This is a genomic window from Streptomyces hazeniae, assembly GCF_031845485.1.
Taxonomy (GTDB): domain Bacteria; phylum Actinomycetota; class Actinomycetes; order Streptomycetales; family Streptomycetaceae; genus Streptomyces; species Streptomyces hazeniae.
In genome coordinates, this window is record NZ_JAVREQ010000001.1 from 1 (window position 1) to 110,276 (window position 110,276).

122 protein-coding genes, 2 tRNA genes and 3 pseudogenes (1 of these 127 running past the window's edge) are annotated in these 110,276 nt (G+C 72.3%); 30 read left to right on the forward strand and 97 right to left on the reverse strand.

Annotated features, from left to right (window positions below; translation table 11 throughout):
• Window positions 1-9 precede the first annotated feature (9 nt).
• The 4 genes from RM572_RS00005 to RM572_RS00020 all read right to left on the reverse strand — a co-directional run bounded on the left by RM572_RS00005 (window position 10) and on the right by RM572_RS00020 (window position 3,847).
• Window positions 10-780, reverse strand: a complete 771-nt coding sequence (locus tag RM572_RS00005) for an SDR family NAD(P)-dependent oxidoreductase (protein ID WP_311671172.1) — start codon at window positions 778-780, stop codon at window positions 10-12.
• Between the two features lie 27 nt (window positions 781-807).
• On the reverse strand, window positions 808-2,370 hold the full coding sequence (locus RM572_RS00010; protein WP_311671173.1) for an MFS transporter: 1,563 nt from the start codon (window positions 2,368-2,370) through the stop codon (window positions 808-810).
• 98 nt (window positions 2,371-2,468) lie between these two features.
• The gene (locus RM572_RS00015) at window positions 2,469-3,305 is read right to left on the reverse strand and encodes a DUF1206 domain-containing protein (protein ID WP_311671174.1); all 837 of its coding nucleotides are present in this window, start codon (window positions 3,303-3,305) and stop codon (window positions 2,469-2,471) included.
• Between the two features lie 92 nt (window positions 3,306-3,397).
• Complete coding sequence (locus RM572_RS00020; RefSeq protein ID WP_311671797.1) at window positions 3,398-3,847, reverse strand: NUDIX domain-containing protein; 450 nt, start codon at window positions 3,845-3,847, stop codon at window positions 3,398-3,400.
• Window positions 3,848-4,004: 157 nt separating this feature from the next.
• Between RM572_RS00020 and RM572_RS00025 the strand changes: the two genes are divergently transcribed.
• The 4 genes from RM572_RS00025 (at window position 4,005) to RM572_RS00040 (ending at window position 7,099) form a co-directional block, all read left to right on the forward strand.
• Entirely contained in the window at window positions 4,005-4,673 is a 669-nt protein-coding gene (locus RM572_RS00025) for a class I SAM-dependent methyltransferase (RefSeq protein WP_311671175.1), read from the forward strand.
• Window positions 4,670-5,554, forward strand: a complete 885-nt coding sequence (locus RM572_RS00030) for an N-acetylmuramoyl-L-alanine amidase (protein ID WP_311671176.1) — start codon at window positions 4,670-4,672, stop codon at window positions 5,552-5,554. The genes RM572_RS00025 and RM572_RS00030 overlap by 4 nt, the downstream gene beginning before the upstream one ends.
• 160 nt (window positions 5,555-5,714) lie before the next feature.
• A complete protein-coding gene (locus RM572_RS00035) occupies window positions 5,715-6,650 on the forward strand; it encodes a hypothetical protein (protein WP_311671177.1) in 936 nt (311 codons plus the stop codon).
• Window positions 6,651-6,802: 152 nt separating this feature from the next.
• Entirely contained in the window at window positions 6,803-7,099 is a 297-nt protein-coding gene (locus tag RM572_RS00040; RefSeq protein ID WP_311671178.1) for a hypothetical protein, read from the forward strand.
• Between the two features lie 192 nt (window positions 7,100-7,291).
• On the opposite strand, the gene RM572_RS00045 is transcribed toward RM572_RS00040, so the two are convergent.
• The 5 genes from RM572_RS00045 to RM572_RS00065 all read right to left on the reverse strand — a co-directional run bounded on the left by RM572_RS00045 (window position 7,292) and on the right by RM572_RS00065 (window position 13,053).
• On the reverse strand, window positions 7,292-7,945 hold the full coding sequence (locus RM572_RS00045; RefSeq protein WP_311671179.1) for a hemerythrin domain-containing protein: 654 nt from the start codon (window positions 7,943-7,945) through the stop codon (window positions 7,292-7,294).
• Between the two features lie 108 nt (window positions 7,946-8,053).
• The gene (locus RM572_RS00050) at window positions 8,054-9,478 is read right to left on the reverse strand and encodes a NupC/NupG family nucleoside CNT transporter (protein ID WP_311671180.1); all 1,425 of its coding nucleotides are present in this window, start codon (window positions 9,476-9,478) and stop codon (window positions 8,054-8,056) included.
• Window positions 9,479-9,651: 173 nt separating this feature from the next.
• Entirely contained in the window at window positions 9,652-10,719 is a 1,068-nt protein-coding gene (locus RM572_RS00055; RefSeq protein WP_311671181.1) for a prenyltransferase/squalene oxidase repeat-containing protein, read from the reverse strand.
• Window positions 10,716-11,477, reverse strand: coding sequence for a class I SAM-dependent methyltransferase (locus tag RM572_RS00060; protein WP_311671182.1), 762 nt, complete (start codon window positions 11,475-11,477; stop codon window positions 10,716-10,718). Before RM572_RS00060 ends, RM572_RS00055 begins: the two co-directional genes overlap by 4 nt.
• Window positions 11,478-11,628: 151 nt before the next feature.
• The gene (locus RM572_RS00065; RefSeq protein WP_311671183.1) at window positions 11,629-13,053 is read right to left on the reverse strand and encodes a glycosyltransferase family 4 protein; all 1,425 of its coding nucleotides are present in this window, start codon (window positions 13,051-13,053) and stop codon (window positions 11,629-11,631) included.
• Between the two features lie 222 nt (window positions 13,054-13,275).
• On the opposite strand from RM572_RS00065, the gene RM572_RS00070 reads away from it, so the two are divergent.
• From RM572_RS00070 to RM572_RS29710, 8 genes and pseudogenes are all read left to right on the forward strand, one after another.
• Window positions 13,276-13,911: a TetR family transcriptional regulator gene (locus RM572_RS00070; RefSeq protein WP_311671184.1), complete on the forward strand. Its 636-nt coding sequence runs from the start codon at window positions 13,276-13,278 to the stop codon at window positions 13,909-13,911.
• A gap of 348 nt (window positions 13,912-14,259) precedes the next feature.
• Window positions 14,260-15,537 carry a prenyltransferase/squalene oxidase repeat-containing protein gene (locus RM572_RS00075; RefSeq protein ID WP_311671185.1) on the forward strand — a complete coding sequence of 426 codons (1,278 nt, stop codon included), beginning with the start codon at window positions 14,260-14,262 and terminating at the stop codon, window positions 15,535-15,537.
• A 92-nt stretch (window positions 15,538-15,629) separates the two neighbouring features.
• A complete protein-coding gene (locus RM572_RS00080) occupies window positions 15,630-16,253 on the forward strand; it encodes an SCO2322 family protein (RefSeq protein WP_311671798.1) in 624 nt (207 codons plus the stop codon).
• 85 nt (window positions 16,254-16,338) lie between these two features.
• Window positions 16,339-17,607 (forward strand): CbiQ family ECF transporter T component, encoded by a 1,269-nt coding sequence (locus tag RM572_RS00085; RefSeq protein ID WP_311671799.1) that lies wholly within the window; start codon window positions 16,339-16,341, stop codon window positions 17,605-17,607.
• Window positions 17,604-19,403 (forward strand): ABC transporter ATP-binding protein, encoded by a 1,800-nt coding sequence (locus RM572_RS00090; RefSeq protein ID WP_311671186.1) that lies wholly within the window; start codon window positions 17,604-17,606, stop codon window positions 19,401-19,403. Before RM572_RS00085 ends, RM572_RS00090 begins: the two co-directional genes overlap by 4 nt.
• Window positions 19,400-20,311, forward strand: coding sequence for an ECF transporter S component (locus RM572_RS00095; RefSeq protein WP_311671187.1), 912 nt, complete (start codon window positions 19,400-19,402; stop codon window positions 20,309-20,311). The genes RM572_RS00090 and RM572_RS00095 overlap by 4 nt, the downstream gene beginning before the upstream one ends.
• Before the next feature lie 43 nt (window positions 20,312-20,354).
• Window positions 20,355-21,131 (forward strand): class I SAM-dependent methyltransferase, encoded by a 777-nt coding sequence (locus tag RM572_RS00100; protein WP_311671188.1) that lies wholly within the window; start codon window positions 20,355-20,357, stop codon window positions 21,129-21,131.
• Window positions 21,132-21,244: 113 nt separating this feature from the next.
• A pseudogene (locus RM572_RS29710) lies at window positions 21,245-21,523 on the forward strand (TMEM175 family protein); the annotation flags it as partial.
• 6 nt (window positions 21,524-21,529) lie between these two features.
• Here the strand turns inward: RM572_RS29710 and RM572_RS00105 are convergent.
• The gene (locus tag RM572_RS00105; RefSeq protein ID WP_311671189.1) at window positions 21,530-23,911 is read right to left on the reverse strand and encodes a bifunctional glycosyltransferase 87/phosphatase PAP2 family protein; all 2,382 of its coding nucleotides are present in this window, start codon (window positions 23,909-23,911) and stop codon (window positions 21,530-21,532) included.
• A gap of 208 nt (window positions 23,912-24,119) precedes the next feature.
• Between RM572_RS00105 and RM572_RS00110 the strand changes: the two genes are divergently transcribed.
• Both RM572_RS00110 and RM572_RS00115 read left to right on the forward strand, forming a co-directional pair.
• A complete protein-coding gene (locus RM572_RS00110; RefSeq protein ID WP_027762919.1) occupies window positions 24,120-24,443 on the forward strand; it encodes an antibiotic biosynthesis monooxygenase family protein in 324 nt (107 codons plus the stop codon).
• Between the two features lie 230 nt (window positions 24,444-24,673).
• Complete coding sequence (locus tag RM572_RS00115) at window positions 24,674-26,611, forward strand: MDR family MFS transporter (protein WP_394813505.1); 1,938 nt, start codon at window positions 24,674-24,676, stop codon at window positions 26,609-26,611.
• A gap of 48 nt (window positions 26,612-26,659) precedes the next feature.
• On the opposite strand, the gene RM572_RS00120 is transcribed toward RM572_RS00115, so the two are convergent.
• From RM572_RS00120 to RM572_RS00130, 3 genes are all read right to left on the reverse strand, one after another.
• Window positions 26,660-27,325, reverse strand: coding sequence for an HAD-IA family hydrolase (locus tag RM572_RS00120; protein WP_311671190.1), 666 nt, complete (start codon window positions 27,323-27,325; stop codon window positions 26,660-26,662).
• Between the two features lie 247 nt (window positions 27,326-27,572).
• Window positions 27,573-28,160 carry a TMEM165/GDT1 family protein gene (locus tag RM572_RS00125; protein WP_311671191.1) on the reverse strand — a complete coding sequence of 196 codons (588 nt, stop codon included), beginning with the start codon at window positions 28,158-28,160 and terminating at the stop codon, window positions 27,573-27,575.
• Window positions 28,161-28,403: 243 nt separating this feature from the next.
• Window positions 28,404-29,195, reverse strand: a complete 792-nt coding sequence (locus tag RM572_RS00130; protein ID WP_311671192.1) for an ABC transporter permease — start codon at window positions 29,193-29,195, stop codon at window positions 28,404-28,406.
• Between the two features lie 98 nt (window positions 29,196-29,293).
• Between RM572_RS00130 and RM572_RS00135 the strand changes: the two genes are divergently transcribed.
• Window positions 29,294-31,021: an alkaline phosphatase D family protein gene (locus RM572_RS00135; protein WP_311671193.1), complete on the forward strand. Its 1,728-nt coding sequence runs from the start codon at window positions 29,294-29,296 to the stop codon at window positions 31,019-31,021.
• A 125-nt stretch (window positions 31,022-31,146) separates the two neighbouring features.
• A complete protein-coding gene (locus RM572_RS00140; protein WP_394813484.1) occupies window positions 31,147-31,923 on the forward strand; it encodes a DedA family protein in 777 nt (258 codons plus the stop codon).
• A 7-nt stretch (window positions 31,924-31,930) separates the two neighbouring features.
• Here the strand turns inward: RM572_RS00140 and RM572_RS00145 are convergent, their stop codons facing one another.
• The 3 genes from RM572_RS00145 to RM572_RS00155 all read right to left on the reverse strand — a co-directional run bounded on the left by RM572_RS00145 (window position 31,931) and on the right by RM572_RS00155 (window position 34,670).
• A complete protein-coding gene (locus tag RM572_RS00145; RefSeq protein WP_311671195.1) occupies window positions 31,931-32,980 on the reverse strand; it encodes a chitinase in 1,050 nt (349 codons plus the stop codon).
• Window positions 32,981-33,068: 88 nt separating this feature from the next.
• Window positions 33,069-33,554, reverse strand: a complete 486-nt coding sequence (locus tag RM572_RS00150; protein ID WP_311671196.1) for an STAS domain-containing protein — start codon at window positions 33,552-33,554, stop codon at window positions 33,069-33,071.
• Window positions 33,555-33,803: 249 nt separating this feature from the next.
• On the reverse strand, window positions 33,804-34,670 hold the full coding sequence (locus RM572_RS00155) for a universal stress protein (RefSeq protein WP_311671197.1): 867 nt from the start codon (window positions 34,668-34,670) through the stop codon (window positions 33,804-33,806).
• A gap of 321 nt (window positions 34,671-34,991) precedes the next feature.
• On the opposite strand from RM572_RS00155, the gene RM572_RS00160 reads away from it, so the two are divergent.
• The 7 genes and pseudogenes from RM572_RS00160 to RM572_RS00190 form a co-directional block, all read left to right on the forward strand.
• A complete protein-coding gene (locus tag RM572_RS00160) occupies window positions 34,992-35,990 on the forward strand; it encodes an inorganic phosphate transporter (protein WP_311671198.1) in 999 nt (332 codons plus the stop codon).
• A gap of 15 nt (window positions 35,991-36,005) precedes the next feature.
• Entirely contained in the window at window positions 36,006-36,725 is a 720-nt protein-coding gene (locus RM572_RS00165) for a hypothetical protein (protein ID WP_311671199.1), read from the forward strand.
• A gap of 55 nt (window positions 36,726-36,780) precedes the next feature.
• On the forward strand, window positions 36,781-37,428 hold the full coding sequence (locus tag RM572_RS00170) for a class I SAM-dependent methyltransferase (protein ID WP_311671200.1): 648 nt from the start codon (window positions 36,781-36,783) through the stop codon (window positions 37,426-37,428).
• Between the two features lie 13 nt (window positions 37,429-37,441).
• On the forward strand, window positions 37,442-37,819 hold the full coding sequence (locus RM572_RS00175; protein WP_311671201.1) for a nuclear transport factor 2 family protein: 378 nt from the start codon (window positions 37,442-37,444) through the stop codon (window positions 37,817-37,819).
• 54 nt (window positions 37,820-37,873) lie between these two features.
• Window positions 37,874-38,689, forward strand: a complete 816-nt coding sequence (locus RM572_RS00180) for a DUF1028 domain-containing protein (protein ID WP_311671202.1) — start codon at window positions 37,874-37,876, stop codon at window positions 38,687-38,689.
• A gap of 317 nt (window positions 38,690-39,006) precedes the next feature.
• Window positions 39,007-39,162 (forward strand): hypothetical protein, encoded by a 156-nt coding sequence (locus RM572_RS00185; RefSeq protein WP_136184340.1) that lies wholly within the window; start codon window positions 39,007-39,009, stop codon window positions 39,160-39,162.
• Between the two features lie 201 nt (window positions 39,163-39,363).
• Window positions 39,364-39,621 (forward strand): annotated as a pseudogene (locus RM572_RS00190) (histidine phosphatase family protein); the annotation flags it as partial.
• A gap of 33 nt (window positions 39,622-39,654) precedes the next feature.
• Here RM572_RS00190 and RM572_RS00195 read toward each other — a convergent pair.
• From RM572_RS00195 to RM572_RS00245, 10 genes are all read right to left on the reverse strand, one after another.
• The gene (locus tag RM572_RS00195; RefSeq protein ID WP_311671203.1) at window positions 39,655-40,209 is read right to left on the reverse strand and encodes a hypothetical protein; all 555 of its coding nucleotides are present in this window, start codon (window positions 40,207-40,209) and stop codon (window positions 39,655-39,657) included.
• 97 nt (window positions 40,210-40,306) lie between these two features.
• The gene (locus RM572_RS00200; RefSeq protein WP_311671204.1) at window positions 40,307-41,485 is read right to left on the reverse strand and encodes a M48 family metallopeptidase; all 1,179 of its coding nucleotides are present in this window, start codon (window positions 41,483-41,485) and stop codon (window positions 40,307-40,309) included.
• Window positions 41,486-42,515: 1,030 nt separating this feature from the next.
• A complete protein-coding gene (locus RM572_RS00210) occupies window positions 42,516-43,187 on the reverse strand; it encodes an aminoglycoside phosphotransferase (protein ID WP_311671205.1) in 672 nt (223 codons plus the stop codon).
• A 111-nt stretch (window positions 43,188-43,298) separates the two neighbouring features.
• Window positions 43,299-45,401: a methyltransferase, FxLD system gene (gene fxlM / locus RM572_RS00215; protein WP_311671206.1), complete on the reverse strand. Its 2,103-nt coding sequence runs from the start codon at window positions 45,399-45,401 to the stop codon at window positions 43,299-43,301.
• Between the two features lie 25 nt (window positions 45,402-45,426).
• The gene (locus tag RM572_RS00220; RefSeq protein ID WP_311671207.1) at window positions 45,427-46,689 is read right to left on the reverse strand and encodes a lanthionine synthetase C family protein; all 1,263 of its coding nucleotides are present in this window, start codon (window positions 46,687-46,689) and stop codon (window positions 45,427-45,429) included.
• On the reverse strand, window positions 46,676-49,648 hold the full coding sequence (locus RM572_RS00225) for a lantibiotic dehydratase (RefSeq protein ID WP_311671208.1): 2,973 nt from the start codon (window positions 49,646-49,648) through the stop codon (window positions 46,676-46,678). The genes RM572_RS00220 and RM572_RS00225 overlap by 14 nt, the downstream gene beginning before the upstream one ends.
• A gap of 95 nt (window positions 49,649-49,743) precedes the next feature.
• Window positions 49,744-49,914, reverse strand: coding sequence for an FxLD family lanthipeptide (locus tag RM572_RS00230; RefSeq protein ID WP_311671209.1), 171 nt, complete (start codon window positions 49,912-49,914; stop codon window positions 49,744-49,746).
• A 518-nt stretch (window positions 49,915-50,432) separates the two neighbouring features.
• The gene (locus tag RM572_RS00235) at window positions 50,433-50,867 is read right to left on the reverse strand and encodes an ATP-binding protein (protein ID WP_311671210.1); all 435 of its coding nucleotides are present in this window, start codon (window positions 50,865-50,867) and stop codon (window positions 50,433-50,435) included.
• Window positions 50,868-51,172: 305 nt separating this feature from the next.
• Window positions 51,173-52,420, reverse strand: coding sequence for a helix-turn-helix domain-containing protein (locus RM572_RS00240; protein WP_311671211.1), 1,248 nt, complete (start codon window positions 52,418-52,420; stop codon window positions 51,173-51,175).
• Window positions 52,421-52,552: 132 nt separating this feature from the next.
• Window positions 52,553-53,182 (reverse strand): ATP-dependent DNA ligase, encoded by a 630-nt coding sequence (locus RM572_RS00245; RefSeq protein ID WP_311671212.1) that lies wholly within the window; start codon window positions 53,180-53,182, stop codon window positions 52,553-52,555.
• Between the two features lie 52 nt (window positions 53,183-53,234).
• Here RM572_RS00245 and RM572_RS00250 point away from each other — a divergent pair, with 52 nt between their 5' ends.
• The gene (locus tag RM572_RS00250; RefSeq protein ID WP_311671213.1) at window positions 53,235-53,564 is read left to right on the forward strand and encodes a hypothetical protein; all 330 of its coding nucleotides are present in this window, start codon (window positions 53,235-53,237) and stop codon (window positions 53,562-53,564) included.
• Here RM572_RS00250 and RM572_RS00255 read toward each other — a convergent pair.
• The 3 genes from RM572_RS00255 to RM572_RS00265 all read right to left on the reverse strand — a co-directional run bounded on the left by RM572_RS00255 (window position 53,561) and on the right by RM572_RS00265 (window position 56,360).
• Entirely contained in the window at window positions 53,561-53,965 is a 405-nt protein-coding gene (locus tag RM572_RS00255; protein ID WP_311671214.1) for a hypothetical protein, read from the reverse strand. The genes RM572_RS00250 and RM572_RS00255 overlap by 4 nt on opposite strands.
• 248 nt (window positions 53,966-54,213) lie before the next feature.
• The gene (locus RM572_RS00260) at window positions 54,214-55,026 is read right to left on the reverse strand and encodes a very short patch repair endonuclease (RefSeq protein WP_311671801.1); all 813 of its coding nucleotides are present in this window, start codon (window positions 55,024-55,026) and stop codon (window positions 54,214-54,216) included.
• Between the two features lie 2 nt (window positions 55,027-55,028).
• Window positions 55,029-56,360, reverse strand: coding sequence for a DNA cytosine methyltransferase (locus RM572_RS00265; RefSeq protein ID WP_311671215.1), 1,332 nt, complete (start codon window positions 56,358-56,360; stop codon window positions 55,029-55,031).
• 128 nt (window positions 56,361-56,488) lie between these two features.
• On the opposite strand from RM572_RS00265, the gene RM572_RS00270 reads away from it, so the two are divergent.
• Together RM572_RS00270 and RM572_RS00275 are read left to right on the forward strand one after the other, a co-directional pair.
• Window positions 56,489-57,139, forward strand: coding sequence for an Eco29kI family restriction endonuclease (locus RM572_RS00270; RefSeq protein ID WP_311671216.1), 651 nt, complete (start codon window positions 56,489-56,491; stop codon window positions 57,137-57,139).
• Window positions 57,140-57,235: 96 nt separating this feature from the next.
• Window positions 57,236-57,847 (forward strand): hypothetical protein, encoded by a 612-nt coding sequence (locus RM572_RS00275; RefSeq protein ID WP_311671217.1) that lies wholly within the window; start codon window positions 57,236-57,238, stop codon window positions 57,845-57,847.
• Window positions 57,848-57,959: 112 nt separating this feature from the next.
• On the opposite strand, the gene RM572_RS00280 is transcribed toward RM572_RS00275, so the two are convergent.
• From RM572_RS00280 to RM572_RS00540, 54 genes and pseudogenes are all read right to left on the reverse strand, one after another.
• Complete coding sequence (locus RM572_RS00280) at window positions 57,960-59,597, reverse strand: TROVE domain-containing protein (protein ID WP_311671218.1); 1,638 nt, start codon at window positions 59,595-59,597, stop codon at window positions 57,960-57,962.
• Window positions 59,598-59,923: 326 nt separating this feature from the next.
• Window positions 59,924-59,991 (reverse strand) — tRNA-Pro (locus RM572_RS00285).
• Between the two features lie 189 nt (window positions 59,992-60,180).
• Window positions 60,181-60,942 carry a 7-carboxy-7-deazaguanine synthase QueE gene (locus RM572_RS00290; RefSeq protein WP_311671219.1) on the reverse strand — a complete coding sequence of 254 codons (762 nt, stop codon included), beginning with the start codon at window positions 60,940-60,942 and terminating at the stop codon, window positions 60,181-60,183.
• A 145-nt stretch (window positions 60,943-61,087) separates the two neighbouring features.
• Window positions 61,088-61,534: a hypothetical protein gene (locus RM572_RS00295; protein WP_311671220.1), complete on the reverse strand. Its 447-nt coding sequence runs from the start codon at window positions 61,532-61,534 to the stop codon at window positions 61,088-61,090.
• A gap of 136 nt (window positions 61,535-61,670) precedes the next feature.
• Window positions 61,671-61,985: a hypothetical protein gene (locus RM572_RS00300; RefSeq protein ID WP_311671221.1), complete on the reverse strand. Its 315-nt coding sequence runs from the start codon at window positions 61,983-61,985 to the stop codon at window positions 61,671-61,673.
• Window positions 61,986-62,087: 102 nt separating this feature from the next.
• The gene (locus tag RM572_RS00305; protein ID WP_311671222.1) at window positions 62,088-62,603 is read right to left on the reverse strand and encodes a hypothetical protein; all 516 of its coding nucleotides are present in this window, start codon (window positions 62,601-62,603) and stop codon (window positions 62,088-62,090) included.
• Window positions 62,604-62,760: 157 nt separating this feature from the next.
• Complete coding sequence (locus RM572_RS00310; protein WP_311671223.1) at window positions 62,761-62,982, reverse strand: hypothetical protein; 222 nt, start codon at window positions 62,980-62,982, stop codon at window positions 62,761-62,763.
• Window positions 62,979-63,254: a hypothetical protein gene (locus tag RM572_RS00315; RefSeq protein WP_311671224.1), complete on the reverse strand. Its 276-nt coding sequence runs from the start codon at window positions 63,252-63,254 to the stop codon at window positions 62,979-62,981. Before RM572_RS00315 ends, RM572_RS00310 begins: the two co-directional genes overlap by 4 nt.
• The gene (locus RM572_RS00320; RefSeq protein ID WP_311671225.1) at window positions 63,251-64,225 is read right to left on the reverse strand and encodes a peptidoglycan recognition protein family protein; all 975 of its coding nucleotides are present in this window, start codon (window positions 64,223-64,225) and stop codon (window positions 63,251-63,253) included. Before RM572_RS00320 ends, RM572_RS00315 begins: the two co-directional genes overlap by 4 nt.
• A gap of 22 nt (window positions 64,226-64,247) precedes the next feature.
• Window positions 64,248-64,727, reverse strand: a complete 480-nt coding sequence (locus tag RM572_RS00325) for a hypothetical protein (RefSeq protein ID WP_311671226.1) — start codon at window positions 64,725-64,727, stop codon at window positions 64,248-64,250.
• A gap of 12 nt (window positions 64,728-64,739) precedes the next feature.
• A complete protein-coding gene (locus RM572_RS00330) occupies window positions 64,740-65,243 on the reverse strand; it encodes a hypothetical protein (protein ID WP_311671227.1) in 504 nt (167 codons plus the stop codon).
• Between the two features lie 15 nt (window positions 65,244-65,258).
• A complete protein-coding gene (locus tag RM572_RS00335; protein ID WP_311671228.1) occupies window positions 65,259-68,726 on the reverse strand; it encodes a hypothetical protein in 3,468 nt (1,155 codons plus the stop codon).
• Window positions 68,727-68,763: 37 nt separating this feature from the next.
• A complete protein-coding gene (locus RM572_RS00340; RefSeq protein ID WP_311671229.1) occupies window positions 68,764-70,920 on the reverse strand; it encodes a hypothetical protein in 2,157 nt (718 codons plus the stop codon).
• A gap of 182 nt (window positions 70,921-71,102) precedes the next feature.
• Window positions 71,103-71,525 (reverse strand): hypothetical protein, encoded by a 423-nt coding sequence (locus RM572_RS00345; RefSeq protein ID WP_311671230.1) that lies wholly within the window; start codon window positions 71,523-71,525, stop codon window positions 71,103-71,105.
• A gap of 98 nt (window positions 71,526-71,623) precedes the next feature.
• On the reverse strand, window positions 71,624-72,031 hold the full coding sequence (locus RM572_RS00350) for a hypothetical protein (RefSeq protein WP_311671231.1): 408 nt from the start codon (window positions 72,029-72,031) through the stop codon (window positions 71,624-71,626).
• 77 nt (window positions 72,032-72,108) lie between these two features.
• On the reverse strand, window positions 72,109-72,549 hold the full coding sequence (locus RM572_RS00355; RefSeq protein WP_311671232.1) for a hypothetical protein: 441 nt from the start codon (window positions 72,547-72,549) through the stop codon (window positions 72,109-72,111).
• Between the two features lie 585 nt (window positions 72,550-73,134).
• The gene (locus tag RM572_RS00360; protein WP_311671233.1) at window positions 73,135-73,890 is read right to left on the reverse strand and encodes a hypothetical protein; all 756 of its coding nucleotides are present in this window, start codon (window positions 73,888-73,890) and stop codon (window positions 73,135-73,137) included.
• A gap of 3 nt (window positions 73,891-73,893) precedes the next feature.
• Window positions 73,894-74,349 carry a hypothetical protein gene (locus RM572_RS00365; protein WP_311671234.1) on the reverse strand — a complete coding sequence of 152 codons (456 nt, stop codon included), beginning with the start codon at window positions 74,347-74,349 and terminating at the stop codon, window positions 73,894-73,896.
• A 1-nt stretch (window position 74,350) separates the two neighbouring features.
• On the reverse strand, window positions 74,351-74,737 hold the full coding sequence (locus tag RM572_RS00370; protein WP_311671235.1) for a hypothetical protein: 387 nt from the start codon (window positions 74,735-74,737) through the stop codon (window positions 74,351-74,353).
• Window positions 74,738-74,740: 3 nt separating this feature from the next.
• Window positions 74,741-75,805 (reverse strand): hypothetical protein, encoded by a 1,065-nt coding sequence (locus RM572_RS00375; RefSeq protein ID WP_311671236.1) that lies wholly within the window; start codon window positions 75,803-75,805, stop codon window positions 74,741-74,743.
• Window positions 75,806-76,063: 258 nt separating this feature from the next.
• Entirely contained in the window at window positions 76,064-76,414 is a 351-nt protein-coding gene (locus tag RM572_RS00380; protein ID WP_311671237.1) for a hypothetical protein, read from the reverse strand.
• 100 nt (window positions 76,415-76,514) lie between these two features.
• Window positions 76,515-76,967, reverse strand: coding sequence for a hypothetical protein (locus RM572_RS00385; protein WP_311671238.1), 453 nt, complete (start codon window positions 76,965-76,967; stop codon window positions 76,515-76,517).
• 20 nt (window positions 76,968-76,987) lie between these two features.
• The gene (locus RM572_RS00390; protein WP_311671239.1) at window positions 76,988-77,404 is read right to left on the reverse strand and encodes a hypothetical protein; all 417 of its coding nucleotides are present in this window, start codon (window positions 77,402-77,404) and stop codon (window positions 76,988-76,990) included.
• Window positions 77,405-77,516: 112 nt separating this feature from the next.
• Complete coding sequence (locus tag RM572_RS00395) at window positions 77,517-78,899, reverse strand: phage major capsid protein (protein WP_311671240.1); 1,383 nt, start codon at window positions 78,897-78,899, stop codon at window positions 77,517-77,519.
• Complete coding sequence (locus RM572_RS00400; RefSeq protein ID WP_311671241.1) at window positions 78,899-80,209, reverse strand: head maturation protease, ClpP-related; 1,311 nt, start codon at window positions 80,207-80,209, stop codon at window positions 78,899-78,901. Before RM572_RS00400 ends, RM572_RS00395 begins: the two co-directional genes overlap by 1 nt.
• Complete coding sequence (locus RM572_RS00405; RefSeq protein ID WP_311671242.1) at window positions 80,209-80,493, reverse strand: hypothetical protein; 285 nt, start codon at window positions 80,491-80,493, stop codon at window positions 80,209-80,211. The genes RM572_RS00400 and RM572_RS00405 overlap by 1 nt, the downstream gene beginning before the upstream one ends.
• The gene (locus tag RM572_RS00410) at window positions 80,490-82,757 is read right to left on the reverse strand and encodes a phage portal protein (protein WP_311671243.1); all 2,268 of its coding nucleotides are present in this window, start codon (window positions 82,755-82,757) and stop codon (window positions 80,490-80,492) included. The genes RM572_RS00405 and RM572_RS00410 overlap by 4 nt, the downstream gene beginning before the upstream one ends.
• Window positions 82,754-83,047 carry a hypothetical protein gene (locus RM572_RS00415; protein WP_311671244.1) on the reverse strand — a complete coding sequence of 98 codons (294 nt, stop codon included), beginning with the start codon at window positions 83,045-83,047 and terminating at the stop codon, window positions 82,754-82,756. The genes RM572_RS00410 and RM572_RS00415 overlap by 4 nt, the downstream gene beginning before the upstream one ends.
• A gap of 62 nt (window positions 83,048-83,109) precedes the next feature.
• Entirely contained in the window at window positions 83,110-84,612 is a 1,503-nt protein-coding gene (locus RM572_RS00420; protein WP_311671245.1) for a hypothetical protein, read from the reverse strand.
• Complete coding sequence (locus RM572_RS00425) at window positions 84,590-85,066, reverse strand: hypothetical protein (RefSeq protein WP_311671246.1); 477 nt, start codon at window positions 85,064-85,066, stop codon at window positions 84,590-84,592. The genes RM572_RS00420 and RM572_RS00425 overlap by 23 nt, the downstream gene beginning before the upstream one ends.
• Window positions 85,067-85,428: 362 nt before the next feature.
• Window positions 85,429-85,977 carry a hypothetical protein gene (locus tag RM572_RS00430; protein WP_311671247.1) on the reverse strand — a complete coding sequence of 183 codons (549 nt, stop codon included), beginning with the start codon at window positions 85,975-85,977 and terminating at the stop codon, window positions 85,429-85,431.
• A 114-nt stretch (window positions 85,978-86,091) separates the two neighbouring features.
• On the reverse strand, window positions 86,092-86,709 hold the full coding sequence (gene folE / locus RM572_RS00435; RefSeq protein WP_311671248.1) for a GTP cyclohydrolase I: 618 nt from the start codon (window positions 86,707-86,709) through the stop codon (window positions 86,092-86,094).
• A complete protein-coding gene (locus RM572_RS00440) occupies window positions 86,706-87,134 on the reverse strand; it encodes a 6-pyruvoyl trahydropterin synthase family protein (protein WP_311671249.1) in 429 nt (142 codons plus the stop codon). The genes folE and RM572_RS00440 overlap by 4 nt, the downstream gene beginning before the upstream one ends.
• Window positions 87,131-87,565 carry a hypothetical protein gene (locus tag RM572_RS00445; protein WP_311671250.1) on the reverse strand — a complete coding sequence of 145 codons (435 nt, stop codon included), beginning with the start codon at window positions 87,563-87,565 and terminating at the stop codon, window positions 87,131-87,133. Before RM572_RS00445 ends, RM572_RS00440 begins: the two co-directional genes overlap by 4 nt.
• Window positions 87,562-88,482, reverse strand: a complete 921-nt coding sequence (locus RM572_RS00450) for a hypothetical protein (protein ID WP_311671251.1) — start codon at window positions 88,480-88,482, stop codon at window positions 87,562-87,564. Before RM572_RS00450 ends, RM572_RS00445 begins: the two co-directional genes overlap by 4 nt.
• A complete protein-coding gene (locus RM572_RS00455) occupies window positions 88,479-89,102 on the reverse strand; it encodes a ParB/RepB/Spo0J family partition protein (RefSeq protein WP_311671252.1) in 624 nt (207 codons plus the stop codon). The genes RM572_RS00450 and RM572_RS00455 overlap by 4 nt, the downstream gene beginning before the upstream one ends.
• A gap of 33 nt (window positions 89,103-89,135) precedes the next feature.
• The gene (locus RM572_RS00460) at window positions 89,136-90,035 is read right to left on the reverse strand and encodes a hypothetical protein (RefSeq protein ID WP_311671253.1); all 900 of its coding nucleotides are present in this window, start codon (window positions 90,033-90,035) and stop codon (window positions 89,136-89,138) included.
• An 8-nt stretch (window positions 90,036-90,043) separates the two neighbouring features.
• On the reverse strand, window positions 90,044-90,940 hold the full coding sequence (locus RM572_RS00465) for a hypothetical protein (RefSeq protein ID WP_311671254.1): 897 nt from the start codon (window positions 90,938-90,940) through the stop codon (window positions 90,044-90,046).
• Window positions 90,937-91,521, reverse strand: a complete 585-nt coding sequence (locus tag RM572_RS00470; protein ID WP_311671255.1) for a P-loop-containing protein — start codon at window positions 91,519-91,521, stop codon at window positions 90,937-90,939. The genes RM572_RS00465 and RM572_RS00470 overlap by 4 nt, the downstream gene beginning before the upstream one ends.
• Entirely contained in the window at window positions 91,496-92,407 is a 912-nt protein-coding gene (locus RM572_RS00475; protein WP_311671256.1) for an ADDT family thymidine hypermodification transferase, read from the reverse strand. The genes RM572_RS00470 and RM572_RS00475 overlap by 26 nt, the downstream gene beginning before the upstream one ends.
• Complete coding sequence (locus RM572_RS00480) at window positions 92,404-93,252, reverse strand: hypothetical protein (protein WP_311671257.1); 849 nt, start codon at window positions 93,250-93,252, stop codon at window positions 92,404-92,406. The genes RM572_RS00475 and RM572_RS00480 overlap by 4 nt, the downstream gene beginning before the upstream one ends.
• Window positions 93,249-93,443 (reverse strand): annotated as a pseudogene (locus tag RM572_RS29715) (GP88 family protein); the annotation flags it as partial. The pseudogene RM572_RS29715 and the gene RM572_RS00480, both read right to left, overlap by 4 nt.
• A gap of 157 nt (window positions 93,444-93,600) precedes the next feature.
• A complete protein-coding gene (locus RM572_RS00485; RefSeq protein WP_311671258.1) occupies window positions 93,601-94,359 on the reverse strand; it encodes a HEPN domain-containing protein in 759 nt (252 codons plus the stop codon).
• Between the two features lie 241 nt (window positions 94,360-94,600).
• Window positions 94,601-94,676 (reverse strand) — tRNA-Met (locus tag RM572_RS00490).
• Window positions 94,677-94,953: 277 nt separating this feature from the next.
• Complete coding sequence (locus tag RM572_RS00495; protein ID WP_311671259.1) at window positions 94,954-95,511, reverse strand: hypothetical protein; 558 nt, start codon at window positions 95,509-95,511, stop codon at window positions 94,954-94,956.
• Between the two features lie 331 nt (window positions 95,512-95,842).
• Window positions 95,843-96,847 (reverse strand): DUF3560 domain-containing protein, encoded by a 1,005-nt coding sequence (locus RM572_RS00500; RefSeq protein WP_311671260.1) that lies wholly within the window; start codon window positions 96,845-96,847, stop codon window positions 95,843-95,845.
• A gap of 77 nt (window positions 96,848-96,924) precedes the next feature.
• Window positions 96,925-97,191 carry a hypothetical protein gene (locus RM572_RS00505; RefSeq protein WP_311671261.1) on the reverse strand — a complete coding sequence of 89 codons (267 nt, stop codon included), beginning with the start codon at window positions 97,189-97,191 and terminating at the stop codon, window positions 96,925-96,927.
• Window positions 97,192-97,248: 57 nt separating this feature from the next.
• Window positions 97,249-97,509: a hypothetical protein gene (locus RM572_RS00510; RefSeq protein ID WP_311671262.1), complete on the reverse strand. Its 261-nt coding sequence runs from the start codon at window positions 97,507-97,509 to the stop codon at window positions 97,249-97,251.
• A 116-nt stretch (window positions 97,510-97,625) separates the two neighbouring features.
• The gene (locus RM572_RS00515) at window positions 97,626-98,183 is read right to left on the reverse strand and encodes a hypothetical protein (protein ID WP_311671263.1); all 558 of its coding nucleotides are present in this window, start codon (window positions 98,181-98,183) and stop codon (window positions 97,626-97,628) included.
• Window positions 98,184-98,248: 65 nt separating this feature from the next.
• Window positions 98,249-98,959: a PP2C family protein-serine/threonine phosphatase gene (locus tag RM572_RS00520; RefSeq protein ID WP_311671264.1), complete on the reverse strand. Its 711-nt coding sequence runs from the start codon at window positions 98,957-98,959 to the stop codon at window positions 98,249-98,251.
• Between the two features lie 69 nt (window positions 98,960-99,028).
• Complete coding sequence (locus tag RM572_RS00525) at window positions 99,029-99,544, reverse strand: hypothetical protein (RefSeq protein WP_311671265.1); 516 nt, start codon at window positions 99,542-99,544, stop codon at window positions 99,029-99,031.
• Window positions 99,545-99,667: 123 nt separating this feature from the next.
• Complete coding sequence (locus RM572_RS00530) at window positions 99,668-100,057, reverse strand: hypothetical protein (RefSeq protein WP_311671266.1); 390 nt, start codon at window positions 100,055-100,057, stop codon at window positions 99,668-99,670.
• Window positions 100,054-100,338 carry a hypothetical protein gene (locus RM572_RS00535; RefSeq protein WP_311671267.1) on the reverse strand — a complete coding sequence of 95 codons (285 nt, stop codon included), beginning with the start codon at window positions 100,336-100,338 and terminating at the stop codon, window positions 100,054-100,056. The genes RM572_RS00530 and RM572_RS00535 overlap by 4 nt, the downstream gene beginning before the upstream one ends.
• A 60-nt stretch (window positions 100,339-100,398) precedes the next feature.
• Window positions 100,399-101,085: a hypothetical protein gene (locus RM572_RS00540; protein ID WP_311671268.1), complete on the reverse strand. Its 687-nt coding sequence runs from the start codon at window positions 101,083-101,085 to the stop codon at window positions 100,399-100,401.
• 151 nt (window positions 101,086-101,236) lie between these two features.
• On the opposite strand from RM572_RS00540, the gene RM572_RS00545 reads away from it, so the two are divergent.
• Window positions 101,237-101,446, forward strand: coding sequence for a helix-turn-helix transcriptional regulator (locus tag RM572_RS00545; protein ID WP_311671269.1), 210 nt, complete (start codon window positions 101,237-101,239; stop codon window positions 101,444-101,446).
• A 62-nt stretch (window positions 101,447-101,508) separates the two neighbouring features.
• Here RM572_RS00545 and RM572_RS00550 read toward each other — a convergent pair whose 3' ends face one another.
• From RM572_RS00550 to RM572_RS00590, 9 genes are all read right to left on the reverse strand, one after another.
• Window positions 101,509-102,201: a hypothetical protein gene (locus RM572_RS00550; protein ID WP_311671270.1), complete on the reverse strand. Its 693-nt coding sequence runs from the start codon at window positions 102,199-102,201 to the stop codon at window positions 101,509-101,511.
• Between the two features lie 257 nt (window positions 102,202-102,458).
• Window positions 102,459-102,884 carry a hypothetical protein gene (locus tag RM572_RS00555; RefSeq protein WP_311671271.1) on the reverse strand — a complete coding sequence of 142 codons (426 nt, stop codon included), beginning with the start codon at window positions 102,882-102,884 and terminating at the stop codon, window positions 102,459-102,461.
• 41 nt (window positions 102,885-102,925) lie between these two features.
• Window positions 102,926-103,306 (reverse strand): hypothetical protein, encoded by a 381-nt coding sequence (locus RM572_RS00560; RefSeq protein ID WP_311671272.1) that lies wholly within the window; start codon window positions 103,304-103,306, stop codon window positions 102,926-102,928.
• Between the two features lie 27 nt (window positions 103,307-103,333).
• Window positions 103,334-104,041, reverse strand: a complete 708-nt coding sequence (locus RM572_RS00565) for a hypothetical protein (RefSeq protein WP_311671273.1) — start codon at window positions 104,039-104,041, stop codon at window positions 103,334-103,336.
• A 141-nt stretch (window positions 104,042-104,182) separates the two neighbouring features.
• Window positions 104,183-104,425 (reverse strand): hypothetical protein, encoded by a 243-nt coding sequence (locus RM572_RS00570; protein WP_311671274.1) that lies wholly within the window; start codon window positions 104,423-104,425, stop codon window positions 104,183-104,185.
• 73 nt (window positions 104,426-104,498) lie between these two features.
• Window positions 104,499-104,966: an LPD29 domain-containing protein gene (locus tag RM572_RS00575; protein ID WP_311671275.1), complete on the reverse strand. Its 468-nt coding sequence runs from the start codon at window positions 104,964-104,966 to the stop codon at window positions 104,499-104,501.
• 32 nt (window positions 104,967-104,998) lie between these two features.
• Complete coding sequence (locus RM572_RS00580) at window positions 104,999-105,469, reverse strand: hypothetical protein (protein ID WP_311671276.1); 471 nt, start codon at window positions 105,467-105,469, stop codon at window positions 104,999-105,001.
• A gap of 74 nt (window positions 105,470-105,543) precedes the next feature.
• Window positions 105,544-105,711, reverse strand: coding sequence for a hypothetical protein (locus RM572_RS00585; RefSeq protein WP_311671277.1), 168 nt, complete (start codon window positions 105,709-105,711; stop codon window positions 105,544-105,546).
• Between the two features lie 81 nt (window positions 105,712-105,792).
• Window positions 105,793-106,221, reverse strand: a complete 429-nt coding sequence (locus tag RM572_RS00590; RefSeq protein WP_311671278.1) for a WYL domain-containing protein — start codon at window positions 106,219-106,221, stop codon at window positions 105,793-105,795.
• 134 nt (window positions 106,222-106,355) lie between these two features.
• Here RM572_RS00590 and RM572_RS00595 point away from each other — a divergent pair, with 134 nt between their 5' ends.
• The 3 genes from RM572_RS00595 (at window position 106,356) to RM572_RS00605 (ending at window position 107,205) form a co-directional block, all read left to right on the forward strand.
• On the forward strand, window positions 106,356-106,550 hold the full coding sequence (locus RM572_RS00595) for a hypothetical protein (protein ID WP_311671279.1): 195 nt from the start codon (window positions 106,356-106,358) through the stop codon (window positions 106,548-106,550).
• Window positions 106,547-106,744 carry a hypothetical protein gene (locus RM572_RS00600; RefSeq protein ID WP_311671280.1) on the forward strand — a complete coding sequence of 66 codons (198 nt, stop codon included), beginning with the start codon at window positions 106,547-106,549 and terminating at the stop codon, window positions 106,742-106,744. Before RM572_RS00595 ends, RM572_RS00600 begins: the two co-directional genes overlap by 4 nt.
• Window positions 106,745-107,040: 296 nt before the next feature.
• Window positions 107,041-107,205 carry a hypothetical protein gene (locus RM572_RS00605; RefSeq protein WP_311671281.1) on the forward strand — a complete coding sequence of 55 codons (165 nt, stop codon included), beginning with the start codon at window positions 107,041-107,043 and terminating at the stop codon, window positions 107,203-107,205.
• Window positions 107,206-107,586: 381 nt separating this feature from the next.
• Here RM572_RS00605 and RM572_RS00610 read toward each other — a convergent pair whose 3' ends face one another.
• The 5 genes from RM572_RS00610 to RM572_RS00630 all read right to left on the reverse strand — a co-directional run.
• Complete coding sequence (locus tag RM572_RS00610; protein ID WP_311671282.1) at window positions 107,587-108,159, reverse strand: excalibur calcium-binding domain-containing protein; 573 nt, start codon at window positions 108,157-108,159, stop codon at window positions 107,587-107,589.
• A gap of 313 nt (window positions 108,160-108,472) precedes the next feature.
• Window positions 108,473-108,727 carry a hypothetical protein gene (locus RM572_RS00615; protein WP_311671283.1) on the reverse strand — a complete coding sequence of 85 codons (255 nt, stop codon included), beginning with the start codon at window positions 108,725-108,727 and terminating at the stop codon, window positions 108,473-108,475.
• 200 nt (window positions 108,728-108,927) lie between these two features.
• Window positions 108,928-109,734 (reverse strand): hypothetical protein, encoded by an 807-nt coding sequence (locus RM572_RS00620; RefSeq protein ID WP_311671284.1) that lies wholly within the window; start codon window positions 109,732-109,734, stop codon window positions 108,928-108,930.
• Window positions 109,735-109,739: 5 nt separating this feature from the next.
• Window positions 109,740-110,171, reverse strand: a complete 432-nt coding sequence (locus tag RM572_RS00625) for a hypothetical protein (protein ID WP_311671285.1) — start codon at window positions 110,169-110,171, stop codon at window positions 109,740-109,742.
• A 24-nt stretch (window positions 110,172-110,195) separates the two neighbouring features.
• A protein-coding gene (locus RM572_RS00630; RefSeq protein WP_311671286.1) for a hypothetical protein crosses the window boundary here: on the reverse strand, window positions 110,196-110,276 show its final stretch. Its footprint extends 711 nt past the window's final position; 81 of the gene's 792 nt are visible here — the last part of the coding sequence; the start codon falls outside the window, past its right edge; the stop codon is at window positions 110,196-110,198.

Here is a 110,276-nt window from a genome sequence, read left to right on the forward strand (position 1 = left end):
GGTGCGCAGTTAGGAGGCGCCGATGAGGTCGAGGACGTGACCGGAACTCCATTCGGCCTCCGGGGAGGCCAGCCACCGCACGGCCGCCGCGATCTCCTCCGGCGCGGCCACCCGGCCGTACGGGCTCTGCGCACGGATGGCGTCGCCCTCTTCGCCGGTGAGCCGGTGGGCGACGCGTTCGGTGGCGAAGAACCCGGGGGCCACGGAGGCCACTGAGATGCCGTGCGGAGCGAGCGCGACGGCCAGCGACTGGCCGAGTGCGTGGACGGCCGCCTTGGTGGCCGCGTAGGCGGGGTGGTCGGGTTCGCCGCGGAAGGCGCCGCGCGAACCGATGTTGACGATGCGGCCTCCCCGCCCGGCCGCGATCATGTGCTGCGCCGCCTGGTGGGAGACGTGGGCGGTGCCGAGCAGGTTCACGTCGGTGTGGCGGCGCCAGGCGTCCGTCCACTCCTCGAACGGCGTCCCGGCGGGCGGGTGCGGGGTGTTGACCGCCGCGTTGTTCACCAGGACGTCCACGCCGCCCAGCGCAGCGGCGGCCTCGGTGACGAGTCGCCGCGCGCCCTCGGGGCCGGACAGGTCGGCGGCGAGCAGCACGTGCCCGTCGCCGGGCAGCGCGCGCAACGTCTCCTCGGCGTCGGCACGCCGCGTCCCGTAGTGCACGGCGACCCGGTCGCCGTTCTCCGCGAAGGTGCGGGCGAGGGCGCGGCCCAGGCCGCGGGCGGCGCCGGTGACCAGCACGCGCCGGCCGGTGGCGGGAAACGGCTCGGGCGGGACGGGCACGTGCGGCTCCTCGGGTTCGGGACGTCGTCAGGACTTCCGGACGGTACGGCCGCCTGCGCCGGTCCCGGTCTCCGTCGCGGCCGCTTCGTCCGCTGCGGCTTCGGTGGCGGCGTCGGCCGGTGCACCGGGGGTGGCGGCTGCGGCTGCCGGGCCGGGGCCGCGGTCGGCACGGGGCAGGGTGGTGATCATCAGTACCGCGCTTCCCAGCAGTATCCAGGCGCCGGTCCCGAACGCGAGCGCGTACCCGGCCGCCTCGCTCGCCGCGTCGGAGCCGTCGATGCGGGTGGCCGCGACCGTGGACAGCGCCGCCAGGCCCAGCGCGCCACCCATCGTCCGCGAGGTGTTGACGAGTCCGGACACCAGACCCGCGTCGCGCGGCTCCGCACCCGCCGTGGCGACGGCGGCCAGCGGGGTGGCGGACAGACCGGCGCCGAGGGCCATGAGCACCCCGGGGCCGAGCACGGTCGTGAGGTAGTCGCCGTCGGCGTGCATGCCGGTCTGCCAGAGGTAGCCGGACGCGGCGGTGAGCGTCCCGGCCACGGCGAGCGTGCGGGCCTCGATCCGCTGCATCAGCACGGGGGCGAGCTTGGAACCGAGGACGATGCTGAGCGACTGCGGGATGAATCCCAGGCCGGCCTGGAGCGGCGTGTAGTCGAGCGCGTTCTGCATGTACAGCGACATGAAGTACCACATGCAGAACATCGCCGCGCCGTTGACGAACATCGCCAGGTTGGCGGCCGAGACCGAACGCAGCCGGAAGAGCTTCAGCGGCACCAGCGGCGCGCGGGCGCGGGCCTCGACGGCGACGAAGACGCCGAGCACCGCCACGCCGCCGAACAGCGGCCCCAGCGCCCGGCCGGACGACCAACCGGTCGTCTCCGTCTGCACGATGCCGTACGCGACGGCTCCCAGGCCGGCGGTGACCAGCAGGGCGCCCGGGAGGTCGAGACGTCGCCGGCCGCCCAGCCGGCTCTCGGTCACCCAGAGGGCGGCCGCGACGAGCACCAGCGCACCGACCGGCACGTTGATCAGCAGCACCCAGCGCCAGGACAGTGCGTCCGTGAGCACCCCGCCCACCAGGCCGCCCGCCGCGCCGCCGCCCGCGCCGACGGCCGTCCAGGTCCCGATCGCCCGGGTGCGGGCGGGGCCCTCCGGGAAGGAGGTGGTGAGGATGGTGAGCGTCGACGGGGCGAGCACGGCCGCGCCGACGCCCTGGGCCGCGCGGGCGGCGACGAGCTGCCAGCCGTCCTGGGCGAGGCCCCCGGCGAGGCTGGCGGCGACGAAGACCCCGAGGCCGAGGAGGAACATCCTCTTCCGCCCGAAGAGGTCGCCGGCCCGGCCGCCGAGGAGCATGAACCCGGCGAAGGTGAGCGTGTAGGCGTTGAGCACCCACTGCAGGCCGGTCGCGCTCATGCCCAGGTCGCTGCGCATCGATGGCAGCGCGACGTTTACCACGGACACGTCCAGCACGACCAGGAACTGGCCTGCACACGCCGCGAGTACGACGGCCCACACGTGCGGTGGACGCTGCTCGCGGCGGTTCCGGCCTGCGGCGGAGGTGGTGGAACGGGTCGGGACCATGCGTGCCATCGTCGCACTGCGGTCCGGGATCCGGCATCGGGACATCCGCCCGGCCGCCCCCGGACCGCGGTCCTGGGACCTCCCCGGGGGCGGGCGGGCGACCCGGTTCAGACCTTGCGCCAGCGGGCCATCGCGAAGGAGAAGAGGCCGAAGAGCACCAGGCCGGCGGCGACGGCGGCGAGCAGCCACGGTCCGGCCGGGGTCTCGGCGAAGGTGCGCAGCGTGTCGTCGACGCCCTTCGCCTTGTCCGGGTCGAAGCTGAACGCCGCCTTGACGAGGAAGCCGCCCGCGACGGCGAAGACGGCGCCCCGGCAGACGCCTCCGACGACACCGAGCACGTCGACCACCTTGCGGGTGCGGCGCGACATGCCGGACACCCTCAGGTGCTCGCGGTACTTGCGCTGCACCGCGCGCAGGCCGATCCAGAGTCCGGCGCCGACCAGCCCCGCGCCGACGAGGCCCACGAGCCAGGGGCCGGCGGGCATCTCCATCACGCGGGCGGTGACGTCCTGGGACTGCTTGTCGCTGGACTGGCTGCCGCTGCGGTCCCCCGCCGCGTAGGCGAGGACGGAGGCGGATATCACCGCGTACAGGACGAAACGGGCGGCGGACTGGAGTCGCTTGGACGTCTTCATGCCATCCTTGCCGGTGGCCCCGACGACGGCCTCGGAGAGCCGCCACAGCGCCATGCCGGCCAGCCCGATGCCCAGTGCCCAGATCACCGCGGAGCCGAACGGCCGCTGCGCGATGGCCTGCAGGGCACCGCCCCGGTCGGCCTGCTCCCCGGAGTCGCCGAAGGCGATCTGCAGGGCGAGCACGCCGACGAGGAGGTAGATCAGGCCCCGTGCGGCGAAGCCCCAGCGGGCGGCACCCTTCATCGCGGTGCTGTTCTTGGCCTGCCGCGCGGAACGTCTGCTGCGTCGCGCGGTCGAAGATGCGTTCATCTCATCCCTCCCGAGCGCCGTCTGCCCCGACCGCAGGCGGAGAAACGACCGTTCGGCACCGGCCCGCTCGCGCGCGGCGATCGCCGGGAGGCTCAGTCCCAGCCGCGCGTGGAGACCTCCACACCGCCGGAGAGGTAACGGGTGACCGCCGTCCGCATGCTCGGGACGGCCTCCGCCGGCTGCGGCAGCGCGCCGGCCGGCCACCAGCGCAGCGCGGCGTGCTTGTGCGGCTCGCGGTTCTCCGGTGCGCCCGTCCAGCGTTCGGCGGCGAAGACGACGGTGAGGAAGCCGTTCGGGGACTCGACGCCGCTCCTGCCGTGCACGATGTGGGCGACCCGCAGGTCCTCCGGCGCGACGACGAGCCCGGTCTCCTCGCGGAGTTCGCGGACGGCGGTGGCGGTGACGGCCTCGCCCGGGTCGGCCTTGCCGACCGGCAGGTCCCACAGGCCGCGCGCGAACTTGGCCCGCGGACCGCGCTGCAGCAGGAGCACACGGTCGCGCGCCCTGTCGTGCACGATCACCGCCCCGACCAGCAGGGTCATGGAGTCGACGGCGGGCGGCAGCGGGGCGGGGGGTGTCTGCGTCACGTCGGGCAGTGTCTCGCGGGCACGGGCCGGAGCGCACCGGGTTTCGGCCGCACCCCGTCCGCGCACCCGCCCCGCGTGCCGGGCGCGCGTTCCGTACGGCAGCATGAGGCCCATGCACACCGCAGCCGCGCGGAACACCGCGCCCCGGCCCGGCCCGGAGGTCATGGCCGCCTTCGAAGCGGCCAAGGGCTTCATGCCCGCCGACGAGGGCCTCGCCCTGTACGGCGCCGCCTCCGAAGCGGCGCGGACGGGGCTGCCGTTGCTGGAGGTGGGCACCTACTGCGGGCGGTCCACCCTGCTGCTCGCGGACGCCGCGCGCGCGGCGGGGGTCACCGTGCTGACCGTCGACCACCACCGGGGCAGCGAGGAGCAGCAGCCCGGCTGGGAGTACCACGACGCGTCGCTGGTCGACCCGGAGGTGGGGCGGATGGACACGCTGCCGACGTTCCGGCGCACGCTGCACGCCGCCGGGCTGGAGGACCACGTCGTCGCGCTGGTCGGCCGTTCGCCGCAGGTCGCCGCGGTGTGGGGCGGCAGACTGGGCCTGGTCTTCGTGGACGGGGGTCACACCGACGCGCACGCCACCGCCGACTACGAGGGCTGGGCCCCACACCTGGCCGAGCACGGACTGCTGGTGATCCACGACGTGTTCCCCGATCCCGCGGACGGCGGGCAGGCGCCGTACCGGATCTACCGGCGGGCCCGGGAATCGGGTGCGTTCGCGGAGGTCGCGGCGACCGGCTCGCTGCGCGTGCTGCGCCGGACGGGCCCGGGCCTGTGACCGCTCCGCCGCCCCGCCGCCGTACGCCGCTCCTGGTGCTGGCACTGCTGGTGCCGTTGTGCCTGGTGGGCGGGCTGGTGTGGCTCGCCCGGGACGCCGGGAACGGGGCAGGCGACCCGTCGGAGCCCGGTCCCGGACGGACCGGCGCCTCGCCCGGCCCCGGCGCGCGGAGCCCGAGCCCGGGTGCCACGGCGCGGAAGCCGCTCGCGGGGCGGACCGTCGTGATCGACCCCGGACACAACCCTGCCAACCACCGGCACCCGGAAAAGATGGCGCAGCAGGTGGACATCGGCACCGGGAAGAAGGACTGCGACACCACCGGCACCGCGACGAACAAGGGGTATGCCGAGGCGGCGTTCACCCTGGACGTGTCCCGGCGGGCCCGCACCGCACTCGAACGTCTCGGGGCGACCGTGCGGCTGACGCAGGACGGCGACCGCCCGTGGGGGCCGTGCATCGACGAACGCGCCGCGCTCGGTAACGAGGCGCACGCCGACGCGGTGGTGTCCGTCCACGCCGACGGCGCCGGCGAGGGGAACCGGGGCTTCCACGTCATCGCCCCGAAGCCGGTGAACGAGGGGAAGGCCGACACCAGGGGCGTGGCGAAACCGTCCGAACGCCTCGGACGCGCACTGGTGGCGGCCTTCGGCGAGGCGACCGGCACCCGGGTGTCGACGTACGCGGGCGGCGGGGACGGCCTGGTCGAGCGCGACGACCTCGGCGGACTCAACCTCAGCAGCGTGCCGAAGGTCTTCCTCGAGTGCGGCAACATGCGCGACCCGCGGGACGCGGCGCTGCTGACCGATCCGGCCTGGCGCGCACGCGCCGCGCGGGGAGTCGCGCAGGGCGTCGCGGCGTTCCTGGCCGGGGAGCGGCCGTGACCCGGTGAGGAACGCCGGGGCCCGTGGAACGACGCGTCGTCACCCCCCGGGGGGCGGCCGCGCGCAACGGATCGCGGTGCCGCCCGTACGATGGGGGCTCACCCCCGGCACAGGCGTCACATGCCACCGAAGACCACACAGACCGACTAAGGACCCCACGTTGAACATCCGCTCGCTCACCCGAGGCGACGGCGCGGTGATCGGAGCAGCACTGCTGCTGTTCATCGCCTCCTTCCTCGACTTCTACACAGCCGACTGCGAAGGCGAATTCTGTGACGGCGTCGAGATGCCGAGCGCCTGGGACACGGACGCCCTCCTGGTAGTCCTGCCTGCGGTCTTCCTGCTCGGCGTGCTGGCCGCGGTCGTCATCGTCGTCGGCCGGTTCGTGCCACAGGTCAAGTTCGGCGGCCTGACCCTGTCCCAGTGGGGGGTGCCGCTCGCGGTGGCCTCGCTGTGGTCGGCACTGTGGTCGCTGCTCGTCGGCCCCGACCAGGCGCAGCTCGGCATCGGGGCCATCCTCGGTCTGCTCGCCACGCTGGTGCTCGCCGCCGCGGCGGTGCTGACCGAGCAGGTTCCCGCGCTCAAGGCGTCGCTGATCCCCGCCGCCGGACCGAAGCCGGCCGGACCGTACGGCCAGCAGCCGCCGGGTGGTTACGGCTACCCGGGCCAGCAGGCGCCGTACGGTCAGCAGCCGCAGCCCGGCGGCTACGGCTACCCCGGCCAGCAGGGCCAGCCCCAGCCGGGCGCCCCGCAGCAGCACGGTGTCCCGCAGCCGGGTCAGCCCGGCCAGCCCCAGCCGGCCCCCGGCCAGGGCCAGTCGCTCGGCGGCCAGCCGCAGCAGCCGCAGGCCGCGCAGCAGACGGCTCAGCCGCAGCCGGCCGGCCAGGCTCCCGCCGCCGACTTCCAGCCGTTCTGGTTCGCCGTGCCCGTGAACCGGCCGCTGTTCCCGGAGGACGGTTCGCCGAACCCGGTCGCCGAACTGGCGCCGGGCACCTGGTACCTGGCGGTCGAGCAGCGCGGCCAGGCGCTCGTCGCGCAGACGCAGGACGGCCGCCGCGGTGTCCTCCAGGACACCTCCGGCATCCAGCGCGGCTGACTCCGGGAGCCGCACCGGCATCTCGACTCCCGGTCCGGTCAACACTGTTGACCTGCCGAAACGGCCCCTCACCCGTCCGGGTGAGGGGCCGTCGTCGTCGGCATGCGCACAACAGTGCGTTTGGCGGCGCCGATTCCGGTTATCCGCTCGTTATGTCAACCGTGACGAGACGTTCCGGAGCCAGCACGGCAGGGGTCGCCCTGCAGATCATCGCCGACATCCTCGCCGGGATCATCGCCCTCTGGATCGCGCTGTATCTGCTCGAGGCCAACCCGTCGAACGAACTGGTCGACGTCCTGCACGACGCCGCACGCTGGCTCGCCGGCTGGTCCTACGACCTCTTCCCGATCGAGACCGACTGGCTGAACGTGCTGGTCAACTACGGCATCGCCGCAGCCGCCTACCTGCTGATCGGTCACGGGCTCGCCGCCCGCCTCCGCCGGGCCTGAGCCCTCTCGCACCCACCCCCCACGGGCAGCACCCCCCACACCGACCGCCGGGCCGCGCCTCCTACCCCCCACCGCGACCCGGCGGTCGCCTTCGTGTCTCCTCCACCGGGTGCCGGGGCACGCCCGGTCGGGCCCCGCGTCCTCGCGGACGGAGGCTGCCTCTCCCCCGATTCCGCTTCCGCCCCGCGGCGTTCAGCCGTGCGGTGCGAAAACGGTCCGCTGGGCGCGGGCCAGGGAGGGCCCGAAGAGGCGTGCCAGGGGCCGGGCCGGGATGCCGGCGCGTTCGTGCGGCTCGGCGACGGCGGCCAGCCACGCAGGCATGAACCGCAGCGTCCAGCCGGGGGCGGTACGGCGCATGTGGGTCGCGAAGCCCTTCCATGCGGCGGCGTCCAGCACGGGCGCGAGACGCCCGGTCAGCTCCCGCTCCTCGTCGGCGGCGTGCGCGGCGAGCCGTTCGTGCACCTCACGGGTCCGGGCGGCCAGGTCGACGGCGGTCGCCGGGTCGGCGTCGAGACGGTGGACGGCCTCGTGCCAGACGTGCAGCGCCTTCGCCAGTTCCTCGTGCTCGGCGTCGAGCAGGGCGAGCGCCTCGGGGTCGCCGCCCCGCTCGCGCAGCAGCGGCCACAGGTGGGCGTCCTCGCCCCCGTGGTGGTGCTCGATGATGTGGAACACCCGCTCGACGTATCGCCGCAGCGCGGCGGTGCGGGAGGCGTCCGGCGTCTGCGCCAGCTCGTCGGCGACGGTGGCGATGCGGTCCAGGTCGTGGACCATCGCGCGGTGGGCCAGCACCATCGTCAGGTGTGCGGGCGGCAGGGCGGTGGGCGGCTGCGACGGCTGCGACGGCATGGGCACTCCTCGTTCGCCGGGTCTGCGCGGAAGCGGGCCGCGCCTCGACGGCAACATCGTGCCCCGCAGACCTCAGGTGTTTTCCCGGAGATCCGTGGTCGAGGGGCGTCAGCCGACGAACATGCCGGCGATGGCGGCGCTCATCAGGTTGGCGAGGGTGCCGGCGAGAACGGCACGGATGCCGAGCTGGGCGATCTCGCCGCGGCGTTGCGGGATGAGGCTGCCCAGTCCGCCCAGCAGGATCGCCAGGGACGAGAAGTTGGCGAAGCCGGTGAGCGCGAAGGTGGTGATCATCGCCGTCTTCGGGCTGAACTCGTCGCTTTCCGGGGCGAAGTCGGTGAAGGCGACGAACTCGTTCAGGACGATCTTCTGCCCGACGAAGCTGCCCGAGTCGACGGCTTCGCTCCACGGCACGCCGATCACGGTCATGATCGGGGCGAAGACGTAGCCGATCAGCTGCTCGAAGGAGAGGTCCGGGGCACCGAACCAGCCGCCGACGACGCCCAGGAGGAGGTTGAGCAGCGCGATCAGCGAAATGAACGCCAGCAGCATCGCGGCGATGTTGAGGGCGAGCCGGAGGCCGTCGGCGGCTCCTCGCGCGGCGGCGTCGATGACGTTGCGGGGGCGGTCGTCGGGCTCTCCTCCGGGTGCCTCCGTCACGGTCGCCGCGGCCCCGGAACCGGACCGAGGCCCATGCGCGGCGCCGTCACCACCCCCGTCATCGGCGCCGTCGCGCTTCTCGCCGCCGCGCTTCTCCCGGTCGTGGGCCTGGCGGTCGTGCGCCCCGCGGTGACCTGCCTCGCGGGCGCCGGAGGGTCCCTCCGCGTGCTGGTCCTCCGTGCCCTCGGTCTGCGAGCGGGCGCCGGTGACCAGCGCCGGCTCCTCCGTCTCCGGGATGATGATCTTCGCCATCAGCAGGCCGCCCGGAGCCGCCATGAAGCTGGCCGCGATGAGGTAGTCCAGCCGCGCGCCGAGCAGGGAGTAGCCGACGAGCACGGTACCGGCCACCGTGGCCAGCCCGCCGACCATGATGGCGAACAGCTCGGAGCGCGTGGTCCGGGCCAGGTAGGGGCGGATGAACAGCGGCGCCTCCGTCTGGCCGACGAACACGTTGGCCGCGGCGTTCAGCGACTCGGTGTGGCTGGTGCCGAGGAGGAGCCGCAGCGCGCCGCCGATGACGTGCACGATCTTCTGCATGATCCCGAGGTGGAACAGCACCGCCACCAGGGAGGCCACGAAGATGACGACCGGCAGAACCTGGAAGGCGAAGATCGTGCCCTCGCCCTCGACCAGCCGCCCGAAGAGGAAGGCGATGCCGTCCTCGGACGCCCCGATGACGGCGTTGACGCCGTCGGACGCCCATTCCAGCGCCCGCTCGCCGGCCTCCCAGTAGAGGACGAGCACGCCGATGCCGAACTGGAGGGCCAGGGCGCCTCCGACCGTACGCGGCCTGATCGCCCGCCGGTCGGTGGACAGGGCGAGCGCGAGGAGCAGCAGTGCCGCCATTCCTCCGAGTCCCCAGAGAACGTCCACGAGTCCGACTCCTTCCGGTAGGCGTCCACGGCCGTCGGTCGTCCCACCGACGATGCCGTACGCGCTCCCCCGTTCCGCGGACCCACGGGGGCGAGTCGCGCGCCCGGCACGCGGAGGCCCCCGCCCGGCACGGCCGGCGAGGCGGCCGTGCCGCGAGCCGTACGCCGCCGCGCTCAGCAGCAGTTCGGGGGAAGGCCCGTGGGGAGGTCGTCGGCTCCGAAGACGGCAGTGGTGGCGGGGTCGCCGCCGAGGGCGGCGACGGCGAGGAGGACGGAACCGGCCGTCCAGGCGGTCTGCTCCCGGGGCCAGACCGCGTCGTCCTCGAAGACGTAGCCCGTCCAGTACATGCCGTTGTCGGCGCGCAGGTGCTGCATCCAGCGCAGCACGTCCAGCGCGCGGTCGGACTCGCCGACGGCCCACAGGGCGAGGGCCAGTTCGGCGCTCTCCCCGCCGGTGACCCAGGGATTGGGGACCACGCAGCGCACGCCCAGGCCGGGGACGACGAAGCGGTCCCAGCCGTCCTCGATGCGCTGCTTCGCGGCCGTGCCGCGCACGGCTCCCCCGAGGACGGGGTAGTACCAGTCCATGGAGTAGCGGTCCTTGTCGAGGAACCGCTCCGGGTGGTGGCGGACGGCGTGGCCGAGCCAGCCGGCGGCGAGTTCCCAGTCGGGCTGCGGCTCCTCACGGTGGTCGGCCAGCGCGAGCGCGCAGCGCAGAGCGTGGTGCACGGACGAGCAGCCGGTGAGCAGCGCGTCGGCGACGGGGCTGCCGTCGGGCTCGCGTTTCCAGCCGATCTGGCCACCGGGCTGCTGGAGCGCGAGGACGAACTCGACGGCCCGGGCGACGACCGGCCACATGCGGTCGGCGAAGGCGTCGTCGCCGGTGGCCAGGTAGTGGTGCCACACGCCGACCGCGACGTAGGCGCAGAAGTTCGTCTCCCTGGCCCGGTCGGTGGGGCGTGCGGCGTCGCCGTCGTGGTAGGCGGCGTACCAGGAGCCGTCCGGGAGCTGGTGGTCGGCGAGCCAGCGGTACGCGGCCTCGGCGCGGGTGTGCTCGCCCGCGGCGTCGAGCGCCATCGCGGCCTCGACATGGTCCCAGGGGTCGAGGTGGTGGCCGCGGAACCAGGGAACGGCGCCGTCGTCGCGCTGCACGGCCGCGATGCCGCGGACGGTCGCGGCGGCCTGGTCGGCGGTCAGGACACCGGGGAGGACGAGCCGTTCGGTGCGTCCGGGGCTCGTCACGCGCCGGCCTCCTCGCCACCGGCGGCGGCGACCGGCAGATGGGGCTTGGTGGCGTAGGCGACGAAGCTCTTGCCGATGAGGGGGTCCAGGGCGCGCTCGGCGAGGCGGGTGGCCAGCGGGCGCTTCATGATGTCCCAGACCAGCAGCTTGTGGTAGGCGCGGACCGGAAGCGGAGCGTCGTCGCCGTCGCGGTGCACTCCGAAGGCGCACTTGAGCCACCAGTACGGCGCGTGCAGGCCGTGCGCGTGATGGGTGCCGTACGGGCGGAGTCCGGCCTCCCGGATGCGCGCGAGGAGTTCGGTGGCGCGGTAGATGCGGATGTGGCCGCCCTCGACCTCGTGGTAGGCGTCGCTGAGGGCCCAGCACACCTTCTCCGGACCGTAGCGGGGCACGGTCACGGCGATGCGTCCGCCGGGGCGCAGCACCCGCACCATCTCGGCGAGCACGCCCTTGTCGTCGTGAATGTGCTCCATGACCTCGGAGATGATCACGACGTCGAAACTGTCGTCGGGGAACGGCAGGGCGAGGGCGTCGCCCTCCATCGCGGTCGCGGTCGCACCGGCCGGTGCCTCGCCCGCCTCCGCCATGGCGGCGAACCACGTGGCGACCTCGCGGATCTCCTCGGCGTTCCGGTCCAGCGCCACCACGCGTGCCCCGCGGCGGTAGCACTCGAAGGCGTGCCGTCCGGCGCCGCATCCGAGGTCGAGCACACGGTCCCCGGGGGCGAGCGGGAAGCGGGAGAAGTCGACGGTCAGCACGGTGGTCTGCCTCTTCTTTCGGCGGTGCGGGCGCCGCCCTCGCGGCGGTGGCGGGGCGGTACGGCGGTGGGGTGGCACGGGTGCGGCCGGAACGGTTCGGCGGGAGGGATCGGGAGGGGCGCGCGCGGCGGTACGGGCCGGGCCGCCTCGGTCAGCGGCCCCCGTCCCCGGTCACGGGCGACCCGGCGCCGGCGCTCGCGGCGACCGGCGCTGCGGCAGGCGCGGTGGGCGTGGCCCGCCCGCCCGTGTGCGCGGGAACTCCGCGGGCGAGCGCGGCACGGTAGTGCGCGACGGTGCCGCGCGCGGCCTGCTCCCAGGTGAAGCGTTCCAGCACGCGGGCCCGTCCGGCGGCCCCGATCCGGGTGCGGAGACCGGGGTCGCGCAGCAGGCGACCGAGCGCGCCGGCGAGGGCGCCGGAGTCGCCGGGCGGCACCGCCAGGCAGGTGTCGCCGTCCGGACCGGCGACCTCCGGCAGCGCGCCGCCGGTGGTGGCGACGAGCGGCGTACCGGTCGCCATGGCCTCGGCGGCGGGGAGCGAGAAGCCCTCGTACAGCGACGGGACGCAGGCGACCTGGGCGCCGCGTACCAGGTCGGCGAGCTCGGCGTCGCTGATGCCCTTGACGAACCGGACGGCGTCCTGGAGCCCGTGCTCCGCCAGGGCCCGGGTGACGGGGCCCTTCTCGGGACGGCGGCCGACGACGACCAGGTGCGCGTCCGGATGCGCGGCGCGCACCTCGGCGAGCGCCTCGACCAGGTGGACCAGGCCCTTCAACGGCACGTCGGCACTGGAGGTGGTGACGATGCGGCCGGGCACTTCGGGCACCGCGGGGTCGGGGGCGAAGAGACGGGTGTCGGCGCCGATGTGCACGACGTGGACGCGGTCGTCGCGCACGCCCAGGTGGTCGGTGATCTCGCGGCGCGAGGAGCCGGAGACGGTCAGCACGGACGGCAGCCGGCGGGCCACCCGGCCCTGCATCCGCGTGAACCCGTACCAGCGCCGTACGGACGCCCGGCGGCGCCGCGTGACGGCGGCGTCCAGCTCGAGGCGCCGGTCGACGGTGATGGGGTGGTGGACCGTGGTGACCAGGGGCAGGCCGATCCGTTCCAGGCCCAGCAGGCCGTAGCCGAGCGTCTGGTTGTCGTGCACGACGTCGAACGCGCCGTGACGCGCGGCGAGATGGCGGCGGGCGCGGAGGGAGAAGGTGAGCGGCTCGGGAAAGCCGCCGGTCCACATGGTGGCGACCTCCAGCAGGTCGATCCAGTCGCGGAACTCCTCGCGGCGCGGCGTGCGGAACGGGTCGGGCTGCCGGTACAGGTCCAGGCTGGGCAGCTCGGTGAGGGTGACGCCCTCGTCGAGTACCGGGTACGGCTGCGCGCCGATCACTTCGACCTGGTGTCCGAGCCGGACGAGCTCCCGCGAGAGGTGGCGCACGTACACGCCCTGGCCCCCGCAGAACGGGTTCCCCTTGTAGGACAGCAGCGCGATCCTGAGCGGCCGTCCGCCGTCCTCGGCAAGCGGCCCTCCGGTGGGTCCGTCAGCGCGAACAGCGGTGTCATGCACGGCCTCTGCGGTCATTCACGACCCCCTTCGTCACTGCGCTCTCGCCGGAGCGTAACCGCTCGCGCTAGGGTGGAACAAGTTTCAGGTTTGCTCCGCCCGCCTCCGCCCGCGGCGCTCGCCGCCGGGCACGCTCCCAGAATCTACCGGCCGGTCACTTTTCCGGGGCGGCCACAGCGGGTGATACGCACCACGAGGTCACGAGAGTCGCGAGAGCACGAGAGCCACCAGGGGGACGGCATGACGGCACGGGCGAAGCCGCCCGCGGCAGCGCGCACCGCGCGGCAGGAGGAGCGGCGGCGGCGCATCCTGGAGGCCACCGAACGGCTGGCCCGCCGGGGCGGGTTCGACGCGGTGCAGATGCGCGAGGTGGCGGAACTGTCGGAGGTCGCGCTCGGCACGCTGTACCGCTACTTCCCCTCCAAGGTCCACCTGCTCGTCGCGACCATGCACGCGCAGCTGGAGCAGCTGCACACCGCCCTGCACCGGCACCCGCCCGCCGCCCAGGACCCGCCGGCACGGGTCGCGGAGACCCTGATGCGCGCCTTCCGGCAGCTGCAACGGGAGCCGCTGCTCGCCGACGCGATGGTGCGCGCCCTCAACTTCGGCGACCGCTCGGTGTGCGGCGAGGTCGACGCCGTGTCGGAGCTGACCACGGCGATCGTCCTGGACGCGATGGGTGCGACCGGCGAACCGTCGCCACGCCGGCTCTCGGCAGTCCGCGTCGTGGGCCACACCTGGCACTCGGCGCTGGTCTCCTGGCTCTCCGGGCGCGCCTCGATCGCCCAGGTCACGGAGGACGTCGAGACCGTGTGCACGCTGCTCGCCGCGGACGGCACCGACAGCGCCGGGGGCGCCTCCGGGGCACCCGGCTAGAGTGGACGCGGAAGTGAACGCCTTCGATCGGGGGAAGCCGGTGCGATTCCGGCGCTGACCCGCAACCGTGAAGGTGCCCGTGTGCACGTGGGCACGTCCCCGGAGGGGGCGGAGGACGTGACGCCGGGCCCCTGAGCCGGAGCGCCCGGTCGCAGGCGAGGCTCCCGGAGCCGCACGGCGCGGCGCCGGCACCCCAGGGTGTCCGGCGCGGCGGGCGGCCCCGGCACCGTCGAGGTATGCGGAGCTGAGCCCGGTGTGCCGTCACGCGTCGCGAGACGCGCGGACAGGTGCGGGGCGCGCGGCTGCGTGCACCACCCACCGTGTGAAGGCTCACCGAAAGGCACCGTCATGTTCCTGCGCCGCAGCGCAGCGGCCCTCGCCGCCACCACCGTGCTCTGTGCGGTCGCAGCCCCCCTGGCGGCCGCGTCCCCCGTCACCGCGCCGGGCGGCGCCCCGGCGGCCGCCGGCAAGGGTGACGCCGGCCTGTACGGCGAGGCCGACCCGACGTACGACGGTGTGTGGCGGCAGTCCCTCGCCCTGCTCGCCCAGGACACCGCCGGGGTCACGCCGGCGAAGAAGTCCGTGGGCTGGCTCGCCGCGCAGCAGTGCGACGACGGCTCGTTCGCCTCCTACCGGGCCGACCCCGGCGCGCCGTGCGGGAAGAAGACCGTCGCCGACACGAACGCCACGGCGGCGGCCGTGCAGGCGCTGTCGGTGCTCGGCGGTCACGGCGACGCCGTGGGCAAGGCCGTGGACTGGCTGAAGTCGGTGCAGAACGACGACGGCGGCTGGGGCTACAACCCCGGTTCCCCGTCCGACGCCAACTCGGTGTCCGTGGTGATCGGCGCGCTGGAACAGACCGGGCAGGACCCGGAGCGGACGACCGCCGGGAAGAAGGACGCCACCCCCTACGACGCCCTGCTCGGCCTCCGGCTCGGCTGCGACGCGAAGGCGGGCGAGCGCGGGGCGTTCGCCTACCAGCCCGACAAGAAGGGCGCGCTCGCGCCCAACACCGACGCGACGGCGGCCGCCACGTTGGCCGGCGAGGGCGACGGATTCGTCGTCGAGCCGCTGGAGAAGGACGAGAACGAGGCCGTCGAGGCGCTCGCCTGCGGTGGGGGCGGCGGCGACCGGAAGGATCCGGAGGACGCCGCGGAGGCGGGCGCCGCGTACCTCACGGGCGTGCTGAAGAAAAACGACTGGCACCTGATGTCGGCCCTGCCCGGCTCGGAGGACCAGCCGGACTACGGCAACACGGCCGACGCGGTGCTCGCGCTGGCCGCCGGCGGCCACGGCGACGCCGCGCGTTCCACGGTCGGCTGGCTGGAGAAGCACCACGGCGACTGGGACAAGCACGCCTCGTCGCCCGCCGCACTCGGCCAACTGGTCCTCGCCGCGCACGCCACCGGCACCGACCCGCGCGACTTCGGCGGCACCGACCTGGTGAAGCGGCTCAACGCGACCGGCCCGGAGCCGGCGGCGGTGGAGGAGCCGAAGTCCCGGGCCGAGGAGGAGAAGGAGGACGAGGGCGACACCGTCACGCTCGTCTCCACGGTGGCCGCCTTCCTGGTGGCCGGCATCGGCATCGGCATCCTGCTGAGCGGACGCGGGAAGCGGAAGCAGTGAGGGGTCTGCTGCCCCGCCGGGCCGGCGGGGGAAGCGGCCCACGGCGGCGCGCTCCGCTGCGGGCGCTGGTCGCGGGGGTGCTCGGGGCCGGGATGCTGGTGTCGGCGGCCGTACCGGCGCAGGCCGCGGGGTACCGGTACTGGTCGTTCTGGGAACGCACGGACGGTGCCTGGGCGTACGCGCGCCAGGGCCCGGCCGCGCTCCGGCCGTCCGACGGCGACGTGCTCGGCTTCCGCTTCTCCGTCAGCGAGAACTCCGGGGACGCGGCGAAGCCGCGCGGCCCCGCCGGCTTCCAGGAGATCTGCGGCGGCACGGCGGCCGAGGACGGCACCAAGCGGATCGCCCTCTCCGTCGACTTCGGCACCGCCGAGGACGCCCCGGGCGGCGAACGGCCGCCGGAGGGCCGGACGGCCTGCGCGCGGGTCACGGAGGACGCCACGGCCGCCGACGCGCTCGCCGCCACGATGAAGCCGCTGCGCTACGGCTCGTCCGCGCTGCTGTGCGCCATCGACGGCTACCCCGGGCGCGGCTGCGGCGAGGAGGTGTCCGCGGACGGTTCCCCGGAGTCGCAGCCGGAGCCGGACTCCGGCCCGGCGGACGCCGACGCGCCTGACGGCGGTGACGGCGGGACGGCCGTCGGCGTGGGTGTCGGCGTGGGCGTGGTCGTCGCTCTGGCGGCGGGGGCGTTCTGGCAGACCCGGCGCCGCCGCGACTGAGGACGTGCCTCCCGTGCCCTCCTCCACCGACCGGCCTCCCGGCCCGCGCCCGACCCCGCGTCGCGGCGCGGCCTGGGGCACGGCGCTGCGCGCGCCGCGGGCGTCGCGAAGCAACGCCCTGCACGCCGGGGCGTGGTGGCTGTGGGCGCTGGGACTGGCCGTCGCCGCGTCGCGGACGACGAACCCGCTGCTCCTGCTGCTGCTGGTCGCCGTGGCCGGCTACGTCGTGGCCGCCCGGCGCACCGACTCGCCGTGGGCCCGCTCGTACGGAGCCTTCCTCAAGCTGGGGCTCCTGGTTCTGGCGATCCGGCTGCTGTTCGCGTTCGTGCTCGGTTCGGCCGTGGGCGGCACCCACGTTCTGGTCACCCTGCCAGAGGTGCCGCTGCCCGACTGGGCGCAGGGCGTGCGCATCGGCGGGAGGGTGACGGCGGAGGGCATGCTCTTCGCGCTGTACGAGGGCCTCAAGCTGGCCACCCTGCTGGTGTGCCTGGGGGCGGCCAACGCGCTGGCGAACCCGGCGCGGCTGCTGAAGTCCCTGCCGGGCGCGCTGTACGAGGTGGGCGTCGCCGTCGTGGTGGCGATGACGTTCGCGCCGAACCTGGTGGCGGACGTGCTGCGGATGCGCGCCGCGCGACGGCTGCGCGGCCGGGACGACCGGGGCGCGCGGGCGCTGATCCAGGTCGGACTGCCCGTGCTGGAGGGCGCGTTGGAGCGTTCGGTGGCGCTGGCCGCCACCATGGACGCCCGCGGCTACGGCCGCACGGCGCAGGTGCCGCCCGGGGTACGACGCCTCACCGCCGCCCTGACCCTCGGCGGCCTGCTCGGCGTCTGCGCGGGCAGCTACGCGCTGCTGTCCGCGACCGGTGCGGTGTACGGCACTCCGCTGCTGGCCGGAGGGCTGCTGATCGCGGTCGTCGGCCTGCGGCTGGGCGGGCGGCGCAGTCTGCGCAGCCGGTACCGGCCCGACGTGTGGGGGCTGCGCGCGTGGCTGGTGGCGGGCTCCGGCGGGGCGGTGGCAGCACTCACCGTCTGGGCCGGCGCCGAACTGCCCGCGGCGATGCACCCGCCGGTGGTGCCGCCGACCGTACCGCCGCTGCCGCTGTGGCCCGCAGCGTCCGTCCTGCTCGGCCTGCTCCCGGCGTTCGTCGCGCCGCTGCCCGCCGGGAGGAACGGCCCGGGCACCGGTGTGCGCGGCGCCGGGGAGGAGACCGCACCGGAGACCGGGGCGGCGGAGACCACCGGTTCGACCGCCGGCCGGCTGCGCCCGTCACGCCCACACCCCGGCACCCGCGCGGCCGCGGCGCGACGCGCGGCCCGCGAGCCGGCCCCGTACCCCGAGGAGCCTTCCCAGTGATCCGCTTCGAGCAGGTCGGCGTCACCTACCAGGACGCGTCGCGGCCCGCGCTGCAGGGTGTGGACCTCACCGTCCCCGAGGGAGAACTGTGCCTGCTGGTCGGCCCGTCGGGTGTCGGCAAGTCGACTCTGCTGGGCACCGTGTCCGGTCTCGTCCCGCACTTCACCGGCGGCACGCTGCACGGCCGCGTCACGGTCGACGGACGTGACACCCGCACGCGCAAGCCGCGTGAACTGGCCGACGTGGTCGGCACGGTGGGCCAGGATCCCCTGGCCCACTTCGTCACCGACACCGTCGAGGACGAACTCGCCTACGGCATGGAGTCGCTGGGCCTGGCACCGGAGGTGATGCGGCGGCGCGTCGAGGAGACCCTGGACCTGCTGGGCATCGCGGCGCTGCGCGACCGGCCGCTGACCTCGCTGTCCGGGGGGCAGCAGCAGCGGGTGGCGATCGGCTCCGTCCTCACCCCGCACCCCCGGGTACTGGTGCTCGACGAGCCGACCTCCGCGCTCGATCCGGGCGCGGCGGAGGAGGTGCTGGCCGTGCTGCAGCGCCTGGTGCACGACCTGGGAACGACGGTGCTGCTGGCCGAACACCGCCTGGAGCGGGTGGTGCAGTACGCCGACCAGGTCCTGCTGCTGCCCGAACGCGGGGCGGCGCCCCTGCTCGGCACCCCGGCGGCGCTGATGGCCGACTCGCCCGTACGCCCTCCGGTGGTGGACCTGGGCCGGCTGGCGGGCTGGTCCCCGCTTCCCCTCTCCGTCCGCGACGCGCGCCGCCGCGCCGCCCCGCTCCGGGAACGGCTGGCGGCGTACGCCCCCACGCCGGACTCCCGCACGCCGGACGAGGCCGTGTCCCCGGAGCCGGGCGAGGGCCCGGCACCCGCAGGGGCGGGCGGCGCGGAGTCGCCGACGCCCACGGCCGTCCCGCCCCGGGGCCCGGCACGGTTCCTGTCCTTCCGGCGCCGGCGTGACGCCGCTTCCGGGCCCTCACCGGCACGCGACGGCGCACGCCCCGGAGACGGAAGAGCCGCCGAGGCCCTCGGGATCACCGTGCGACGCGGGCGGGCCGAGGTGCTGCGCCGGCTCGACCTCACCGTGCGCGCCGGGGAGACCGTGGCGCTGATGGGCCGCAACGGAGCCGGCAAGTCCACCCTGCTGCGCACGCTGGTCGGCATGCACGAACCGGCCGCCGGCGCGCTGCACGTCGGCGGTGCCGTCCCGCACCGCACGCGCCCCTCGGCACTGCTGCACCACGTCGGACTGGTCCCGCAGGACCCCCGTGACCTGCTCTACGCGGACACCGTCGGCGCGGAGTGCACCACCGCCGACCGGGACGCCCGCGCGGCCGACGGCACCTGCCGGAGCCTGGTCGAACGGCTGCTGCCCGGCGTCCCCGGGGACACCCACCCCCGCGACCTGTCGGAGGGGCAACGGCTCGCCCTCGCGCTCGCGGTGGTCCTCACCGCGGCGCCCCCGCTGGTGCTGCTCGACGAGCCCACCCGCGGCCTGGACTACGCGGCCAAGGCCCGGCTGGTGGGGGTGCTGCGCGAGTTGGCCGGCGCGGGCCACGCCGTCGTACTGGCCACCCACGACGTCGAACTGGCCGCCGAAATCGCCCACCGCGTGGTCATCCTGGCCGACGGTGACCTGGTCGCGGACGGCCCGGCCGCCGACGTGGTCACCGCCTCCCCCGCGTTCGCCCCGCAGCTGGCCAAAGTGCTGGCGCCGCAGCGGTGGCTGACGCTGCGGCAGGTCCGTGACGCGCTCGCCCGGTCCGGCGGAGGTGTCGTATGACCCGCGCCGGTGCACGGGGACGTCAGGACGTACCGGCGCGGAAGGGCGGGCGGGCCCCGAAGGACGCACCTGCCCGGAAGGACGCACAGGTCCGGCCCGTGCGGCTGGGGCCGCGCGCGGTGGCCGCGCTGGTGCTCGTCTCCGCGATCGGCCTGGCCGCGATCGGATGGCCGCTGCTCGCCGACGCGCGGTCGGACCTGGTCGGCGCCGCCTCCGACGCGCCCTGGCTGTTCGCCGCGCTGCTGCCGCTGCTGCTCGCCGTGGCCGTGGCGACCGTCGCCGACTCCGGACTCGACGCGAAGGCCGTCGCCATGCTGGGCGTCCTGGCGGCCGTGGGCGCCGCGCTGCGGCCCCTGGGGGCGGGCACGGCGGGACTGGAGCCGATGTTCTTCCTGATGGTGCTCTCCGGCCGGGTCCTCGGAGCCGGGTTCGGGTTCGTGCTGGGCGCCGTGTCGATGTTCGCGTCCGCGCTGCTGACCGGCGGCGTGGGGCCGTGGATGCCGTACCAGATGCTCTGCATGGGCTGGGTGGCGATGGGCGCCGGCCTGCTTCCGGGGCCGGACACCCTGCGCGGACGGCGGGAGCTGTGGCTGCTGGCGGGGTACGGCGCGGTGAGCGCGGTCCTCTACGGCACGCTGATGAACCTCCAGGGCTGGGCGATCTACAACACCGGCCTGCCCCCCGGCCTTGCCTTCGAGCCGGGGGCGCCGGTACAGGAGAACCTGGCTCACTTCACGGCGTTCGTGCTGGCCACCTCGCTCGGCTGGGACCTGCCCCGCGCGCTGCTGTCCGCCGTACTGACCCTCGTGCTGGGCGCGCCGCTGCTCAAGGCGCTGCGCCGCGCCACCCGCCGCGCCGCCTTCGACGCCCCGGCCGCGTTCGAGGCACCCGCGACCCCCCGCGGCTGAAATCCGGCGGCGCGGACGTGCGCCCCGGGTGGATACTGCCGCGATGCCCACCGACGACCCGCGCTCCGCCTCCGGGTGCTCCGACGCCGGGTTCACCGACGCCGACGCCGCCGCTCTCTACGACGTGCTGTGCCCGTGGGACGCCCGGCGGTGGCCGGGCGACGCCTTCTACGAACCGCTCGTCCTGGCCGCCGACGCGGTCCTGGACGTGGGCTGCGGCACGGGCGCCATGCTGCACGCCGCCCGCCGGCACGGCCACACCGGCCGCCTCACCGGCCTCGACCCGGACCGCGCGTCACTCGAGCGGGCCCGGCGCCGCACAGACGTGGAGTGGGTGCGCGGCACCGCCGCCGAGGCCGCGTGGGACGCCGAGTTCGCGCTGGCCGTCATGACCGGCCACGCGTTCCAGTGCCTGGTCTCCGACGACGAGCTGCGCGCCTCGCTCGCGGCGGTGCGCGCCGCCCTGCGGCCGGGCGGGCGCCTCGTCTTCGAGACCCGCCACCCGCAGGCCCGGGCGTGGGAGCGATGGAGCCCGGAGCACGCGACGGAGGTGGTGGACGTCTCCGGCCGCCGGCTGCGGGTGTGGCACGAGACGCTCTCGGTCCGCGACGGAGTCGTCACCTTCACCGAGACGACGGCCACGCCCGGCGGGCGGGTGCTGCGCCGTGCGACCACCGCGCTGCGCTTCCTCGAACCGGCCGCGCTCGACGCCCTCCTGCGCGCGGCCGGATTCACCGTCGAGGCGGTGTACGGCGGCTGGGACCGCGGCCCGGTCACCGCGGAGAGCCGCGAGATCGTCGCCGTCGCCCGCCGCCCGTGACCGAGGCGGGCGCCCGCCGCCCGTGACCGCCGACGCGGTCCGGGACGCCCCGTTCGGCGGAGGCGGGGCGTGGGCTCGCCGCCGGGCGGCCGGAGCGGTGTGAGGATGGGCCGATGGACGACGGCACGCGGAGAGCCGGGAGCCGGCCCGGCGGCGCCGATCCAGCGGCGGAGGTGCCGCGGGAGCGGCTGATCACCCTGACCGACGGGGTGGTGGCCATCGCCCTCACCCTGCTCGTCCTCGACATCCAGGTGCCCAAGGGGCTGAGCGGGCGCGAACTGGACGCCGCGCTGGACGACGTGTGGTCGCAGATCGCGACGTTCCTGCTGAGCGCGGTGGTGATCGCCGTGTTCTGGCGGGCGCACCACGTCTCGATGCGCCGCGCGGTACGGATCGACTCAGCTCTGTTCTGGCTGAACATCGCGTTCCTGGTGCTGGTCTCGCTGATCCCCTTCCCCACCTCGGTCCTGGAGGACTACTCGGACCGGACCGTCGGGCCCGGCCTGTACGGGACGGTCGTCGGGCTCGCGGCGCTGCTGCTGTACGCGATGGAGGCGCACATCCACCGTTCCACCGGTGTCGCGAGCCTGCGCAGCGTCCCGCTGCCCGCTCAGGCGGTGGTCTTCCTCGTCTCCGTGGGCATCGCGGTCGTCTCTCCCCTCGCCGCCCTGTGGAGTTGGGCCGCGACCGTGCCGCTGGCCTGGGCCGCCGACCGGTACGCGAGCCGCGCCGACCGTGCGGGGACCGGGCAGCCGTAGCCCTTCCGCCCCAGGCGCCGGAGCGGTCGGGGACGCGGTCGGGGGCGTGGTGCCCGGGGCGTCGAGAAGGCGTCCGGCGGGCAGGCCGCGGAGCCGGAAGAGCACGCGCTGCAGCCCGTACCCGGCGGCGACGACGACCGCTCCGCCGAAGGCGTCCAGCAGGTAGTGGTTGGCGGTGGCCATGACCACGTAGGTGGTGAGCAGCGGGTAGGCGACGCCGAGCGCCCGCAGCAGCCGGTTGCGGGTCATGGACACGAGGACCACGCCGCACCACAGCGACCAGCCGACGTGCAGCGAGGGCATGGCCGCGTACTGGTTGGACAGCGCCGTGAGCGCGCCGAAGTCGGGGTCGGAGAGGTCCTGCGGGCCGTGCGCGGTGTCCACGTAGCCGAGCCCGGGCATGAGCCGCGGCGGGGCGAGCGGGTAGAGCCAGAAGCCGACCAGGCCGAGGAGCGTGGCGAAGCTGAGGGCCGTGCGGTGTCTTCGGTACTCCCCCGGCCGGCGCAGGTAGAGGATCACCAGCAGGGTGACGGGCACCGCGTAGTGCAGCGACTGGTAGTAGACGTTGCAGAGGGTCTCGAGCCACGGATGGGCGACGGCGAAGCGGTTGAGGGCGTGCTCCCAGTCGAGGAGGAGCACTCTTTCGACGTCGAGGATCTGCAGCCCGTGGCCCTCGGCCGTGCCGCGGGTGTCGGGGGCGTGGCCGCGGATGACGGAGTAGACCCAGTACCCGACGCGGATGAGCAGCAGCTCCAGCAGGAGGCTCGGGCGGCTCAACGGCCCGGTGCGCACCGGGTCGTTCCAGTAGGGCGAGTCACGGGCGAGGAAGGGGACCGCGCAGGCCGTCAGCAGGGCGGCGATCAGCGGCGCGTGGTCCCCGACCGCCGTCAGCGGCGGGACGTTCGGCAGCAGGGCGCTGCCGTCCAGCGTCATCACCGCGACGACCAGCACGGGCCACATCACCCGGTCGCCGCTGCGCCGGCCGATCCGGCCGGCCACGGCGAGCAGGATCCAGAGCTGTTCGTGCTGCCAGGCCGCGGGCGACACGGCGACCGTCGCGCAGCCGGTGACCGCGGCGGCGAGCAGCGGCTGACCGTCCCGGACGTAGAGCGCGGCGCGGCGCACGGCCAGCCAGGCGACACCGGCGGCGAGCCCGGCGAACAGCACGATCTCCAGCGGCCCGTGCAGGCCGAGCCGCAGCAGCGCGCCGTGCAGGGACTGGTTGCCGAGCGCGTCGGAGGGGTCGGCGAGGCCCGTCCCGCCGACGTGGTGCAGCCAGTAGGTGCGGGAGTCCGCGGGCATCAGGCTCCAGGCGAGCACCGTGCAGGCGGCGAACGTGCCCGCGGTGGCCCCGGCCGCAGCGCGCCGGCCGGTCATCCACAGCAGGGGCACGAAGAGCAGCACGGCGGGCTGGAGTGCGGCGGCCAGGCCGATGAGGACGCCGGCGGCTCGCCGGTCGGCGGCCGTGCGCTCGCCCGCGCCCAGGGTGAGCCAGCCGAGCAGCACCAGCAGGACGGGCAGGGCGCCGCTCTGGCCGAGCCCGAACGTGGAACGCACGGGCGTGGAGACCAGGAGCACACTGAACGCCGCGGGCACCACGAGCAGTTCGGTGCGCCGGCCGAAGCGGTCCGGCAGTCCCCGTACGGCCATCACGGCCACGGCGGCGACCAGAAGCATCGGGACGGCCGTCCACACCGCCCCCATGCCTCCGTCGGCGGCGCGCCGCAGCGGTGTCAGGACCAGGCCGGCGAACGGCGTGCCGGTGAACGCGTCGTCGGCGTAGGACGATCCGCCGGCCCCGGGGCCGGCGTCCGGAGCCGTCCGGAGGAAGAGACCGGAATCCCAGGTTCCGGATCGCGTGCTCAGGGCACCCGCGAGCTCGCGCACGGCGAGCGCCGCCGCGAGCAGCCACAGCGCGACCAGCGCCGCCCCCCGTCGTGGGCCGAGCCGTCCGAAGGCCGTGACCGGCCGGAATCCGCTCGCCGTTCCGCTGCCGGCTCGCTCTCCTGACGTATCCGTCACGCCCCGCCGTCTCCCCTCGTCCCGATGTCGTCGCCCATCCTGTGCCCTCCGGCAGGACGCAGGCCACCCCGCGGTCACCTGACGGTGGTCCGAACGGCCGTGCCGGCGGGGCTGTGCCCGGCGGCGCGAGGCCCGGCGTGGCCGGTCAGCCGGGGCGGCCGGGGTGCCGGGCGCGAGCGACCGCGGCGACTGCGGCAGGATGGAAGGCATGAGCGTCGTGAAGATCAACGTCCTGACGGTGCCCGCGGAGCAGCGCGAGGCGCTGGAGCAGCGGTTCGGCGCCCGGGCCGGGCTCGTGGAGGCCGCGGACGGCTTCGAGTGGTTCGAACTGCTGCGGCCGGTGGAGGGGACCGACCAGTACCTCGTCTACACCCGTTGGAGGGACGAGGACGCCTTCCGGGCCTGGATGGAGGGCCCGATGAAGGCCGCGCACCAGGGCGGCGGCAGCGGTGAGCGGGCACGCCCGGCCGCCACCGGCTCCGAGGTGTGGTCCTTCGAGGTCGCCCAGCAGGCCGCCCCGAAGACGGACTGAGGCTCCGGGGGCCCGGACCGGGCCGGGACCGGGCCGGGGAGGACGGCGTCCCCGCGACGGGGCGGCCCGGAGCGGCGACCATGTGGGGAAGCCGTGCGTGCCGCAGACGGGAGTGAGGTGACGCCGTGGCCTCCCCGACCGGGCCGTCCGACGCCGAAGCCGCCGGGCCCGGTGACGCCTCCCACCCCGGGCGGTCGTTCTGGCCGGCCCTGGGGGCGCTGCTGCTCGGCATGCTGCTGGCGGCACTGGACCAGACGATCGTCGCGACGGCTCTGCCGACGATCGTCAGCGAGCTGGGCGGCCTGGACCACCTGTCCTGGGTGGTCACCGCGTACCTGCTGGCCGCCACCGCAGCGACGCCGCTCTGGGGCAAGCTGGGCGACCAGTACGGGCGGAAGAAGCTCTTCCAGACCGCGATCGTGCTCTTCCTCGCGGGTTCCGCGCTGTGCGGGGTGGCGCAGGACATGGGCCAGCTGATCGGCTTCCGCGCCCTCCAGGGGCTCGGCGGCGGCGGCCTGATGACGCTGTCCATGGCGATCGTCGGCGACCTCGTCCCGCCGCGCGAACGCGGCCGCTACCAGGGCCTGTTCGGCGCGGTCTTCGGCACCACCAGCGTGCTGGGGCCGCTGCTGGGCGGCTTCTTCACCCAGCACCTGGACTGGCGCTGGGTCTTCTACATCAACCTGCCGTTCGGCGCGCTGGCGCTGGTCGTCGCGGCGACCGCGCTGCACCTGCCGTCCCGCCCGCACCGGCACCGCATCGACTACCTCGGCACCCTCCTGGTCGCCTCGGTCGCCACCTGCCTGGTGCTGACGGCCTCGCTGGGCGGCACCACCTGGCCGTGGCTGTCCTGGCAGACCGCCGCGCTGGTGCTGACGGCGGCGCTGCTGCTGGTGGTGTTCGTCCGCGTGGAGCGGCGGGCCGTCGAGCCGGTCGTCCCGCTGACGCTGTTCCGGGTGCGGACGTTCACGCTGTGCTCGGCGATCGGCTTCGTCGTCGGCTTCGCGATGTTCGGCGCGCTGACCTACCTGCCGACGTTCCTCCAGGTCGTGCAGGGCGTGTCCCCCACGATGTCGGGGGTGCACATGCTGCCGATGGTCGCGGGGATGCTGCTCTCCTCGACCCTGTCCGGGCAGCTCGTCAGCCGCACCGGCCGGTGGAAGGTCTTCCCCGTGCTCGGCACCGCGGTGACCGGCGTGGGCCTGCTCCTGCTGCACCGCCTGGACCCGGCCGTCTCCACCTGGGAGGCGAGCGTCTACTTCACCGTCTTCGGCCTCGGGCTCGGCCTGGTCATGCAGGTGCTGGTGCTGGCCGTGCAGAACGCCGTCGGCTACGAGGACCTGGGCGTCGCCACGTCCGGCGCCAGCTTCTTCCGCTCGGTGGGCGCGGCGTTCGGCGTCGCCGTGTTCGGCACGCTCTTCGCCGGGCGGCTCGGGGACGAACTGTCCGCCGCGCTGCGCGGCCGGGCGCTGCCGCCGGGCGTCTCGGTGGCCGGTCTCCAGGAGGACCCCCGCGGTGTCGCCGCACTGCCCCCGCAGGCCCGGAGCGCGGTGCTGGAGGCGTACTCCACCGCCATCACCGACGTCTTCCTCTTCGCCGCGCCCGTGGTCCTGGTGGCGTTCGTGCTCTCGCTGCTGCTCCGGGAGGACCCGCTGCGCGGCAGCGTCCGCACCCCCGAGGCCAGCGAGACGCTGGTCAACCATCCGGTGGAACGGTCCTCCGCCGACGAGGTGCGCCGTGCGCTGTCCGTCCTGGGCACCCGCGAGGGGCGCCGCGACCTGTACGCGCGGATCGCCGACCGTTCGGGGGTGGAACTGCGCCCCGCCGCGTGCTGGATGGTGCTGCGGATCAGGCGCTACGGCTCGGTGGAACCGGCACTCCTGGCCCACCGCGTCGGGTTGCCGCGGGCCGTGGTCGCGGAGGCCGCACGGGAGCTGGAGGAGCGGGGGCTGGCGCTGCGGGAGGGTGTCCCGCTGGTCCTCACCGCGGCCGGGTACGACGTGGCCGAACGGCTCGCCGCCGCGCGCGAGGCCTCGCTCGCCGAGCTGCTCGGCGACTGGTGGACGGCGGACCGCCCGCACGAACTGAGCGAGCTGGTGCATGAACTCGGCCAGGAGCTGTGCGGCGCGGACGAGGAGATTCCGCGGAGACCGGAAGGCCGGTCCTGAGGCGTGCGGCGACGCCGGCGGCGCGCAGGCGGGCCCGGAGCGGGCGGGTCAGGCGGGAAGGTGCAGGGTGAAGACGCCGTCCCCGGTGGCGGCGACCCGCAGACCGGTGAGGTCCGGCACGACCAGGTCGGGGCCGTGTTCGGCGGCGCGCGGACCGACGCCGACGACGCGCATCCCGGCGGCCTTCGCCGCGGCGATCCCGGCGCCGGAGTCCTCGAAGGCGAGGCAGTCCTCCGGGGCGTGACCGAGTTCGGCGGCGCCCTTGAGGAAGCCTTCGGGGTCGGGCTTGCTGGCGCTCACCGACTCGGCGGTGACGCGGGTCTCCGGCAGCGGCAGCGCGGCCGTCCGCATCCGGGCGGTGGACAGCGGCGCGTCGGCGGACGTGACCAGCGCGTGCGGCACGGCGGCGGCACGGAGGGCGGCGAGGAAGTCCCCGGCGCCGCCGACCGGAACGACGCCGTCCATGTCGGCGGTCTCGGCGGCGAGCAGCTCGCGGTTCTCCGCGTGGTTGCGCTCCATCGGGCGGTCCGGCAGCAGTGCGGCCATGGTGGTGTAGCCCTGACGGCCGTGCACGACGGACAGCACGTGCGCCTCGTCCAGGCCGTGGTCGCGGGCCCAGCCGCGCCAGACGCGCTCCACGACCGCGTCCGAGTCGACGAGTGTCCCGTCCATGTCGAGCAGCAGCGCGCGGAACGTCGGCGTGGGGAGGGGCATACGGCGGTACTCCCGTCGGCGGGTGGCGAACGGTGCGGCGTGTACGGCGTACGCACGGGTGCGCCTGCGCCGTACGGCGAAAAAGATGGTCCCGCCCCTCCGGGTCAGGGACACGGGGCGGAACCACTTTGTTCCTACACGATACAAACAACGCCCCCGTCACGCCAGTCCGGTCTCCGGCAAACCTCTGCCCGACGAAGACAGCACGGGGAGAGCCGTCGGCCGGGAGCGCCGCACCGGCGCGCCGTCAGGCGGAGACGGCCTCGTAGAGGCTGTACGCGCCGAGGGCGGCCATCACCACCGCAGCCACCTTGGTGATCAGCCCGAGCGGCACGTACTTCATCAGCGTGCGGCCCCCGACGATGCCGAGCGCCGCCACCGCCCACAGGGCCAGCAGCGCGCCGACACCGACCGACAGCCAGTCGTCGTAGCGGGCGGCGAGGTTGGCCGTCATGATCTGCGTCAGGTCGCCGAACTCGGCGACGAGGATCAGTGAGAAGCCGCTGCCCGCCACCTTCCAGAAGGTCTGGTCGGCGGGCGTCCTGGCCTGTTCCTCGTCCCCGCCCTCGTCCTTCTTCAGCAGCAGGAACGCCGCCCCCGCGAGGAAGAGCAGGCCGACGAAGGCGTCCACCAGGCGGGTGGGCAGCAGGGTGAGGACGCTCCCGGCCGCGAGGGCCAGCGCGACGTGCACCGTGAAGGCGGCGGCGACGCCGGCGAAGACGTACGACGCGCGGTAGCGGGTGCCGAGCACCAGCCCGGCCAGAGCGGTCTTGTCGGGCAGTTCGGCCAGGAAGACGACGCCGAAGGTCACGGCGGCGGTGGTGAGACTGAACACGGGAGCGGGTTCCTCGATCGGTCGGGCTGCCGGAGCCGTCGGTGACCGCGAGACGCGCACACTTCGGCCCGGCAGCGTGCGGTCATGCGGTCGTGCAGACATGGCTCACGCTGCGGCCGAAGGTCTCGCTGGCGCGTACGGGCCCCGCCGGTGACGGCGGGCCGTGCGCGCTCCGGGCGCCGGGGCGGTGGGACGCGGAACACGTCCGCGAGCCGCCCAGTGTGTCGACGGTCCGGCGAAGAGCTACTCCCCTTCGATCGCATGCCAGGGTACGCGATACATCCGGCCGCGCGCGATCAGCTCCAGGACGGCGGCCACCGCCACCGTCTGCGCCAGCATCAGCGCGACGAGGACGAAGAGCTGCACCGCCCCCGCCATCAGCGGGGAGGCACCGCCCAGCAGCATGCCGACGAAGGCGCCGGGGAGTGTGACGAGCCCCACCGTCCGGGTCTGGTCGAGGCCGGGGACCAGGGCCCCGACCGCCGCCGGGCGGGCGATCTCCAGCCGCGCCTCACGGGCCGGCAGGCCCAGGGACAGGGCGGCCTCCACCTCCCCGCGGCGTGTCCGCAGCTCGTCCAGGGCATGCCGGCCCGCCAGCGCGGTGGCGGTCATCGTCCCGCCGATGAGGATGCCCGCGACGGGCACCAGCGTGATGCCCCGCAGCGGCACGAGCCCGGTGAGGAGTACCACGACCAGCACCGGCCCGACGCCCGCACCGACCGGCGCCGCCGCCCACCACCAGGTGCGGTTGCCGGTGATCCGGCGGCCCGCGGTGCGCACCGCGACGGCGTACATCAGGAACACGAAGGCCAGCAGGGTCGGCACCGCGCCGATCACCCACCCGATGAGCAGCGACACCGCCCCCAGCTGCACGGTCGCCCGCACTCCGGCCAGCGCGACGGCCCGCGCGTGGCGGCGTCCGTCGGCGTGTACGAGGTGCGCGGCGGCGCCGACGCCCATCGCGGCGAGCAGCAGTACCGCCAGGACGACGCCGAGCGTGGTGTTCACGGGCAGCAGGGCGTCGGCGGCGAGCACGCGCGTAGCCTACGGCGCCGGGACCGCCCGCGCGCTCGGGGAACTACCGGGCGGCCCGGTCGTTCCGTACGGTGTCGAGCGTCTGAAGGGAGGCCGGGATGCCCGAGCTGCGCCTGGGTCCACTGCTGCGGTACGTGGACGAGGACACCGCCACCGTGTGGGTGGAGACCGACCGCGCCTGCGAGGTGGAGGTGCGCTGCGTCCCCGGCCCGGAGGCCGCGGGAGGCCGGAGCCGCACGGTGGACGGGGGCACCCCCGCGGGCGGCGGCGCCCGCACCTGGCAGGTGTCCGGGCACCACTACGCGCTGGTGACCGTCGTCGGCCTGGAGCCCGGCACGCGGACGCCCTACCAGGTGCTGCTGGACGGCGAACAGGTGTGGCCGCTCCCCGATCCCGCGATGCCGCCCAGCCTCATCCGTACGCGCGCCCCGGACGGTGCGGATCCGCTGCGGGTGGCGTTCGGCTCGTGCCGCTGGGCGGCGCGCCCCGCGGACAGTTCCCACCACTCGGTCGGCCCGGACGCGCTGGAGGCGCTGGCCCGGCAGATACGCGCGGACGGCGAGACGCCGGACGTGCTGCTGCTCCTGGGCGACCAGGTGTACGCCGACGAGACGTCGGCGGGGATGCGGGCGCGGCTGGCGGAGCACCGCGACCTGGACGAGCCGCCCTGGGGACAGGTGGCGGACTACGGGGAGTACACCGAGCTGTACTACGAATCGTGGCTCACGCCGGAGGTGCGCTGGCTGTTGTCGACCGTGCCCACCTGCATGATCTTCGACGACCACGACGTCATCGACGACTGGAACACCAGCGCCGCCTGGCGGCGCGACATCGCGGAGCACCCCTGGTGGCGGGAGCGCATCCTCGGCGGCCTCACCTCGTACTGGGTCTACCAGCATCTGGGCAACCTCAGCCCGGGCGAGCTGGCGGAGGATCCGTTGTTCGCCGCCGTCCGCGGGGCGGAGGACGGTGCGGAGGTGCTGCGCAAGTTCGCGGCCGAGGCCGACGCGGACCCGGCGTCGTTCCGCTGGAGCTACCGCAGGGACTTCGGACGCGTACGGCTGCTGATGGCCGACAGCCGGGCCGCCCGCGTGCTGGACGAGCAGCACCGGGCGATGCTCGACGAGAGCGAGTGGGCGTGGCTGCGCGCGCAGGCCCTGGAGCCGGACTGCGATCATCTGCTGATCGGTTCGTCCTTGCCGTGGCTGCTGCCGCCCGCCATTCACGACACCGAGGCGTGGAACGCGGCGCTGTGCGCCGGGGCGCGCGGCGAGGCGTGGGCCCGCCGCGGGGAGAAGCTGCGCCGGGCCGGCGACCTCGAGCACTGGGCCGCGTTCCCGGAGTCGTTCCTGCAACTGGCCGAGCTCGTGGCGGAGGTGGGCGGGGGCCCCGGCGCCCCGGCGACCGTGTGCGTGCTGTCCGGCGACGTGCACCACGCCTACCTGGCCGAACCGCACTTCGCCCAGCCCCACTTCGCCCGGCCACCGGACTCCCGCGTGGTGCAGCTCACCTGCTCACCGGTGCACAACAGCATCCCGAAGTACATGCACTGGGGCTTCCGCTTCGGCTGGAGCCGCGCGGGCCGCCGGCTGGGCAGGCTGATCGCCCGTCACGCCCGGCTGCCGAAGCCCGCGCTGAGCTGGGACCGTACCGGCGGCCCCTGGTTCGGCAACCATCTGATGACGCTCGTCCTGCACGGCCGCTCGGCCCGCCTGGCCCTGGACCGCGCGGATGCGACGGCTCCCGCCCCGGGTGCCGGGCCGCAGCCCGGGTCGCTCCTGTCCCGGGTGCTGGAGCGCGAACTGTCCCCGCCCGGAGACGGCTGACGCGCCGACACGGGCGCACCCCGTGCGCCCCACCCGTCCCCGCGGCCCCGTGCGCGCGTAGGCTGTCCCCCAGGTAAGCGGGGAGCCGACGGCAGTCGAACGGGGGCAGGACTGTGCAGGAGAACGTGGATGCCCTGCTGGGTACGCCGTGGGTCTACGCGCTGATCACGCTGTCCGTCCTCCTGGACATCTGGCTCCCCGTCCTGCCCAGCGGCGTGCTGGTCATCGCCGCGGCCACGGCGGTGGCGGGCACCACGGCGGCGGAGGCGGCGGAGGTCGCCGGCACCGCGGGAGCGGCCGGAGCCGCACGCGCGGCGGAGGCGGCGACGCACCTCCCGGAGATGCTGGCGCTCGTACTGTGCGCGGCGACCGCGTCCGTACTGGGCGACCTGCTGGTGTACCGCCTTGCCTGGCGCGGCGGCTCGTGGTTCGAACGGGCCGTGGCGCGGTCGCGCCGCCTGACGGTCGCCCAGGAACGGCTCGGCCAGGCGCTCGTGCGCGGCGGCGGAGCGCTGGTGGTACTCGCCCGGTTCGCCCCGGCCGGGCGGTCCGTGGTCAGCCTGACGGCGGGCGCGGCACACCGGCGGGCGAAGGAGTTCGTGCCGTGGTCGGCCCTGGCGGGGCTGGCCTGGGCGGCGTACAGCGTGGGCCTCGGCTGGTTCGGCAGCCAGTGGATGGGGGCGACCTGGATGGGCGCGGCGGTCTCGGTGCTCGCCCTCTTCGCGGCCGGGTCGCTGGCGGCGTACGTGATACGGCGTTCGCCGGCCGCCGCCCCGACGGCCGGCACGACCGTACCGGCCCCTGCGGGACCAGCGGCCGTCGAGTCCCGTCCCGCGCACACCCACCCCGGCGCGCCCACGGGTGCGGCCGGGCCTGCCGGCGCGCCGGCGCGCCGCGGCTGACGGCGGGTCACCGACGCGGCGCTGCGGGGCCGCGGTAGCCGGCGAGGATACCGGTGTACGCCCAGTCGCGCTGACCGACGCCCGAGCAGGTGTCGTCGGAGGGGTACCGGTCGTCCGGGCACTTGCGGTCGCGGTTGACGGACCAGAACGACAGCCGTCCCAGCCCGGTGCGCTCCGCGTACTCCACGAGCGTGCGGAAGTCCCGGACCGTCACCACCTCGCCGTGACCGGTGATTCCGGCCATGGTCGACACGCCCGCGTGCCGGTACGCCTCGGCCCGGCCGTACCCGTAGGCCCGCTGGAGGCGGGCGCTCAGCCCTTCGGCGGCCCGCACCGTGAGGTCGCCCATGTCGCGGCCCCAGCCGGCCTCGCCGAAGGCGAACGGCATGATCGTCCACACGTCCGGTTCCAGTCCCTCCTCTGCCGCCCGGCCGATCAGCCGCGCGTCCGGGCCCTTCGGACCCGACGGGAGGGTGACGTAGAGCGTCAGGCCGGGGTTGGCGGTCACGACGCGGCGCAGCGCAGCGACGGTGCGGGCGCGGACCTGCGGGTCGCGGTAGGCCCCCGTCTCGATGTCCACGTCGATCGCGGAGAGGCCGTACGCGTCGATGACCTCCTGGTAGGCCCCGGCGAGAGCGCGGGCCGAGGGGCAGGACCGCTCCAGCTTGTGGCCCAGCCCGCCGCCGAAGGAGGCGACGACGTCGCCGCCCGCCGCACGGACGGCCTCGATCGCCCGTTCGTCCCGGCCTCCGGTGAGCGGCCGTACGCCGTCCCAGCGGGGCGTGCAGGTGCCGCTGCTCAGCACGAACGCCAGGGTGAACCACCGCACCCCGGTCGCCTCCATGACCTCCACGGGATCGGGCGGGGCGCCCCAGCCGAGCGACAGGTACGGGGAGACGGGATCGGGCCGACCGGGCGTACGGGCCGGTGCAACGGCGCCCGTCCCGTCGGTCGCGTCGGCGGGCGGCGCCGTCGCGGGGAGGACCGTCGGGAGCAGCAGCAACGCGAGAAGGGCGGACGCACGGAGCAGGGCACGGCGACGCGGCACGCGGATCATGCACGGAATGTAGTCGCGGTCTCACGTGCGACCACCGGCGGCGCGCCGCACGCGTACGCGACGAGTCCGCCGGGACCCGGTGCGCGGGTCAGCGTGGGTGGCGGCCCGGGACGGCGTCGGGGTCGCGCCGGGCGGACGGCGGCCGGACGCCCCTCGCGGGCGAACCGTCCGCCCCGGGGGCGACGTCCACCGGCGGCCACACCGGGCGGTGCTCGTCGGGCACCCTGTCGAGGGCGGCACCCACCGTCGGCACGACCAGGAAGCGGTCGCGCACCTTCGTCTGGTCCAGGAGCTGGAGCAGACGGTTGCCGACCGACGCCAGGATGAGCCGGCCGTCGAGACGGCGGCAGAGCCAGTCGAGCGCGAGCAGGCAGTTGAGACCGCGCGAGTCGCAGAACGTCAGGGCCGTCAGGTCCAGCACCAGGTAGAGATGCCCGCTGTCGACCAGCTCGCCCGCGTCCGCGAGGAACCGCTGCTCCGTGTGCACGTCGAGTTCCCCGGCCGCGCGCAGCAGCGCGCACCCGTCGGTCGCGACGAGCAGCGTCAGATTGAGCCGCCTGCTCTTCTCGGACATCGCACCTCCCTCGGTCTCCCCCTGGCAGGGTACGTGCGCCGGACCCCGGTTCCGCGCAGCACCGGGCGCCAGGGGGCTCCGAAGGAGGTCGGAGGGCGTGTGTCACTCCTCACTGACACGTCCCTCGGCCCCGTCCGAGGCGCGGGCGACCGGACTCCCGGCGCGCGGGCGTGCGGCTTCGGAGCAGGGTCCTGCGTGCCGGCGTGCGCGGCGCGTGCGCGGGCGCGCGCCGGACTTCCCCGCACCGGATCAGTCGTGCGGGATGACGGCCACCGGCACCACGGCGTGGTGCATGACCGCATGCGTGACCGGACCGATGTACGTGCCGACCCGGTGCGTGTGCGGTCGGCGGCCGACCACCAGCAACGCCGCGTCGGCGGCCTCCTCCACCAGCTCGGCCGCCGGAGGTCCGACGAGCGTGCGACAGTCGGCCTGCACCGTCGGGTGACGCTCCTGCCAGGGGCGCAGGTGGGAGCGGAGCCGTTCGGTCTGCTCCTCGATCATGCGGGCGTCCGCCGCGGGCGCCTCCCGCCGGTGCCGGAACCGGTGGGTCGGGGGCGCCTCCAGTCCGTACCGGACGCGCAGCCGCGCGGAACGGCGTGCGGCCGCGTCGAAGGCGAAGTCCAGGATCTCCTGCGGCGCCTTGTCGGGCTTGAGACCGACCACCACGTCGCCCTTGCGGTCCACCGCGTCCTCGCCCTTCGGCGCGCGGACGAGAACCACCGGGCAGCGGGCGTGGGCCACCGCGGGAAGCGCCGCCGAGCCCACGAAGAACCCGCGCAGTCCGCCCAGACCGCGGGTGCCGAGGACCAGCAGGTCGGAGCGCGAGGCGATCTCGTCGAGGACGTTCGCGGGGCGGCCCGCGACGACCTGCGAGGTGAGCCGCAGCCCCGGATGCCGGCTGCCGACGGCGTCGGCGGCCTCCTGCACGACGCGCTCGGCGTGGTCGATCTCCACCTGGTCGTCCTGGAGCTGCGAGAACGGGTACACCCCGGTCTCGTGGACCTGCACGATCTCCAGCGTCGCGCTCCGGCGGACCGCCTCCGCGGCCGCCCAGTCGAGTGCCGCCCGGCTCTCACGCGAGCCGTCCAGTCCCGCCGTCACGGTGTGGGACATCGTGTACCTCCTCCGGAGAGGCTCCGGTGGCGCATGTCGCCGCCTCCCCACCAGGATGGCGCGACACGGCCCGCGGCGCGCGCGACGTACCCACGTACCGACGTACCGACGTACCAGGGAGTCTCCGACCGGGCCGCCGGACGGCACGCCGACGCCGTGTCGGGGGCGCGATTCACCGCCGGGCCGCCTAGGCTGCTGGCGAACCGGAACCGGCGGGACGGGCCCGGGAACGGCGGCGTCAGCGGCCCCGGAGCATCGGACGCCGAGCCGGGACCCGGTCGGCTCGTCGTAGCACGACCCCGACCGAGCGGGAGGACCGCGATGGAGCTCGCCCTGGTCCTGGTGATCATCGCGGTGGGTCTGACCTTCGACTTCACCAACGGCTTCCACGACGCGGCGAACGCCATCGCCACCTCGATCTCCACCCGCGCGCTCACCCCGCGCATCGCGCTCGGGCTGGCGGCGGTGACCAACTTCGCCGGCGCCTTCCTCGGTACCGAGGTGGCCAAGACGGTGGGAAGCGGAATCATCGGCGCGCCCACCGGCGTGGACGGCCTGCTGATCGTCCTCGGCGCGCTCGTCGGTGCCATCGCCTGGAACATCCTCACCTGGTGGCTCGGCCTGCCCACGTCCTCCTCGCACGCCCTGATCGGGGGCCTGGTCGGCTCCGCGCTGGCCGCCGCGGGCACCGTGCACTGGATGGGAGTGGTCGACGACGTCGTGCTGCCGATGGTCCTCTCACCGCTGGTCGGCATGACCCTGGCCTACCTGCTGCACGCGGGCCTCCTCTGGGTCTTCCGCCGTGCCAACCCGCGGAAGGCGACCCGCCGCTTCCGCATGGCGCAGACCGTCTCCGCCGCCGCCATGGGGCTGGGGCACGGCCTCCAGGACGCGCAGAAGACGATGGGCGTGATCGTCCTCGCACTGGTCACCGCCGGGTGGCAGGAGTCCTTCGACGTCCCGCTCTGGGTGATCGCCGCGGTCGCCCTCGCCATGGCGCTCGGCACCTACAGCGGCGGGCGCCGCATCATCACCACACTCGGACGGCGCATCGTCCACCTCGACCCGCCGCGCGGCTTCGCCGCGGAGTCCGTCGCCTCGTCGGTGCTGTACACCACGGCGTTCCTGTTCCACGCGCCGATCTCCACCACGCAGACGATCACCTCCGCGATCATGGGCGCGGGCGCCACACGCGGCCTCGCCGCCGTACGCTGGGGAATGGCCCGGACCATCCTGGTCGCCTGGGTGCTCACCCTCCCCGGCGCGGCGCTCGTCGGCGCGGCATCGTTCTGGATCCTGCATCTGGCGACCGGGATCTGACCTGCGGAGGGCGCCATGCGCTTCCTGCACCACCCGCCGCCCCGCGACGACTTCCCCTCCCGCACGGCCCTCTCCGTGAGCCCCGGCGCGGCGCCCCAGCCGGAACGGTCCGAAACGCCCCGGCCCTCCGCCGCGCCTCCGGTCCCGGACGGTATGCCGGAGCCGCGTCCGTACGGGCATCTCGGCCCCGAGGACGGCGCCTGCCTGATGGAGACGGCGTCCCTGCTGGGCGCCGGGCCCTTCACCGACAGCCCTCGCGGCACCGACCCCGCCCTGGCCGCCCTCGCCCGCTCCGTCAACGACTCCGTCGGCGACCGGGCGCGCGTGGCCCTGCGGCCGCTCGCCGCGGACCTGGCCGACGCCCGCCCCGCCGACCGCGGCTTCGCCCCCCGCCTGATCGCCGACGTGCTGCACGCCGCCCGGGAGGCGGCCCCCGCCGCGCGGGGACTCGCCGCGCGCGAGGCGCGCTGCCGCGCCCGCGCGCGCCGGGTGTCGGCGTCTCCGGGCGGACGGACCGCCGCGGCGCGCGACACCGTCTGGTGGCGCGGCCCGGGCCGGCACCACCTCGAGCACGCGCTGCGCGTACTCCTGCGGGCCCCGGACGCCGAACGGCGTCTGGTCGCGGTCCTGCACGACGCCGTCGGCGCGGCCCGGCGTGCGACCGCCGGCGGCGCCGGGCCGGTCGCCTCCGAGAATCCGCCCCGCCCCTCCTCCCCCTCGGCTACCGTCGGCTGAGACCGCCCTCGTCCGGCCCGCGGACGGGGCCGGCCCCGAAGGGTGGCGATCGCCGATGCCGCAGGACATGCGCCGGCCCGTGTTCTCGCGGCTCTACGTCCGCTCGTCCGGCCCCGCCATGGAGCGGGCCGGCGGGAACAGGCACCGCCGCCGGATGCTGGCCGGTCTGCACGGCGAGGTCCTGGAGGTGGGTGCCGGCAACGGACTGAACCTCCCGCACCACCCTCCCGGCGTCACCCGCCTCGTCGCCCTCGAACCCGAGCCCCGCCTGCGCGCCCACGCCGAAGCGGCGGCCCGGACCGCTCCCGTACCGGTGGAGGTGGTGGACGGCGTCGCCGAACGCATCCCCGCACCGGACGCCTCCTTCGACGCGGCCGTCACGTGCCTGACCCTGTGTTCCGTCGCCGACCAGGGCCGTGCCCTCGACGAGATCCGCCGCGTGCTGCGTCCGGGCGGTGAACTGCGCTTCTGGGAGCACGTACGCGCCGACTCGCCGCGCATGCGGCGCGTCCAGCGCGCTCTGGACGCCACCCTGTGGCCACTGCTCTGCGGCGGCTGCCACACCGGCCGCGACACCCTCGCCGCGATCACCGCGGCCGGCTTCACCCTCGGCACGGTCGACCGCTTCGCCTTCCCCGACGTCTCCGTGCCCTGGCCGTCCACGCAGTGCGTCCTTGGGACTGCCGTTGTCAGTGCGGCCTGAGACGCTTCGGCTCATGGAACCCGCGAAGACCGTCGAAGCCCTCTGGCAGCGTATCCAGGACCGTGACTGGCCCGGCGCCGGCGCCCTGCTCGCCCAGGACGTCGTGGTGGAGTGGCCCGTCAGCGCCGAACGCATCGTCGGCCGGGACAACTTCCTCCGCGTCCAGTCCGAGTACCCGGAGGGCTGGTCGATCCGCGTCCTGCGCATCGTCGCCGACGGCGACCAGGTCGTCTCCGAAGTCGAGGTCCCGCACGAGGAGATGGGCCTGTTCCGCGCCGCCTCCTTCTGGACCGTGCGGGACGGCCTCGTCACCGCGGGCCGCGAGTACTGGACGGAGCCGGGCGCCGACCCCTCCCCGCAGTGGCGCCACCCGTACGTCCAGCGCCTCTGACGACCCCGCACACCCTCTGGTGCCGCGCCGCGCCGCCGCCTACCGTCCTGGTGCATGACGTTCTCGATCGTGGCGCGGTCCGGCGCGGCCTTCGGCATAGCGGTGGCCAGCAAGTTCCTCTCCGTGGGCGCGGTGGTGCCCGCCGCCGACGCGGGGGCGGGCGCGCTCGCCACCCAGGCCACGGCGAACCTCCGGTACCGCCCGCAAGGGCTCACCCTGCTGCGTACCGGAGTCCCGCCTGCCGACGTCGTCGCCGGCCTCGTCGCCACCGACGGCGAGCACGCCCACCGCCAGCTCGGCGTCGTCGGCCCGCAAGGCGACGGCGCGACGTACACCGGCGAGAAGTGCCTCGACTGGGCCGGCGGCACCTCCGGCGACGGCTACGCGATCCAGGGCAACATCCTCACCGGCCCCGAAGTGATCGACGCCATGGAGGCCGCCTGGCTCGAGGCCGCCGACGCCGACCTCGACAGGCGGCTGCTCGCCGCCCTCGCGGCGGGCGACGCCGCGGGCGGCGACCGGCGCGGCCGCCAGAGCGCCGCCCTCCACGTCGTCGCCCCCGGCGCCGGCTACGGCGGCATGAACGACACCGCCTGCGACCTCCGCGTCGACGACCACCCGCACCCCGTCACCGAGCTGCACCGCCTGCTCGACATGCACACCCTGCTCTTCGGCACTCCGGACCCCGACACCCTCCTCGACCTCACCGGCGAACTCGCCGAAGAGGTCCGCCGCCTCGTCGCCGCCCGCGGCCACACCGCCCTGGAGACCTGGGCCGGCGTCGAGAACCTCGAGAACCGCCTCGTTCCCGGCAGGATCGACCCCGTCGTCCTCGCCCACCTCCGCGCCCCCGACGCACAGGGCTCCTGACACCCGCCGCACGGGGCGAGCCCGTCCCGTCCCACCGCCAAGCGGCCCGGGCCTCCCCCCGCGCATCACCCCTGACCCGGCGTCAGCCGGAAGGCCCGCCACCACAGCTGGACCGCCCGCCCGAGAAACACGCCCTTGCACACGCATTCGATGCGCCAGGAGGGGCACTCGGTCGGCAGGCAACACGAACCCGGGGCCCTCAAGCCCCGTGGTTCCCACCCGCTCCCGCACACGGAACGTGCGGGAGACGCGGTACCGGCCCTGTCGACGAGAGACGCGGCCGCACACCGCAAAGGTCCTCAAGAGGGGAACAGCGCATGATCATTCTCGGTCTCATCCTCCTCCTCATCGGCATGTTGGCCGGTATCGGCCTTCTGACGACGGTCGGCGGCGTCCTCATCGTCGTCGGCGCGGTCCTGTGGATCCTCGGCTCCACCGGCCGCGCGGTCGGCGGCCGCAAGCACTTCTTCTAGACGCGCGTGCCGGGGCGCGAGTTCGGACGCACCCGCGGTCCGTCCACCGGCCCACGCCTGGCGCGGCGGAGCGGACATCACAACGAGGCGGCGGGCCCGTCGCCCCCTGGTACACCGGCCTCCCCGGCGTACCGGAACGACGGGCCCGCCTCGCCTCGTCACCCGCGCGACGAGGCATCCTGACCTGTGCCCGTACGACTCGTGTACGAGACGCATGCCACGACCACCGACAACGAGGCGGGTATCGCCACCGGGTGGCTGCCCGGCACGATGTCGGAGACCGGACGCCGACAGGCCGGCGAGCTCGGCGCTCGTCGCCGGAACGACGCCCTGTCCGCGGTGTACACCTCCGACCTGCACCGTGCCGTCGACACCGCGCACCTCGCCTTCTCGGGAACGGGCCTCCCGATCCACCAGGATGCTCGTCAGCGCGAGTGCGACTACGGCCACCTCAACGGCACTCCCGCCGCGCCGAAGTCGATGCGGCAGCAGTCAGGCTGCCGTTTCTCTCGCGGTGGCACGCCAGACGGCACGCACCCGCAGGGCCCCGGAGACGGTCACCCCGGTACCGGCCAGCAGCAGCGCCACACCCGTACCCACCACATCCGGCGCGTGGGCGATCCATCGCGAACCGACCCGGGTGGCGGTCACCTCGACAGGGTCCTCCCGGCCGTCGTGGTCGACGAAGGTGAGCCGGGTACGCAGCGGGGGCGGCTCCGGCCGCCGGGGTGGGCCCCCGGGACGATGGGCGATCAGCGCGTCCTGCCGGGCCTGACGCTGGATTCTTTCGGCCGTCTCGATCTGCGCACGGCTCATCCCGAAGCAGTGCCAGACGGTGCCGCCCTTCTCGACGCGCGTCTCGTGACAGCTGATCCGCGTGAACGTCTCCGTCTCCAGGCCCGGCGCTCCGGTCCCGACGGCGACCACTCCGCCGCCGGCCATCAGCAACAGCGCTCCCACGCCGAGCCGTAGCGCTCCCGCGCCCCTGCCGGACCGTCCCGCCGCGCGCACCTCGTCCATCCCGGCTCCCCCCGTCGTCGGACGCACGGGGCAAGCCTAGAAACGGCGGCGCGCACCGGGCAATGCTCAGCCGGTACCGCACGCGTCACCGTTCCGTCCCGGCAAGGCCCGCCGGGCACACCCCTCAGGCGTGAACGCAGTCCTGTACGACCGTGCGGGCCAGCGACGACCTCGGCTCACGCAGCTCGGCCTCGATGGCCTCGGCCGTGGCGTCGTCGAGTGTGACCGCAGCCGACAGTGCCGCCCCGAGCGTCATCCGCGCGACGCGCGCATCGGACGACGGCAGCCCGGAGTCCTCCTGCCCGGCGCCGTCGCGCCGGCCGTCGGACGGCGCGGCACCGTCACGCAACTCCGCTGTGTGCACTGCTACTTCGGCCCAGAACCGTTCGTCCGCGCGACCCGCCACACCAGGCTCGCGGAAAGTACGCAGGGCGACCGCCCTCCGCTGCACCTCGGCGCTCACGGGCCCGGCCAACTCCCGGGCGCGAAGGGCGGAGACCGCCGCCTCGGTGGAAGCCACCCGGGCCGCCACGGCGTCGGCGCGGAACTCCGCACGTCGCGCGCCCGGCAGCGTGAGCCGCACCAGCAGGCGCGCCGCGCTCCGCCCAACCCACTTGGGCAGCCACAGCATCCCGTCAGCCGCGCGGCTGCCCACGTCGTAGCGTCGCGCCGCCTCGGCCATCTCGTCCGCGTGGCGGGACAGCGGGGACCGCGCGGTGAACAGCGGCTCCACCGAGGAGAGCCGCCCCTCCTCACGCTCGGCGCTCTCCGACAGCGCACCGAGCGCGCTGCTCACCACGAAGCCACGGCGGTCGTCACCCGATACGAAGTGCCCCACCTCGTGGGCGACTGCCGCGACCCGCTCCTGCGGTGCGAGGGTGAGCCAGAGGGGCAGGCCGATCTCCAGCCCTCGCCTGCGCCGGATGCCGTAGGCGAAGGCCCGTACGGCGAAATCCGGGCTCACCTGCACGACGTGCAGCCGCCCCGCACCGGCCGTGTCCGCGATGTCGTCCAGCAGGACGAAGAGGTCCGGCGCATCCGCCCGTCGCAGCGTGGGCAGACCGGGGTCGAGCCGGCTCACCCGCGGACGCAGCAGGGCGGCGAACCCGAGCAGCAGCAGGCCGATCAGCGGCTGCACGACCGTCTCCCAGCCGAGGACGACCAGCGACAGCCCACCCGCGAGCAGGCCCGCCGTGAGCAGATGCGTCACCGCGGCGATGGCGTACGCCCCGGCCCTCCGCCACCCGACCCGATCTCTCGCTCCACCCACCTCGGCCTCGGCGGCGACTCTTCGCACCTTCACGTGACCTCCCCCGTCTCGCTCTCCAAAGCATAGGAAACACGGGCGGATCCGGCGAGAGAGCCGACGAAACGCGAAGACCCCACCGATCTCGGCAGGGTCTCGTACTGGTGGGCACAACAGGGGTACGCCCCCGTACGAATCCCTCGTGCCACCGGGCAGGAGCCCCTGGAAGGTCCTGTACCTTCCACAAGCCCCCACGATGACACCTGTCATCAGCCGCTTTACAACGCCGTTACAGATTGCGGTCATCGCGTCACCGCTGGAACATCGATCACGCAGGCCCGAGCTGCCGATCCCCCGTGGCCTGCGCGGTGCCCCCGTCGTCCGCCGGCGGCGGGCACCGCTTCCGCTCCCGTCCCGTGTGAAGGTTCCGTCGCGGGACGGGGCGGCGTCCCAGCGCGGGGAGATGGGACGCCGACACACCACGCCCCCGCCCGGACTCCCAGCGGGCGGGGGCACCTTCACTCGTCCGGGGCCACCGAGACTCGGCCATGGCTGCGCCGCGCTTCTCACGGCGGCCGGCGCCATGAACACACGTCGTCCAGGACACACAGCGCGAAGCGGTGAGCCCCATGGACCGCCTGCTCAGGTGACCGCGCCGACCGCGACTGACCGTCGCCGTTGAGGTCAGCCCCGGATGTCGACGACCCCCGGCCGTGATCGGTCGGGGGTCTTCTTCGCTGGTGGGCGCAACAGGGATCGAACCTGTGACATCTGCCTTGTAAGACGAGAGGAATCCCTCTGGCGCACTCTGGTCACTCCGGCCGGGGCCGGAAAGTGCAGTTCAGTGCCTTCTATCCTCCGGCGCGCTCCGGTGATTCCGGGCCGTTCCGGGACCTCCGTTCACGCACCGCTCACGCAAACCACCCGGCCACCAGACTCGTGACCAGCACGTACACCCGCGACCGGCCGATGCGTGAACCATCGCACCCGCACCATAACCCGCCCACCGACACCCCGGGCCCTCACACGAGGAGGCCCCGCCGACCGCGCGGGGGATTCGCGGTCGACGGGGCCAGCTTCAAGCGGGCTACGCCCTGCTCTCCCAGTACCTGACCCACGCCTTCGCATGGCGGGCCATGTCCTGCTTCCACGTCTGCGGGTCGTCGCGGGCGATCTCCTCCCACGCCGCGGCGTTCGCTGCGCTGAAGACCGCCACCGCCTCGTGCCAGGCGCTCCTCCAGGAGGAGACTCGGCCGGCCCACCGGTCAGCGTCGTCCGCGCTGTGCCCGGCTTCCATCAACCTGAGCACCCACACCGCCGGATCAATCCACCCGGCGCCTCGCGTCGGCCAAGCCCAGTCGATGAGGTGCGCCCGGTCAGTGATCAGGACGTTGTGAGGGGCAAGGTCGGTGTGCAACAGCGCATCACCGGCGAGGAGGCCGATGTCGGTGCCCCGGACGTATCCGGCCCACCGGTCCTCCGCCCGCTTCACCACCCGGCCGCCAGGGCACGGCGTGGCCTGCAGTTTCGCAAGGGCGTCGAAGACGAGCGGCAGATCCGGTGAGCCGGGCCGGTAGTCCGCGTGCCGCCCCCACACCAGCGCGTACCCGAGGAGGTCCCAGCCCGCTGCCTGGGCCCGCCACAAGATCCGCGCCCCGCCCCCCACGGAGTGAGCCGTCACGACGCGCCCGGCATGCTGCTCAACAGCAGCGCGGGCCGCGGCAGGAAGGTCTTCCCACTGGAGGCGTTCCATGGCCATACGGGGCGGTTCCTGATCCGTTCGTCGGCTGGGCTGCTCGCCCAGCGTAAGCGGCCAGTGCGGCGCCCCTACGGGGCGCGAAGGAGGGTGACCGGCCGCCCGCGCGGGGGTTCACGGGCGGCCGGGGTTCGATCCCCAGGTGATGGTCAGGTGGGTGTCGGGCCGAGTGATGTGGGCACCAGGCGCAGGCTCCTCAGCCGGGGTGCTGGCGGGGAAAGCGGTGATCACGGGCTGCGCCGGCCGCTGGTGACTCCAGCGGTGCAGCAGATCATCCACCTGATGGACGAGCTTGTGGCTATCAGGACCGTGTACGAAGATGCCCAGCTCGTCCGCCTCATCGCTCACAGGGCGCGCCGTGAGGTAGGCGAGGGTTCCGCCGTCATACAAGCTCGCCCCGGACCAGCGCAGGGCCGGGTCGGCAAGCCCCAGCTCGCGGGCGGCCGGGGACACGGACAGCTTGCCGAAGGCGAGGTCGCTGGTGGTGGCGAGCCACAGGTCCACGTGCGCGGCCGGCTCGTCGTGGCGGATCTGGATGCCCGTCCAGTGGTGGTGGGCGCGGTGGTTGAGGGCCCGGGCGAGAGCCGTCTCGTCCGGGAGGTCGTCGGCGTCGACCTTGAGAATCACTTCGTCGGCGAGGCGGACGTGGCGCTCGCCCATTTCGGCCGCGCCGCGCATAGGCACGAATCCGCACACTGCGGAGTTGGTGCTCACCATCCGCGCCTCGTCGGTGCGCTCGAACGCGATGGAGCGGGTCAGGCCGCTGCCGTGCAGCCGGAGCGGGACGACGAGGCGTCCACCGACGGCGAGTTGCTGCCACCAGGCCCCGGGGATGTCCCAGGCACCGGCGGTGACGATAATCCCGTCGAACGGGGCGTCCTCCGGTGCTCCGAGTGCGCCGTCACGGCAGAGCACGGTGACACCCTCGTATCCGGTCTCCGCGAGGTGGTTCTGCGCCCCTTCTGCGAGATCCTGGTCGAGTTCGAGAGTGACGACCTTGCCGGCGGTGCCGACGATCTCGGAGAGCAGGGCGGCGTTGATGCCGGTGGCCGCGCCGATCTCCAGTACGCGCTTTCCCGGCGCCGCCTGGAGCTGTTCCAGCATGATCGCCACGATGTTGGGGCTGGACGCCGAGGAGGTGGCGGTGCCGTCGCCTGCACGCTTGGTCACCACCTGCTTCGGGGCGTACGCCGTCGCGAGGTCCACGCCGGGCAGGAACAGGTGCCGGGGGACGGTGCGGAAGGCGTCGCGGACCGATCCGGTGCGGAAGCTCCCGAGGCTGTCGATCTTGGCAACGAGGGCGTCGCGGAGCTGCTGCGGCTCTGAGGCCGATGCGGAGGCGGGGGTCATGGTCACTGTCCTGACTGTAGTGCGCTGGTCGGGGTCGGGGCGCTCGCTTGGCCGGGCTGTGCGGAGGGCGGGCTGGCGGTGGAAGACGACGCGGCTGGCGGCGGTGGCCAGCACGGCCTGGTGCTCGGCGGGAAGGCCGAGCCGATTGAAGGCAAACAGCATGTGGTCGGTGAGGACGGCGCGCAAACCACGGGAGAGGTGCCCGTGGTGGGCCAGGTCGGCGAGGCTGCGGCCGGCTTGGTCGAAGCAGTCGGGCCAGCCCGGCGAGCGGGTCAGTGGGCTGCCGGTGGTGTCACCGTCGGCGGTGAGGAGTGTCTGCACCGCGGCGATGGTCCCGGCCGACGGCTCCAGTCCGGCGTCGGTGGTGCGATGTTCGGCGACCGCGGCCCACACGTCGCCCTGCTCGTAGAAGTCCTGCCCGGCGGCGTGCAGCATGCGGCAGGCCAGCCGTACACCGATCTCGCGGCGCTGGTCACGCACGCCGTCTGCGAGGTGGGCCAGGATGTGGCGGCTGTCCTCGTGGAACAGCCGGTGAGCGGCGTGCATCGCCTCCGGTCCGCCGAAGCGGCGGGTCTCCGGCTCGTAGACGACGCCGGCGGCGTGATCGCGAAGCCCGGCATGCTCAGTGAGTTGCTGCACGAGCCGGTTAAGGAACGCGGCCTGCTCCTCGTCACTGCCTGGGGACGGCAGGAGGCGAAGACGCCAGCATTCGCGTTTGCGGATGAACCACCAGGCGGCGAGGGCCCCGCCTCGCTCGGCTTCGGTCAGCAGCGGCAAGAGGTGGGTCGCGGCCATGCGCTCGGTGTCGCGCCAGGTGTCGCACCACAGATTGATCTGGCGCCAGGCGTGGGGCGGCTCGTTCGTCATCACGGCTCCCGTCGGGGGTGGGTGGTCACGCGAGAAGGAGGCAGGCAGGCCACGGGCCGGTGGTGCCGGAGGCGATGCTGTGCAGGGTCAGGGCGACGCCGGCGCTGCCCTCGATCAGCCCGGGGAGGTCTCCGGGCGGGGTGTCGTGGGCGTGGGCGAGGAGGCTGTCGATGAGGCCCGGCAGGTGGTGGGCGAGGTCGGGGGTGGCCGCGTCGGCGGCGGCATGCAGGACGGTGGCGACCAGCCCGGCCCAGCCGTGACACAACGCCGGATCGGTGATGCGAGCAAGCTGTCTCGGGTCGGCCACGCAGCGGGCAAGGGCGTCCTCGGCGGCGTGCTGGCGGGCGGTGTTGCCGGTGGCGAGTGCGGCGAGCTGCTGCGCCCGTGCCAGTCCGGGGGTGCCGTAGCACCAGGACGGGCGTGCCGGGCCCGACCGGTGCGGCTGACCGTCGCGGAGTTCGTCGAGGGTGATCCGTTCGGGCCACCAGGGGCCCGCCGTGGTCTGCTGCCGCCACGCGTCGAGCCACCGGCAGATGGCGCCGATGGCGTCGTGGTGGCCGTCGACGGTGACGCCCTCGAGCAGTGCCAGTGCCAGTAACGCCAAGGGGCCGGCGATACCGTGCGCGGCGCCGAAGTCGGCTTGCCCGGCCGCGAAACGGGGGTCGGTCTCCAGGGCCGGGGTGTCGTTCGTCCACCAGCCGGGCGCCCTCGGGCCGGCTGGGTCGTCGGCCCGCACGGGTTCGGTAAGCCGGACGAGATAGCGCAGGACGTCTCGGACGAGGTTGCCGCCGGGGTCGCGGCGCAGCAGGTAGGCGCCCAATCCGGTGAGGCCGCGCACGACGTCGAATTCGTACAGCGGCGGGCGCTGGTGGGCGTCCATGCGCTCGAAGGCTGCGGTAAGTCGAGTACAGGTGAGGTCGGCGACAGCCGTATCAAGACTGCTGCTCGCGCCCCGGTAGCGGCCGGGGGCGGCGGTGTGGAGAGCGAAGCCGACCGCCGGTGCCCCGAACCACAGGCCGGCTCCCGGCCCGGCGCTGAGGTCGTCGAGGGTGGCTCGGGTCAGCCACGCGTGCACCGGCGCGGCGTCGCCGTCACCGTGCTGGGCGCGGATGCCGTGCAGGACGGCGACGCCGGCGGCGCCCTTGGACAGCGATTGGTCGCGCCACCGTGGGCTCTCGGGCCGGTAGTCGTCGCCGTAGTCGACCGAAGGCGGCACGGCCAGAGCGGCAGCGAGTTCACCTGCCACGACTGCGGCGTGGCGCAGTCGGGTGTCGTCAAGCACGGTCACTCATGTCCTCCTTCTGTCGGGCTGCGTGGGATAGGGCGGCGGCACGCGCGAGCTTGTACGTGGCCGCCTCGCTCTGCGGGTCGATACCGCGCGCGCGGGCGTGGTGCAGGTGCAACAGCGAGCCGAGCACTGTCTCCGGGCGAGGGCTGGCGGTATCGGGCGTCAGCAGCGCGGTGTAGTGGGCCGCCGCGTCGGCCCGTGCTTCCCAGGCGGTGACCACCGCCGGTCCGCCGGGAAGACCGTGCAGCACGTCAGGGGCGACGAGGCGGAGTGTCTGGCGGCGCAGCTCCCGGTTCTGCGCGCCCGCGCCTTCGGCGTACTCGGGGTGGTCGAGAAGCCAGCGAACACCGGCCGAGCGGCTGCCCATCACCGCTGCGGCCAGGTCAACCAGACTGGAGGCGGTCAACGCCTGCGGATGGATGTCCCGGGCGCTGGCCAGGCATGCGAGCTGTGCGAGGACGGCGGCGGAGTCGGCGGCGAACAGCGCCTCCGCGGCGGCCATCGCCTGCCCGGTGCCGTAACGGCCGGTCTCCGGGTGGTAGTTGTCGAACGTGACCTGACCGGCCAGGCCCGCGTGCCGGAGGTCCGCCGCCCAGTCCGCCACGTGGCCGGATGCGCGCCAGTCCGCGTCGTGGATGCGGAGCCGCAGATGCGGCGCGGGGTGAAGGTAGCGGGCGAACCACCAGCGCGGCGGGGTGGGCCAGCGTCGCAGCAGCGCGCCCATGTGGGCGGTGAGAATGGTGTCGAACGCTTCCGGCTGCCCGTGCAGCTTCACGTACACCACTGAGCGGTCGGACCTGGTGACGGGCGGAGCCGCGCCGGTCAGGAATGCCGGGGCGGGGTCGGCCGGTGTGGTGGCGGCCAGGGGGATCACGACCTCGTGGGCCCGTCCGCCGCACCAGCCGTAGTCATCGACGGCGGGAGTCTCCGTGAGGATCACCGGTCCGTCGGCCGACTCCAGGTGCGATCGCAGAACCGCGCGTCCCATCGGCTCGTCCAGGTCCAGCCGCAGACGCCGGTCACCGGACCCGGCTGCGAGGCGGCCCAGGATCGACCGGCGCTCGCGGACCTCATCCAGCGCAGCTGACCACTCGCGCTCGGTGGCGTCCGGGCCGGGCAGGGTCGCCGGGTCCACGCGCCACTGGGCGGGGGCGAGGATGCTGCGGCCGTACCGCACGCGGGGCAGGAACGACAGGCAGGAGGCCGCACCCCAGTCGAGTGTGGTGACCGCCGGGTGCACCGAACGCGGGATCTCGAACAGCAACCGGGCCAGCGGCGGCATGGTGTACCTGGCCCCGGCGTGCAGCAGCACCGGCTCCACGACCCGCTGCCGGGAACGTGAGACCACGTACAGCCGTGCGGCGCCGGCCGCCACGGCGAGATCCGCCACCGGAATGTGGCTGCCGTCGGCCGTGCGGTGCTCGGCCAACGGGACGACGTACGGCAGCACCGCGGGCACGCGCAGGATGCTCTCCGTGCGGGAGTGGCAAGACGGGAAGGACAGTTGCGCGCGGATCGCCCCGTCGACGCTGGGCGGCTGTGCCGCGTACATGCGGGTCATCGCCTCGCGGTCCGCCGGGTTCAGGAGGTTGAGGAAGCGGCCGGTATTGGCGCCGGTCCGGCCGAACCCGCACACGCCGAGGGTGAACGCCCCGTCGTCCAGCGCGGCCGGTGACGTGGCGCGGATGTCGACCCACAGGTCCGCCGGCGTCACCGGACGCTGTCCGTCCGGCCCAGCGAGCGCGGCAAGAGCAGTGTCGTCGAGGACGACTTCCTTGTCGCCGTCGAGCGCGGCTTGCTGTGCCAGGGCGAGCAGCATCTCGTCGCGTTGGGTCATCTCCCGGGTGCTGGAGGGAGGTTGAGTGAAGTGGTTGGGCAGCCCGAGACCCCGCCCAGGGTCGGTCAGCTCCTCGACTGGTACGAGGGTTCCGGGCCCGTACCGGGAGAGGAATGCGCGGTGGTAGTCCCGCCAGGACGCCGTGGCCGTCGTGGCGGGGCTGAGCCGGATTAAGGCTTCCGCCGCCGCTGCGGCCTCGGCTGCAACGGCGTGCGGCAGGACCAGCGAGCCCCCGAGTCGTAGGTCCGCTGTCGGCCGGTCCGCGCCGCCCTCGTTGAGCGCAGCGATCAGTGGTTCGGCTTCCGGGAGGTCGTGCGCGCCCGCTGCGTCGAGCTGGTGGCGGAGGTGGGCGAGGACGTCGGTGGTCGTGGACGGCGCCCGCAGAGCGCTGATCAGCACGCCGGACGCGGCGAGTTGCCCCGCCACGCCCCTGAGTGCTTGGCGGGTGGCGCCGGGATGGGCGGCGGCTGCCTGGTCGATGAGGGCGCCGACGAGGATGGGCTTGTGCGCCGCGTGCCGGATCGTCTCGACCACGGGGACCAGGCGCACCGATACCTCTCGCTTGTCCACCTGATTGCCGGGGACAGCGGACTGGTGGGGCTGCCACGGCACGATCAGCCGGCCACCTCGAACCCTGGCGAGGTCATTGACGACGACCGGTAGCCGTTCCAGCAGCGGGGTGCAGGCTTCGAGCCGGGCGGTGATGTCGGCGAGCCATGACGGGTCCGCCCGGGTGTGCAAGGTGTGATCGTCGCTCCAACGGAGCTGCGTGTGCTGGCAGAAGGAGGCCGCGGTGACGCCGGCGAAGGCCCCGAAGGGGGTGGCTCGGCTGCGCATCCGCAGCAGATACCGGGCCAGCGTCAACGCCATCCGGCGGAGGCTCCTCGCGTCGGGCTGCCGCCCTGCGTGCATCGCGTCGATCTGGGTGGCCAGGTGAGGGCTTGCCTGCGCGGTGGCTTCGGCTACGCGCGGAAGGGCCCACGCCGCCGTGAGCCACGTCCGCCACGTTCCGGGTTCGGCGGAGTCGGCGGGCCAGGGCGGCAGGTCCAGCCGGGCGGGATACACGCTCGCCCGAAGCATCGCCGCCCCGGCAGGGCGGTAGTACGGCGTATACGCGCTCACGGTCACACTCGTCGCCCCTTCCGGAAGGCCTCGTTCCTGTGATGCGGCGGGGGGGTGCCTGCGGCCAGGACCGCAGGCACCCCCGGGCGGTCAGGTCAGCAGTCGCCGCCCCGAACGGTGTCGCATCCGTCATCGGTGCTGGACAACAGAGCCGCCGAGACCGGGCCAGAGGTGACGATGCTGACGTCCAGGTCGAGGTCGACCGCACCCGAAGTGACCGCGGACGGTACTGCCTGCGTCGGCTGAGCGATGGCCAGGTGGTTCATGACATTTCCTCCAATTGATCGGCAATTGCATGGTGCGGTGGTACCGATGACTGGGCTCCGCAACGCGGAGCGTACGGATGCGCTCACCGTGCGAAGGCGTTTCCCGGCCATCCCCGGTGCGAAGTCCGCACCGGGAGCTTGCAGTTTCAGCGCGGCTGCTCGCGCCGAAAGGTCAATGGGGGCATGCGAAGCGTCCTAGATCGCGGCGGTGGTAGCGGGCGCGGATCTTCGCGGCGAGGCGGTGTAGGCAGTCGGGGCAGGCAGTCAGCGGCGCGTGAAGGCCGAGGCAGGAGGCGGCGCCGACCCACATCACAGGGATGCCGGGGCGTTCGCAGTAGAGCCAGCAGTCACCCACTGTCCACCGCTGCCCGCCCTCACCCACCTCCGCGACTGCCACGGCTGCCGCCGGCCGAGGGCTCGCGCCGGCGGTCATGAGGCGTCCCCGAGGACCTCGTAGAGGAGCCCGCCCAACAGCAGGGCGACTGTGATGCAGTAGCAGAGTTGCTGCGCCCACGGCTTCACACCCCACCCCCCGCCGCACCGTCCACACCGAGGTCGGCCCAGACGCGTTTTCCCCACCGCATCCGGTCCACGCCCCACCGCACAGCGAGGGCGCCGACGATGACCAGCCCCCGCCCGTCCTCGTCCCTCGGTCCCGCCGCCCGCGGCGACGGCTCGCCGCAGTCCTTGTCGATCACGCCGATACGGACGGCGCCGGCGGCGAGACGGGTGATGGTGACGCGGATCACGTCAGCGCGGGCGTGCTCAACCGCGTTGGTGACCAGCTCGGAGACCACCAGCTCGGCGTCCGGCTGGAGTGCGGCCAGGTACCAGGTGGCCAGGGCATCGCCCACGAGACGCCGGGCCCGGCCCGCCGACGCGGGCACACGAGGAAGAGACTCGGTGTACGAGGGCGCGCCGGTCGAGGACGGCGTCGCGGCCGTGGCGGTCACGACGCCTCGTCCCGCCGTACGTTCATGCCCCGGCCGTCCGCTGCCGAATCGGCGGCGTCCCCGGCGGCGGGGGCCTCTCGGCTTATGCAGCACGGCCCCGTCACCGGCGTCGTGGCCGTGACGGAGTGGTCCGCGAGGACGAGGCGGCGGAGTCTTTCTGCGGTCGTTCTACGCATTGGTCTGACTTCCCCGGGCGTAGGTCCAACAGGATGTGATGGACCGTACGAACAGACGGGTTGTCAGACCACGTGCGGAGCGTGGCAGTTCATCACCGACCGGCAACGAACTGCCACGCTACGTGGTAGCTATGCGTGAACTTCCAGGTGAGCCGCCATCTCCCGCATATCCCGAGTCAGCGTCCGCTTACGGGACTTGAGGAGATCGCTCATGACGTAACGGGCCATCGGCTGGTGCTTGAGCCAGTGCCCCGAGGTGCGCTTGATGCGGCCTAGCTCCTCCATGGCGTCCTGCGTAGAGCCGAGCGTGACGTGAGCCTTGGCGACGTCGAGACGGTGCCGGTCCCAGTTGTTCGAAGACGGCTTGCCGCACTTCCGCAGAGCCCGCGGCCCGAGCACGCCCTCGTCCGCCCGCCTGAGTACACCCCGGGCGTCGCCGGCGACCGCCAGGTCCTCCACGGCCTTGAGCTCGGCGGTGATCGGGCCGAACGTCGTCCAGTGGGAGCGGTAGTCGACGTGCTCCTGGTCCAGGGCGCTCGCCGCCGTGGCGGCCATCCTGCGGGCCTCCACCGCCTCGTCCGGCCGGTTGTTCCGCACCGCCGCGGAGGCGATGCGCAGCGACAGCTCACCCCAGGCGGCGAGTTCACCCGGCGACGCCGAGGAGAACCGCGGCTCGATCTGCGCGGCCGTCGCCACGGCGAGGCGTTCGCTCTCCTCGAAGCGGTCCTGACGCAGCAGCAGCCAGCACATGCCGATCACGCCGGTGGCGGCGCTGAGGGTCTGCCCCGTCTCCCGCGCCCACCGGATTCCCTCGGCCAACGCTTGGTAGGCCATGTCGTACTGGCGGAGCTGGGTGAGGTACTTGCCGGCCAGAAGGAGGGCCTGCGCGCGGGCGATCTGGGCGCGCTGCTGCTCCTCGCCCTCCGGCGCGTTGACCGCCGCGGCCTCGGCTGCGCGGAGGAGGCCGGGCAGCATGCGCGCGACGGAGTCGTACCGGTCGGCGTGGTAGAGGGCGTGGCCGTCATCGATGCGCCGGTGAAGCTCCGGAAGGCTCTCGGCCTCGCCTGGGGAGGCCATGGTCTCGCTGATCCCGACCGGCGGCATGAGCGCGCGGCGGAGCTCGGCGAGCATCTGCCGGTTGGACTCGTCCCCGACCACGGGGCCGGGGGCGTCCGACGCGAAGAGGTCGGCCGTGGTGGTGCCCAGGGCGCGGGCCACAGCGTGCAGGGTCTCCACCCTCGCCTGCCCGCCCTGCTCGATCTTCCGAACGACGGACACCGACAGGCCGGCGTCATGCGCCAACTGCTCCTGACTCAGCCCCGCCGTGCGCCGATGCGCGCGTACGTTCTCTCCCAAGCCTGAACTTGCGTGCTGCATACTGGACTCCGTTCTGACCTAGACACTCAGAACGGTACTCCTCGGCCGCCGCCAGGTGTACGCCCTCGGCCCCCACAGCCCCGAGCGGTGGGGGCCGACGAGCGCCCGGCGCCGGGCACTTGGGCCGGGTGTTCACACCTTCGGGGACACGATCCCGGCCCGGCGCGGCTCCCCATGTTTGACCTTGCGCCACGACCGGACGCCCCCACGGTATGGCGCCTCCAGGTGCTTGACCATCACGCCCTCAATCCCCACCCCGCGCGTATCCCACCAGCGTCGGCCGTCCTCCCGAGCGGTCGAGGCTGGCACGGGCTGGATGGGCGGACCGACGTCGGCCAGCAGCTCCAGCAGGGCCGCCCTCCTCTCCCGGTACGGGCGCGGGCGCATGTCCACCCCCTCCAGCTCGAGCACGTCGAACGCAGCGAATGACGCCGGCAGCACCCGGGACAGCGCGAAGGCGCGACGAGGGTTCGCGAGGGCGCGGCGCTGCACCGCGCCGAAGTCCACCCGCTCCCGGTGCCACACCACGATCTCCCCATCGATCACGGTGGACGCCGGGAGCCCCAGGGCAGCGGTCACGAGGTCCGGGAACGAGGCGGTGATGAGCCGGCCGGATCGGGCCTGGATCGCCACCCCGACCGGTGTGCGGAAGATCAGGCCGCGCCACCCGTCGAATTTCGGTTCCCAGCTCCACACCTCGCCCGGCGGAAACGTGGAGGTGACCCGGGCGAGGGCGACGGGCAGGGGCGGGTGAAGCGGCACACCTCCAGGGTGCGGCCTGCATCCGAGCCCGGCACACCCTAGACTCGAACACGTGTCCGATCTGCCGCAGGATGAGCCCCGGCTTCGCACCCTGGAGCGCTACCTTCTGGTGCAGCTCGCCGCCGTACGCCAGGCCATCCAGCAGATCCAGGACGGCCCGCCACGAGGCCACACCGACACCACCCCTCGGTGGTGCATCCAGTGGCGTTTCGCCCCGCAGGGCCAGCCCCGGCGCGGCATCGTCCACCGCGCCGACTGCTGGATGGCCGACGGCGAAAAGCTCAACGGCGCCCAGGTCAACCACGAGCGCAGCAAGCCCGGCCGCAGCCTCGAACCCTGCGACCAGTGCCGCCCCGAGGCCCCGCGCGCCGACTCCGCTTAGCCGCGGCTCGTCGTCCCGCGCACGCAAATGGCGGTGACCGCCCGCATCTCCCCCTCCTCGGTCGCGCCGAGGACCGCCTTCCAGCCGCGCCCGTCATCGGTCGGCCCGTCCGAGCCGACGATCCTCACCCCCTCGTCGGGGATATCCCCGATCCCGCCACCCGTCACCACGTGCCCCGGCGGGCACAAGGCGACCGGCCGCGCAGTGAAGAAGACACCCTCGTCCGTCTGCCTGGCCTCCGCCGGCGCCGCGGCGGTCACCCGCACCGTGTGAATCCGCCGGACCTCGCCCCCGCCGCCGTCCGGGCCGGAAGCGGCATACGCGCTGCTCCCGCACATCACAGCGAGGAACACCGCCGAGGCGATCCCCGCAGCCACCTTCCTGCCATACGTCTTCGCCATGGATGCCTCCTCGTTTCGAGCTGGAAATCGCAGCCCGCTGACGACAAGTGAGGGGCCACCTCTCCATCCGAGTGCAGGCCCTCACGGGGCGGCAACCGTAGGGCGGCCAAGCGCATGAACCGCGCCGCCGATACGCATCCAGGCCGCCGCCAGCCATACGTGGGGGTGGTGGTGTGCTGCTGGCCCCGCGAGTCTCGACCACGGACGTCGGAAGCGTGCAGAGTGTCCGATCGGACGGATTCGGCTGGTCAACCTCGTCCGGCTGGGCCAGCGACCTTGTGATGACCGGCCTTGTTGCCCGTCCTCTGCTCACGGACAACCGCAAGAACTCGCGCAGCGGCCAGCTCGGGGTCCTCGTGCTCCCAGACACGGAGCACGGTCCACCCTGCCGTCTTCAGCACCTCGGTCGTCCGCTCATCACGCTGCCGGTTACCTTCGATCTTCCGCCGCCAGAACTCGGAGTTCTTCTTTGAGGGCCGGTGGTGTGCTGGGCAGCCATGCCAGAAACAGCCATCCACGAAGACGGCGACCCGGCACTTGGTGAAGAGGATGTCCGCGCGGAATCGCTCATTGGAAAGCGGCCTCACATCTACGCGGAAGCGGAGTCCCTGCCGATGGAGGAGAGACCGCAGCCTCAACTCCACTGTGGTGTCTCTCCCTTTGTTCCCTTGCATCGCGGACCGTACGGCTGGGGAGGAAGCCGTGGATCCTTCGGGGAGCCGGTCGCCGACCAGTAGGCCGGCGGCGTGGGCGAGTCGCCAACCTTCCACGAGGTTGGCGAACCGTGTGTCGTGATCGACCTCTCCCAGGTACCGCTCTGGCGAGGCACCGTCCTGAGACCACCTAAGTGCGGCACGGACTCGACGTGCCCTACTGGGAAGCCTAAGCGTGATCGACCCACGTGCGACCCGGCCGTCTCCCAGGTCAACCATCCGCCGGTGTCGGCCGCCAGCCGCCCGGTCCTGCTCCACGGTAGGTTTGGTGCCGTCGCGGCGTTTCCATGCCCGGCTAGGTGGCCGCTGTTCCTTCCAGCGCCCACCGTGTTCCGCGTCACCAACCATGATCACTTGCCCGCGTTGGCTAGGGCTTCCGCGACAGCCCTAGCGAAGAACTCGCCGAGGACGACGGGCACGGCGTTACCGAGCTGTCGCATCCTTTCGCCCCTCGGACCGGCGGCCTTCCACTCATCTGGGAAGGTCATGACACGAGCGGTCTCTCGCACCGTCATATAGCGGTGGACGTACCGCCAGCCCCCAGGTTTAGCGGTATCGCGTTCCCGTTCGTCGAGCAGCATCACCGACTCACCGCCTGGCACTCCATGAACGCCAGCCTTGACCGTCTTGGCGGGGCGGTCGAGTTCGTTCGGTGTGTGCCCTGCGTAGATACGGGCGTCTGGCCAGCCGATATGATCGGTGATCTTCCCCCCTTGATTCGTTTTCCGGTCGAGCTTTTTGCGGTCGATCGGTGGGAGGGCAGGAAGTCGTTCGTCCGTGCCAAGCCCGGTCACGGCGTCTCGGAGAGTGCGCCAAGGCTTGAGCTGGTCGTCTACCTCAGTGATGACTTCGGGGAGGCGTGCCATCGTCCGCTCGATGACATGGTCAGGCACCGGACAACCAGCTTCTTCAAACCTCTGCCAATAGTCACCCTGGCGCATAGCGCGATGCAGAGCCGCCTCAGAGAACGGGTAGTTCTGCACGTGCTTCTCGAACGTGGTGTAGTTGATGTTCAAGTCCTCACGGAACGCGACCATGATTACCCGCTGGCGGACTTGCGGAACTCCGTAGTTTGCGGCGTTCACCGGCATGACCACGACGTGATAACGCTCGTCCGCTGGGAGCGTTTTTGCCTTGTGTTCGCGCTGTAGCACGCGATCGTGTTCCTGCCATGAAACGTCGTCACGCCGAAGCATGAATGGCAACTCGAGTTCGCGTTGGATGTACTTGAAGTAGTCGCGGAAGGAAGGGCGGAGCAGCCCCCGCACGTTCTCGCAGATGACCGCCTTGGGGCGCATCTCGCGGATCGCGCGGAACATGTGCGGGAACATGTTCCGCTTGTCTTCGTCCCCCTTGGCTACTCCGCCGAGGCTGAAGGGCTGGCATGGGGGGCCGCCGGCGAGCAGGTCGACCTCGCCCTCGAGGTAGGTCATGTCGAGTTTTTGGACATCGCCGGGGACGAGGGGCACGGGCTGGCCCGGCTTCGGGATCTCCGGCTGCTCACCGGCTGGCACCGGCTCCGCCCCGTTGTCCGCGAGGGTCTGACAGGCGTAATTGGCGTACTCATTGAAGAGGAGGGGCCGGAACCCTGCCCGGTCGACCGCCATCGCCAGGCCGCCACCCCCAGCGAACAGCTCCACGCTGGTGCGAGTCTTCTGATCGTGTTCGGGCAGGTCAACCATCCGGAAAGTGTACCGCGGAGTTAATGATCTTGAGACGGGGTTCACTCAACTGGGTGACCAAAGATCGAATCGCGTCATAAAGTGCCCCAGACATCCGACTCGCCTGCCCGCGACCAGCGAGGAGCCGCGTGCCCACCAGCTACACCCCCGACTTCTTCGACCCTCTGTCCACCGACCGCCTCGCGCATACGATCTGCGAGACCTTCGAGCGGCAACCCATGGTCTCCATGGTCGAGGACACCCCGCCCTTCGACGGCTCAGGCCTCTACGCCATCTACTACCGCGGGACCACAATCGCCGCCTACCGGCCCCTCGCAGACCTGCAGATCCCCGTGTACGTAGGTCAGGCGCTGTCGAGCAACAGCGCGACCGGCAAGGCCGTCACCTCAAAACGCCCCCTCCGCAATCGGATCCGCGACCACCGCAGGTCGATCGTGGGCGCCGACCTGCCCATCAACGAGTTCCGCTTCCGAGCCCTCCGTCTCCCGGACGTACATACCAACCTCGGCGAAGACGGGCTGCGAGTCGGGTACCAACCCGTCTGGAACAGCGTGCTGAACGGGTTCGGCAGTCACGAACAAGGCCAGAGCACTCGCAAGAGCAAGAAGAGCAAGTGGGACACCTTCCACGAAGGACGTGACAGAACCCACGGCGGGGACGCCCACGACCCCGAACAACTCGCAGCCGAAGTGGCCGCGAAGATCGACCAACAGGTCACCAACTACCACTCCATGCCGTGGCCGCACCCCGAACAGCCGCTGTATCTCGACCTCGACTGACGACCACAGCGCCGCTGCCACTGCGCGACCTCACGACCTCGACTTCACAACGCAATGATCGAAAGCCCACCTGCTCCAGCAGACCGTCCCTAGGCTATGAACCTCAACTCACCGGACACGATCAGCGCCGCCGCAGCGGCGGCCAGTGCTGTAGCGGCAGGCGCCGCTTTGATCACCGCCCACCGCGCACACAAGACCGCGAAAACCGTAGCCCGCATCGAGTCCGACCGCTGGCTGCACGAGCTAACACCCACCTTCGAAACGGCGCTCCGGCGAATCCCGGACAACGGCTCCCTCGTCACCCTTCACCTGACGCTGACCGGGCCAGTGGCGCTCAAGTATCTGGAAGGCGTGTCACTCACCGTGCGGAACGACAACGTGAACCAACGGCTTGTCATCTCAAGAAACACCCCGCTCAGCGAGGTTGAGGCCCAGGTGTGGGGACCACTGCGATTCGTCCCTAGCAGCACCGAAGCGGACGTCGACGGCCGCACCATACCCACCCACGCCATGACGGTGGGCGACAGCCTGAGGCTTGCCATGACCAAGACCACACCACCGTCCTGGATAGCCGGAGGGGAGGAGCAGTGGGAACTCATGCACGGACAGGCGCCCCTACGGCTGTGGGCGGACTGCCGGTCCGAGAAGCACGGCGTATGGCGCGTACCAGTCCAAGCCGACATTCCTCCCAGCCAGCCGGCAGCATGAACATGAAAGCCCCATCCCGGCACGGAGACGGGGATGGGGCTACCACTGGGGTCTGCGGGTGGCCCACGCCCCCCGGCCAGCTTTTCCCGGCCGCCGGGGAGCGGAAGAGGCGTTACAACGCCGTCTGCTCCTGCTCCCACGGCCAGCCGGCGTCACCGCCCCGGCTGAGCATGTTGACCAGCGTGAACAGCTTGTCCGAGAACCCGCCCACCTCGTACCGGTGCGGCCGGCCGGTGTCGATCGAGGACGGCGCGTAGCCGCTGGTGTTCACCCCGAACATCGGCACCTCGGCCGGGATGGCGTCGGACACCGACATGCCGCGCACCTCGCCGCGCGCACCGTAGTGCCCGCGCATCCTGTCCCCGGGGTGGGCGAAGGCCTGCATGTCCGAGATGATCACCACCCGATCGTGACCCGCGTACGTGGCCTGTAGGGCGGCGACGGTCTCGGTGCCGTGCCCGACCTCCCCGATCCGGGCGCAGAACTCCTCGGTCTGCCGCAGCATCGACCCGCCCGGCTTCAGCGGGTGCCGGAACGTGCCGTTGGCGTACCCGACGAGGTCCACGTCGCAGCCGCGTGCGGCCAGGGCTACGCCGAACAGGGCGCCGACGTCCACGTGCCGCAGCACGCTCCGCCCGGAGACGGTGTTGCACATCGAGGCGGAGGTGTCCACGACGACGAGGGTGCGGCCGGGCAGCGCCGGCACCCGCGCCGTCGAGGCGGCGAGGGCCTTCTCCAGCGCGTGGCCCCACCGCAGCGACGGAGCAGCCCGGTACGCGGACAGGAACCGGTACGGGAACTGACGCGACCGCGCCACCTCCTCCGGGTCCGCGAGCCGCGCACACACCCGCTCCGCGACCGCGTCCGGCACACCGGCCTCGTCCAGGTTCCGCAGGTTCCGCACCAGCGCCATCAGCCCCATGTGCGGCACGATCGCCGTCCAGGCGGCGGCGTCCATGCGGCCGAGGCTGGACAGCTGCTCCCACGTCATGCCTGCGGCGCCGAGGCGGTCCGGGTCCTCGAGGAACCAGGCGCGTCGGTCGGCCTCGCTCATGGCCATCGCCGCCCGGTAGGAGGACAGGATGGGCAGCCGGCTGGTCACCCGTACCCGGTCCCGGCCCCACCGGCGGTCGGCGAGGTAGTCGAAGAGGTCGGCCTGCCACGGCCCGGACGGCTTCGGCTTGGCGAGCGCGACGAGGTCGGCCATGCGCCACTGCGAGGCGCCGCCGTCGTACTTCAGCGCCGCGCGCTCGGTGTAGAGCCGCGTCACCGCGTCACCGACTCCGCGCTGCACGCCGCCGGGCATGGTGGTGCTGCCGGTGCGGGCCTTCCAGTACGCGACGAACTCCGCCGGCTCGTCCGCCCGCTGCAGCGCACCGGCGATCATCTTCCGCACCGGGATCGTCGCGGCCTTGTCGGTCCCCTGCTTGCGAGCAAGGGCGGACTCCGCGGCCATCACCACCGCCGCCGACCGCATGTTCATGTGGCCACGCAGGTACGGCACGAAGCGGGCGACCCAGTCCGGGTCCTGCTTCGTCGCGGCGTGCACGAGGTCACGGAACCGCGCGTCGCGGTCGCCGACAGTCTCGTAGAAGGTGCCCTCGCCCACCATGTTGACCGCGGCGAACAGGAACAGGTCACTCTTCGCGTCGCGGGTGAATGCGGCGCCGCCCTCGTGCGTGGACGTGCGGGCGCCGGTCGTGGTGACCGGGGAAGCCGGGGCGTGGCGCGCGGAAGCGAACTTCGCCATCAGGGGTCTCCTCAAGCGGGCAGAAATGTCCCGGGCCGACGGACAACTCTGCTGGGCGCCACGAGTACCAGTCGCGTGAGCTACGTGGTGCTCTCGGCCTCTGAGCTACACCAGCCGTACGGCTGGCGGCGGGATTCGAACCCGCGTCACCCCATTAACAGTGGGAAGTAGGCCCACGCTGCGCTTCGCAGCGCCCAGTGCAGTTGTCGGCCCGGCCGCGAGGCGACCGGAAACGAGGAGGACAACCGGAGACGGGAGGCTGGCGAGTACCAGACGCGCGAAGGACACAAAGCGCTCTATCCGTTGAGCTACCGACCGGACAATGCCCGACCGGACAGGACTCGAACCTGCAACCTCTCGTTCCCAAAACGAAGGAACTCCACGCTGCGCTTCGCCAACCACCCGTATCCAGTTATCCCCTCGAAAGGTGCTGCGAGTACCAAGGCGCCCGAGGAACTGTTCTTTGAGAGAGAAGGAGCCCCGGGCTTCGCTTCGCGGCGAGAGCCACTATTCAAGGCCGAGGCCAGACCCCGCAACTGATTTGGTCCCCCGCAGGAGTGACCAGTCCTCCGCGGCGAGGCGCCTACCGGTCGCGGTCGTTACCCCACAGCAGCACGTGAGTCCGGAACGACACCCCATAGCCGCGGCGAGTCGCGGCGTCCGCGAACTTCCGCGCGAGCCTGACATTCCCCTCCGCCTCGGCGCCTTCCGGCATCACCATCACCCGCCGTGCGTCCAGGGAGCAGTCCCGCACGATGCCGTCGACCTCGCCTGCGAGCTCGGCCTCCCACTCGCTGGTGAGCACGAACTTGAACCAGGCCCGGCCTGTGTCGCGCAGGGCCTCCAGCGCAGCCGGCCTGTACCGCTTCGAGAGCCGGTTGCCGCTGCTGGCGAGCTTGGGCGAGACGTTGTATTGCGTCACGCAGGCGTCGAACTCCGGCAGTGGGGCGAGGATTCCGGCTGTCTCAACGTGGACCTCGTTGCCCCACTCGGCCAGGGTGTGGAGCAGCGGGATGAGGGCGGGCTGCTGCACCATCGGCTCCCCGCCGGACACCACGATCACCGTGGGCCGGTCCTGGACGTCCCACAGTGCGAGGAGCCGGTCCAGGACCTCCCACGGCTCCATCCGTTTCAACCCGTAGCCCGGCTCGTCGCGCTCGTACTTGAACCCGTCGCGGTGCGCGGCCGCCTTGGCGTCGGTAACAGCCCACGTGTACGGGGTGTCGCACCACTCACACTCCAGCGGGCAGTGGAAGGTGCGGACGAACAGGCAGTGCCGGCCGGCCGCGCTCCCCTCGCCCTGGATGGTGGGGCCGAAGACCTGGCTGATCTTGAGCTGTCCCACGGGCGTCCTCCTCGTCGTCGCAGCGGCACAGCACCCCCTTCGGCGGGCGAGCCTGGGCGGTGTGCCCTTCTCCTGCTTCAACGAGGCCGGGCCCCGCCGGTCGAGACTCGGCGGGGCCCGGTGAGGTGGGAGGTGAGGAGCGTGGTTATTCGACGAGGCCGGCGGCGTGAGCCACTTGCTCCGCCGGGAAGGTGTGTTGCAGCGGCGAGGGCTTCCAACCGGTCAACTCCTGGATAAAGCCGCCCTTGTCGGCCCGGTCGCGGGACCAGCCGAAGTCAAGGACGGGCAGGCGCATGAAGTTCAGCCGCTCGCCGGTGTCGGCGTGCTCCGGCCATTCGTAGAAGCTGAGGAAGTTCTCCCGCAGCGGGAACCGGCTCCTGTACTGGAACGGTGCAGCTTCGAACACGCCCAGGACTTCCGGAGTGGTGATGGACCAGAGGACGCCGGCCTCGCCGTCCTGTACGGAGTCCTTGTACCAGCGGTCCCAGAGCTCAGCCGGGGTGATCTCGTCGCGCGTGAAGTCGTCGGTGATGGTGCTGCCGCTGACTTCCCAGTAGAGGGCGAGGCCGATGGTCTGCGTGTGACTGTTCATGCGGGAGCGGACAGTCCACTGTGTACCGAGAGGGTAAGTAGTAGTAGCCATGTCCGGCATCATCCACCAGGCCGGGAGGAGTCGTGCGCCGGTTTGACGAGGCGTCCCGAGACGTGGCATACGCGCGCACGGCGGTTCACGATTCGTGAATCGTGACGGGCACGGCCCCCTCGTCGGCCTCCCACGCGCGCAGTCCGCACCAGCTGCAGCCGTGGTTGCCGTCGTCGGTGCAGGTGTACGTACGGCTCCGGCAGTGGGGGCAGGAGAACACGACGTACTCCCCGCCCTCGGGGTTGTCGCCCCTCCCGCAGCGCAGGCACGTCCCGCCGCATGTGCTGGGCTCGCAGCGCTCGGGGTGGACGCACTCCGGGCCGCCGGGGGCGGTGAGGGGCTGGGAGCAGCAGTCGGACAGGACCGGCCCGGATCCGGCTGTCGTGTCGGTGGTGGTCATGAGGGGCAGGATGCCGCCTCCCGCTGACACCCGGGGCACGACGAAGGCGCCCCGCCGCACCGGCCCACAAGGGGGCGGGGCAGCGGGGCGCAGCGCGGCCGGTCAGTCGGTGGTGCGGTAGCGGGCGGGGCCGGTGCGGACGAGGTGCCCGTCCTCATGTAGCTTGCGCAACTTGTCCCGTGCGCGGGATTCGCTCGCCGGCTTGCCGGCTTCCCGGAGGGCCTGCACAGCGCGCGCAGTGTCCCAGTCGCCGGGGCCCTCCTTCACGGCACGCAGGAGGGCGCCCTCGTGGGTGAGTCCGCCGTCGGCGCGGTAGGCGCAGTGGTTCTTCTGGTGGTTGCGCATGCTCTGCTCCCCACCTCGGAAGCCGCAACGGCACTCCGCCCAGCGACCGGCGGCGATAGCCGCCTCCGTCACAGAGTTGTCCGGGCCGAATCCATGGTGGTCCAAGAGGTGAGCGACAGAGGCTTCGTAGCGAGCGGCGAGGAGCGCGCCCTCCGCAGTCTTGTCGTGGCCGCGGGCGAAGAAGGAGCCGAGGCCGACGTCTTCGCCGCAGCCGCAGAAGCACTTGCCGCTCGGGATGAGGCGGGGAGGAGTAGCCCCCGTGTCAGTAGCCATGCCAATCAAGATAGCCGTTCTTGATTGTCTGCCTAGGTCGGCCGTCAAGTTCCGGCCAACCAGGGGCCCACGAGGTCCGAGGACACGAAAAAGGGCGCCCCCGCCCCACCAGCCCCGGCAAGGGGCTGGTCAGGGGCAGGGGCGCAGGCGTACGGGGTCAGACGGGCAGCATGCGGCCGAGGACGGCGCCGGCCACGGTGGCGGCGCCGGACAGCCACCACATGCGGGATTCCAGAGCGCTGATGCGCTCCTCGTACCGGCCCCGCTCCAGCTGAGTCGTGAGCTTCACCAACAGCTCGTTGTGGCGCTGCAACTCGCGGTAGATCTGGCCGGAAGAGATCCATGCCCCGCCCTCGTCGGTCGTCTCGGGGGCGCTCACTCGCGGCTCCTGCGGGCGAGCCGGTCCACTCCTCCGTGACCGTCGGGCAGGTCGGTGCCGAGCCCGTAACGGTCGAGGAGGAGCTGCACCGACGGCAGGGCCATCACCCGCGCCACGGTGCCCGCGACCGCAGCCACGGTGCCGACGGCGGCCGCAAGCCAGGGCCAGGCAACGTCAAGGCCGGTGGACTCCACGATCACCGGCAGGGCAAGGGCACAGGCGATGACGGACTGCACCACGGTGCGGATCGTGGTCTTCGAGGACTGCCTCACAACTGGTCACTCCCCTCGGGGGCCGCGTCGACGAGGAGGGCGCCGATCTCCGCCAGCGCCGTCCGGGCGCCGGTCTCGGCCGCGGCGGTCACCTGCTCCGCCGTCAGCCCGCCGCTCTCCGCAATCGCAGCCAGGGCAGCGTCCCGTGCCGCGCCGCCGGCGGCCAGCGCCGCGAGGGCGTCGAGGATCTTGTTCTGGTTCTTCTGCAGCAGCTCCACCACGTTGCCGAACTGCCACGTGGGGTTGTCCTCGTCCGCGCCCTGCACCTCCACGATGCCGTCCTTGCGCAGCACCGCCGAACCGACGCCGGCCAGGACACGGCGGACAATCTCGTCAATGTCCTTCTGGGTCACCTGCTCCTCCTCCGCATCCGGGGCCCGGTCCAGCCGGGCCTGGATCCGCCGGCGCATGCCCTCCATGGAGAAGCCGGCCGGGTCGATCTTGGTGTAGGACCACTCCTTGTGGCCGATGACGGACTCCGCGCGCCAGCCGTAGGCCCGGCAGATCGCCGCGGTGGCGCGCTCGATCGCCTCGAGCTGAGCCGCCGGCCATGGGTCCTCGCCGTCGCCGAGGTTGATGCACTCGAAGCCGTAGAACCTGCTGTTGCCGTCCGTGTTCCGCTCGTTCGCCGCGGGGAGGTCCGGGTCCTCACGGACGACCGCGGCCATCACGTTGTCGTCGCCCCACCCGGCGTGATTGGCACGGCCGTTGCCGACGAGGTACACGGTGCCGTCCTTGGCGATCACGCCATGGCACAGCGGGCCGGGCAGCCCGGAGTAGCCCTCGTAGCACAGCCGCACCGAACCGTCGGTGCCGCTGGTGACGGTGTGGTGGACCATGACGCCGTTGATCGGCCCCCAGTCCCCTTTATGGTTGCGGTTGTGGGTGCGCCAGGCGCGGTACTCCTCGACGCGGCACCCCTCGCGGCGCAGCGCGGCCACGAGGGCGGACGCGGACAGTGGGTCAGCCATCACCGACCCCTCCTCCCTGTCGTCAGGTGTGGATGAGGGCTTTGAACTGGGCGTGCACCAGGCGGCGGGGCACGGTGTCGTCGTGGCGGACCATCAGCCCGAGCGGCACCCCCGGTTGGACGTAGATGCAGTGGATCTTGGTGAAGCACTGCATGCCGGGCGAGGGCGGGCGGTGGTCGGTGCCGGTGGAGTCTGCGGGGCCGGCAAGGGCCAGGGGGTCGCGCACGAACCGGTCGCGAAGCTGGGTGTAGCGGCCGGACTGCCACTGGAGGTTGGCCTCCAAGGTGGCCCAGCCCTCGGCGCCGGGCCAGATCAGCCCCGACCGCTCGTCCGGAGACTGCGACACCGCGCCGTCCGGCTGCTCCGGCTCGTGCATGCCGTGCCCGTCGAAGGACTCGACGGCGCCGTACGGGAAGCGGACGAGGTGGTAGCCGCCGGGCGGGATCTCCTGCCCGCCGGTGGAGTCCTCGTGGACGTACAGGGAGCAGGCGAGCACCGGCATACGAGCGCCCTTCTATGTGGCGGTGGGGTAGGCGAAGTGGAAGGAGAGGTTGTCGCCAACGGCCCACGCCCAGGGCGTCTGCGCGTCCACGAGGCCGTTCGCCGCGACGGCGGTACCGTCCGCCCGGCCGGAGGACACCTCCAGCTCGAAGGTGTCCACGGACGTGAGCCGGATGCGGATACCGCAGCGGGCGCCGTTGGAAACCGAGTCCTCCCACGCCTCGCCTCTCCCGACGTCCTCGTTGGTGCGCAGCGCGGTGACAGGCGTGGAGAATCGCCAGTTGTCCGACGTGGTACCGCCACCGAAGTCCGTGGTAGAGCCGAAGTTGATATCGATCCGGCCGATACAGAGCCGGCCGAACACCTGGTACTCGCCATCCACGTCACTGTCCCCGAATGCCGGTGTGGCGGAGCCGGTGGAGGTGGTCCAGTTCGGTGTCCAGGTCTGCGGGGCCTGCGGGGTGAGGGACTGGAGCAGCCCAACCGTGAGGCGCTGCCCCGCGCGTACGTCCACCACGAGGGGAACCACCTTTCAGAGGGCGATGATCATGGGCTGTGCCAGCCGCACGTCCGTGCCGGACGCGTGGGCCTTGGAGATGCCGTTGACGGAACGGGTGACGGTGAACTCCTGCGGCGTCACCAGCTCGTAGTCATCGAACGAGAACGTCGGCGTCGTGCTCGTGCCGTCCGTGGAGGCCACGGCGATCCCGAACGTGCCCGTATCGACGGTGTCGACGATGGTCTGGTCGACGTCCCAGGAGTCCGGCTCGTTGTTTCCGTCCGGCCACACCCGCCCCAGGACGCGGTGACCGACCACGCGCATGCGCAGCCACAGCACGGTGCCCGCGCTGTAGGAGTGGCCGGTGGATTGCCTCGTCCCCACCACTGTCACCGTCTTGCGCACCTCGATGTGCACGGCGCCGGCGGCGTCGAGGGCGAGGTTGAGCCAGTAGATTTCCGTCGAGCCGGAGGCGTCGGTGCCTCGCGCGAACAGGCCCGGCAGGAACTCCCCCGCCGCGGGCAGGGTGTCCACCGATACGGACGTGAGCTGTTCGCAGTCGCCCAGCGCGGTGTCGATCTCCGCGAAACGGAGCGTGGCCTGGTCGGCGGCGAGCTGGATCGTGCCCGCCGTCCCGGTCACGTCGAAGTCCGTGGCCGTACCGCCGGACAGGGCCCAAGCAGCTCCAGAGGCGGACGTGCCCCACGCCGCGGTCTCGGTGCGGGTGAAGCTGTCCCACACCCCCGGCTGGACCGCGGTGACGCGTACGGTCTCCCCGCCGAGCTCCACGTCGAACGGCACCTCGGTGGGGTAGAGGGTGCCGGGCCCGGCGGTGGTGACCCACACCGCGTGATCGGCGGCGGCCTCCTGCACAGTGTGCACCAGCAGCGACGTGCCCTCCGCGGTGGCGGCGGTGGCGAGTTGAGACTCGTCGGTGTCCAGACGGTTCGGCTTGTCGGTGCCGTCCGTGCCGTCTTCCAACGCCACCTGCCCGACGACCCACGGGGTGCCGGGTGAGCACACGAACTGAATCGTCCACTCGAAGGCGTTCAGCCGCTCCGTCCAGCCCTCCACGCGCAGCCGGATCAGGCCGGGTGGGAGCCAGGCCGGGGGGTTGGCGATGGTGATGGTCGAACCGACGTCGAGGGACAGCACCGAGGGGATGAGGTGCGGCGCCGTCCTCAGATTCACGGTGACGATGGGGTAGCGGGCCTCGTCCACCGTGCCGAGGTGGAGCCGCCAGTGGGCGATGTGCTCGGCCTGGGCGTCGGTGTTGAGGTTGAGGGTCACGGAGTCGTCGTAGACGCCGGCGCCGTCCGGGGGCGGCTGCACCGACAGCCGGCCCTCCTCCAGCACCGCCCGCGCGCTGGAGCCGCCGTCACGCTGGACGGTGCGGTCGTTGCGGAGCAGCCGGTCATCGTCCGTCGGCTCCAGCGGCGGCATCACCTCGCCCGTCGCGGTGTAGTCCAGCTCCAGCCCAGCCACCGGGTTGTAGAACATGTCCCGGCCGATGTAGGCGAGGCCGATGGTCTCCCGCTGCTCGATTAGCAGCCCTCCGTCCACCTCCTCGCAGTCGGTCACGTTGTCCAGCACAGAGGCGATGCGCTGCGGCCCCATGGCCTGTGAACCCGAGGCGGCGCCGGTGGCGATGAGCGGCAGGTCCTCCTCCGCGGCCAGGCGGCGGACGCGGGCGAACGCCGTCTCGTCGGCGAACCCGTCGTCGGCGTCGGCGTAGATGTCCACCGCCGGGAAGGAGAGCGAGGCGCCGAAGGTGCCGCCGACGTCGAAGGCAGAGATGTGGCCGATGCCCATGCCCTGGAGGTCGTCGGGGAAGGTGGTGTTGATGCTGGTGATGGCGCCGGGGTCGGTGTTGGCGACGGTGGTGCGGATGAACCAGAAGTTGTCGTTGCCGACGTCCCGCCAGGCGGCCGAGACGTAGGTGTCCGACCCGTTGACGCTGGTGAACAGTTGAAGGCGGTTCCAGGTGCCGACGAAGTCCTCGAGGGAATCCGGGTCAGCGAAACCCACGGACCCGAGGACCGTGTCCTCGCTGTCCAGGAGCTCCAGCGTCGTCTGGCTCGTGTCCACCCGCATGCGGACGGTGGTGATCTGCGACCCGGCGACGGTCACTTGCAGCACCGTCGATGTCGAGGCGGGGAGGGCGTCCAGCTTGTAGACCATCTCCACGTGCCAGCCGCCCGCGGTGGCGCCGGGTACGTAGCCCCTGATGCGGGCGTTGTCCCCGAGCGTCGGCAAGGGGGCGGAGGCGGGCATGGTGGAGTCCGCTCCGAACGTGAGGTCGCGGGTCTCCATCGGCAGCACGCCGTCGATCGGAGAGAACGCGCGGGTGGCTTCCTCGCCTTCCTCCATCGGCCAGTACGCCAGCGGGGCCGGAGACGCTGAGGGGATGCGTCGGCGCAGCGTGGACTTGAGGGGGGCTGCGCCTTGGGAGAGGCGGCGCAGCACGCCGGCGGCCTCCAGCTCCGTCCACACATCGAATCCGCCGGTGACCCAGCGGGTGGGGAACTCCGCGACCTCGCCGGCGAACCGGCGGTAGAAGTGGGTGATCTCCGCGCCGTTCACGACCTGCCACGGGTTGGACTGGGCGTCGTTGAACGCGGTGGTGCCGTGGGCTTGCGCGGTGAAATCCGGGGACGCCAGGAGGGTGCCGTCGATGCCGTCGTACAGCTCCATGCCGTAGTAGCGGCCCCAGCCCGGGGAGAAGGCGATGGTGTTGATATCCCCGACCTCGAGGGAGGCGTCGCCCGGCGCGTGGATGCTCGTGGTGCCTGAGCCGACCTGTGCCTCGCCCAGCTGCTCCCACGGCCCGTCCAGCGACGAGGCGGTGTAGAACGTCGCGGTGTGCCCGGAGGCGCCGTTGTCGACGTCGAGGGTGGCGCGCAGCGCGAACCGCTCCCCGGACACGTACGGCACCGGCTGGTCCGCGCCAAGTTCCGGGAAGTCATCGCCGTCCGTGGACCAGGTGAGCGTGGGCTGGCCGAGGTTGTCGAGAAGGAGCCGCCAGGACCGGTTTCCCGGCGTGCCGGTCGCGTTGTACCTGGCCACGACCTCGTTGGACTGCGCGGCGTAGGTGGAAGACAGGGTGGGGATGCGGTCCAGCGCGAGCTCGATCCGCACGTCCAGGTCGGTGGTGATGTCCAGGGAGGCAGAGGAGGCCGTACGGGCCCGCTCCCCGCCGTTGTTCTCGAACGGCACCCACAGGTAGGTCTCCGTGCCGCGGGCCCACACGCGGAGCGGGGTGTTGCGGCCGAACGTCCCGTAGTACGGGCTCCTCGGGTTACGCGGGGAGTAGGTGCCGTCAGCGTTGTTGATCTCCAGGGAGCAGCGGGCCGGCTCCAGGGAGCCGGCCTCAGAGGACCGGCCGCGGGTGATGGTGATGCCGCCGCGGTCATCGCCGTACACATCGGCCGTGACGTCAGTCCATGCCCCGGCGAGGTACATCTCCACCAGCAGGTCGAGTTTCGTCTCAGGCCACGCCACGACCAGCCCACCCCGCTCCCGTTGTTGAGTTGTGTGGTCAGCCGCCTCCGAGGACGACTTGCACGTTGCCGCCCCGCACCCGGATAGCGCGGCGTAGCAACTCCAGCAGCAGGTCATCCATCCGCGACCCGCCCGAGCGGATTTCCAGCACCGCCGTTCCGCCTCGGCCCCCGCCGTCGCGGAGCATGTCGCGCATCATCCGCTGCGAGTCGCCAGCGGTGCGGACTGTGGAGCCCGCAGGCAGGGAGACGAGTTCGGGGCCCATCTCCCCCACCCACGTAAGCCCGTTGCGGGGGCCGCCGGTCTGGGCGCGGCCGATGACCCCACCCTGAGCGCGGCCTCCGACGACGCCGCCGTGAGCCCACCCGCCACCGAGGCCGGGAAGCCCGTCGTACCGGTAGTGGGTCCTGTAGATGCGGGTGAAGATGCTGGTGATGTTCACCCGCTTATCGCGAATGGAGGCCAGTTCGCCCTTTGCCTGCCGTACTCGCCGCTGCAATTGAGAGATTGTGGCGCGGAGGTCGGCGCGCTTTGATTTCGGTACCGACTTGAGTTTCTTCTTCGCCTCGTCGATCTGCCGGTTCCACGAGGCGATGTTCATCTTCAGCTTGTTCCGCTCCAGCCGCGGTTTCACCACGGCGGAGAACTGCCGTGCCTTGTCCTCCGCGGTCTGAAGACCGGCAAGGAAAGAGCCCTTGAAGGAGTCGAAGTCGGCGTTGGCCTGTTCCAGCTTGTCCCCGATGCCCGGGATCCAGCCGAACGCGGCGGCTGCACCGGACACGATGACGTCCAGGGCGGCCAGGATGCCGGTGGCCATGAGCCGGAACATGCCGATCAACCCGGGCAGGTTGTCCAGCGCGAGGGCCACCATGTCGATGACGAACACCCCGAACTGCCGGGCGAACTCCATGATGTGGATCTTGTTGCGCTCGATCGTCTCGGAGAGCCGCTGGAAGGGGCCGCGAATGTCGTCCACTCCGGCGCCTGCCGGGATCAGGGAGTTGAGGATCGCGGAGGCCACGTCCCGGATCAGGGGGGCGAAGATGCCGAACATCTGGTTGGCGATCTGCACCACGTAGGACAGGTCTTTGATCACCGGCTGGAGCACCCGCAGGGCGCCCTCCAGCACCCCCATGACGGTGACGCCCTGGTTGCCCCACATGTTGAACAGCTTCTCGAAGACGGGGCCGAGGACGTCCGCCACCGTCGCGGACAGCGACCCGAAAGCGGGCAGCAGCTTGTTGATCATGGAGAAGAGGCCGCGGAAGAATGCCGCCGCCCCGCCGATACCGGCCTGGAGCTCCTTGAAGAACCCGGGTAGCCCTTGGGAGAGGAGGTCAGCGAAGCCCCCTCCCAGCGCGTCCAGAGTCGGCTTGGAGGCAGCCCCGAAATCCAGCAGGGATTGAGTGAAGGGCATCAGGGAGCGGGTGAAGTCCTCCACGAACCGGGTGCCCAGGCTGAGGTTCTTCTCCAGCGCCGACCGGAACCGGTCCGAGCCCAGCCACTCCCCGAACTCCTTCCCCACCTCCCCGAGGGTGCGGGCCATCTCCTTCATGCCGCCCTGGAGCGTGTCCATCGCGGGGGCGGCTGCCTTCATCGCCTCCGTCAGCTTCGGCAGGAGAATCCTCTGGATCTCCTTGCCGAACTCCTTGAACTCCTTCTTCGCGGCGGCCAGCTTCTCCGTGAAAGCCCGCTGCGCCGGGCCCATCTTGTCCAGGGCCTCCTGGAACTTCTCCGAGTCATTCCCGGCGTGCTCCAGTGCGTCACCGACGCCGTTGAAGGCCAAGCCGAGGGTGCCAGCCGCGAGGCCGACGCCGGCGAGCATCGGCACGAACGCGCCGAGCGCCGGGAGGGCGGACATGCCCGCGGCTGCTGCGGCGCCGATGGCGACGGCCAGGCCCGGCCCGGAGCTTCCCCCGGCCCGGCCGAGGGCGCCGGCCGCGCCGGAGGCGGCGCCGGCGAGGTTCTGAGCCGCCCCGCCGAGGGACACGAACCGGCCGCGCGCGTCGCGGATCCGGCCGTTGGCGTCGCGGGTCACTCCGGCGAGGTCCTGCATCTGTGTGTTGAGGCCGCCCACCTGCGTACTGGTGTTGGCGGCCTGGCCGCGGAGCTGCTGGAGGTTGCGGTTGACCGATTGGAACGCCCCGCTGGTGGAGTCCACGGCGTTGACGACGATCCGTACGTCCTCGGCCACAACCGTCACCCCCGTCTACTGCTGGTCGAAGTCGCCCCACACGTCGTCCGGCTCGTCGCCGGTAGGGGTGTCGTCTGCCTCGGGGGTGCCTGCGCGCACGATGGCAAGGAGGCGGAACATGTCCGCGTCCTCCGCGTACACCTCAGAGGGGAGTTTGTGCCACCGGTCGCACAGGGCCAGGATCAGCCGGGCGTGCCGGAGCTCGGTTGGCTCGGTGACAGCGGAGCCATCGGCAGCGACACCTCCGGGGACTGCCCGCCAGCGGGCGAGTTCTGCTCCAAAGGGGCCGGGACGCTGCCGATCGCGGCGAGCCAGGCGTTGCACATGGCCAGGACGAGGTCGAGGTCTTGGGCGATGAGGGTCTCCGGGGTGCGGGGCAGCACGGGGCCGTCTTCCTCGTCCTGGAGGTTCCATTCGATGAGGGCGCCGGCGAAGAGGTCGAGGAGTTCCCGGATGGTCTCGGGGTTCTCTTCCTTGACTTCCTGGAGGCCGAGGGCGCGGGTGTAGTCGTAGGTGGACAGTCCGCGCATGCGGACTTCCAGGCCCTCGTACTCGGGGTCTTCGAATTCCAGGCGGTAGGTCTTCGGCTTGCGTACGTATCCCATGGCGTCCTGCTCCTCGCGGGGTGTGGTGGCGGGGTGTGCGTCGGCGCCCCCGGGCCGCTCGTGGGGAGCAGCCGGGGGCGCCGGTCGTGGTGGGCGGGTCAGGCCCAGGTGGGCACGGTGCCGTCGGCGAGGACGCCGGGCACGGCGTAGGTGAACGCGCCGTCGTCCGCCCTGCTGAGTGGGTAGTCGGTGTAGAGGAGTTCGGCCGCGAGGGTCTGCCCCGACACGGTGAGCGTCGTCGTACGCGCCACCGAGGTGGAGGGCACGGTCTTGAACACGTCGTGGCCGGCGCCGGTGGCGTCGTTGAACACGCCGTTCAACGTGGCGGACATGTCCGCGAGGAGCAGCAGGCGCTCCATCGCGCTCTTGTCGAGGCCGGTCACCTCCTGCACGGCACGAGGGGTGGCGAACTCGATGCTGGTGATGTCGTTGACGATGGTCTGCGGCGAGCCGGCGGCATCGTCCACCGTGCACGCCGTCCACCCCAACCCGGATTCCTTGGCCAAGGCTGCTGCCCTCCTTCGTTTCTCAGGCGAGGCCAGCGGGCGGCGCCTGCGATATTGCGGTTACGGGTGTGTGTGGGTCAGCCGCGCTGCTGCGCCTCGCGTACGGCCTGCTGGTTCTCTCCGAAGTCCTCCACCCAGTCCGCCCCGTTCTGGTGGAGGCGGCGCTGCCCGGTGGGGTTGCCGCGCCAGTCCCCGCCCCGGACCACGAAGCGCTGCGGGCGCGTCTTGTGGTCCGCGAAACAGCGCTGCCCCGGCTCGAAGCGGAAGACGGTGAGGCCGGTCCCGGTGCGCAGCTCCCGGAATGTGCGGCCGGACTGCCGCCGGATGTATGCGGCCTGCTCGGCTCCGAGGGGGGTGGCCTCGTCCACGGTGGTCTCCCAGCCGTACCGCCACGCTGCGCAGCCCACCTGCTCGCAGGCGGCGCGGACGAGGCGGTCCGGTGCCTGCGCGATGCGGTAGGTCTTGTAGGCCTTCGTAGGGAGCGCCGGGGTGAGGCGGAACGGCTGGCGTCCGACCATCACACACCTCCGATCGCGTCTACTTGTTGGACTGCACTCGGATGACTTTTTCTACGCAGTTTTCTGCCTGAATCGGAGGCAGGGGGCAGCGAGTTGACACAGCGGGCTACCCTCGAGGTGGCGCCGCAGGCGGCACCACCTCCACCGTAGCTCGTTCTGCCAACGCACGGCCCCCTGACCTGCGGAAACGCTGTTTGAGGGCCGCCGAATCAACCTCCAATCTGGGCATTGCGCCGGAACACGCCGGCACCCAGACCCCACGGAGGTACCTCGCCATGAGCGGCACGACCAAGGACCACGCTCTGGACAGCAGTCGCCCGACCACAACCGAGCCAGCGCAGTGGCAGCCCGTTCGGTGGCAGTGGCGCAAGCCGCCCGTCCGGGAGATCACCAGCAGCCTGACGACACTTCCGGTCGTGGCTGCCCTCGCCGGATACGTCCCGGAAGGCGCGCCCACGCTCGGAGTCGCTGGCGCTCTCGCACTTCATGCCGTGGTCGACCTCAGCACGCGTTGTGTCAGGCGAGCCCGCCCCTGAAACGGCGCACTCCACTTGCGGGAGGCTGCTGGCTCCGCTGGCCAGCAGCCTAGAAGGTGACCACGGCGTCATTGCGGGCGACGGTGACTTGGAATGAGAGGGAGGTGAACCCTGCGGTCGTGGTCGTGACGACGCGCAGGTAGCGCTCCACGGTCTGGTCGTCAGCGGTGGCGATACGTTCCCACGTCGGCCCGGACGTGACCTCGGTGAACGCCCCGCCGGTCACGTCTGCGTAGGCGTCCGCGGACCCGTCATCGCTGGACTGTTGGAGTTTGATCGTGACGTCGGTGCCGGTGAACTCCGTGACGTGCAGGTAGGCCTGCAAGCCGAACGTGGTGGAGCCGGTGCCGAAGTCCACCCCCGTGCCGTTCGTCGCCCCGGTGTCGTCCCGGACGCCGGGGGTGAGCTGCCGTCCCCACTCGAGGCCGAAGCCGTTGGCCTGCGCGGCGACCGCGAACCTGAACGAGCCGTCATCGCCCCTTGTGCCGTCGTAGTTGAGTTGCTTCGCCACGCAGCACGCCGCCGGCTTCCCGAGGGTCTCGGTGTGGAGGTACGTCACGAGGACGTCCGCCCTGGGGAGAGGCGACAGCCGCTCGTGGACCCGGCCGGCCGAGGGGTTGAAGTACGCGGTGTACTCCATGCGGCCGTCGCGCTTGCCGCCGAGGCGCTGCATCGCACTCTTGGTGATGCCGGTGCACGGGATCGGGGCGTTGCCGCCGCCGATGTTCCCTACCTGCCCGATGTCTTCGCCGAGGTCGTAGCCGGCGATGAGGAGCTGGTCCCCGAGCCCGGAACTCTTGGACATGGTTCACGCTCCCTGTGTCCATGCGTCGTTGACCACCAGGGGCAGCGTGATCGTGTAGACGCGGAAGAACTTGCGGTCGATCTCCAGGTAGCCGGCACGCGCCCCGAGGGGTTCGCCGGTGGTGCCGAGGAGGTCGATATGGCGGACGGCCCCGCCGAGGTCGAAGTCGCCGGTGTAGGCGGCGAGGAGGCGGTCCAGGGCGGTGGTGAGGTCGCGGTCGGTGCTGTCCTCCCGGTCCGCGAGCATCGGCGCGTACAGGCGCACGTTGAGAACGAGGCGGACGCTGGTGGAGTTGAGCCCCGAGGAGCGCACCGGGGTGACGGAGTCGGCCCAGATGGCGCAGGTGATGCCCTTGCCGGGGGCGGTCTTCGGCTCGTGGAGGCGGACGCGCTCGAAGACGCCGAGGCGCATCGCGTGGGACTGGAGCCGGTCCAGAGCGGTCGTGATCGGCAGCCCCACGTCAGAACCTCCCCCGGTAGCGGGCGAAGATCCGTTGCGCGATCTGGCGGGCCTGGCGCTGGATGAGTGCCTGCGTGCGCCGGAACGTCGCGTAGCCGCGGAAGCGGGTGACCGGGTAGTTACGAGAGCCGGTGCCCTCCAGCCACGGGCCGTAGACCACGCCGGAGTCGTGGACGACGTGGCGGGAGCCAGCGGGGTCCACCCGGACCCTGGACTGGTAGTAGCCGGTGGGGTTGCGGAGGACTCGGCGGAGGCGGGCCTGCACCATGCGCAGCGCTTCTTTCGCGACCTCGAACTCCACCTCGTCCACGTACTCGCGGGCGGCTCGGGCGGCGCGGCCGTCGAACATCGGGCCCATGGCGCGGAGGTTCACGTCCAGACGAGGCACTGCTCACACTCCCCGGTGTCGGGCCTTGCGGCCATGGCTGATCTTCACCGTCTTGCGGAGGTCCCCGAGGCCGCGGCCGGAGGACTCCCGTTCGTTGTCGCCGGAGCCGACGGTGCGGGCGTAGCCGCTGCCGCCTTGGAGGAGGTGGTTGAGGGCTTCCGCGAGGGCGAGTTCCTTGACCGGCGCGGGCGGGTCCCAACGCCACACCTGCGCCCCGAGGGCGTGGGCGGCGGCGGTGGTGCCGAGGGCGCCGCGCTGCACGGTGAGGGTGCGCTGCGCGAAGATCCCCGCGCCTTGGGTGTGGGTGGTCAGCACGGTGCCGTCCCACCCCCGCTTGACGGTGAGGGTGTTGGCGGCGATGTCGGTGATGAGGAGGCGTTCGGAGTCCAGGAGCAGCACCTCGTCCACCGCGAATGCCCCGCCGTCCTGCACGCTCACGGACACGTCCGACGCCACATCATCGAGGCCGGCCCCGTTGGCGAGGGTCTGGCCGGTGTCGAGCTGGGCCCGGCCGGTGACCAGCAGCCGCTCCTCCTCCACGCGGAGGATGGAGCCGACGCCGACCTCTGCGGAGGTCTCGGCGTCCACGTCGACCGCGGTCTCTGCGGCGTCCAGGGCCTCGCCGGTGACGCCTAGCGCGGTCTCCTCGTCGTGGTAGCCGAACAGGCCGGTGATGGTGATGGACTGCTGGTGGGTGTCTCCGCCGCCGAACGCGGCCGAGGAGGCGAGGTCGATCTCCACGAGGTTGAACGGCGGGCCGGACGTGTTGGGTTCGAGGAAGTAGTCCCCGGCCGCGATGGTCTCCCCGCCGGAGGAGAGCGTGGTGATGGAGATGAGTTCGTTGTCGTCCAGCCACAGCCGCCACGGGCGGGCGCGCTGCCGGTTCGGCCAGTTGAACGACCGCGTGTCCTGCTGGGGGTAGAACACCCGGTGCAGCCTGCCCTCCACGGTGCGGGAGGCAGTGGAGATCGCGCGGTCGACGCGGGCGTTGGACATGGGCGTCTCGTGGTAGTCCAGCTCCCGCGCGACCTCCTCCCTCGTGACGTACGTCGGCCTGGACACCGGCACGGCACCCACCACCTTCCCGGTCGATACGTGGTGTCAGCAGAGAAGGGGAGGGCAGGGAGCAGCGCCGGGGGTCAGTCAGACGAGGTGCTGCCCGTCCGGTCTCCAGCCGTCGTAGCGGCAGAAGAGGATGCCGTCCGGCCCTTCGAGGAGGGGTTCGCCGTCGTTCGGGCAGGCGACCGGCGGCTCGGACTGCTCTTGCTCGTAGAGGTCGATGGCCTCTTGGTAGATGGCGAGGAGCTGTTCCCAGGCGATGACTGCTCACCCCCCCTCGTCGGGCGCCTCGTCGGCGGGATCACTGGCGGCCGCGGCGGGGGCCGGCTCGGCTTTCTTCGCCGGCCGGGCCTGGCTCCGAGGGGCCTTGGCGGGCGGGCTGGCGGCGGCGTTGCTGGCCCCGCCTCGGCGGGTGATCTTCGGCACTGCGCTGGTTCCTTCCTTCTCGGGCCAGGGCACGGGCACCGGCTGGTGGCAGGAGGCGCACACCAGGTGCGGCACGGCCACGAGGCCGGGGTGCGGCTGGTCCAGTCGCACACGCCGTACCGTGCCCTTCTCGGGGCAGCCCTCCGTACGGCACTCGGCGGCTACGTACGGGGGCACACGTCCACTCGTCACGTCTTGGTCCTCTCGGCGCTGCGTGCTGCGGCAGTGAGGGCACGCGGGCAGCCCCACCGCGTAGGCGGTCGAGCAGCCCGCGCACCGCTCCACGGCCATGTCAGGCCGCCGCCTCGACGGTCGCCCCGTCGTCGTACGGGACGTAGGTGAGGTACCAGGTGATCTCTCCGTCGGTGCCGGCGGACACGGACTCGATGTCGCCTGCGGGGAGGAACAGCGGCCGGGCCAGGCCTCCCGCGCCCTTCACGATCGACGCGGTGGGGTCGCCGTCGAAGCCGAGCACCGTGCCGGCGGTGGTGTCGGTGGTGCCGATGTCCGTTGCGGCGACGAGGTCGGAGGTGTCCCCGGTGGTGGGGTTCACCTGGAGCTTGTAGGAGTTGGCGACGGTGATGGAGGTGCCCACCACGCCGATCAGGGAGGTGACGGCCACCCGTCCGCCGGCCACCGTGAACAGGCTCACGGTGGTGGCGGCGAGGGTGCCCGTGGACTTGGAGATGGGGGCGTTGCCGAACAGCAGGTTTCGCAGCTGGCTGCCCTGGATGATCGCGGTCATTGCTCAGGTACCCCTCGGGCTCAGCTGGTGATGTTGGTGGCGAGGTTGGCCGGGTCGCGCTGCACCACGAGGTCGTGGAGGATCGCGATGCAGATGCCGCCGTCGACCGTGACCTCGACGCAGTTGAAGCCGTCGGAGAGTTGGGTGCCGGCGACGGTGAACACCATCGCGTCGTTGGTGGTGTCGTCTCCGAGGTCGAGGGTGTCGTCCTGCTCGGCCATGGCCGTCCACGTGCCGCCGATGCCGGGGGCCTTGTGGGGGTAGACGTCGCAGTCCAGCGCCTGCTCCGAGGCGCCGTCGACGGATTCCTTGATGGTGGCGATGGTGGAGCCGTCGTCTTCGTAGGTGACGAAGGAGACGGCGGATGCCTTGTCGAGGGGGATGTGGACGCCGCTCGCGGCGGGGATCACGTTGAAGACCCGTCCGAGGCCCTTCATGGCGGACTCCTAGGGGGTGAGAGGTGGAGGCAGGGGGGTTGGTGCCCGGCCGGGGCAGGGGCCCACGGGGTGGGCCTCGCCCGCCCCGGCCAGGCGTTGCGAGCCGGCCCGGTCAGGCGCGGTCGGCGATCTTCACGAACGGGCTGAGGGTGTTGGACCCGGTGTGCGGGGTCATGGCGGTCTGCATCCAGGCCCGGCCGTCCACGCGCTCGATGAACCGCATGGCGGTCTGGTCGTTCGCGAACCGGTAGTGCGGGCTGGTGTCGGCGGCCATGGTCTGCCGGTCACCGATGAGGTAGTAGCCGAGGTCCACGAAGTTGATGTCACCCGCGGTACCGACCGAAGAGACCTTCTCGGTGAAGTACACCGGGCGGCCGAGGATGGTCATGGGCGGGCCCTCGACGCCGTTGTTGAGCCAGATCGCGGAGCCGCCGGTGCCGACGGAGAGGGCCATGGTGGCGAGCTCCGGGAAGGTGTCGATGTGCGCGCACCACACCGCACGCCCGATCGAGCTCGGGAGCATGCGGGAGAACATCTTGACGATGTTCTCCCAGACGATGGTGTTCGCCGGCTGCTCGCCCTCGGCGGCGACTTCCACCGCGGCGTCGGCGTTGAGGAAGCCCTCCGGCTCTCCGACGCCGGTGCCGTTGATGAACGCCACGTCCTCGAACCACGCCAGTGCCTCGGGGAACACCTCATTGATGAACGTCTCCAGCGAGATGAGGCTGTCGGTGAAGAGTTCGTTGGGGACCTCGGTGTAGGCGGTGAGTTTCTTGGCTTCGAGCTTGATCCGCCCGAACTTCGCGGAGCTGTCGGTGAGCTGCCCGGACTCCTCCGTCCAGTACGCCACGACACCGCCGTAGACGTTGGACGCGTTGCTGGTGGAGTCGATCGTCGGGAACGGGACGGTCAGGGTCTCCATGGGGATGACCCGGGCCATCGGCCGCACGAGGGCGGTCTCCAGCGCCACGCGCAGCAGCTCCGAGCGCAGGTACTCGGGGATGAGGAACCCGCCGTCCGCCGGCACGGTGGAGCCGAAGGAGTTGTGGATCTCCCGGATCTGCGACTGCATCGCCATGGCGTCGGAGGAGCGGGCGCCGTGCCAGGTGGCGCGGAGGAAGTCCCGCGTCCCCCCGGGGAAGAGGGCGTCCACCTTGGCGCCGGGGGCCTTCGGGTTGTAGTGCGCCGAGGCCATGGCGGAGCGGGTGGGGTTCTGGTCCGGGGAGAGGTTGAGGCGCCGGACGCTGTCGCCGGAGTCGTCGAGGCCCTGCTCGCGGAGCCAGTTGGCGAAGCCGCGCTTCACCTCTGCCTCGACCTGGGCGCGGAGTTCGGTGCCCTCGCCCTGCTGGCGGCGGCCGTACTCGGCCACGAACTCGGTGAAGGCCTCCGGGGAGGCGATCACGGGGGCCAGGCGGCCGGGGTCGGCGACCATCTCGGCCAGTTCGTCCGGGCCGTTGGGGATCGGGATGTTCTTCGGGGCGGTCGCGGTCGTCATCAGACGGCTCCTTCCTGGGCTGGGTGGGCGAGGTGGGCGGTCAGTTCGGCCCAGCCCTGCGCCGCGCTTGCTGCTCGGGTCGGTGTGGGGGCGAGGAGGCCGGCGGTGCGCTCGGCCCATGAGGAAGGCCCCGCACTGTGTGCGGGGCCTTCGGTGTCGGGAGGTGTCGGTGTGGGCGGAGGCCCACCGGGCGGGGCGCCGGGCGGGGTGCCGAGTGCGGCGGTGAGGCTGGCGAGGAACGCCGCGGGCGTGGTGTCGGGGCCGATGTGGAGCACGACTTGCGTGCCGGGGAGCAGCGCGCCGAGCCCGCCCCGGCCCTCTTCCTGCTCGTGGCCGCGATGGGCCTCGGGTGCCGTGCCGGGGTCGGCTGCTCCGCCCTGTCCACCGGGGGCGCCGTCGTCGTTGTTCGGGGCGGGCTGCTGCTCCTCGGCCGTCGGCTCGGGGTCGGCGTGCTGCTCGGGGGGAGCAGCGGTGGTGGGCACGTGGAGGGGCGGGCTGTCGGCCACCCCCTCCTCGTCCGCCACTGCCGGCGGCTCCGCTGTCGCGGTCGGCGCGGCGGTGGTGTCGGGCGTGGGTGCGTGGTCGCGGCCGGCGTACCGGAAGACCGATAGGTCCCAGGAGCGGGCCAGCACGGTGCGCCGGTCGTCCCGGGCGCTCAGCGCCTCCCGCTCCTCGTCCGGCGCCTCGGGCTCCTCCTCGGGCTCGTCGTGGCGGGGCATGGGCTGCATGTCGTCCGCCAGGCCGGCGGCCACGGCCTCACGCGCGGAGTACCAGGTCTCCGCGCGCATCCGGTCCCGCCAGGCCTGGACGGTGCCGCCCGCGCGGTCCGCATAGGCTTCCGCGATGTTGTCGGACTGGCGGTCGAGGAGGGCGGCCATCTCCCGCATCTCCTCGGCGTTGCCGTAGGTCAGGCCGGAGGCGTCGTGGATCATGAGCTGCGACTGCGGGCGCATGATCAACCGGTCACCGGCCAGGGCGATGACGGAGGCGATGGAGGCGGCGAGGCCGTCTACGTAGACGGTGACGGTGCCGGGGTAGGCGCGGATGGCGTTGGCCAGCGCGATGCCCTCGAAGACGCTGCCGCCTGGGGAGTTGAGCCGTACGGAGAGGTTGCGGGCGGTGAGGTCGCGCAGCTCCCGCACGAAGTCATCGGCGCTGGTGCCGAACCAGCCGCCGATTTCGTCGTACAGGAGAACTTCGGCCTCGTCGGGGCCGAGGTTGTTGATGGCGTACCAGTCATGTGCCGGGCGAGGCTGGGCGCGTGTCCGGAGTGCGGAGCGCGGCTCGACCGGCGTGATCCACGGGGGCATCAGGTCCCTCCAGTCGGTGTATCGGGGGGCGTCCAGCCGAGCCGCTGGAGCAGGTCTCGAGTCGCGTCCGGGATCTCTACGCGCACGGCGCCCACGTCCGTGGAGGTCTCCCATACGACGGCGTCGAGGGTGACGGTCGGCATGGCGCCGGCCTGGAGTTTGAGGGTGAGGCCGTAGATCGCGGGCGCGATGTTCTCGCCGTTGAGCTCCACGGTCTGCTGGGCGGCGTCGCCTGTGATGCGGAGCGTGCCGGGCCGGTTGTCGCCTTCCTTGCCCACGGTCATCCCTCCTCGTCCTCGGGCCGGTTCCAGATGGCGCGGACGGTGCCGCGGCAGCGTGGGCCGCCTGCGCATTGGTCGTAGCCGCCGGTGCCGTACACCTGCCGTGCTGCTTCCAGGTCGGGGAACACGGTTCCGTCGACCTCTCGGCAGGGCGGGCACACGTTGCCGTCGTTGCGTTCGTCCGCGACGTAGCGCCAGGGGTCGGGGGCTTCGGCGAGGGTGGCGAGGCGGCCGACGTTCTGTGCGCGGTGGAGGGCGTCCGCCAACGTGTCGCGGCGGAGCACGTGCTTGAGGCCGCGGAGCCAGCCGGTCACCTCCTCCGCGACTTGGCGGCCGGAGATGCCGGGCCGGTACCGGCGTAGCGCCTCCCTCCCTGCCTGGCCGGCGAGCGCGGAGGCGAGGAGCCCGGCCGTGGCGGCGGCGATGTCCACGAGCTCCACCCCGAACACGGCCCACACGTGCACGGGCATCTGGTTGCGTAGGGCCTCGTCGATGTCGGGGGGCTCGACTTCCACGCCCTGGGCGTCGGCTTCCCGTGCCATCTGTTCCGCGGCGGTGGTGGCCATCGCCCCGAGCGCCCGGCGCAGCGTGGCCGTGCCGTCGGTGGAGAGGGCGAGTTCTGCGAGGGCTTCGGGGTCCTCGTCGTCCACCGCGGTCTGGATCTGTTGGGCGAGCTCTTGGTATTGCTCCTCTGCGACGGTCTCCCACTCGTCCATGAGGTCGGTGGTGGCTTCGGTGTGTTGGCGGTGGACGGTGTCCATCGCCTCCTCCGCCTCCTCCCCCTCCTCCTCGTTCTCGTCGCCGTCGTTGTTGCGGGCGGCGGTGAGGCCGGGCGGGGGCCACGTGGTGGAGGGGGTGGAGGCTGCTGGCCACCACCGTGCCTCCACCCCCTCGGTCTCCCCGCCCGCTCCCCCGTTACCGGTGCCGGGGGGCGAGGACGCAGGCGCCCCACCGGACTCGGCGGCAGGGGCGGGGAGGTCAAAGCCAAGGGCCGGGAGCAGCAGCTCCGCGAGATGCGCCGGGGCGCCCTTGACGAGGTCGATGAGGAGTTCGCGGTCCGGGTCGGCGTCCGGCTGGCCGAACGCCACCGCCGGCAGCCCGACGGCCTCCAACGCTTGGGGGCCGTAGGCGCCGGCGTCCACCAGGTCCTTGACCGCGCGTGCCCTGGCCTCCAGCTCCCGCGCCTCCAGCTCCCGGTCTGCCGGGACGGGGTTGTCGTAGTCGAACTCCAACCCGGCCGAGGCGGTGCCGAACAGCGGCAGGAGTTCCCGGTTGAGGGCGGACTTGATGCGCTCCAGCCGGGGGACGACGAGGTACCGGGCGAAGATCACCTCGGCGGCTTCCATGTTCGCCCTGTTCGCGTCCTCGACCGTGCCCAGCATCGGCTTGGGCATGCCGAAGGCTTCGCGGATGAACTCCCGGGAGAGCTGCCGCAGCTCGGTGAACTGCATGTCCGTGTGGGAATACTTGCGGTCCACCCACTTGCCGTGCTCCAGGATCGCCACCCGGTGCGCGTTGGCGACGCCGCGGTGCTGCTCGTTCCACCGGTCGCGGAGTTCGTTGAACTCCTCGTCCAGCAGGCCCTCCGGAACCTCGATGATCCCGCCGGGCTCCGCGCTGTTGGCGAAGAAGTTCCGGTTCCACTCCGCCGAGAACCGCACGCCGTCCAGGTCCGCCAGGAGCGTCTGGACCGGGCCCATGCCGCGGTAGGGGTCGAGGGGGTTGGGCATGCGGAGCTGGATGACGTCGCGCCGGCCGAGGGGGACTTGCTCGCCTCCGGGGCCGGTGTAGACGTAGCCGGTCAGGAACAGCTCTGGATGCCGCACGGGCTCCATGCGGTCCGGGCGGACGGGCCAGAGTTCCAGGGGCATGGTGGCGCGCCGGTTCCGCGCGAGGACCCACCAGCCCTCGCCGGTGAGGTCGATGTGCTGCTGGAAGGCCTCTACGAACTCCTGCCGTGGCATGAACGGATTCGGCCGCTGCCACAGGTCCAGGGCGGGGTGGGACAGGATCTCGCGCCGGTCCTCGGGGTCGCCGGAGGGGGCGCGGCGGTAGAGGCGCCATTCGGCCTGCGCCGTCGCGTTGCTGGTGCGGTTGACGATGGCGAAGAGGGTGCCGACCGTGCCCATGGCGCGCATCTGGGCTTCCATGCCGCCGCGGGTGGCGTACGGCATGACCGGGCCGGTGCGGGCGGCGCGGGGCACGTAGGGGACGGGGGCGTCGTTGCGGACGAGGAACCGGCCGAGGGCGGCGAGGGGCGACTTCACTTACGCTCCCCCTCCCCGCGGGACAGGTACTCCACGATCAGGCAGGACAGTCCGCCGGCGGCCAGCCCGGCGGGGGTGCCCGCGGCGGTCCAGGCGGCGCCGGTCAGGGCGCTGAATCCGCCGAGGGTGAGGAGGGTGGTGCGGCCACGCTGCAGCGCCTCACCAGCCCGCCGGGCGGCGGCGAGGGTGGTGGTCCAGGCGCGCGCCGTACGGCCGGGGTCGGGTGCAGCGTCGGGGCGGGTGGGGGTGTGCCGTCCGGTGCGCGGCTGCTGGCGGGTGCGGGCGTCCATCGCTCCCCCTCGTCTCTCGGGTCGGGTCGTACGGCGGGGCGCCGGGGAGCAGCACCGGGCCGTTAGAGCCAGCGGACGCGGGTGCGGCCTGCGGCGTAGAACGCAAGGAGGAGGGCGTCGGCGTTGTCCGGACTCCGGCCGAGGCGCTTCTTGATCTCGTCCTTCGGCTCCACCCGGATCCGGCCCTTGGGGTCCGCGTCCCACCGGGGTTCGAGGAGCTGCGCCACGGTGGTGTCCGCGTTGTCCATCCCGGAGAGGTCCCAGGTGCGGGCCTCGGAGTGGCCGCGGCCGATCTCCCACCAGATCTCCGCCCGCAGGTTGAGGAACTTGTCCGGCCGGCTCGCGGCCGAGCCGACGTTCACCGCGCGGATCGCCGCGTGGTGGAGTCCACGGTTGGCCATGTTGCGGAGTTCACCGATGACGCCGAACCCCACACCGATGGAGTCGACTTTGACGGCGGTCGCGCCGGAGGCCTTGATCGCCTTCAACACGAGAGGGGCGATCTCCTCCGGCCGGTCGGTGTGCTTGCGCCACTCCCGCCCGGCCTTGAGACCGCGCCGCTCACGGACCACGGTCTCGTCCCCGCCTCCACCGACGTCCACGCCGAGCTCCACCGGCGTGAGCATGTCCTCAGGGTGCGGGCCGTCCGGGACGAGGCGGCAGGCCGCGACGTCGCTCGTGCGCACCACCTGGTTCGGGGAGTCCGGGGAGAACTCCCCGAGCACCTTGGCCCGGTAGAGCGGGTTGTCCTCGCCCCACTCCCGGGCCTTCTCCTCCACCCACTCCCGGCCGACGAGGGCCAGGGCCACGTCCTCCGGCACCTGCTCGCCGGTGAGGTTCGGGGAGTCGAACGCGGAGATGCCGAGGGTGTTCCAGCCGGAGCCGGGGGTGCACACCTTCCGGAAATGGCTCGCGGGGTTGTCGGGGTTGCCGATCGCGAGGATGCGGCAATCCACGTTGGTCGTCAGCGCGTCCGCGGCCACCCACAGCTGCTCCGGGATGCCGCACGCCTCGTCGATGATGACCAGCACGTAGCGGGCGTGGATGCCCTGGAACGCGGACTCGTCATGGTCGGCCGGCTTGCGGCCGAACGCCACCAGCTCCTCATCAATCAACCACTCGGTCTGATTGACGCGGCCGGCCAACTGGGCGCGCTTGTGGTTGCGGCGGATGTAGCGCCAGAGAATCGCGCGCACCTGGGCGCCGGTCGGGGCCGTGGTGACGACGAACGCCGTGCCCGGGGGGTGGGTGTCCAGCCACCAGCAGGCAGCGAGGCTCGCGGTGTGGGACTTGCCGACGCCGTGACCGGACCGTACGGCGGTGCGGCGGTGGTCGCGGACGGATTCGAGGATCTGGCGCTGCTTGGACCACACCACCTGCCCGAGCCGGTCGTGCACCCACGGCACCGGATCGTCGGCGTACTTCGCGGCCCGCACCGACAGGCGTTGCCGGTCGACGGCGGACTTGAGGCGGTCCCGGATCTTCCGCAGTTCCCGGGTGTCGCCAGCGCGGACGAGCTGTTCGATCTGGCTCTTGAGGTGTTCAATCTCCAGCGCCGTCGTCATGGTGGCCTACCCCTGCCGCCTGGCCCCCCGCCGCGCCCGTCGCCTCGTCCTCGTCGGTGAGGGCGGTCAGGAGGTCACCGATCTCCGACCCCAGCCGCTCCGCGTCCACGGACACCCGGCTCGGCGCGTCGAGGCCGTACAGCTTCGCGTGTCGCTCCATGAGCTTGAGCGCGGTCTCCACGGCTTTGAGGTCGCCTTTGATCGCCTTCGCCCACACCGCGGCCAACAGGCGGTCAGTGCGGAGCTGCTGGAGAGTACGCATCTCCTCAACCTGCCCGGCGAGTTCGCTCGTGGACTGGCGAAGGGCGCGGGTCACGTCCGTGTGAGCGGCTCCCTTGGAGGAGTAGCCGAGGCGGTCAGCGATGGTGGCCCACTCGACGCCGGCGAGACGCATCGCGATGGCCTGAGTACGGCGCTGGGCGACCTGCGCCCGCTTCGATCTGGACGTTGCCATCACGCCCCCGTGTCTCATCGCTATGGGCTCACGCCTGACTTACCGGCTTGGCTTCGTTTCCGGGGCGGCATGTGAGTTGATGGGAGATCAGGCCGCTCCGCTGATCGCGGAGAAAGGAAGTCGAAGTGAGTTTTGTCGCGAAGTACGACAGCACCTGCGCCCGCTGCAGCGACCCGATCGAGGCTGGCCAAGAGATACAGACCTACAGCGTCGGGCGGTACGAGCGGTACGAGCACGTTGTCTGCCCGAGGACGGCCGACGTGACATGCAGCATCTGTGGGGGCAAGTGGGTCGAGTGCGACTGTCCCTGAAGGAGCAGTGAGCGCCGGACTGCTGGCACGCTCGCAGGGCAAGGTGTCCTATTAGTCCTTTGCGCTGCAGTCGGGGTACCAAGCCCGAAGGCTGCTCAAGGCCTCGCTGTCCGGGTTGACGCGGAGTACTTGGCCGTCGTGCATATGGTCGAGGTAGCGGGGGCAGTCGACGCCATCCCATTGTTCAGGGAAGTGCTGCCAGCTGTAGCCAGCGCCCAGAGCGAAGACGTGCTTCCCGAGAGGCTGGATGCACGCCGGGCAGACGGCGAGAGGTCCGGTGTAGGTGCGGATGCTGTGGTCAGCTGCCGACCCGCTGTAGGGCAGCGGCCCGTCAGCGAGCGGCCTGGCCGCTCCATCCTGAGACTGCTCGAGCCTGCGAAGCTCTTCCGTGACCTCCACAACGTGCGAGTCGGAACCACCGACTACGAATTCCTGCAATGCCGCACGCCACGCGTCGAGGCTGGGATACGGCTTTCGATCCGTGACGTCGTGGGAGAGATGGTTGAAGCAGCCCGTTACGGCTTCTGGGCGGTCGAGCAGCGGAATGCTCATGGCGCAGTAGTCCTCGCCGCAATCGGGGCAGATGTCGGGTCTCGGCATGGACCGGGAGTGTATGCGCCGCCGCTGTCGACGACCACCGCCCGATGCTGCTGAACCAAGGTTCGCCGCCGTCGGTTTGCATCTCCATGAGGTTCGCCTCTGGAGCGATGCGGTTCATGCGCCGAGGGGGATGAGCGCGAGGATGTCGTGGCGTGCCTCGCGGTCGGTGTGGAAGACGCCGGTGTAGGAGGCGGTGACCATGACCGCACCGGGTTTGCGGGCTCCTCGGTGGGCCAGGCAGCCGTGTTCGGACCGGATGATGCAGGCGGCGCCGAGGCTTTCCAGGTGGGTGTCCAGGGCGTCGGTGACCTGCCTGGTGAGCTGCTCCTGTGTCTGGAGCCGGCGGGCGTACACGTCCAGGACGCGCGGGAGCTTGGACAGGCCGGCGACGGGAGCGCCGGGGGCGGGGAGGTAACCGATGTGGGCGGTGCCGTGGAACGGGAGGAGGTGGTGCTCGCAGACGGAGGTGAAGGGGACGCCGGTGACGAGGATCGGCGCGCCGGAGTGTTCGACGGGGAAGGTGCGGGCGAGGTGGACGGCGGGGTCGTCGTCGTAGCCGATGGTGAACTCCGCGAGGGCGGCGAGGGAGCGCCGCGGGGTGTCGAGGAGCGCGGGGCTGTTGGGGTCCAGGCCGCGGGCGGAGAGCCAGGCGCGGAGGCCTTCGGCGTAGGCGTGGGCGGCTGTGCCGTGGTCCGGTGCGGGGCCGTCGAGGCTGGGCGTGGTGATGGTCATGGAGCAATCCAGGTGGCGGCGTTGACGTGGGTCTCTGCGACGTGGACGCGGGCCACGATCGCGCCCGGCGCGCACTGCAATCCCTCCAGAGCGCTGCTGGCGGCGACGGCGAGCATGGCGGCGACGTTCTCCACCGTGGGCCATCCCGGCACCTCGTACACCTTGCAGTCGTGCTCACGCAGTACGGGGAGCAACGGGTCATCGGGGCCGAGCATGACGCCGTGGTCGAGGCGGAAGTCGATCCACTGCCGCAGCGCGGCCTTGAACGGGCCGAACTCCACCACGAGGCCGTCCTCTGTTTCGGGGGCCATGACGGTGACCTCGGTCCACCAGGAGTGCCCGTGCAGGCTGACGCATTTGCCGGGGAGGTGAGGGAGGCGGTGGGCGGTCTCGAAGTTGTGGCGGACGGCCACGGCCGCGGTCATGCGGGTCTCGCCTCCTCGCCCTCGCGGGGATGGTGGGTGCGGGCCACGGTGTAGCGGGTGGTGCCGTTGTCGTGGCCGATGGCGTCGTGCACGCCGACGACGTCCAGGTGGACCGCGCGGAGCGCGTACTGTCCGCCCCACTCCTCCCACTCCGGCGCTACGTAGCCGTCGAGGTGGCCCCACAGGCGGTCCGCGATGTCCTCGTTGGTGGCGTCCTTGAACACCTTGCGTGTGAGGGCGTGGATGCGGTCCTCGAGGGCGGTGTTGGTGACGGCGAAGGAGGGGTAGCCGTGCTGGCCGATGGTGTCGTAGACGACGGTGACGGCGCCGGTGTGGGAGTGGGCGCGTAGGCCCATCGGCCGGTTGACGTTGGTGAAGTAGATCGGGATGGGCCCGACCGTGACCGTACGGGCGAGGTGGTGGCTGCTCACCGGCTGGCCTCCTTCTCTCGGATGGCGTGGAGGCCTTTGGAGGCCCGGACGAGGTTGGTGGTGGTGCCTTCCGCGAGGTACAGGTGCAGGCCGGGCGGGGCCGTGTTTCGGCTGCCTCGTTGGAGGGGGTTGTGGGGGCCGGGCGGGATGGTGATGGGGCCGTGCCGGGCCCGTAGGTACTCCTCGGCGCGGCGCCAGGCGACGGCGGCCAGCACGACGGCGTCGGCTTTGCTGTAGCTGGCGCGTGAGGCGAATGCCATGGGGTCTGTGTGGTGGGCGCGGATGAGGTCGCGGTGCTGGAGCAGTGCGGCCCGGTCGCGGAAGCGGAACCCTGTCCAGGTGCCCTCGTCCTGGAAGAGGGCCAGGCGTCCGAAGCGGAACGACGCGGACCAGGTGGAGGAGTCCACGCTGTAGAACGGGAACTCGCGGAGCACCTGCCAGACGGTCATGCCGAAGCCGTGGAAGACCGCGCGCCCGTCCGCGATCTTGAAGGCTTTGGCGAGCCATGGGAGGAGGGCGCTGAGGGGGTTGCCGAGGAGTTTGCCGAGGGCGATGTAGGTGTAGCCGTGGTCCAGGTAGCGCTCCAGGTAGTGCCAGGGGGCGCTGGTGTGGAAGACGGGGAGCGGCTGGAGGCCGTGGTGCTGTTCGAGGGCCTGTTGGTTGTTCCAGGTGGCCTCGGGGGCGCCGATGACGTCGAGGTTGGAGTAGAGGGTGAGCCGGTCGTCGTATTCGTGGCACCAGGCCGCGTAGTCCTCGAGTGTGAGGTGGAGGCCGAGGGTGCGTGCGGAGTGGGCGCCGGAGTCTCCGAAGACCATGCCGCGGCCGGTGGGGAAGCGGTCGAGCATGACGCCGAACTTGCGGGTGCCGAAGTAGGCGTATGAGCACAGGACCTTGAAGGGCTGGCCTGTCGCGTTCACGCCGGCTCGTTTCTGTGCTGCTCGATCTCGTCCAGGAGCCGGTCGAGTTTCTCCTCGTCGTTGCGGCCCTCGTGGGCGTCCAGCGCGACGCGCCACCGGTCGAAGGTTCCGGGGGTGACGGTGAGCTGGATCTTGGGGTGGAACGCGTCGTCGTCGGGGTCGCCGTGGGCGGCGGCCAGTTGCGCCGGCTCCTCGGGCGGGAGGGCCAGGAGGGCGGTGATGTCGTCCACCTGCTCCGGGGTGTAGCCGGTGCCGTCCAGGTCGTCCGCGGCGTCGGTGAGGAGCTGGGCGAGGGCGTCGTGATCGTAGGAGCCGAGTTCGGCGGACCGGTTGTCGACGAGGTTGATGCGGCGGGCGGTGGCGTCGTCGCACTGGACGATCTCGCACCGCGCGGTGGTCTGCCCGTCCGCTTGGAGGGCCTGCATGGTGTGGTTGCCGGCCAGGACGATCAGGGGCCCGTTGGAGATCTCGCGGACGACGAGGCTGCGGTATTGGCCGTTGCGGCGCAGGCTGCGGCGGATGGTGTCGACGTCACCGATCTTGGCGTTGCCCGGGAACGGGGTGAGTTCGTCGAGGGGGACGTCGCGGGTGGTGACGTACGTGGCGGTGGCCTGGTCCACGGTCTTCTCCTGCGCGTGCGAGCGGGGCGGGGGTTAGAGGCCGGAGCGTTTCTCGGCCGCGGCGGCGGCCTTGGCGTACTCCTCGTCGGCGGTGCCGCAGTGCTGCATGCGGGTGCGGTAGTAGGAGACGAGGCTGATCCGCTCGGCGTCGCAGCCGGGGCACGGCTTGTCCAGCCGGTGGCCGCAGCCGCAGGTGATCGCGACGTTGCCGTGCCACTGGTGGGCGTCCATGAGGATGAGGTCGCCGTCTCGCATGTCCACGGCGACGCGGTACTGGGGGAAGACGAGTTGCCCGCCGGTGTAGGTGCCGCGGCGGAGGCAGGCGATCGTGGAGAAGCCCTCTTCGAGGTCGCCTTTGTCGGTGTGTACCCCTGTCGGGTAGGTGGAGTTGACCGTCACCGTGGTGAACGGGGTGCCGGGGATGATCCACTCCGGCGGGGTGCGGTCCGCGGCAGTCTTCTGGTTGGCGTACAAGTCCGGCACGTGGCGCTCCAGGCTGTGCGCGATGGCGCGGAGCATGGGGTGGAGGGTCTGCCACTGCGGGAGGTGCTTGCCGGTCCAGGCGGTGAGCCGGCAGTACCGCTGCTGCCCCGTCGGATCGAGGGCGCCGATCACGGACGAGATGATCTCTTTGGAGTTGGTGCGGGAGCCCTGCGCCCCTTCTGGGCCGGCGGGGAGGCGACGGGTGCCGGAGGCGATGCCGCGGTTGCGGGTGGTGAGCCGGATCGAGGACAGCACCCGGTAGTACTCCTCATCGCGGGTGAACTGGGCGAGGGCGCCGGGGAGGTAGACGCACAGTGGCCTGCCGTCGGGCATGAGCACGCGGGCGGCGCCGGTGAGGAGGAGGTCGTAGTCGCGGTGGCCGAGGACTTTCCCGACGAGGGAGTCCATGGCGGGGTCTGCAATGCGGGTGCGGAGTCTCGTCTCGATCACGGCGGGTCCTACGGTGTGCGGTCCTTGGCCCACTGGGCGGCCTGGTGGATGAGGGGCGGTGCCCAGCGCACGCCGGAGTGCCACAGCGGCGGCATCACGGCGCGGCGCGGGCTGGTCTGGAGGTGTTGGGGGTCGCCGGCCGCGGGGCGGGGTCGCCAGCCGTGGACTGGCGGCTCGACCTCCAGAACCTTGATGCCGGGGTAGAGCTTGGGGGCGGCCTGGGTCCAGCGCTCCAGGTAGCCGGCGGTGGCGACTTGGCGGGGGGTGGTCTGGTGGACGAGGGCGGAGCCTGCCCACCACCAGCCGGGACGGGTGGGGATGGGGTAGGCGTACACGATGTGGAAGCGGTGTTCGCGGCCGTAGAGGATGATGCGGCGTCCGGCGGCGGCCTCCTCCCAGGCGGTGGGGAGGTGGAGGCGGACGGGCGCGGACCAGCCCCACATGTGGGTGGTGCGGCGGTGGTTGAAGCCGTGCGCCACCACGACGGGCGCCCTGGCCGGCGGGGCGTCGAGGCGGCAGTGGGCGAACTGTTCGCGGGCGGCGTGGACGATGGCGGGCACGTCGGCGGTGTAGGCGGAGACGGGCGCGATGTGGAGGCCGCCGGGGAGGGGGCGGCCGGTGTACGGGCCGGAGTGTGGAGGACTCTTCTGCCGGTAGATGTAGGCGCACTCGGCGGTCGTCCCGGCGGGGAGCAGCCGGGTGTGGTGCCAGTGCTGCCAGGCGGTGAGGCCGGCCTGTGAGCGTTCGTCGCCGGCGGGGTAGACGGCGCCGGTCGACGCGCTCCAGGCGTTGATGGTGCGGCCGGTGTCGTGCCAGGTGAACGGGGTGCCCTGGCGGTGGAGGGTGTAGGCCAGGGCCGAGCCGAGCCAGCCCATTCCCTCGAGGTGCACCGGCGTCCGGGTCATGCGGGGGCTTCCTCTTTCGTGATGTGGAGGCGCAGCGCGGCCGTGTGGTCGGCGGTCGGGGCGGCGGCGTCGAGGTGGTGGAGGGTGATCCACGGCTGGGTCTCGGCCCAGGCGGCGAGGTTGCGGGCGCGGGTCGCGGCTCCTCGTCGCCACCGGTCGTCCTGTCGGGAGCCGCGCTCGGCGCACCGCTGGTCCAGGAGGGCCGGGTCGGCGTGGAGGTGGGCGAGGTGCACGCTGTAGCGGGCGTGTGCGGCGGTGAGGAAGCCGCGGGTGGCGAGGCGGGCGCCTTCGGCGAGGACGAACGGCCACACCGGCCCGTTCTCGATCCAGTCGCACGCGCGGAGGTGGACGTTCATGGGGAGGGCGTCGGTGCCGGAGAACCTGTCGCGGATGCGGCCGAGTTCGATTCCGGCTGGCTGGCCCGTGGCGGGGTCGATCAGGAGCAGGTGCGGCACGGGCTGGTCCCGGGCGGCGAGGTCGTGGCCGTGGCGGAGGGCAGCGGCGAGGGCGGACTTGCCCGCGGCCGGTGGGCCGATGAGGTAGAGCAGCCGCGGCCTACCGGCCCTCGTGTGGGTGGTCATGGTGGCTCCGGGTGAGGATGCGGCCGGTGTCGGCGTAGGCGCGTTTCCGGCGCCGGTCCACCCCTGTCCAGCCGTTCAGCTCCCCGAGGTAGGGGTGCGGGAGGGTTGCGGCGCGGGCCTGCCAGGCGGCCGGGGTGAGCGGCGTGGTGTGGGCGCGGGACAGTTGGGCCTGCATCTGGTCGATGTCGTGGCCGACGTAGTAGGCGCCGGAGTGGAGGGCGTGGAAGTCGCACAGCGTGGTCTCGACTTCTTCCGGCCCGGCCGGGAGGCGGGCGGAGGCGAGGTCGGCGCAGAGTTCCTGTGCGGTGGCCTCGGTGAGCGGTCGGCGGCCGGCGAGGAGCGCGAGGCCCTGGCGGGGGCCGGTCGCGCTGTCCATGGCGAGGGTCGCGGCGGTGACGGGCCAGCCGGCGACTTTCCACAGCATCTCTGCCGTCTTGTAGGCGGCCCACCGGCCGTTTCCGTGGACGCGGGCCGCGTGACGTGCGAGGTGTTCGAAGTCGGCGCGGCGGCTGTGTCCGTGGAGGGCCTGGCCGAGCCAGCCGCGGGCGGTGCCGTGCGTGCGGAGTTCGAGGTCTAGCGCGGTGAGGTGGGCGGCGAGCTTGGCGGGCTGGCGGTGGCTGCGGCGTTCGGTGGCGCACGGCAGAGCGGTCGGCAGCCGGCTGAATGGCACCTCGTCGTTGAGGTGGAGGTGTGCGGCGGTGAGCGCGGACCCGAAGTCGTAGTAGGCGACGTGCAGCAGGATCGCGCGGGTGGTGGCCTCCTCGTCCCAGCCCTCGGTGGCGGCGAGGTGGGCGAGGACGGGGTACACGGGGTCGATATCGCGGGAGTCGACGGCGGCTTGGTGGAAGCGGGTGTAGTCGTCCCACAGCGCCCACCCGCCGGTCATTCGGTGGCCTCCTCGATACCGGCGGCCTTCAACAGCGCAGCCACGGTCACGGGCTCCTCAGGCGCGTGCCGGGAGTCGAGCAGCGCGGCCAGGGCGCGCAGGGCGCGGAGCACGATCTCCGAGGCCCGGGCCTCCGGGCCGAACACCTCGCGGGTGGAAGCGATGATGCGGGCGGCTTCCTCGCGGTCCTCGAGGGGGTAGACGAGGATCATCTCCACCACGCCGCGGGCGGTGTGGGTGGTGTGGTGGGCGCTGGCCTGGGCCCGTTCGGCTTGTTCCTCGTCGGTCTCCGCGTAATGGGCTTCGGTGGCGGGCAGGGCGGGGAGCTCCACCACGTCCCCCTCGTCCTCGTCGCCGTCCTCCCCGTCGTGGCCGCCTCGGGGGCCGGTGTTGGCCGGCGCGGGGTGGTCGAGGGGCAGGGCGGCGAAGGCTTCGCCGGGGGCGAGGAGGGCGTCCAGGTCGGCGTCTGTGTAGCCCACGCCGTCCAGGTCGCCGTCCAGCCCGGTCAGAAGTTCCGCGAGGGCGTCGGAGTCGTACCTGCCGAGGTCCGCGGTGCGGTTGTCGGCCAAGTTGATGCGCCGCGCGGTGTGCTCGTCGCAGCGGACGATCTCGCATCGCGCGCTGGTCTGCTGCTCGGCGGTGAGGGCGGTGAGCGTGTGGTTGCCGGCTAGCACGATCAGCTGGCCGTCCTCGACCTCGCGGACGACGAGGGCCCGGTACTGGCCGTTCCGGCGCAGGCTCGCGCGGATGGCGTCCACGTCACCGACCTTGGCGTTGCCGGGGAACGGGGTGAGGTCCCCGAGGGGCACGTCGGCGGTGCGCAGGTACTCGGCCGGGGTGGTCATGAGTGCGTCCCCTCGGGCTGGTGGCGGCGGGTGCGGGCGGCGCGGCGGGCGTCGAGTTCGGCCTGCCACTCGCGGAAGGTGCGGCCGGCCTGACGGCGCCGGAAGTGCGAGATGTGTTCGCGGGAATGCCAAGGGGTCGGCCAAGGACAGCCACCGAGTCGTCCGGGGACCTGAGAATGCCAACCGAAGGCGTGGACGACGCTTCGTCGCGGAGGTGTTTGCGACAAGTTTCTTGGCCCGGACGGGTGTCAGGAGAAGTCGGCTGTCGGAGCCTACGACCAGCCACACGGAATACGGCCGTCGACTTCGTCGCATGGACGAGTCAACGGCCGCGTTCGCGGAGGGCGTTCAGGGACTGTGGGTCTCGTGGTCAAGGGCATCGATAACCGACACGATCGTCGCCAAGTCCTCTTCGACTTCCTTAACCGTGATCGTCGCGCGTCCTCGGCCGCTGCGATCCCCAGTATGGGCGATCTGGTTTCGGCGGGCCACGATTCGATCCAACTCTGCGGTGGACTCACCGACGGTGACCTTGCGCCTCCTATCCACCCTGGTCATTAGCTTCTTCTCCCCGACCAGTCTGAAGAGTTGTCCGATCTGAGCAGGTGCCGGACTGGCTCGCTGTCGGACTTCCAGCTCAATGACCTGCCGCAACCCCCAGCCCTTCTTCTGGTACTTCTCTTCGATGGTGAGGTAGTCACCAACGGTCATGGAGAGTTCAAGCAGTCCGCCCGGCGGAGGGACCTCTTTAATGGCCGCCGCATAGCGTTCCATGACCCGGTCCGCACAGAATGTCTCTATGGCCGCACAGGCAGCAACGAGAGCTTGCCGCAGGAGCGGCCGAAGGTTCTGTTCGCTCAGCTTGTCTCGCAGCGATGCATGCCCTGGTTTGAAGGTCACGAAGACACGATCATTCTCCAGGCACTCAAGTTCAGTCCATTCCTTCTGCGGCAGCGAGAGCGCCTCACCGAGCCGCTCTCGCTTCTCCCGCCTCATCCTGCGCTGGCGATTGTTGACGAGTGTCTTGGCCAGGTCCACGAGCATTTCCGCGTCTTCCAGGTTGTGATCGAATGCCTGGCGTGCGGTCAGCTTTGGGGGTGCGCCCATGCGGTCTCCGGGATGTCGGGTTGCTACGAGACCAGGTTGCCGCTTGGCCCGTCGCCCGTCCACATCTACCCGCAGCCTCAGGCTAGGGAAGATCGGCTGCCCGGCCTCGCACTGGCCGGGCAGCCTTTCCACCGCACCGCTCCACGTCCCGCCCCTCGGGACGTGGCCGACGGCCGCCCCCTGCCCTCGTCCCACGCCTCCGGCAAGGGGTTAAAGGGTGGTTGAGGGAGGGGGTGGCCAGTGCCGCGGGCCGGATTTGAACCGGCGACCTCCTGCACATGAAGCAGGCGAGCTGACCGGGCTGCTCTACCGCGGGCCGTGGTGGTGGGTATGCGTCGAGGCCCCGCCCGGGTGGTGGGCGAGGCCTCGATGGGGGTTGCCGGACTGTGTTTCGGGCGCACAACATCCGCGCATCGGCTATTGGAGCAGAGCCGGGGGCATGCGGTCTATCGCCGCTCCCCCACTGGGGCTACCGGCGGCGCGGGTGGAGGTGCCGGATCTGCCAAAGAGTGCGCGTCTCCGGCAATCTAACGAGCGGTACGCTCGCAGCCTCATTCGCCAGGGGTTCGCGTGCGCCGAGGCTAGGCCAGAAGGTCACTCGTCACCATGAGGGTCACCGATGAGCAACTTCGCACACCCGCCCGAGACGAAGACGCTGAGCAAGCCCCCCGAAAGGGTCAGATCGCCGAGGGCGTAGACGGTGAGCGTCACTGCAGCGAGTAGCGCACACCGGGCGGTCGGCGACAGGTCGCCCGGGGTCCACTCGCCTTGCCGCAGCGTCTCGACCTTTTCGGCGAGCCGGCCGGCCTCGACTTCCCGGCGCTCCTCAAGTTGCCCGAATGCAGCATGAGCGAGGCGGAAGGGGCCGCCGAAATCTCGGAGCGCCTTGTCGAACTGACTCACTGGCTCTCCTCGCCTGTCCCCATGGACGGTCACGTATCGATATTGCCGACCGAGCGTGTCCCCTGCGGTGAGCCTCAGCCACGCGTCGTTCAAGGACTCGCCGATATTCGCTGCCTCGCTCGCCTCAGGAGGGTCGAGGTAACGCCTGCCGAGGATCTGTGTCCACATCGAGTCGAGACTCAGCGCCCGAAAGCCCTCGGTGGCCCAATGTTGTGCGGTTGCTGCGTTCCGAAGTTCTTCAGCGCTCATGTGCTCACCCTCCCGAGTGGCTACTGCCATAAAGGGGACCGCGAGACAGAGCTTCTGTCGCGTGGGACTAGGCCATCCGGGGTGGCGGTGGCACTGTGCGACTTACTCTCGGCTTGCGTTGGCCCGCTCTATGACGGAGGCTCCTGCGGCGCCAGGCGAGTCGGTGTTCGGTGCAGACGGTGCGGGTGGCGCCGAACACGGTGAGCGTGGTCTCGCGGTGCGGGGTGCTGGTGGTCACGGGGCTGCTCCTCGGAGGGCGTGGCGGGCTGTTGCGGGCGGGGTGCCGGTCCGGGCCCCTCGCGGGGAGGGGCCCGGACCGGCCAGCGGGGTGCTACTCGGCGGCCTGCTGCTCGGCGGCGGCGAGGAGCTGGGCCATCTCCTCCGCGCTCTTGCGGGCGGTGACCTCGTCGTACGGCGCGCGGTCGTCCCACGAGAACTCGCGGTTCTCCCGGTTGATCACCTTGGTGATCTGCGGTCCGCCGGGCACGGTGAGGGACTTGGCGTTGACGCGCAGCACCTCGTACCAGTGGCCGCGGATGCGCACGTAGTCGCCCTTGGTGAAGTCGTCTTTGCCCCAGACCTTGAAGCCGTCGGCCTCGGCCTTGGCGATGACCTCGCGCCAGTGCTCCAGCTCCTCGGTGATCTCCAGTTCCTCCCGGCTCAGCTCGGCCAGGCCCTCGGGGGTTGTGGAGCGGGTGAAGCCGCCGGCGGACTTGCCGGCCTTCCACTTCTCGATGCGGCGCAGCTCGGCTTCGAGCTTGGCGATGCGGCGCAGCGTGCGGGCCGGGTTATTGCGGTACCGCTTGTAGTTCTCGGCTGCGAGCGAGCGGTTCTGCCAGTAGCCGGAGCGCTCGGTCTCGGCGATGGCCTTCCGCATGTTGGTGTCGATGCGCTCGTTGTCGCGGCGGGCGCGGCCTTCGGAGTGGTGGCCGATGAGGATCGGCTGTCCGAACGGGATGCTGTCGGAGATCCGCTTGGCTGCGGCCCGTCGCGCGTCGGCGGAGGTGGAGGCGCGGTCGGCGCGGTCGCCGTACCGGCCGGCGCGTGCCTCGGCGCGCTCCTCGCGGTCGGCCTCGGCCTCCGCGAAGGTGCGCCGGTCATCCTCGTTGATGGTGATGGTCACCTCGTGGCCTGCTGCGCGGAGGGCGTCCGCGGCGGCGTTGATGCGCCAGCGCTGAGCGGCGTTGTCGCGGGAGCGGGGCAGGCCGAGCTTCCCGAGCGAACGGAAGTAGCGGAAGTTGTAGGCGCGGACGATGTCGAACACGCCGTCGCCCTTGTGGGAGCCGGTGAGGAGTGTGCCGTTGGCGCGGGTGTGGGTGATGGTGACGTGGGCCATGGGTGGTTCTCCTTCAGGGGGTGTCGGGGCGGGCCCGGCCGACGAGGGGCCGGGCCCGTGCTGGCGGTCTGGGCGGGTTACGCCTCGGGGCGGTCGAGGACGAGGCGCACGGGCCAGTTGCGGCGGGCGCCGTAGGTGGCCTTGGCGTGGGCGTGGGCGTCCTCGATGAGGTCGGCTTCGATACGGCGGTTGATGGTGGGAGCCAGCCGGATCTTGGTGCCGTGGACGGGCATGGGGTCCAGGCGGGAGCGGCCGCCGTTGTTGGTGAACACGAGGCGCTGGACGCTGCCGGGCTCGTAGGAGCGGTCGATGGTGGCGAAGACCTGGGCGAGGGTGCTGCTCATGGCGGGTGCCTTCCTGCTCGGGGGGCCGCCCCTCGTGTGAGGGGCGGCGAGGGGTGGTCAGAGGCCGTGCTGGGCGCGGTAGGCGTGGATGAGGCGGACGCCGACCGCGGTGACCGCGTCCTTGGGGGTGTCGCCCTTGGCGGTGGTGCGGTGCTCGTAGGCGGTGCGGATGGTGGTGAGGGCGCGGTCGGTGGTCATCTGCTGTCCGACGGTTTCGAGGTCGTGGCCGGGGGCGATGCCGGCGAGCGTCTTGGTGACGTAGGCCGCGATGGTGGCCACGGCGTCCTCGGTGTTCCGGATGCGGATGATGCGGTTCATGTCCCTGCTCCCTCGTCTCACGTTGTCACGTTGACATTTACAAAGTTAGCGAGAGGTTCCCTACTTTGTCAATGTCAGGGGGGTTACGTGTCGTGGCGCGTCGTAGACCGGGTCGGCTACGCGATCGGGCGGCGCAGCGGGAGGCGAAGTGGTGTGCCGCAGAAGGTGTTGGGCACTTCCGCGATGGCTGCGGCGAGGCGCTGCGCCGCCTCGTGGCGGGCCTCCTCCTGCTCGCGCCACGGGCCGGTCGTGGCGGCCGGGCGGTCCAGGTCCACGAACAGGCCGGCGCCGTCGGCGCGGTGGAGGTAGGCGGCGGAAAGGGTGTAGCCGGCGCCGTCGAGGTCGGCGGCCAGCGTGAGGTGGGTGAACTCTCCGGTGCGCCGGTCCGGCTGGACCGCGTCCCACGCGGCATCCAGAGCCCGGCCGGGGAGAAACACGGTGTTCGTCGGGGCGGAGCGGTAGACGGGCTCGCGGTAGTCCGGGGCGCTGGTGAGGATGCGGACGCTGTGGGGGCGGGGGCCGTCGGTCATCACGCGCGTCCACCAGGTCGCGGGGTAGGGGCTGTTGGTCCAGGTGGTGACGGTGCGGACGGTGCGGGGCTCGCCGCAGACGTTCAGGCGCATGCCGGGGGTGAGGTACTGGGCGGGGACTCGGACCTCGGGCTGGGTTTCCATGCTGGTGACTCCTGTTCGGTGTCGGCGCGGGGCCGGGCGCGCCGAGGGGCGCGCCCGGCCGGTGGTCAGGTGAGGTCGGCGACGAGGGCGGTGGCGTTGTCGGCCCGCTTCGCGGGGGCGTTGTCGATGGCGGTGGTCACCAACGCGCGGGCGGCGGTGGCGGGGTCGCCGGCGGCGAGGAGGGGTTCCAGGGGGACGCAGCCGTCGGCCAGGGGCTCGTACGCGCCGTCGCTGGCGAGGAGGAGCCGGCCTTCCGGTTCGGTGATGTCGTTGCCGATGAGGGGTTCGCCGTCGGTGTGGCCGAGGTAGGACACGACGATGTTGCGGCGGCCGGGCCGGATGCGCGCGGGCGGGTAGCCGTTGTCGAGCATCACTTGGCGCATGTTGTGGTCGCGGGTGAGGAGGCGGGCGGTGTCGCCTCCGGCGGGGAGGTGGTAGGCGCGGGCGTCGCCGCACCAGGCGACGGTGAGGGGGCGGCGAGGGGTGTGGACGGCGACGACGGCGCAGGCGGTGGGGAGGTCGGACCATGGGTCGCTGCGGCCTTCCTCGGCGGCGGCCCAGGCGTGGAGGGCGCGGAGGCCGGTTTCGGCGGAGCCGCAGGCGGCTGCTGCGGTGGCGAGGCGGCGGGCGGTGGCGCGGGTCCACTCCTGTACCTCGCTGCTGGAGCCGATGCCGTCGAGGAGGGCGTAGGCGCGGGTGCCGTCGATGGTGTGGGTGGCGGTGGCGTCGCACTGGTGGGAGCGGTTGCCGATGCGCTGGCGGGCGGCGTGGGCCATGGCGGGTTGGTCCTCTCGCGTAGAGCGGGGCCGGGGCGCCCCGTGCGCTGGGGCGCCCCGGTCGGGGGGTCAGAGGCGGTGGGCGGCGGCGACGGTGGCGCGGGCGTCGCGGCTGGTGTAGGTGGTGACCTCGTTGGCGCCGAAGTCGTGGACGGCCAGGGCGAACAGGCCTGCGGCCTCGTCGTCGTAGGTGGCGAGCAGCAGATCGGCGCCGTCGCCGAGGGGGTTGCCGTCGGCGTCGTCGTAGAGGGGGGCCCAGCCGCCGGTCAGGCGCGCGGCCCAGTCGTAGCCGCAGCCGGCCGGGGCGGTCGGGAGCGGAGGGACCTCGGCGGTGGCCAGCGCGGTGAGGCGGGCCGGGAGCTGTTTGGTGCTCACGTCTTCTCCAACGGTGTTCAGGGCCTCGGTGTGGAGCTGGTGCTCCTCGGCCGGGGGCATGTGGGGGTGGACTTGGCGGGAGGCGATGGTGAGGGCGGCGGTCAGGGCACGGCGGGGCGGGATACCGGCGGCGGTGTCGATGCGGCGGGCCGCAGCGGCGAGGAGGCGGCGCAGCTTGGTGCCTGCGGGGGCGGTGAGGGTCGTGGTCATGGCTCGGTGTCCTCTCCGGCGCACCCACGCCTGACGTTGCCTATGTGACATTGGCGAGGTTGGGCATGGGTGTGCGCGGTCGTCTCGTGCGTGGGGGTGGGGGTGCGGGGGCGGAGCGGAGGCTTAGGGGAGGTGGCGGGCGTCGAGGGTGCGGATCTCGTCGGTGGCGTGGTCGAAGCGGCACCAGGTCCGGCGGAGGCCTCCGCCTCCGAGGGCGGTGTGGTAGTGGACGAACCGTGCGGTGGCGGAGTGGGTGGGCTCGGTGTGGTGGGCCTTGTAGGCGTAGCCGGAGATGAGGAAGTGCACGGCATCCTCGGGCCACCACTGTCCGCCGTCGTCGGTGAAGGAGGTGGGGCGTACGCCGTCGAGGTCTTCGCCGTCTTCGAGGGCGACGAGGTGGTAGACGGGGTCTTCGGTGTTGCTGGGCTGGAGGAGGAAGGTGCGGCCGTGCTCTGCGGTGAGGCTGCCGTGGTAGGTGACGACTGCTCCGATGACGGGGACGGTGGTGGTCACGGTCGTGGCTCCTTCGTCGCGGTGTTGCGGGTGATGTGGTCGGCGGCTTCGTGGGCGTCGGTGAGGAGGCCGTGCTGGCAGCCGGGGCCGGCGAGGCGCCAGGCGGGGTCGCCGCCGAGGGGGCCGAGGTAGGTGAGCTCCCAGGTGGTGCCGTCGTGCTGGACGGTGTGGGTGAGGCGGGTGCCGGCCTTGCGGGGGCCGAGGTGGGCGCCGTGGGCGGCGAGGGTGTCGGTCAGGGCGGTGAGGGCGTGGGCGGGGATGGCGCGGGGCAGGGCGGCCACGGCTGGTTCCTCTCCAGTGGGTGGGGCGGGGCGGCCGTGGGACCGCCCCCGGTCGTCCGGTCAGGCGTTGTTGAGGGCGGTGCGTCCGGCCGGGGTGATCAGCATTCGCTGGCCGCGGTAGAGGCTGGTGCTGTTGTCGCGGTGGGCCCAGCCGAGTTCCTGGAGGCGCTGCATGACGTCCCAGCGGATCTTGGCGCGGCCGGGAGAGGTGGTGATGGCCATTGGGGAGCCGGGCCGGGTCTGCCGGACGGTGGCGCTGGCATTGGCGATGGTGTCGAGGGCCTTGATCTGGGCGGGGGTGGGGCGCGGGGTGTCCGTCTTCTCGGTCGGCTGCTCGGCGGGGACGGTCGGCTCGACCTCTTCGGCCGTCGCCTTCTGCTCCGGCTGCTCCTCGGGGGCGAAGAATTCGGTGTCTGCGAGGAAGCGGCGCTGTGCTTCGCGGTCGAGGCGGTCGGCCTCGTTGGCGAAGGCGCTGGTGCTGCGGGTCTCGTCGCGCTCGAGGAGGTTGCGGGTGTAGTGCTCGCGGAGGGCGGTGACGGCGTAGTCCATGCCCTTGCTCTTGGCCAGGCGGACGAGGTTGTGCCACGGCTGGGCATCGGCGGTGGCCTTGAGGAGGGAGGCCGCGTCGTAGTAGGTGGCCGGCCGGTCGGGGTCGGTGAGCGCAGCGGCAAGGTCGGCACGAACCCCGGCTTCGTGGCGGAAGCGGTTGTCGGCGATGAGCTGGAGGTCGGCGGCGGTGGTGTTCATGGTGTGACTCCCTCATCGTTGTTGCGTTGACATATACAAAGTTAGCGTCGCCTGCTAACCTTGTCAATGTCAACACGGCTAGGTTTTCGAGAGGAGGTGTGACACGATGCCGTCGCACCTTGTAGAGCCCATAGCAGCGAGGACGCACACCATGGCTGCCGACCCGAACACCGACTACTGGATGACCGCGGACATCGCGGAGCACCTGGGGGTGAAGGTGGAGACGGTGCGGGTCTACCGCACGCGTGGCGACCTTCCTGAGCCGGACCGCATGTTCGGCCGCACCCCGGCCTGGCGCCCGGAGACGATCCTCAACTGGCAGCGCCCTGGACGGGGCGCGCGCACCGACCTCCACGGCTGACCACCGGCCCACTGGGCACAGGGCCCCGCCGCGCTGCTGCGCGGCGGGGCCCTGTTCGTGTCTCACGCGACCCGGCCCGGCATGCCGCCGGCCTTCCGGCTGCACGAGGAGCACACGACCGCCGGCGGGCGGCCGTCGCCGCCGTGGAGTTCCAGCGTGCCGCCGCACGCGCAGTCCTGCGCCAGCGGCACCGCGCGGCGCGTGAGGCCGAGGGCGTGTTCCACGCGCTCGGCGGCCTGGGCCGCGGCGGTGGCGATGCGGTCGACGTGCAGGGCGGCGAGGGGGAGGAAGGGGCCGGGCTTGCCGTCGAGGCGGTCCAGGAGCCAGGCGGCGGCCTTCTCCCCCGTCGGCGCGTCGCCGGTGAAGCGCCAGCGGCGCGCGTCGAGGCGGTCGGCCTCGGTGAGCGGGAGGGTGGCGGTGGCGAGCTGGAGTCCGATGGAGTCGCCGGGCCCGGCGGCGCGGACGCGGTGGGCGACCGGCCGCTGGACGCTGTCCGCGGTACGGTCCGCGGCGTCCACGAGGACGCGCTCCACCTCGGTGATGGTGTCCACGACGTGGAGGCGGACGGGGGCGGAGCGGTCGGTGGGGTCGTACTCCTCGGCGGTGCGCATGTAGGGGTTGAGGGAGGGCGGAGGCCACGCGTCGTGCGGCGCGGTCGTGCGGAGGGCGTGGAGGTCCGGCCAGTGGCGCAGGACGAGTTGGAGGCGGCCGGCGGTGGTGGCGACGCGGCCGGCTGGGGGTGGGGTGTGGGGCATCGCTTCTCCCTGGCGCGAGGGCGTTACGGTGATCACACACACCCATCGGGGCGCGCCTCATGGTCTGGCGGGACCGGCGCGCCCCGTCGCTGTGTGGTGCGACGAGGTGTTGCGCGTCCGGGGTGAGGGGCGTGCCGCGGCGCGGCGTGCGCCCTCCTCCCACCTGGTCCAACGCAGTCCGGCGCCGGAAGCTACAGCGGCCGGCGCGCGAGGGAGGCCCCGCACACGAGGTGTGCGAGGCCTCTCGGTATGCGGGGTCAGCAGAAGAGGGCGCGCTGCGCTTCGGTCTCGGCCGAGGCGCAGGCGAGTAGGTCTTCGCGGAGGCGGGCGGCGTCCTGGTCGTCGGCCTCCTCGCGGGCGGCGTCCAGGGCGCGTCGTGCGTCGGCACGGGCGGCGGCGTCGAAGCAGTCGGGGTTCTGGACGACGACCGTGGCTGCTGTCAGTGCCAGCTGCCGGTTCGCCTGCTCCTCGTCGTAGGTGGCGCTGTCCCCGTCGGTGAGCTGGGCCTCGAGGTCTTCCAGGGTGGCGTGTGCGTCATCGCATGCGGCGGCCCCGGGGTCGGACGCCGGTTCGGGGGCGGTGGTGCGGCCGGCGTAGAAGGCGGCGGCGACGAGGAGCGCCCCGGCTATGAGGATGGCGGCGCGCAGCGCGGTTCTGGTTCTTCGTGGTGGTGTCTCGTCCATGTCGTGTTCCTCCTCGAGGGGTTGGGCGCCGGGAGTGTGGGTCAGCACTCGGCGGCGAGGCGGTCGGCGGCGCCCATGGTTGAGCAGGCGTCCTTGACGTACTTCTCGTCGGTGAGGGTGTCGCGGGAGGTCGCGACGAATTCGGGGTGGAAGCAGGAGGGGTGACGGACGACGATGGCGGCGGTCACGACCATGATTTCTTGGCGGCGCTGGTCGTGCTGCGGGTTGCCGACTTCCAGCCCGTCGAGTTCGGAGAACAAGCTGTCCACGGTGTCCTCCAGGCTCCCGCAGACGGCGGCGGCTTCGGAGGCGTCGCGGTTGTGTTCCCAGATGAGGCCTGCGCCGAGGAGGAGCAGGCCAACGGCGGTCGCGGCGGTGGTGATCGCGAGGCGCCGGGACCGACCGGTCGGGGTGTGTTCCATGTGTTGGTGTCCCTCGTGTCGTGGCGGTCAGGCGCCGGTGTGGTCCAGGAGGCAGGTGTAGAACGTGGTGTCCCACGCGTTGTGGAGGATGGCGGGGTAGGTGCCGGGCGCCTGGCAGTCGGTGATCTCCTGTTCGGACATCACGCCGTACGGCCCGGTTACTTGCCCGTCGGTGGCGGTGACGAGGAAGGCGCTGCACTGGTAGCCGGGCGCTTCGAGGAGCAGCACGGCGTCCCGGCCGATGCTGCTGGAGGAGCCGGTCCAGGCAATGCAGTACGTGGAGCCGATATCGCCTCCGGTGGAGGGAGAGCTGACGAGGTTCACCACGACCGGCTCCGCCGGGGCCAGCGCAGCGGGCGGCTCGGTCGATGCCGGGGCCGTCGGGCTGGGCGGGTGTGGCGTCGGCTCCTCGGTGGGCTCCAGCGTGGTCGCCGGCTCTGCGCTGGAGGACGCCGACGCGGACGCCTCGGCCGGCTGCTGACCGGCGGCCGGGGTCGGAGCATCGCCGGCGTTGGTGACCGCGGCGGCGATGACTCCGGCGACGACTGCGCCCGCGGCGGCGGCCAGGAAGAGCGCTCCGCGCCGTACGCCTGGCCGCGTCGTCGTCTCCGGCGGGGCGGGCCGCGCGTGCGTGGGGACGGTGGGGAGGCGGATGGCGGGGATGCCGCCGGGGAGGGTGTCCCCGTTGTGGAACCGCTCTTTCTCGCGGTCCGGGTCGGGCTGGGACTCGGTCACGTTCGGTCTCCCTGGTGGTTCTGTGCGACAGGGCGGCGACGTGGGGGGAGGTCCCGGTGGGGCGGGTACTTCTCCCGGCCGCCGTGCGGGGGGCCGGCCGGGGGCTTCATCATCCCCCGACCGGTCCGGAGTTGGCAGCGGTCAGTGCCAGTTCTCGGGGGCGGGGCGGCGGCGCTGGTTGAAGGCGGTGATTTCCTCAGCGGTGGCGGGCCGCCAGCTCCTGGTCTGGTCCGCGAGGGTCAGGTGGGCGGTGGCGTGGACGTGTTCGCGGACGCCGTCGGCGGAGGCGTAGGTGACGCCGTCGCGGGTGACGCTGGTGATCTGGCCGGTGGAGGGTTCGCGGCGGCCCATCGTGACGAACTGGCCGGGCTCGAAGCCGGGCATGGGAGTGCTCCTGTCATGTGCCGGGCGGTGGGCGGCCGGGCGGTGGTCCGGCCGCCCCGCCGGGGGTTGGGGGTTAGGTGTGGGCGAGGAGGACGCGGGTGGCGATCTGCTCCACCTGGTTGCGCGGCCATCCGGCGTCGATGTGCTGGCCGTTGCAGCGGAACGGGCCGGTCATGGAGCAGCGGGCGGGGTCGGCGCCGTCGTGGGCGGCGGACCACAGGGCGGCCGCCTCGCGCTTAACTGCCGGGGAGATGGCGCGGTTGTGGCTGATGCCGTCCAGGACGGGTCTGCCGGTGACCTCGTGCCCGTCGACGGTGACGGTGAGCGTGCTGCTGGTGTCGTAGGCGTCGTCCCAGTTGGCGTCCTGGGCGGGCGCGGTGATGCGGCGGACGTCGCGCTCGTGGGGGCCGTCGGTCCACCGGACGTCGATCCAGGCGCCGGTGCCCTTGGGGCAGGTGACGGAGAACTTGGTGGTGGGGAAGGCCTTCTTGAGGAGGGCGCGGAGGTGGGCGGCGACCTGCTTCGTGGGGATGGGCTGCATGGCGTGGTCTCCCTCGTGGGCTCGGGTGCTGGTCAGGCGGCGGGGCGCTGGACGGGGATGTGGTTCAGGAGGCCGGTGGCGTCGCGGGCGAGGCGTTCGGCGGCGTCGCGGAGGGCGGCGGCGACCTGGGCGGGGTTGGCGCCCTCTTCCGGGGTGTCGAGGACGCGGAGGGCGGCCTGCACGTCGTTGGCCACGGTCTGGTTGACCAGTGCGAGGACGGCGGCGGCCGCGTAGCGGTGGTTGAGTGCCAAGTCGGCTTCCTCGCGCGCCTCGTCGGCGCCGTGGCCGCGGTGCTCGGCCACGATGAGGAGGCGTTCGGCGCGGGCGTGGTCGGCCTCGGCGGTGTGGAGGTCGGCCTGCGCCTCGGGCTGGTGGTGGAGGAGGCGGGCCGCTGTGGCGAGGGCGCCGTGCACGGTGAACTCCTGCACGGGGGTGGTGGGGCGGAGGGTGTCGAGGTGGTCGGCGGTGGCGGTGAGCAGGTCGCGGACGGTGGTCGCGTGCATCGGCGTTGCCTTCCTGTTCGAGCGGTGCGAGGTGGGCGGAGGGAGCGGGCTGGGTGGCCCGCCCTGGAGGGGTGTCAGTCCTCGTCGGTGTCGGCGGTGTCGTAGCGGTCGGCCCAGTAGGCGCGGTCCTCGGCGGCGAAGGCGCGGGCTGCGGCGGGGTCGACGGGGTTGACGGTGACGCGGACGGTGAGGCGGGGGCGGGCCGGCTGGTCGGCGGTGCGGGTGGAGGTGGTTGTGGGCATGGGGGCCTCCGGCCTCGGCAGGGGCGGGGTGACGTGAAGGGGGGCGGGGGCGGGCCGTGGGGCCCGCCCCCGTGCGGGGCGTCAGGCGGCGAGGCCGTACTTGTCGAGGAGGTACGCGCGGTCCTCGCGGGCGAACTCGCGGGCGATGAGCTGCTGCGCGGTGTAGAACACCTCGGGCGCGTGGGCGACGGGGAGGCCGTCGCTGTCCAGGTGGGGCACGGTGTAGGCGGTGCGGTGGATCGTGTAGTTGAGGATGCGGTCCAGGCGGATGGTGCGGGCTTCGCCGGTCTCGCGGTCCATGGCGCGGGCGATGATGTCGCCCTGGTGAGTGGTGCGGAGGTCGTACAACTCGACGGTGCGGATGGTCTCGACGAGGCGGCCGGTCTTGCGGCCGGTCTCCTGGTCGCGCTCCTCCTTGAGGAAGGCCATGGTGATGGGGTGTCCGGCGTCGATCGCGCGGTAGAGGTCGGTGAGGGTGGCGGTGGTGGTCTGGCGGCCGGTGATCTTCATGCCCTTACCCCTTACGTCGTTGCACTGACATTGATGACGTTAGGGTCCCGCCCTCACTTTGTCAATGTCAGCAACACGACGTGTCGCGGCGCATTCCTGGCACCATCACAACCACCACCGACGAGGAGCGCACGATGGGACACCGCCCACACCCCGACGCCGACCGGGCCAGGCGCCAACTCCACCGCCACGCCCTCCCGGACGGCCCGCCGCCGGTCGAGGACTACGAGCCGCCGGCGGTACGCCTGGCCGCCGCATCCGTCACCGGTCCGCCCACGCCCGGCTTCTTCCTGGCCCTGGACGAGGCGAGCGAAGGAGCTGAACGGTGAGCAGCAGCGTGTACGTCACCGGGAAGGGCGACGACTTCCACACCCGCCCGGACTGCCCGGCGATCCTCCGCGGGCAGAACACCGCTCACACGATGGGCTGGACGGTGCACCAGCCGGAGGAGGTGACCCGCGCGGAAGCTGAGCAGCGCGGCCAGGGCAAGCCGTGCCCCCAGTGCCAAGTTGCGCCGCAGTGACCGGTACTGGGAGTCAACCGGGCGTCGCCTCAACGGGCCACCGCAGCGGCGTTCGCTGAGCGGACTGCGATCCTTTTTTATCGAAGGCGACGCTATCTCCGGCGAGTTGCAATTAACGCTCTGTCAGCAAGAGAGAAAGCAGGGCCGTTTCTCGCGCCACACCCCCCGCGTCGTCTATTGTCTGAATTACGCGCGACGCTCTTGTCGGCGGACCGCCGGTTGCTCATCGACCGGTGGCCGGCGGGCGGCGGGTCCGGCACAGGCCGGGGCCCAGGTCGGTCAGGAGCGTGGTGCCGATGGCCCAGCAAGATCCGCCGAACGAGGACAGCGACCAGCCGTCCCACGACGGGGGTGGTGGACCCGGCGACGGGAAGCCCGCCCCGTGGTGGGCGCAGCTCATAGCCGACGTCGCCGTCCCGGCGGCAGTGGCGGTCATCGAGCTGGCATGCAAGTGCCAGTAGGGGCGCAGCAAGGGTGTAGGTGTGCCGGTCGGAACCGAGGCGGGGCGTAGCCCCGGCCGCGTAGCACTCGACCGGGGCTCAACACGCCTCGCCTGTCTCCCGGCTGCGGTTGCCGCCGTGGTCGGGAGACCTGCGCCCGATGCGCAACTTCTGACGCCAACACTATTTACCGGCAGGGTTATTGTCCATCGGATGGGCCTTCTAACGGCCCAAGATATTGGCAACGCGGGAAAGTTCAGCGATGCAATCTGCCGTAGAAGCTCCGGTGAAATTATTCGCGAAGCGTCCATATTGCGGCCACCGAGGGAGGCGCGAGGTTGCGAGCACAGCTCGCTTGGTAGCCCCGAATCGGCCTCCTCACCAGGAGCTTCGCTGCCGCTCTCACCACCAACGGCCTCCCCCGCCGTCGGTGAAGCTGCCCCCGCCGGAGCTGGAGCTGCTGCCGTCGTCGTTGTCGTCCCAGTCCGAGCCGCCCGACGAGGAGGAACCGCCGGAGCCGGAGGTACTCGAGGAGCCGGACGTCGTGTCGCAGGCGGTTCCGTCACCGTCGCGGTCCAGACCGGCCCGGTAGCCGGGCTCCCCGCGGCGGAGAGGAGCGGCGCCGTCGGCACGGGCGTCAGCGCAGGAGCCGTAGTACACCTCGGGCTCCGGCTCGGGGGTGGGCGTCGCCTTCCTGGTGGACTTGCGGTGCTTGTCGTCGTCGTCCTCGTGGGCGTTTTCGTCCGGGGACGGGGTGGAGGAGTCAGTGACGGTCGGCGTCGGTGTCGAGCTGGGCGCCGGCCTGGGCTCGTCATCTCCGAAGATGGCCCCGCAGGCCCCGAGCAGGAACAGGAACGCGAAGGCGCCGGCGCATCCGCATCCCCACTTCTGGCCCTTGGTGAGGGGCTTCTGCTGCGGCTGTTGCCGGCCGGGGCCGGGCCGGCGGGGTGGGCGCGGGGGCTGCTTGCTGACCATCCGGGCATCTCTCCATGTGCGGTGGTTCGGCGGTTGCGGGGTGGCGATTGTGTGACCGCCAGGCCGGCGTCGGGGTTGTGCCGCACGTTCGGGTGATGCCAGCCGCTGCTGCTCCTCGTCGCCCTGGCCGCGGACGGCCGTCCGTTGGCAGCCGACCGTTCGGCGGGTGGCAAGGACAGGACACACGGCCGGACACCACGGGACAGGAGACCGGACACCCGGGACAGGACAGGACGGCAGGCGGACAGGACACGACCTGGACAGCCGGACACCGACTGTCGGTGTCCGGCTGTCCAGGGAAGTGCCGGGCCTGTTACCGGGCCATCTCGAAGAGGACCAGCAGCGCGAAGCCTGCGAGGAGCAGCAGGGAACTCCGCGGCCACGGGACACCGGCGGCGCGGTCGCCGCGGCCGTCGGCGTGGACCTTGGCGACGCGGTCGCCGGCGGTGGGGAGAAGGCCGTGGTGCGCCTCGTCGCGGTGCTGCTGACCGTCGGCCTCGGCGTCGTCGCGGCGGTCGCGCTTGTCGGCGTCGGCGTGGCACTGGGCGCACTGGTAGCGGTACGGCACGGGGACCCCCTCCTCACGAGGTGTTCACGTGAGGTGTACCAGGAAGCGGGCCGTGGCGGCGAGTTGTCGGTGCGGGTGAACAGTCGTGCTGACGCCGCGCGCCGGTTGCTTGCGGGGCGCACGCAACCCCTTTTCGCCAGACCGATTGATGGTGTGGAGCGGGGCGGAGACCGGGCGGAGAGCGCGTGGATTCGTGCTGGTCAGGGCCGCTCTCCAGACGTCCCCACACAGTCCTGGACCTCGACCGCGGGGAGGGGCTGGTCGAGGTCGTCGAGGAGGTCCAGGACGGCGGTCCGGGCCACCCCCGTACGGCCGGCCACGGTGCCCACTCGGAGGGTGCGCTGCACGGGCACCTGGTAGTGGTCGAGCATGCGGCGCAGCTCGGGGTCGGCGAGGTGGGCCAGGGCTGGCCGCTTGCGCAGCGTGGCGTACAGCTCGGAGAGGTGGATGCCGGACCGGTCGCGGGTGACCTCCTCCAGCCACTCCAGAAGGCGTCGGCGGTGCTCCTCGCAGGACGGTGGGGTCGACTCCTCCGGCTCTGCTTCCGGGTCGGCCTCGTCGTCGGTGCTGCGTGGTTGGTACTCGGCGGCGACGGTCCAGGCGGCGAGGGCCCAGGCGGTGGCCTCCAGGACGGCAGCGTGCGCGGGGTACTTCTGCACGGCCCAGACGGCGAAGGTGGCGCCGAGGAGGAGGCCGCCGATCCGGCTGGTGGTTGCCCCGTTCTTCGCCTGGCACCAGGTGGCGGCATGTCCAGTTAGGACGGCACTGCCGCGGCCGAGGTCTCCGAGGAGACGGCCGCAGGCGAGGTAGGGCCGCATCTCCCGGGCCAGGCGCCGCACGTACGGCGGGCGGATGCTGTGGGTGGGGTCCTCGCCGGTGTCGTGTCCGGTGTCCTGTCTCGTGTCCGGGTGTCCGTTGTCCTGTCCGGGTGTCCCGTCCTGTCCGGCGTCCTGCTGTCCGGTGTCCGGGCCTGTCCTGCTGTCCTGTCCGGGGGTGGTGTCCAGCACGGCGGTCACCCGAGCCCGATGGAGCCGATGGCGTCGGCGAACTGTGTCCAGACGCCGCCTGCTCGGGCGGAGACGTAGAAGAAGATGAAGGCGGTGACGGCGACCTGCTTGGTGGTCAGCTTCTTCCAGCCGATGATGACGAGCAGGAGGAGGGCGATGGCGCCCATGCCGATATCGGGGTCGATGCCGGTGATGACGCCGATTCCCTGGGCGATGAGGTCGCCGGGGAAGGCGAAGATGCCGCCGGCGGCGCCGAACGAGGCGCCGGCGAGGAGGCCGAGGATGAGGCAGGGCACCCAGCCGAGGGGCTTGAGCTTGCCGCCTGCCGTCGTCGCGAAGACGAACAGCGCGGTGAGGACGAGGGCCTGGCCGGCGGTGCCGACGTTGCCGAAGAAGCCTCCGTCGAGGCTGATGGCGAGGTGGGCGGGGGTGGGCATGGTGGTGTGCGTCCTTCTCGGTGGTTAGAGCTGGCCGGGTGCGTAGAGCAGCAGGCCGGTGGTGAGGGCGGCGGTGGGGATGCGGCAGAGCCAGGCGACGAGAGG

Coding starts and splice junctions, on each gene's coding strand:
- RM572_RS00010 (WP_311671173.1), bottom strand. CDS start 2,370: ATGGCACGCATGGTCCCGACCCGTTCCACCACCTCCGCCGCAGGCCGG.
- RM572_RS00015 (WP_311671174.1), bottom strand. CDS start 3,305: ATGAACGCATCTTCGACCGCGCGACGCAGCAGACGTTCCGCGCGGCAG.
- RM572_RS00020 (WP_311671797.1), bottom strand. CDS start 3,847: ATGACCCTGCTGGTCGGGGCGGTGATCGTGCACGACAGGGCGCGCGAC.
- RM572_RS00025 (WP_311671175.1), top strand. CDS start 4,005: ATGCACACCGCAGCCGCGCGGAACACCGCGCCCCGGCCCGGCCCGGAG.
- RM572_RS00040 (WP_311671178.1), top strand. CDS start 6,803: ATGTCAACCGTGACGAGACGTTCCGGAGCCAGCACGGCAGGGGTCGCC.
- RM572_RS00045 (WP_311671179.1), bottom strand. CDS start 7,945: ATGCCGTCGCAGCCGTCGCAGCCGCCCACCGCCCTGCCGCCCGCACAC.
- RM572_RS00065 (WP_311671183.1), bottom strand. CDS start 13,053: ATGACCGCAGAGGCCGTGCATGACACCGCTGTTCGCGCTGACGGACCC.
- RM572_RS00070 (WP_311671184.1), top strand. CDS start 13,276: ATGACGGCACGGGCGAAGCCGCCCGCGGCAGCGCGCACCGCGCGGCAG.
- RM572_RS00075 (WP_311671185.1), top strand. CDS start 14,260: ATGTTCCTGCGCCGCAGCGCAGCGGCCCTCGCCGCCACCACCGTGCTC.
- RM572_RS00080 (WP_311671798.1), top strand. CDS start 15,630: ATGCTGGTGTCGGCGGCCGTACCGGCGCAGGCCGCGGGGTACCGGTAC.
- RM572_RS00095 (WP_311671187.1), top strand. CDS start 19,400: ATGACCCGCGCCGGTGCACGGGGACGTCAGGACGTACCGGCGCGGAAG.
- RM572_RS00100 (WP_311671188.1), top strand. CDS start 20,355: ATGCCCACCGACGACCCGCGCTCCGCCTCCGGGTGCTCCGACGCCGGG.
- RM572_RS00110 (WP_027762919.1), top strand. CDS start 24,120: ATGAGCGTCGTGAAGATCAACGTCCTGACGGTGCCCGCGGAGCAGCGC.
- RM572_RS00115 (WP_394813505.1), top strand. CDS start 24,674: ATGCTGCTGGCGGCACTGGACCAGACGATCGTCGCGACGGCTCTGCCG.
- RM572_RS00120 (WP_311671190.1), bottom strand. CDS start 27,325: ATGCCCCTCCCCACGCCGACGTTCCGCGCGCTGCTGCTCGACATGGAC.
- RM572_RS00135 (WP_311671193.1), top strand. CDS start 29,294: ATGCCCGAGCTGCGCCTGGGTCCACTGCTGCGGTACGTGGACGAGGAC.
- RM572_RS00145 (WP_311671195.1), bottom strand. CDS start 32,980: ATGATCCGCGTGCCGCGTCGCCGTGCCCTGCTCCGTGCGTCCGCCCTT.
- RM572_RS00150 (WP_311671196.1), bottom strand. CDS start 33,554: ATGTCCGAGAAGAGCAGGCGGCTCAATCTGACGCTGCTCGTCGCGACC.
- RM572_RS00155 (WP_311671197.1), bottom strand. CDS start 34,670: ATGTCCCACACCGTGACGGCGGGACTGGACGGCTCGCGTGAGAGCCGG.
- RM572_RS00160 (WP_311671198.1), top strand. CDS start 34,992: ATGGAGCTCGCCCTGGTCCTGGTGATCATCGCGGTGGGTCTGACCTTC.
- RM572_RS00165 (WP_311671199.1), top strand. CDS start 36,006: ATGCGCTTCCTGCACCACCCGCCGCCCCGCGACGACTTCCCCTCCCGC.
- RM572_RS00170 (WP_311671200.1), top strand. CDS start 36,781: ATGCCGCAGGACATGCGCCGGCCCGTGTTCTCGCGGCTCTACGTCCGC.
- RM572_RS00175 (WP_311671201.1), top strand. CDS start 37,442: ATGGAACCCGCGAAGACCGTCGAAGCCCTCTGGCAGCGTATCCAGGAC.
- RM572_RS00180 (WP_311671202.1), top strand. CDS start 37,874: ATGACGTTCTCGATCGTGGCGCGGTCCGGCGCGGCCTTCGGCATAGCG.
- RM572_RS00185 (WP_136184340.1), top strand. CDS start 39,007: ATGATCATTCTCGGTCTCATCCTCCTCCTCATCGGCATGTTGGCCGGT.
- RM572_RS00210 (WP_311671205.1), bottom strand. CDS start 43,187: ATGGCCATGGAACGCCTCCAGTGGGAAGACCTTCCTGCCGCGGCCCGC.
- fxlM (WP_311671206.1), bottom strand. CDS start 45,401: ATGACGAACGAGCCGCCCCACGCCTGGCGCCAGATCAATCTGTGGTGC.
- RM572_RS00230 (WP_311671209.1), bottom strand. CDS start 49,914: ATGAACCACCTGGCCATCGCTCAGCCGACGCAGGCAGTACCGTCCGCG.
- RM572_RS00240 (WP_311671211.1), bottom strand. CDS start 52,420: ATGCAGCACGCAAGTTCAGGCTTGGGAGAGAACGTACGCGCGCATCGG.
- RM572_RS00255 (WP_311671214.1), bottom strand. CDS start 53,965: ATGGCGAAGACGTATGGCAGGAAGGTGGCTGCGGGGATCGCCTCGGCG.
- RM572_RS00260 (WP_311671801.1), bottom strand. CDS start 55,026: ATGGTTGGTGACGCGGAACACGGTGGGCGCTGGAAGGAACAGCGGCCA.
- RM572_RS00265 (WP_311671215.1), bottom strand. CDS start 56,360: ATGGTTGACCTGCCCGAACACGATCAGAAGACTCGCACCAGCGTGGAG.
- RM572_RS00275 (WP_311671217.1), top strand. CDS start 57,236: ATGAACCTCAACTCACCGGACACGATCAGCGCCGCCGCAGCGGCGGCC.
- RM572_RS00280 (WP_311671218.1), bottom strand. CDS start 59,597: ATGGCGAAGTTCGCTTCCGCGCGCCACGCCCCGGCTTCCCCGGTCACC.
- RM572_RS00295 (WP_311671220.1), bottom strand. CDS start 61,534: ATGAACAGTCACACGCAGACCATCGGCCTCGCCCTCTACTGGGAAGTC.
- RM572_RS00300 (WP_311671221.1), bottom strand. CDS start 61,985: ATGACCACCACCGACACGACAGCCGGATCCGGGCCGGTCCTGTCCGAC.
- RM572_RS00305 (WP_311671222.1), bottom strand. CDS start 62,603: ATGGCTACTGACACGGGGGCTACTCCTCCCCGCCTCATCCCGAGCGGC.
- RM572_RS00320 (WP_311671225.1), bottom strand. CDS start 64,225: ATGGCTGACCCACTGTCCGCGTCCGCCCTCGTGGCCGCGCTGCGCCGC.
- RM572_RS00325 (WP_311671226.1), bottom strand. CDS start 64,727: ATGCCGGTGCTCGCCTGCTCCCTGTACGTCCACGAGGACTCCACCGGC.
- RM572_RS00345 (WP_311671230.1), bottom strand. CDS start 71,525: ATGGGATACGTACGCAAGCCGAAGACCTACCGCCTGGAATTCGAAGAC.
- RM572_RS00355 (WP_311671232.1), bottom strand. CDS start 72,549: ATGGTCGGACGCCAGCCGTTCCGCCTCACCCCGGCGCTCCCTACGAAG.
- RM572_RS00360 (WP_311671233.1), bottom strand. CDS start 73,890: ATGTCCAAGAGTTCCGGGCTCGGGGACCAGCTCCTCATCGCCGGCTAC.
- RM572_RS00385 (WP_311671238.1), bottom strand. CDS start 76,967: ATGACCGCGATCATCCAGGGCAGCCAGCTGCGAAACCTGCTGTTCGGC.
- RM572_RS00390 (WP_311671239.1), bottom strand. CDS start 77,404: ATGAAGGGCCTCGGACGGGTCTTCAACGTGATCCCCGCCGCGAGCGGC.
- RM572_RS00395 (WP_311671240.1), bottom strand. CDS start 78,899: ATGACGACCGCGACCGCCCCGAAGAACATCCCGATCCCCAACGGCCCG.
- RM572_RS00400 (WP_311671241.1), bottom strand. CDS start 80,209: ATGCCCCCGTGGATCACGCCGGTCGAGCCGCGCTCCGCACTCCGGACA.
- RM572_RS00405 (WP_311671242.1), bottom strand. CDS start 80,493: ATGACCGTGGGCAAGGAAGGCGACAACCGGCCCGGCACGCTCCGCATC.
- RM572_RS00415 (WP_311671244.1), bottom strand. CDS start 83,047: ATGGACGCCCGCACCCGCCAGCAGCCGCGCACCGGACGGCACACCCCC.
- RM572_RS00420 (WP_311671245.1), bottom strand. CDS start 84,612: ATGACGACGGCGCTGGAGATTGAACACCTCAAGAGCCAGATCGAACAG.
- RM572_RS00425 (WP_311671246.1), bottom strand. CDS start 85,066: ATGGCAACGTCCAGATCGAAGCGGGCGCAGGTCGCCCAGCGCCGTACT.
- RM572_RS00430 (WP_311671247.1), bottom strand. CDS start 85,977: ATGCCGAGACCCGACATCTGCCCCGATTGCGGCGAGGACTACTGCGCC.
- folE (WP_311671248.1), bottom strand. CDS start 86,709: ATGACCATCACCACGCCCAGCCTCGACGGCCCCGCACCGGACCACGGC.
- RM572_RS00440 (WP_311671249.1), bottom strand. CDS start 87,134: ATGACCGCGGCCGTGGCCGTCCGCCACAACTTCGAGACCGCCCACCGC.
- RM572_RS00465 (WP_311671254.1), bottom strand. CDS start 90,940: ATGACCCGGACGCCGGTGCACCTCGAGGGAATGGGCTGGCTCGGCTCG.
- RM572_RS00470 (WP_311671255.1), bottom strand. CDS start 91,521: ATGACCACCCACACGAGGGCCGGTAGGCCGCGGCTGCTCTACCTCATC.
- RM572_RS00475 (WP_311671256.1), bottom strand. CDS start 92,407: ATGACCGGCGGGTGGGCGCTGTGGGACGACTACACCCGCTTCCACCAA.
- RM572_RS00480 (WP_311671257.1), bottom strand. CDS start 93,252: ATGACCACCCCGGCCGAGTACCTGCGCACCGCCGACGTGCCCCTCGGG.
- RM572_RS00485 (WP_311671258.1), bottom strand. CDS start 94,359: ATGGGCGCACCCCCAAAGCTGACCGCACGCCAGGCATTCGATCACAAC.
- RM572_RS00495 (WP_311671259.1), bottom strand. CDS start 95,511: ATGAGCGCTGAAGAACTTCGGAACGCAGCAACCGCACAACATTGGGCC.
- RM572_RS00500 (WP_311671260.1), bottom strand. CDS start 96,847: ATGGCCCACGTCACCATCACCCACACCCGCGCCAACGGCACACTCCTC.
- RM572_RS00505 (WP_311671261.1), bottom strand. CDS start 97,191: ATGAGCAGCACCCTCGCCCAGGTCTTCGCCACCATCGACCGCTCCTAC.
- RM572_RS00510 (WP_311671262.1), bottom strand. CDS start 97,509: ATGAACCGCATCATCCGCATCCGGAACACCGAGGACGCCGTGGCCACC.
- RM572_RS00515 (WP_311671263.1), bottom strand. CDS start 98,183: ATGGAAACCCAGCCCGAGGTCCGAGTCCCCGCCCAGTACCTCACCCCC.
- RM572_RS00520 (WP_311671264.1), bottom strand. CDS start 98,959: ATGGCCCACGCCGCCCGCCAGCGCATCGGCAACCGCTCCCACCAGTGC.
- RM572_RS00525 (WP_311671265.1), bottom strand. CDS start 99,544: ATGACCACGACCCTCACCGCCCCCGCAGGCACCAAGCTGCGCCGCCTC.
- RM572_RS00540 (WP_311671268.1), bottom strand. CDS start 101,085: ATGAACACCACCGCCGCCGACCTCCAGCTCATCGCCGACAACCGCTTC.
- RM572_RS00545 (WP_311671269.1), top strand. CDS start 101,237: ATGGCTGCCGACCCGAACACCGACTACTGGATGACCGCGGACATCGCG.
- RM572_RS00550 (WP_311671270.1), bottom strand. CDS start 102,201: ATGCCCCACACCCCACCCCCAGCCGGCCGCGTCGCCACCACCGCCGGC.
- RM572_RS00555 (WP_311671271.1), bottom strand. CDS start 102,884: ATGGACGAGACACCACCACGAAGAACCAGAACCGCGCTGCGCGCCGCC.
- RM572_RS00560 (WP_311671272.1), bottom strand. CDS start 103,306: ATGGAACACACCCCGACCGGTCGGTCCCGGCGCCTCGCGATCACCACC.
- RM572_RS00570 (WP_311671274.1), bottom strand. CDS start 104,425: ATGCCCGGCTTCGAGCCCGGCCAGTTCGTCACGATGGGCCGCCGCGAA.
- RM572_RS00575 (WP_311671275.1), bottom strand. CDS start 104,966: ATGCAGCCCATCCCCACGAAGCAGGTCGCCGCCCACCTCCGCGCCCTC.
- RM572_RS00580 (WP_311671276.1), bottom strand. CDS start 105,469: ATGCACGCGACCACCGTCCGCGACCTGCTCACCGCCACCGCCGACCAC.
- RM572_RS00585 (WP_311671277.1), bottom strand. CDS start 105,711: ATGCCCACAACCACCTCCACCCGCACCGCCGACCAGCCGGCCCGCCCC.
- RM572_RS00590 (WP_311671278.1), bottom strand. CDS start 106,221: ATGAAGATCACCGGCCGCCAGACCACCACCGCCACCCTCACCGACCTC.
- RM572_RS00595 (WP_311671279.1), top strand. CDS start 106,356: ATGGGACACCGCCCACACCCCGACGCCGACCGGGCCAGGCGCCAACTC.
- RM572_RS00605 (WP_311671281.1), top strand. CDS start 107,041: ATGGCCCAGCAAGATCCGCCGAACGAGGACAGCGACCAGCCGTCCCAC.
- RM572_RS00610 (WP_311671282.1), bottom strand. CDS start 108,159: ATGGTCAGCAAGCAGCCCCCGCGCCCACCCCGCCGGCCCGGCCCCGGC.
- RM572_RS00625 (WP_311671285.1), bottom strand. CDS start 110,171: ATGCCCACCCCCGCCCACCTCGCCATCAGCCTCGACGGAGGCTTCTTC.